General features: G+C 59.7%; 76 protein-coding genes. 68 read left to right on the top strand and 8 right to left on the bottom strand.

All coding sequences use genetic code 11. From position 1 onward, the window contains the following. Positions 1-530 precede the first annotated feature (530 nt). The 13 genes from RBR25_RS06255 to RBR25_RS06315 all read left to right on the top strand — a co-directional run bounded on the left by RBR25_RS06255 (position 531) and on the right by RBR25_RS06315 (position 14,931). The gene (locus RBR25_RS06255) at positions 531-809 is read left to right on the top strand and encodes a helix-turn-helix domain-containing protein (RefSeq protein WP_432818685.1); all 279 of its coding nucleotides are present in this window, start codon (positions 531-533) and stop codon (positions 807-809) included. After that, on the top strand, positions 806-1,123 hold the full coding sequence (locus RBR25_RS06260) for a HipA N-terminal domain-containing protein (protein WP_432818686.1): 318 nt from the start codon (positions 806-808) through the stop codon (positions 1,121-1,123). The genes RBR25_RS06255 and RBR25_RS06260 overlap by 4 nt, the downstream gene beginning before the upstream one ends. Continuing rightward, positions 1,123-1,737, top strand: a complete 615-nt coding sequence (locus tag RBR25_RS06265; protein ID WP_432818687.1) for a HipA domain-containing protein — start codon at positions 1,123-1,125, stop codon at positions 1,735-1,737. The genes RBR25_RS06260 and RBR25_RS06265 overlap by 1 nt, the downstream gene beginning before the upstream one ends. A gap of 96 nt (positions 1,738-1,833) precedes the next feature. Continuing rightward, the gene (locus tag RBR25_RS06270; RefSeq protein ID WP_432818688.1) at positions 1,834-2,139 is read left to right on the top strand and encodes a hypothetical protein; all 306 of its coding nucleotides are present in this window, start codon (positions 1,834-1,836) and stop codon (positions 2,137-2,139) included. A 20-nt stretch (positions 2,140-2,159) separates the two neighbouring features. Beyond that, entirely contained in the window at positions 2,160-3,479 is a 1,320-nt protein-coding gene (locus RBR25_RS06275) for a DUF1015 domain-containing protein (protein WP_432818689.1), read from the top strand. Positions 3,480-3,514: 35 nt separating this feature from the next. Then, positions 3,515-5,764, top strand: a complete 2,250-nt coding sequence (gene rnr, locus RBR25_RS06280) for a ribonuclease R (RefSeq protein WP_432818690.1) — start codon at positions 3,515-3,517, stop codon at positions 5,762-5,764. Then, complete coding sequence (locus tag RBR25_RS06285; RefSeq protein ID WP_432818691.1) at positions 5,761-6,771, top strand: bifunctional riboflavin kinase/FAD synthetase; 1,011 nt, start codon at positions 5,761-5,763, stop codon at positions 6,769-6,771. The genes rnr and RBR25_RS06285 overlap by 4 nt, the downstream gene beginning before the upstream one ends. Further along, a complete protein-coding gene (gene aroE / locus RBR25_RS06290; protein ID WP_432818692.1) occupies positions 6,761-7,624 on the top strand; it encodes a shikimate dehydrogenase in 864 nt (287 codons plus the stop codon). The genes RBR25_RS06285 and aroE overlap by 11 nt, the downstream gene beginning before the upstream one ends. A gap of 66 nt (positions 7,625-7,690) precedes the next feature. Beyond that, the gene (pilB, locus tag RBR25_RS06295) at positions 7,691-9,391 is read left to right on the top strand and encodes a type IV-A pilus assembly ATPase PilB (RefSeq protein ID WP_432818756.1); all 1,701 of its coding nucleotides are present in this window, start codon (positions 7,691-7,693) and stop codon (positions 9,389-9,391) included. A gap of 66 nt (positions 9,392-9,457) precedes the next feature. Continuing rightward, complete coding sequence (locus RBR25_RS06300) at positions 9,458-10,576, top strand: type IV pilus twitching motility protein PilT (protein ID WP_432818693.1); 1,119 nt, start codon at positions 9,458-9,460, stop codon at positions 10,574-10,576. A gap of 70 nt (positions 10,577-10,646) precedes the next feature. Beyond that, positions 10,647-11,864: a type II secretion system F family protein gene (locus tag RBR25_RS06305; RefSeq protein WP_432818694.1), complete on the top strand. Its 1,218-nt coding sequence runs from the start codon at positions 10,647-10,649 to the stop codon at positions 11,862-11,864. Next, complete coding sequence (locus RBR25_RS06310) at positions 11,864-13,540, top strand: two-component system sensor histidine kinase NtrB (protein WP_432818695.1); 1,677 nt, start codon at positions 11,864-11,866, stop codon at positions 13,538-13,540. The genes RBR25_RS06305 and RBR25_RS06310 overlap by 1 nt, the downstream gene beginning before the upstream one ends. Next, positions 13,537-14,931 (top strand): sigma-54-dependent transcriptional regulator, encoded by a 1,395-nt coding sequence (locus RBR25_RS06315; protein WP_432818696.1) that lies wholly within the window; start codon positions 13,537-13,539, stop codon positions 14,929-14,931. Before RBR25_RS06310 ends, RBR25_RS06315 begins: the two co-directional genes overlap by 4 nt. 146 nt (positions 14,932-15,077) lie before the next feature. On the opposite strand, the gene RBR25_RS06320 is transcribed toward RBR25_RS06315, so the two are convergent. Continuing rightward, complete coding sequence (locus RBR25_RS06320) at positions 15,078-16,859, bottom strand: SLC13 family permease (protein WP_432818697.1); 1,782 nt, start codon at positions 16,857-16,859, stop codon at positions 15,078-15,080. 94 nt (positions 16,860-16,953) lie between these two features. Further along, a complete protein-coding gene (locus RBR25_RS06325; RefSeq protein WP_432818698.1) occupies positions 16,954-17,541 on the bottom strand; it encodes a hypothetical protein in 588 nt (195 codons plus the stop codon). A 113-nt stretch (positions 17,542-17,654) separates the two neighbouring features. Here RBR25_RS06325 and RBR25_RS06330 point away from each other — a divergent pair, with 113 nt between their 5' ends. From RBR25_RS06330 to RBR25_RS06360, 7 genes are all read left to right on the top strand, one after another. After that, a complete protein-coding gene (locus RBR25_RS06330) occupies positions 17,655-18,086 on the top strand; it encodes a potassium channel family protein (protein WP_432818699.1) in 432 nt (143 codons plus the stop codon). Continuing rightward, the gene (locus tag RBR25_RS06335; RefSeq protein ID WP_432818700.1) at positions 18,083-18,751 is read left to right on the top strand and encodes a potassium channel family protein; all 669 of its coding nucleotides are present in this window, start codon (positions 18,083-18,085) and stop codon (positions 18,749-18,751) included. The genes RBR25_RS06330 and RBR25_RS06335 overlap by 4 nt, the downstream gene beginning before the upstream one ends. Beyond that, positions 18,748-20,250, top strand: coding sequence for a TrkH family potassium uptake protein (locus RBR25_RS06340; RefSeq protein ID WP_432818701.1), 1,503 nt, complete (start codon positions 18,748-18,750; stop codon positions 20,248-20,250). The genes RBR25_RS06335 and RBR25_RS06340 overlap by 4 nt, the downstream gene beginning before the upstream one ends. 78 nt (positions 20,251-20,328) lie before the next feature. After that, the gene (locus tag RBR25_RS06345; RefSeq protein WP_432818702.1) at positions 20,329-21,747 is read left to right on the top strand and encodes a TrkH family potassium uptake protein; all 1,419 of its coding nucleotides are present in this window, start codon (positions 20,329-20,331) and stop codon (positions 21,745-21,747) included. A gap of 14 nt (positions 21,748-21,761) precedes the next feature. After that, positions 21,762-22,418 (top strand): potassium channel family protein, encoded by a 657-nt coding sequence (locus RBR25_RS06350; protein WP_432818703.1) that lies wholly within the window; start codon positions 21,762-21,764, stop codon positions 22,416-22,418. Next, on the top strand, positions 22,415-23,836 hold the full coding sequence (locus tag RBR25_RS06355) for a LytS/YhcK type 5TM receptor domain-containing protein (protein ID WP_432818704.1): 1,422 nt from the start codon (positions 22,415-22,417) through the stop codon (positions 23,834-23,836). The genes RBR25_RS06350 and RBR25_RS06355 overlap by 4 nt, the downstream gene beginning before the upstream one ends. Before the next feature lie 32 nt (positions 23,837-23,868). Then, entirely contained in the window at positions 23,869-26,295 is a 2,427-nt protein-coding gene (locus tag RBR25_RS06360; protein WP_432818705.1) for a two-component system response regulator, read from the top strand. 12 nt (positions 26,296-26,307) lie between these two features. Here RBR25_RS06360 and lpxA (RBR25_RS06365) read toward each other — a convergent pair whose 3' ends face one another. Next, positions 26,308-27,099, bottom strand: a complete 792-nt coding sequence (gene lpxA, locus RBR25_RS06365; protein WP_432818706.1) for an acyl-ACP--UDP-N-acetylglucosamine O-acyltransferase — start codon at positions 27,097-27,099, stop codon at positions 26,308-26,310. A 118-nt stretch (positions 27,100-27,217) separates the two neighbouring features. Between lpxA (RBR25_RS06365) and RBR25_RS06370 the strand changes: the two genes are divergently transcribed. Continuing rightward, entirely contained in the window at positions 27,218-27,748 is a 531-nt protein-coding gene (locus RBR25_RS06370) for a ferredoxin domain-containing protein (RefSeq protein WP_432818707.1), read from the top strand. 6 nt (positions 27,749-27,754) lie between these two features. Here the strand turns inward: RBR25_RS06370 and RBR25_RS06375 are convergent, their stop codons facing one another. Both RBR25_RS06375 and RBR25_RS06380 read right to left on the bottom strand, forming a co-directional pair. Continuing rightward, entirely contained in the window at positions 27,755-29,416 is a 1,662-nt protein-coding gene (locus RBR25_RS06375; RefSeq protein WP_432818708.1) for a hybrid sensor histidine kinase/response regulator, read from the bottom strand. Between the two features lie 95 nt (positions 29,417-29,511). Then, the gene (locus RBR25_RS06380) at positions 29,512-29,820 is read right to left on the bottom strand and encodes a hypothetical protein (RefSeq protein ID WP_432818709.1); all 309 of its coding nucleotides are present in this window, start codon (positions 29,818-29,820) and stop codon (positions 29,512-29,514) included. A 41-nt stretch (positions 29,821-29,861) separates the two neighbouring features. Here RBR25_RS06380 and RBR25_RS06385 point away from each other — a divergent pair, with 41 nt between their 5' ends. The 3 genes from RBR25_RS06385 to glnA all read left to right on the top strand — a co-directional run bounded on the left by RBR25_RS06385 (position 29,862) and on the right by glnA (position 32,765). Next, a complete protein-coding gene (locus tag RBR25_RS06385; RefSeq protein WP_432818710.1) occupies positions 29,862-30,200 on the top strand; it encodes a P-II family nitrogen regulator in 339 nt (112 codons plus the stop codon). Positions 30,201-30,359: 159 nt separating this feature from the next. Further along, entirely contained in the window at positions 30,360-31,316 is a 957-nt protein-coding gene (locus RBR25_RS06390) for an IS1595 family transposase (RefSeq protein ID WP_432818711.1), read from the top strand. 39 nt (positions 31,317-31,355) lie between these two features. Continuing rightward, positions 31,356-32,765, top strand: a complete 1,410-nt coding sequence (gene glnA / locus RBR25_RS06395; protein ID WP_432818712.1) for a type I glutamate--ammonia ligase — start codon at positions 31,356-31,358, stop codon at positions 32,763-32,765. An 83-nt stretch (positions 32,766-32,848) separates the two neighbouring features. Here glnA and thrC read toward each other — a convergent pair whose 3' ends face one another. Next, a complete protein-coding gene (gene thrC / locus RBR25_RS06400; protein WP_432818713.1) occupies positions 32,849-34,240 on the bottom strand; it encodes a threonine synthase in 1,392 nt (463 codons plus the stop codon). Positions 34,241-34,695: 455 nt separating this feature from the next. Here thrC and RBR25_RS06405 point away from each other — a divergent pair, with 455 nt between their 5' ends. The 3 genes from RBR25_RS06405 (at position 34,696) to RBR25_RS06415 (ending at position 37,739) form a co-directional block, all read left to right on the top strand. Then, positions 34,696-35,688, top strand: coding sequence for a TRAP transporter substrate-binding protein (locus RBR25_RS06405; RefSeq protein WP_432818714.1), 993 nt, complete (start codon positions 34,696-34,698; stop codon positions 35,686-35,688). 99 nt (positions 35,689-35,787) lie between these two features. Next, the gene (locus RBR25_RS06410) at positions 35,788-36,462 is read left to right on the top strand and encodes a TRAP transporter small permease (protein ID WP_432818715.1); all 675 of its coding nucleotides are present in this window, start codon (positions 35,788-35,790) and stop codon (positions 36,460-36,462) included. Further along, positions 36,459-37,739 (top strand): TRAP transporter large permease, encoded by a 1,281-nt coding sequence (locus RBR25_RS06415; RefSeq protein WP_432818716.1) that lies wholly within the window; start codon positions 36,459-36,461, stop codon positions 37,737-37,739. The genes RBR25_RS06410 and RBR25_RS06415 overlap by 4 nt, the downstream gene beginning before the upstream one ends. An 85-nt stretch (positions 37,740-37,824) precedes the next feature. On the opposite strand, the gene RBR25_RS06420 is transcribed toward RBR25_RS06415, so the two are convergent. Continuing rightward, complete coding sequence (locus tag RBR25_RS06420) at positions 37,825-40,080, bottom strand: NADP-dependent malic enzyme (RefSeq protein WP_432818717.1); 2,256 nt, start codon at positions 40,078-40,080, stop codon at positions 37,825-37,827. Between the two features lie 343 nt (positions 40,081-40,423). Between RBR25_RS06420 and RBR25_RS06425 the strand changes: the two genes are divergently transcribed. The 6 genes from RBR25_RS06425 (at position 40,424) to RBR25_RS06450 (ending at position 46,326) form a co-directional block, all read left to right on the top strand. Beyond that, positions 40,424-40,915: a metallophosphoesterase family protein gene (locus tag RBR25_RS06425; protein ID WP_432818718.1), complete on the top strand. Its 492-nt coding sequence runs from the start codon at positions 40,424-40,426 to the stop codon at positions 40,913-40,915. A 226-nt stretch (positions 40,916-41,141) separates the two neighbouring features. Then, positions 41,142-41,741, top strand: coding sequence for a MotA/TolQ/ExbB proton channel family protein (locus RBR25_RS06430; protein ID WP_432818719.1), 600 nt, complete (start codon positions 41,142-41,144; stop codon positions 41,739-41,741). 1 nt (position 41,742) lies between these two features. Next, the gene (locus RBR25_RS06435) at positions 41,743-42,159 is read left to right on the top strand and encodes an ExbD/TolR family protein (protein ID WP_432818720.1); all 417 of its coding nucleotides are present in this window, start codon (positions 41,743-41,745) and stop codon (positions 42,157-42,159) included. Continuing rightward, a complete protein-coding gene (locus RBR25_RS06440; RefSeq protein ID WP_432818721.1) occupies positions 42,156-43,112 on the top strand; it encodes an ROK family protein in 957 nt (318 codons plus the stop codon). Before RBR25_RS06435 ends, RBR25_RS06440 begins: the two co-directional genes overlap by 4 nt. Positions 43,113-43,130: 18 nt before the next feature. Continuing rightward, positions 43,131-44,216: a 6-phosphofructokinase gene (locus RBR25_RS06445; protein WP_432818722.1), complete on the top strand. Its 1,086-nt coding sequence runs from the start codon at positions 43,131-43,133 to the stop codon at positions 44,214-44,216. 124 nt (positions 44,217-44,340) lie between these two features. Further along, a complete protein-coding gene (locus tag RBR25_RS06450) occupies positions 44,341-46,326 on the top strand; it encodes a methyl-accepting chemotaxis protein (protein WP_432818723.1) in 1,986 nt (661 codons plus the stop codon). 73 nt (positions 46,327-46,399) lie between these two features. On the opposite strand, the gene eno is transcribed toward RBR25_RS06450, so the two are convergent. Beyond that, positions 46,400-47,692, bottom strand: coding sequence for a phosphopyruvate hydratase (eno, locus tag RBR25_RS06455; RefSeq protein WP_432818724.1), 1,293 nt, complete (start codon positions 47,690-47,692; stop codon positions 46,400-46,402). 227 nt (positions 47,693-47,919) lie between these two features. On the opposite strand from eno, the gene RBR25_RS06460 reads away from it, so the two are divergent. The 35 genes from RBR25_RS06460 to RBR25_RS06630 all read left to right on the top strand — a co-directional run bounded on the left by RBR25_RS06460 (position 47,920) and on the right by RBR25_RS06630 (position 86,105). Further along, positions 47,920-48,912, top strand: coding sequence for a PhoH family protein (locus tag RBR25_RS06460; RefSeq protein WP_432818725.1), 993 nt, complete (start codon positions 47,920-47,922; stop codon positions 48,910-48,912). Continuing rightward, entirely contained in the window at positions 48,909-51,299 is a 2,391-nt protein-coding gene (locus tag RBR25_RS06465; RefSeq protein ID WP_432818726.1) for an HD family phosphohydrolase, read from the top strand. The genes RBR25_RS06460 and RBR25_RS06465 overlap by 4 nt, the downstream gene beginning before the upstream one ends. Continuing rightward, positions 51,262-51,654, top strand: a complete 393-nt coding sequence (gene ybeY / locus RBR25_RS06470; protein WP_432818727.1) for an rRNA maturation RNase YbeY — start codon at positions 51,262-51,264, stop codon at positions 51,652-51,654. The genes RBR25_RS06465 and ybeY overlap by 38 nt, the downstream gene beginning before the upstream one ends. Further along, on the top strand, positions 51,651-52,370 hold the full coding sequence (locus RBR25_RS06475; RefSeq protein WP_432818728.1) for a diacylglycerol kinase: 720 nt from the start codon (positions 51,651-51,653) through the stop codon (positions 52,368-52,370). Before ybeY ends, RBR25_RS06475 begins: the two co-directional genes overlap by 4 nt. Before the next feature lie 175 nt (positions 52,371-52,545). After that, positions 52,546-53,328 (top strand): hemolysin family protein, encoded by a 783-nt coding sequence (locus RBR25_RS06480; protein ID WP_432818729.1) that lies wholly within the window; start codon positions 52,546-52,548, stop codon positions 53,326-53,328. Next, the gene (lnt, locus tag RBR25_RS06485) at positions 53,328-54,848 is read left to right on the top strand and encodes an apolipoprotein N-acyltransferase (protein ID WP_432818730.1); all 1,521 of its coding nucleotides are present in this window, start codon (positions 53,328-53,330) and stop codon (positions 54,846-54,848) included. The genes RBR25_RS06480 and lnt overlap by 1 nt, the downstream gene beginning before the upstream one ends. 97 nt (positions 54,849-54,945) lie before the next feature. Beyond that, a protein-coding gene (gene prfB / locus RBR25_RS06490) for a peptide chain release factor 2 (RefSeq protein ID WP_432818731.1) occupies positions 54,946-56,041 on the top strand; the annotation gives its coding sequence in 2 pieces (ribosomal slippage) (positions 54,946-55,014 and positions 55,016-56,041; 1,095 coding nt in all). Positions 56,042-56,139: 98 nt separating this feature from the next. Continuing rightward, entirely contained in the window at positions 56,140-57,624 is a 1,485-nt protein-coding gene (gene lysS / locus RBR25_RS06495) for a lysine--tRNA ligase (RefSeq protein WP_432818757.1), read from the top strand. An 87-nt stretch (positions 57,625-57,711) separates the two neighbouring features. Beyond that, on the top strand, positions 57,712-58,965 hold the full coding sequence (locus tag RBR25_RS06500; RefSeq protein WP_432818732.1) for a lipoprotein-releasing ABC transporter permease subunit: 1,254 nt from the start codon (positions 57,712-57,714) through the stop codon (positions 58,963-58,965). A gap of 12 nt (positions 58,966-58,977) precedes the next feature. Then, positions 58,978-59,643, top strand: coding sequence for an ABC transporter ATP-binding protein (locus RBR25_RS06505; protein ID WP_432818733.1), 666 nt, complete (start codon positions 58,978-58,980; stop codon positions 59,641-59,643). Between the two features lie 103 nt (positions 59,644-59,746). Then, complete coding sequence (gene bamA / locus RBR25_RS06510) at positions 59,747-61,984, top strand: outer membrane protein assembly factor BamA (protein ID WP_432818734.1); 2,238 nt, start codon at positions 59,747-59,749, stop codon at positions 61,982-61,984. Positions 61,985-62,002: 18 nt separating this feature from the next. Continuing rightward, complete coding sequence (locus RBR25_RS06515; protein WP_432818735.1) at positions 62,003-62,530, top strand: OmpH family outer membrane protein; 528 nt, start codon at positions 62,003-62,005, stop codon at positions 62,528-62,530. Between the two features lie 12 nt (positions 62,531-62,542). Continuing rightward, the gene (lpxD, locus tag RBR25_RS06520) at positions 62,543-63,574 is read left to right on the top strand and encodes a UDP-3-O-(3-hydroxymyristoyl)glucosamine N-acyltransferase (RefSeq protein WP_432818736.1); all 1,032 of its coding nucleotides are present in this window, start codon (positions 62,543-62,545) and stop codon (positions 63,572-63,574) included. Between the two features lie 5 nt (positions 63,575-63,579). After that, a complete protein-coding gene (fabZ, locus tag RBR25_RS06525; protein ID WP_432818737.1) occupies positions 63,580-64,014 on the top strand; it encodes a 3-hydroxyacyl-ACP dehydratase FabZ in 435 nt (144 codons plus the stop codon). Positions 64,015-64,096: 82 nt separating this feature from the next. Next, positions 64,097-64,867 (top strand): acyl-ACP--UDP-N-acetylglucosamine O-acyltransferase, encoded by a 771-nt coding sequence (gene lpxA / locus RBR25_RS06530; protein WP_432818738.1) that lies wholly within the window; start codon positions 64,097-64,099, stop codon positions 64,865-64,867. A gap of 12 nt (positions 64,868-64,879) precedes the next feature. Continuing rightward, the gene (locus RBR25_RS06535) at positions 64,880-65,812 is read left to right on the top strand and encodes a Gfo/Idh/MocA family protein (RefSeq protein WP_432818739.1); all 933 of its coding nucleotides are present in this window, start codon (positions 64,880-64,882) and stop codon (positions 65,810-65,812) included. 98 nt (positions 65,813-65,910) lie between these two features. Beyond that, positions 65,911-67,008, top strand: coding sequence for a DegT/DnrJ/EryC1/StrS family aminotransferase (locus RBR25_RS06540; RefSeq protein ID WP_432818740.1), 1,098 nt, complete (start codon positions 65,911-65,913; stop codon positions 67,006-67,008). Positions 67,009-67,012: 4 nt separating this feature from the next. Then, entirely contained in the window at positions 67,013-68,188 is a 1,176-nt protein-coding gene (gene lpxB / locus RBR25_RS06545; RefSeq protein ID WP_432818741.1) for a lipid-A-disaccharide synthase, read from the top strand. Then, positions 68,189-69,934 carry a lipid A export permease/ATP-binding protein MsbA gene (gene msbA, locus RBR25_RS06550; RefSeq protein WP_432818742.1) on the top strand — a complete coding sequence of 582 codons (1,746 nt, stop codon included), beginning with the start codon at positions 68,189-68,191 and terminating at the stop codon, positions 69,932-69,934. It abuts the gene before it with no gap. 5 nt (positions 69,935-69,939) lie between these two features. Beyond that, a complete protein-coding gene (locus RBR25_RS06555) occupies positions 69,940-70,623 on the top strand; it encodes a lysophospholipid acyltransferase family protein (RefSeq protein WP_432818758.1) in 684 nt (227 codons plus the stop codon). After that, positions 70,607-71,896, top strand: coding sequence for a 3-deoxy-D-manno-octulosonic acid transferase (locus RBR25_RS06560; RefSeq protein ID WP_432818743.1), 1,290 nt, complete (start codon positions 70,607-70,609; stop codon positions 71,894-71,896). The genes RBR25_RS06555 and RBR25_RS06560 overlap by 17 nt, the downstream gene beginning before the upstream one ends. Before the next feature lie 4 nt (positions 71,897-71,900). After that, on the top strand, positions 71,901-73,142 hold the full coding sequence (gene lpxK, locus RBR25_RS06565; RefSeq protein ID WP_432818744.1) for a tetraacyldisaccharide 4'-kinase: 1,242 nt from the start codon (positions 71,901-71,903) through the stop codon (positions 73,140-73,142). A gap of 22 nt (positions 73,143-73,164) precedes the next feature. Then, entirely contained in the window at positions 73,165-74,184 is a 1,020-nt protein-coding gene (gene waaF / locus RBR25_RS06570) for a lipopolysaccharide heptosyltransferase II (RefSeq protein WP_432818759.1), read from the top strand. Then, positions 74,181-75,227, top strand: a complete 1,047-nt coding sequence (gene waaC, locus RBR25_RS06575) for a lipopolysaccharide heptosyltransferase I (protein ID WP_432818745.1) — start codon at positions 74,181-74,183, stop codon at positions 75,225-75,227. Before waaF ends, waaC begins: the two co-directional genes overlap by 4 nt. Further along, positions 75,224-76,063: a lipopolysaccharide kinase InaA family protein gene (locus tag RBR25_RS06580; RefSeq protein ID WP_432818746.1), complete on the top strand. Its 840-nt coding sequence runs from the start codon at positions 75,224-75,226 to the stop codon at positions 76,061-76,063. The genes waaC and RBR25_RS06580 overlap by 4 nt, the downstream gene beginning before the upstream one ends. Next, positions 76,060-77,202 carry a glycosyltransferase gene (locus tag RBR25_RS06585; RefSeq protein WP_432818747.1) on the top strand — a complete coding sequence of 381 codons (1,143 nt, stop codon included), beginning with the start codon at positions 76,060-76,062 and terminating at the stop codon, positions 77,200-77,202. The genes RBR25_RS06580 and RBR25_RS06585 overlap by 4 nt, the downstream gene beginning before the upstream one ends. A gap of 107 nt (positions 77,203-77,309) precedes the next feature. Next, positions 77,310-78,458, top strand: coding sequence for a glycosyltransferase family 4 protein (locus RBR25_RS06590; protein WP_432818748.1), 1,149 nt, complete (start codon positions 77,310-77,312; stop codon positions 78,456-78,458). Between the two features lie 13 nt (positions 78,459-78,471). Then, positions 78,472-79,500, top strand: a complete 1,029-nt coding sequence (locus RBR25_RS06595; RefSeq protein ID WP_432818749.1) for a class I SAM-dependent methyltransferase — start codon at positions 78,472-78,474, stop codon at positions 79,498-79,500. Beyond that, positions 79,497-80,525 carry a glycosyltransferase family 4 protein gene (locus tag RBR25_RS06600; protein WP_432818750.1) on the top strand — a complete coding sequence of 343 codons (1,029 nt, stop codon included), beginning with the start codon at positions 79,497-79,499 and terminating at the stop codon, positions 80,523-80,525. The genes RBR25_RS06595 and RBR25_RS06600 overlap by 4 nt, the downstream gene beginning before the upstream one ends. After that, positions 80,522-81,667, top strand: a complete 1,146-nt coding sequence (locus RBR25_RS06605) for a glycosyltransferase family 4 protein (RefSeq protein ID WP_432818751.1) — start codon at positions 80,522-80,524, stop codon at positions 81,665-81,667. The genes RBR25_RS06600 and RBR25_RS06605 overlap by 4 nt, the downstream gene beginning before the upstream one ends. A gap of 1 nt (position 81,668) precedes the next feature. Next, entirely contained in the window at positions 81,669-82,466 is a 798-nt protein-coding gene (locus tag RBR25_RS06610; RefSeq protein ID WP_432818752.1) for a lipopolysaccharide kinase InaA family protein, read from the top strand. Then, positions 82,463-83,224 carry a lipopolysaccharide kinase InaA family protein gene (locus RBR25_RS06615; protein WP_432818753.1) on the top strand — a complete coding sequence of 254 codons (762 nt, stop codon included), beginning with the start codon at positions 82,463-82,465 and terminating at the stop codon, positions 83,222-83,224. The genes RBR25_RS06610 and RBR25_RS06615 overlap by 4 nt, the downstream gene beginning before the upstream one ends. A gap of 224 nt (positions 83,225-83,448) precedes the next feature. After that, on the top strand, positions 83,449-84,225 hold the full coding sequence (locus tag RBR25_RS06620; protein ID WP_432818754.1) for a class I SAM-dependent methyltransferase: 777 nt from the start codon (positions 83,449-83,451) through the stop codon (positions 84,223-84,225). Between the two features lie 72 nt (positions 84,226-84,297). Next, entirely contained in the window at positions 84,298-85,527 is a 1,230-nt protein-coding gene (locus tag RBR25_RS06625; protein WP_432818755.1) for an O-antigen ligase family protein, read from the top strand. After that, positions 85,527-86,105: a D-sedoheptulose 7-phosphate isomerase gene (locus tag RBR25_RS06630; RefSeq protein WP_432818760.1), complete on the top strand. Its 579-nt coding sequence runs from the start codon at positions 85,527-85,529 to the stop codon at positions 86,103-86,105. Before RBR25_RS06625 ends, RBR25_RS06630 begins: the two co-directional genes overlap by 1 nt. Positions 86,106-86,384: the final 279 nt, after the last annotated feature.

Genomic DNA, 86,384 nt, shown 5'->3' on the forward strand with positions numbered 1-86,384 from the left:
AAGATCGTCGCATGTAGCGGAACCCAGGAGGCCGTTTTTAGTTCACGCCACAATTCATGCCCCCGAATTCGCCCCTCAGAAAGGGGAAACCCGAGGTACGGGGGAAGAGCTCACGGATTCAGGTTGAAGATGCGCTTGCCATTTTCGTCGATGATTGCCAGATAGCTGTTGGTTGAATGCAGATCAATTCCCGAGTACAGTTTCATTGGGCACCTCCCGATGTTAGAGATTGGTCTCTTTAGCAGCATATCAGGAAGTCTTTGCCTTCTCGTTATGCCGGGAGGGGCCTTTTATATGATTATCAAATCTTGTTCCGCCACTTTTCCTGTCCACAAACCTGGTCATGACTTCCGGCGCTACCCTTCAACGCCAAAATATGTCTATTCGGGAATATTTCCTCTTTAGCTCAAAGGTTTCCGAAAAATCTGTCCGAACAAACAAATTGTTGTTTTCCGACTCTGTTTGGGAGAGAATTTGTCCGACCGAACATATTCGATCCCCAAATTTTTCTGTTGAACGGACACCGACCTATGAATGATACGGTAACGGAACTCCCGCCGGTTTCATCCTATGGCAAAATTGCCACGGCCGCTGAACTTGGCCGGGCTATTCGCGCCAAACGCAAAGAAGTCGCTACCCTTCAGGAAGATGCCGCGGCCCTTTCCGGCGTCGGCACCAAATTCCTTTCGCAACTGGAAAACGGCAAGGAGACGGCTGAGTTGGGCAAGGTGCTGCAGGTGTTGCGAGCGCTGGGGCTGGAACTTTACATTTATCCCCGTTCGCAAGATCCTCTGGGGACGCGTAAATGAACGCCCTCGACGTCTATCTGGGGGCACGCCACGCCGGGATCTTGCGTCGCGACGACGCCGGGCTTTCGTTTCACTACGTCGCCACCTATCCGGCTCTGGCCGATGCGCTTCCTTTGTCGCGCCATTTGCCTCTTCCGCCCCTGGGCGGCGAACGCATCTTTGACGACCCGGCCAGCCGCGCCTTTTTTGAAAACCTGCTGCCGGAAGGCGCCGTTCGTGAACAGTTAGCCGCAAACTTGGGCCTCTCTTCCGGTAATGTCTTCGCTCTGCCCGCCGGGTCGGTCTGGCGGTCCCTGCCGCCGAGGTCGTCTTGATGGATGGGGCCGCGGTCTATCTGGTTGCCCGGTATGATCGCCGAAAGACGCCGCCCGGAGATCTTACGCGCCTGCATCAGGAGGATTTCTGTCAGGCCTTGGGGGTGCCCTCGGACCGCAAGTATGAAAAAGAGGGGGGACCGGGTTTTCGGGATTGCTTTGATCTGGTGCGGGAGTGGAGTTCGGAACCTCTGCCGGACTCGGCGGCGTTGCTGCGCTGGGCGCTGTTCAATTTTCTCATCGGCAATGCCGACGCCCACGGCAAAAATATCGCCTTTCTCTACGCTGACGGCCGCGTCCGCCTGGCACCTTTCTATGATCTGATTTCGACGGCCGTGTACGAACGGGTCAACAACAAATTCGCCATGCGCAGGGGCGGGGAGAAGGATCCCCGCTATCTGCTTCCCCATCACCTCGAGCGCTTTTCCCAAGAGGCCGGCATCGGACTTAGGGCGGTCCATAACGCATTGCGCAAGCTGATCGAGCGGGTGGAGAAAGAAGCCGCGATTTTGGGCGAGGGTTTTTGCGAACGCTACGAATCCCCCGTCATTATTTCCCGAATTCTGGAAGTTATTCATCGGCGCATCGCCAAAGCCCGGACCTTGCTAGTCTGAGCCCCCGTTCGCCCAGGGGGGGGGGAGGTTCTGGCCGCGCCCTTGATCTTCAACTGAGTTGTCTATTTCACCACTTATACGCCCGATGCTCCCGAAGTGCTGCCGCCGCTCCCTTGTGTCGTCGGCAATCCCGGCAGGGCGCGACTCTACGCCATCGACTGGCGCACCGGCGAAGCGGTCCTCAATTTTCATCCCGACAACGACGGGGAAGGGGCGGAAGCCGCCAATCCCCGCGCCCTAGGTCTCCGGCGCGGCGCCACTACGCGGTCGGGGTCAGTCATGCCGCCACCGGCCGGATCTGCGTGCTGCGCTGAAATCCGGCCACCGGCGGCTTTGCGTAGCGTTCCGGTTTTTCCCTTGCAACCCTTTGACCTCTTTAAGTATAGTCAAATTTTGATTTAATCTGGTTAAGGGAGTTTTTGATGGCTAAGATTGTCCCTTTTCGGGGGCTGCGTTACTCCGCCAAGCGAATCGCTGAACTTGCCCAGGTCACGGCCCCGCCCTACGATGTGATCTCCCCGAATTTGCAGGAAGAGCTGCACCGGCGCCACGAGTACAACATCGTGCGTTTGATCCTCGGCCGGACCCGCCCCGAGGACAGCGCCGAGGATAACCGCTACATCCGTGCCGCCGCCCTGCTGCGCCAGTGGCGTTTGGACGGAATCCTGGTCCGCGATGCCGAGCCTTCCATCTATCTCTATGACCAGGAATATGCCGACGAGGACGGCGGCACGCTGACCCGGAATGGCATCATCACCCTGGCCCGCATCGAGGAGTTTTCCACCGGCCTGGTCAAACCTCACGAAAAGACTCTGGCTGATCCCAAGGCCGATCGCCTGGCCCTGATCAAGGCCTGCCAGGCCAATCTCACTCCGGTTTTCTCCCTCTATTCCGATCCCTGCTGTGTCCTGGAAGTGCTGGCGAAGAAAGAAAAAGACCGCCCCCCCGAGGTAGACGTGCGGGATGACGACGGTGTTCACCACCGCCTCTGGTGCTGCTCTGACTCCACCCTGATCGGCAAGGCCCAGGCGTTGCTCGACAACAAGCCGGTGGTGCTGGCCGACGGCCATCATCGCTACGAGGCGGCCATCGCCTATCGCGATTACATGCGTCAGCTGCATCCCGACTACACCGGCAAGGAACTCTTCAACTATGTGCTCATGTGCTTTTCCAACATGGAAGATAAGGGCATGCGCATCTTTCCCGCCCATCGGGTCGTCAGCGGCCTGGCGGGTTTCGACCGTGCGGCCTTCTTCGGTCGGTTGGCCGACTATTTCGACATCGAAAGTCAGGTCTTCGATCCCCAAGACGACGAACAGATTCACGCCCTGCGCGCGCACCTGAGTGACCTGGGGAGCCACCGGCATACCCTGGCGCTCTTCGCCGGCGACGGCAGGATTCATTATCTTTCCCTGCGGGACGAAGGGGTCATGGACGACTTTTTCGACGAGAAGACGCCCAAGGTTCTGCGCACCCTCGATATCTCCATCCTTCATCACCTGCTCTTCGAAGGTTTGTTGGGCATCGCTCCTGACGATTCCGAGCGGCTGCGCTATATCCGCGGGATCGACGAAGCGCTCGGCATGGTTGTGGCAAACAACGCGCAGCTGGCCTTTCTGGTCAACCCGACGCGCATGTCCGAGGTCCGCGACGTCGCCAACGCCGGTGGTAAGATGCCGCAGAAATCGACCTACTTCTATCCAAAGATCCTCTCCGGAATGGTTATCAACCCCATTGAGTGACGGGCCGGTCTTGGCCCCACCAGGACGGACCGCCGATGTCTCCCCGTGCCGACGAACTCCTTGATTTCATCGCCCGACAAGCCCGACGCCCGCTGAGCGAGCGGGAAATTCTGGCCGGTTTCCGGCTGCGCCGCGACGAACGCTGGCACGTCTTGGAACTGCTCGGAAATCTGGTCGAACGGGGGGCGTTGATCCGCCACCGCAACGGTCGCTATTCCCTCCCCCGTCAGGTCGATCTGGTGGTCGGCACTATCTCCCTGCACCGCGACGGTTACGGCTTTGTCGCCGCCCCTGAGGGGCAGGCCGATGTCTTCGTCCCCGCCCGCTACCTGCGCGAGGTCATGGACGGCGACAAGGTGGCGGTGCGCATCGAGCGCTCCCCTCGCGACGGCAAGCCCGAGGGGCGCCTGGTGCGCATCGTCGAGCGCGGGCAGCGGCAGGTCATCGGCCGTTACGAGGCCGGGCGCGGTTTCGGCTACGTCGTTCCCGCCGATCCCCGCTTCCGCTACGATCTCATCATCCCCGACCCCGGGCCGCTGGCCCCCCGCGCCGGCCAGATGGTGGTGGCGCGCATCGACAGCTTTCCTAGCGCCACCCGTGGGCCGGAAGGGACGGTGCTGGAGGTGCTCGGCGATGCCGACGATCCGCGGGTGGAGATTCTCGCCGTCGCCTACAAGTATGAGCTGCCCCACCGCTTCTCCGCGGCGGTACTGGCGGCGGCGGGCCAGGTGCCGACGGCGGTGACGGAAGCGGATCGGGCCGGGCGGGTCGATCTGCGGGAGTTGCCGCTGGTGACCATCGACGGGGAGACGGCCAAGGATTTCGACGATGCGGTGGTGGCGCGCCGGGAAGAGGGGGGGGGCATCCGCCTCTGGGTGGCGATTGCCGATGTCGGACATTATGTCCCCGTGGGGAGGGAGATCGACCGGGAAGCTTATGAGCGCGGCACCAGCGTCTATTTCCCTGGGCATTGCCTGCCCATGCTCCCCGAGGCGCTGAGTAACGGCATCTGCTCCCTCAACCCCGACGTCGATCGTCTGGTAATGACCGCCGAGATGCTCTTCGACGGCCGGGGGCAACGGCTGGAGAGCCGTTTCTATCCTGCTCTCATGCGCAGCCGGGCACGCCTCACCTACACCGAGGTCCAGGCGATGCTCGATGGGGGCGAGGCGGCGGCCGCGACCCTGGAACGTTTCGGGGCGCTCCTTCCCGATCTTCAGGTCATGGCCGAGCTGGCTGGGCGCCTGATCGAGATGCGCAGGCTGCGCGGGAGCCTCGATTTCGATCTGCCCGAGGCCGAGGTGATTCTCGGCCTGACCGGCAAGCCGGAAAGCATCCTCCGGGCCGAGCGCACCTTCGCCCATCGGCTGATCGAGGAATTCATGCTCGCTGCCAACGAAGCGGTGGCGACCTTTCTTCACGAGCGCCAGGCGCCGCTGCTCTATCGCATCCACGAGCCGCCCGACCTGGAAAAACTCCAGGAATTCCAAGCTTTCGCCGCCCATTTCAATTTTGGTCTGAAACTTTCGGAAACGGGGGTCGACGCCCGCGAGCTGCAGAAGCTGCTGACCGAGCTCCAAGGGCGGCCCGAGGAGAAATTGCTCAACAACGCGCTGCTGCGCAGTCTCAAACAGGCCCGCTACGCGCCGGAAAATGTCGGACATTTCGGGCTGGCCGCCGAACTCTACTGCCATTTCACCTCGCCCATCCGCCGTTATCCCGATCTGATCGTCCACCGCATCCTGCGCGAGGTTTTGCGCACCGGACATCTGGGCGAGGAGCGGGCGGCGGCCTGGAGGAAGTACCTGCCGGGGGCGGGGGAGCGGACGTCGATGTGCGAACGGCGGGCGATGGAAGCGGAACGGGAGATCGTCGCCCTGAAGAAATGCCAGTTCATGCTGCCGCGCCTGGGCGAGGTCTTTTCGGCCTTGGTTTCGGGGGTGCTCCCCTTCGGCTTTTTTGTCGAACTCGATGAGATTTTCATCGAGGGGTTGGTGCACATCTCCAGTCTGGAGGATGACTTTTATCATTACGAGGAAGATCTGCAACGCCTGATCGGCGAGCATCGGCGGCGGATTTTCCAGGTCGGCATGCCGCTTCGGGTACGTCTGGCCCGGGTCGATCTGCCCCGCCGGGAGATCGATTTCGTTCTTGAGGAAGAGGCACCGACCGAGGGCGCGACCCGGCCCCGCCGGAAAAAGGGCGAAGCGCGGGAAGAAACGGCGGCCGGAAGAGGGGCAAAGACGGCGAAGAAGAGGGCCGGAGCGAAAGGGCTGGCTTCATGAAAACCATCCGCGATCTGCGGGATCTGGCCACGCCGCCCCGGGAGACGGTGCTGACCATCGGCAATTTCGATGGAGTGCATCTTGGCCACCGGGAAATCTTCCGGCGGGTGGTGCGCAAGGCCCGCTCCGTCGGCGGCACGGCGACGGTGCTCACCTTCGAGCCCCATCCCCTCAAGATCCTTGCTCCCGAACGAGCGCCGAAACTGCTTAACACCCAGGCGGAAAAAGAACTGCTTATTGCCGCCTCGCGTATCGATCTACTGGTCTGCCTGCCCTTCACCGAAGAGCTGTCGCGTTTGAGCGCCGCCGAATTCGTTCGCGAGATTCTCGTTAATCGGCTCGCCGTGCGCCACCTTCTCGTCGGTTACGACTATGCTTTCGGCCGGGGCCGTCTCGGCAACATCCGTTTTTTGCAGGAGCAGGCGCGGGAAATCGGCTTTACTGTCGAGGTGCTCGAACCGCTGGCCGAGCACAACGTGGTCTACAGCAGCTCCCTGGTACGCAACATGATCAGCGCCGGCGATGTCGCCGGGGTGGTGCGCTTTCTCGGTCGCCACTATACCCTGGAAGGGGTGGTGGCCCACGGCGTCGAACGGGGGCGCAAGCTCGGTTTTCCCACCGCCAACCTGGTGACGGAGAAGGAGCTGCTGCCCATTCCCGGGGTCTACGCGGTGAAGGTCCGGCGCGGCCGGGTATTTTATGACGGGGTTCTCAACATCGGCTGGAATCCCACCTTCGGTAACCAGGAGGTGACGGTCGAAGTCCACCTCCTCGATTTTTCCGGGGATCTCTACGGCGAGACCTTGCGGGTCTACTTCTTTGAGCGGTTGCGCAACGAAAAGCGCTTCCCCTCGGTGGTTGAACTGAGCCAGGCGATCGCCTCGGACATCACCGCCGCCCGGGATATCCTCCACCGGCGGCAGCTGGTTACCTACCGGGAATACCTCGACCTTATCACCGAGCCGGAAGCCCCCGCCTCGGGCTTGGGAGAATGGCATGAAGATTAGCGGCACCACCCGGATTCTCGGGATTTTCGGCGATCCGGTGAAACATTCCCTCTCCCCTCTCATGCACAACGAAGCCCTGGCGCGGATCGGTTTCGACGCCGTTTACGTCCCCTTCCACGTCCTGCCCGAGCATCTGCCCCAAGCCGTCGCATCGATACGGATTCTTGACTTGCTCGGTGTCAATTTAACCGTTCCTCACAAAGAACGGGTTTGCCCTCTCCTCGATGTCGTCGATTCCCAGGCCCGGCTGATCGGCGCGGTCAATACCGTCGTTAATCGCGACGGCTGTCTTACCGGCTACAATACGGACGGCAGCGGCTTTCTCCGCTCCCTGGCCGAGGATCTCGGTTTCGACCCGGCGGGGCGGCGGATTCTGCTCCTGGGCGCCGGCGGCGCCTGTCGCGCTGCTTTGGTTGCCCTGGCCCAGGCCGGGGCGGGGTCCATCGTTGTCGCCAACCGTACCCCGGAGCGGGCGACGGCGCTGGTGGCGGAGTTCGGGCCGATTTTTTCCGGCACGTCGTTTGCAAGTTGCAGTCTGGCCAGAGAGGCGCTGACCGCGCATCTGCCCGGAGTCGATCTGCTGGTGAATACGTCGGCGCTGGGACTTGGCGGGGAGTCCCTGGCGGACTTCCCCTGGAAAAAGCTCCCTTCCGGCGCGGCGGTATACGATATGGTCTATGGTTTCGAGCCCACTCCCCTGCTGCGCGCGGCCGCCGCACACGGCCATGGCGGGGCCGACGGACTGGGCATGCTCGCCGCCCAGGGGGAGGAGGGGTTTCGGCTCTGGATCGGCCAGGCTCCGCCATCCGGCGTGATGAAAGCGCAACTTTTGGCGGCGGTCGCCGCCCGGTAGCTGTTTTTTATGAAAGAGTCGGTCTTGTGACCGGCTGACCCTGCGAGGAGTTGTCCCTTGTCGACGATCAAAGGCAACCGTCTGGGTGAACTGCTGGTACGCAATCAGCTGGTCACCGAGGAACAACTAAAAAAGGCTCTGGATCTTCAGAAGAGCGAAGGCTGCCGGCTGGGCGGCGCCCTGGTCAAGCTCAACTTCATCAAAGAAGACGAGCTTGCGGCCTTCCTTTCCCGTCAGTACGGCGTTCCTTCCATTAATCTTGCCGAATTCGAGATCGACACGGCGGTCATTCGCCTGCTCCCTGCCGAAGTCGCCCAGAAATACCAGATCATCCCCATCAACCGCGCCGGCTCCACCCTGATCGTCGCCATGAGCGACCCCTCCAACATCTTCGCCATCGACGACATCAAGTTCATGACCGGCTACAATGTCGAGGTGGTGGTCGCTCCCGAGGCGGCGATCAAGACGGCGATCGACAAATATTACGATCAGAGCGCGACCTTCGCCGATGTTATGGAGGATCTGGAGGACATCGACCTGGAGGTGGTGGACGAGGCGGACAACGTCGATGTCCGTGATCTGGAAAAGGCCAGCGAGGACGCCCCCGTCGTCAAGCTGGTCAATCTGATTCTGACCGACGCCATCAAGCGCAACGCTTCGGATATCCATATCGAGCCCTACGAAATGACCTTCCGCGTGCGTTATCGCATCGACGGTGTGCTTTATGAAATGATGAAGCCACCGATGAAGCTGAAGAACGCCATCACTTCGCGCATCAAGATCATGGCCGAGATGGACATCGCCGAACGCCGCCTGCCCCAGGACGGGCGCATCAAGATCAAGCTCGGCCCCGGCAAGGACATGGACTACCGAGTCAACTGCCTGCCGACCCTCTTTGGCGAGAAGATCGTTCTGCGACTGCTCGACAAATCGAACCTCCAGCTCGACATGACCAAGCTCGGCTACGAACCACAGGCCCTTACTTGGTTCAAGGAGGCGATTCACAAGCCCTTCGGCATGGTCTTGGTCACCGGCCCGACCGGTAGCGGCAAGACTGTTTCTCTCTATTCGGCTCTGGCCGAACTGAACAAGGTCACGGAAAATATCTCCACCGCCGAGGATCCGGTGGAGTTCAACTTCGCCGGCATCAACCAGGTGCAGATGCACGAGGAAATCGGTCTTAACTTTGCTGCCGCCTTGCGCGCCTTTTTGCGGCAGGATCCGGACATCATCATGATTGGCGAGATCCGCGACTTCGAAACGGCGGAGATTGGGGTCAAGGCGGCCCTGACCGGGCACCTGGTCCTTTCGACCCTGCATACCAACGACGCTCCGAGTACCATCAACCGTCTGCTCAACATGGGGATCGAGCCTTTTCTGGTGGCTTCAGCGGTCAACCTGATCACCGCCCAGCGCCTTGGCCGGCGGGTCTGCTCGGCCTGCAAGCAGCCGGAGGATATCCCCAAACAGGCGCTGATCGATGCCGGGGTTTCTCCCGACGAGGTGGATGAATACGTCTGTTATCGGGGCGTCGGCTGCCCGACCTGCAACAACACCGGCTACAAGGGGCGGGTCGGTATTTACCAGATCATGCCGATGTTCGAGGAGATCCGCGAACTGATCCTGGCCGGAGCGAACACGGCGGAAATCAAGCGCGAATCGATGCGCTTGGGGGTCAAAACCATGCGCCAGTCGGCTCTGACCAAACTCAAGGAGGGCGTGACCTCCATGGAAGAGGTCCTGCGCTGTACCGTTGCCGACAACTGACGATTCATTTTTGTGGAAAGGGCCCTTGCCGCCCCGGCGGCTTTTTACTGAAGAGGTGTGACACCTATGGTCAGCATGCATCAGCTTTTGAAGACGATGGTCGAGCAGGGGGCCTCGGACCTGCATATTTCCACGGGCACCGCGCCGCTGGTGCGCATCGACGGCGAAATGGTTCCCCTCAAGTTGCCCCTCTTGCAGCCGGCGGATACCAAGCAGCTCTGTTACAGCATCCTCACCGACGCGCAGAAACGCAAGTTTGAGGAAGAGAACGAGCTCGACCTCTCTTTCGGGGTCAAGGGACTCTCCCGCTTCCGCGGCAATCTCTTCATGCAGCGCGGCGCAGTGGCCGGGGCCTTCCGGCTCATTCCCTACCAGATCAAGACCTTTGAGGAGCTGGGTTTGCCCCAGGTGGTGCGGGACATCTGCAAGAAGCCTCGGGGGCTGGTGCTGGTCACCGGGCCGACCGGCAGCGGCAAGTCGACGACCCTGGCGTCGATGATCGATTCCATCAACAGTGAGCGGGCCGAACATATCATCACCATCGAGGATCCCGTCGAATTTCTCCACCCCCATAAAAAATGCCTGGTCAACCAGCGTGAGGTGGGGGCCGACACCCAGTCCTTCAAAAAGGCGCTCAAGTACATTCTGCGCCAGGATCCCGACGTGGTTCTCCTCGGGGAGATGCGCGACATGGAGACGATCGAGGCGGCGTTGACCATCGCCGAAACCGGCCATCTCTGCTTCGCCACCTTGCACACCAACTCCTGCGTGCAGACCATCAACCGGATTGTCGACGTCTTCCCCACCACTCAGCAGCAGCAGGTGCGTACCCAACTCTCCTTCGTCCTCGAAGGGGTACTCTCCCAGACCCTTCTCCCCCGCGCCGGCGGTAACGGGCGGGTGCTGGCTCTGGAGGTCATGGTGCCGAACATGGCGATCCGCGCCCTGATCCGCGACGACAAGGTCCATCAGATCTATTCGCAGATGCAGATGGGACAGGATAAGTACGGCATGCAGACCATGAACCAAGCGCTCTTCATGCTCTACCACAAGAAACTGGTGACCATGGAGACCGCCCTCAGCCGTTCCTCGGAGCCGGAGGAGCTCAAGCAGATGATCGCCAACCCGGCAGCGGTTTTGCGCCGCAACGTCTCTGGTGGTGTCCCCGCGCCGCCGCGGCAATAGCTTGATCGTAACGGGCGGGGCGCTTATCGCCCGCCCTGAACCCATCGATGTTTCAAAACGAGGTGTTTATATGGCGAAGTTTTCCTGGGAAGGCAAGAATCGCGCGGGCCAGGTGCAGAAGGGGGAGATGGAAGCACCCAACGAGGCGGCGGTCAATGCCCAGTTGCGCCGTAGCGGGATTATGCCGACCAAGGTCAAGGAACGGGGCAAGGGACTCGATGTCGAGCTGAAGATTCCCGGTTTCGCCCCGAAGATCACGACCAAGGATCTGGTGGTCTTCACCCGTCAGTTCGCTACCATGATCGACGCCGGTCTCCCCTTGGTTCAGTGTCTCGACATCCTCGGCCGCCAGCAGGACAACAAGACCTTCAAGGGGATTCTGGTCAACGTCAAGGAGGCGGTGGAGTCCGGCTCCACCTTCGCCGATGCCCTGAAAAAGCATCCCAAGGCCTTCGACGATCTCTATGTCAACCTGGTCGCCGCCGGCGAAGTCGGCGGTATTCTCGATACCATCCTCAACCGCCTCGCCGCCTACATCGAGAAGGCGCTCAAGCTGAAGAAACAGGTGAAGAGCGCCATGACCTATCCGACCACCATCGTCGGCATCGCCGTGCTGGTCATCGCCGTCATCCTGGTCTTTGTCATCCCCGCCTTCGAGAAGATGTTCGCCGATTTCGGCGGCTCGTTGCCGATGCCGACCCAGGTCGTCATCAACATCAGCAATTTCATCCAGAAATACATCCTCGTCATCATCGCCGCCATTGTCCTTTCCATTTGGGGTTTCAAGCGCATCTACCGGACCAAGGCGGGGCGGGCGACGATCGACCGATGGGCCTTGAAGATCCCGGTCTTCGGCATTCTCATCCGCAAGGTCGCCGTTGCCAAGTTCACCCGCACGCTGGGAACGATGATCTCCAGCGGCGTGCCGATTCTCGACGGCCTCGATATCGTCGCCAAGACCGCCGGCAACAAGACGGTGGAGACGGCCATCTATAAGGTGCGCCAGAGCATCAGCGAGGGCAAGACCATCGCCGAGCCGCTGGAGGAGTCGGGGGTCTTTCCGCCCATGGTCTGCCAGATGATCGCGGTCGGTGAACAGTCCGGCGCCATCGATACCATGCTCAACAAGATTGCCGACTTCTATGACGACGAAGTGGACGACGCGGTGGCCAACCTGACCGCGATGATGGAGCCGCTGCTCATGCTCTTCCTCGGCACCACTGTAGGCGGCCTGGTCATCGCCATGTACCTGCCGATCTTCAAGCTGGCCGGCACCGTCGGCGGCTGATGCGGAAACTTTCCGAACTTTTCCGCCGGTCCCATCCCGCCCATATCGCCAGAAGTCAGCTGCGCTGGTATCTGCTGGTCCGGGCGCTGATCATCGGACTCTTCCTGCTCGGGGCCCTCGCCTACCAATGGTACGTTCGGGGCGTGGTCGTTTCTCCGGTCCTGCTGGCCCTCTATCTGCTGGGGGGACTGTGCGCCGTGCAGATCGCCCTTTCGGGTTTTTTGCTGTGGCGGGTGCGCCGTCCGCGTTTCTTCATCCAAGGCCAGGTTGTCTGGGATCTGCTCCTGGTCACGGCGCTGATCTACGTCACCGGCGGCATCGACAGCCTCTTTTCGTTCCTCTATATTTTCGTCATCATCGGCGCCAGCCTCTTTTTCGCCCGACGGGACATCCTCTTTGTCGCCTCGGCCTCGGCCATTCTCTACGGCAGCCTGCTCGATCTGCAATATTACGGCTATCTCCCCTTATTCGGGAGCTTGGGTTCGGCCCGGACCATCGACGGAACCGCCGTCTTCTATTCGGTCTTCGTCAATGTTCTTGCCTTTTTCTCTACCGCGCTCTTCAGCACCATTCTCGTCGATCGCCTGCGGCGCAGCGAAGCCGCCCTGGAAAAGCGCGAAATCGATTACGAAGAGTTGGAAAACCTCAACCGGACGATTCTCGCCAATGTCACCAGCGGCCTGCTGATCGTCAACCCGGAAGGGCGGATTCGCTCTTTCAATCAGGCGGCGGGGCGAATTTCCGGGTTCAGCCTTTCGGAAGTCTACAATCGCCCCTTGGGTGACGTCTTCCCCGATTTCCAGGTGATCGACGACCACGGCTTCATTCTGGTCAACCGCAAGGAAGGAAGCTTTGTCACCGTCGACGGCCGGAGCCTGACCCTCGGCTACGCCTCGTCCCTGCTGCGCGATTCCCAAGGGAAGATCCTCGGCTTGCTCGTCGCTTTTCAGGACCTCACTGAATTCAAGCTCATGGAAGAGCAGCTCAAGCGCGCCGATCGTCTGGCCGCCGTCGGTCGCCTGGCCTCGGGCATGGCCCACGAAATCCGCAATCCCCTGGCCTCCATCAGCGGCAGCGCGCAACTGCTCCTCGAAGGAAGCCATCTCACCGCCGCGGAACGGCGGCTGATGAAGATCATCGTCAAGGAAGCCCAGCGCCTCAACGTACTGCTTACCGATTTTCTCGTTTATGCCCGGCCGCGTCCGGCGCAGTGCGCTTCGGTCGACGTCGCCCGGCTTCTCGACGAACTGGTCGAGGTTCTCGCCGGCGATCAGCGTTTTTCTGCCCTGCGGCTGGTGCCTGCCTACTCCGGTCCTTTTTATCTTAATGTCGATCGCCAGCAGTTGCGCCAGGCTCTCTGGAACCTGGCGATCAACGCCGCCGAGGTCATGCCTGCCGGCGGGAATCTGACCTTCGGCATCCTCCCCGAGATGTCGGCCATTTATGTGGAGGATAACGGCCCGGGCATTCCCGAAGAGTTGCGCGGCCGGATTTTCGAGCCTTTTTTCACGACCAAGGATAAAGGTTCCGGCCTCGGCCTGGCGACCGTCCACGCCATCGTCGAAGGGCATGGTGGCGAGGTCCGCGTCGACCCCGGTGCCGCCGGCGGCACGCGTTTTACCATCCGTTTGCCGCAGAGAGCGGAACCTTCCTCCGTCACCAAGGGAATATCATGAAACAGGAAGGCCAGCCCCGCATTCTCATCGTCGATGACGAGGAGAGCATGCGCGAATTTCTGAGCATCATGCTTCACAGCGACGGCTATCGGGTCGATGCTGTCGGCGACGGGCAGCAGGCCGTCGAGCGCCTGCGTTCCTGCGCCTACGATCTGATCATCAGCGACATCAAGATGCCGCGGATGACCGGCTTCGAACTGCTGGCCCATGTCCGTCAGCGCTTTCCCGAGACGGCCATGATCATGATCACCGCTTTTTCCACCACGGAAGAGGCGGTGGAAGCCATGAAAAACGGCGCCTACGACTACATCATCAAGCCTTTCAAGAACGACGAGATCCGCTTGGTGGTGCAGAACGCCCTGGAGCGGCGCAGCCTGCGCCGGGAAAATCAGGAACTGAAAAAAGAGCTGGGCAAGCGCTATTCCTTCGGCAGCCTGATCGGCAAGAGCAAGGCGATGCAGGAGGTCTACACCCTCATCGAAAAGGTCGCGGCGAGCAAGGCCAATGTCATGATTTTCGGCGAGAGCGGCACCGGCAAGGAGTTGGTGGCGCGGGCCATCCATTACAACAGCGATCGCCGGGACAAGCCGATTGTTCCTATCAACTGCGGGGCGATTCCCGAGAATCTGCTGGAGAGCGAACTCTTCGGCCATGAAAAGGGGAGCTTTACCGGCGCCGTACAGCAGAAGGCTGGACTCTTCGAGGTCGCCAACGGCGGCACCCTCTTTCTCGACGAAATCGGCGAATTGCCGCCGCTGATGCAGGTCAAGCTGCTGCGGGTCTTGCAGGAGCGGGAGTTCCGTCGGGTAGGGGGGACGAAAGACATCAAGGTCGATGTCCGGGTGGTGACCGCCACCAACAAGGATCTGGCTGAGGCCGTGGCCAAGGGTACCTTTCGCGAGGATCTCTATTACCGGCTCAACGTCATCTGCCTTACCTTGCCCCCCCTGCGCGATCGGCGCGGCGACATTCCCCTGCTGATCGAGCACTTTTTCAAAAAACTCGGCGCGCCCAAGGAGATCAAAATTGAGGAAAAGGCCCTGCGTCGTCTCCTCGACTACCATTGGCCCGGGAATATCCGCGAACTGGAGAATATCATCGAGCGCTGCGTGGTTCTCGGCCCGGCGGAAGAGCTGACCGTCGATTGCCTGCCCGCCCATCTGCGCTACGACTCTCCGGTGGTGTCCGGCGCCCTGACGCAGATTCCCGATGCCGGACTCGATCTCGACGCTTATCTGGGCGGGATCGAAAAGGACATTTTGCTCAGGACCCTGGAGAAGACCGGTGGCGTGCGCAAGAAAGCCGCTGAACTTCTCGGCATCACCTTCCGTTCGATTCGTTACCGGCTGGCGAAGTATGGGATCGAACCGGAGGGCGAGGAGGAAGGTTAGGCTGATGAAAAACGCCCATTCGCGGCGTTGCCCTCATTCTCATCGCTGCAACGTACCTGGCCGTTACGATTCGCTCCTCGAATTTCGGCGCCTTGCACCTGGACATTTTTGATCAGCCTCAAGTAACGGGTCTTTTCGGTTTTCGGCTAGAAGGGCCAGATGTGGGGGATGAGGGGGACGGCAACGGTCAGAACCAGTAGGGAGAGGGGGAGGCCCATGCGCCAGTAGTCGCCGAAGCGGTAGCCCCCCGGCTCCATGACCAGGGTGTTGGACTGATGGCCGATGGGGGTGAGAAAGGCGCAGGAAGCGCCGATGGCCACTCCCATAAGCAGCGGATCGGCGGAGATGCCGAGCCCTTCGGCCAGGCCGAGGGCGATGGGCGCCGTCAGGATTGCGGCGGCGGTATTGTTGACGATGTTGGACAGGAGCATGGTGGCGGCCGTGAGCAGTGCCAGGGTGGCCATCGGCGAGGCGTCTCGGGCGAAAGCCAACAGTTCTTCGGCGATAAAGCGCGCGCCGCCGCTCGTTTCCAGGGCTTCGCCAAGGGGGATCAGGGCCGCGAGCAGGACGATGACCGGCAACTCGATGGCGGCGTAGGCCTCGCGGGGAGACAGCACCCGGGTCAGGACCATGAGCAGGGCGCCGCCGATCAGTGCCGGGGCGGCTGCGACTTGGTGCAGGGCGATCAGCAGTAGGGCGCCGGCAAAGATGCCCACCGCCAGCAAGACCTGCCGGGGTTTGCCGAGACGTAGTCCCCGTTCCGCCAAAGGCAGGCAGCCGAGTTCACTTAAGGTCGCCGGCAGGTTTTCCTCCCGCCCCTGGACCAGCAGGATGTCGCCGGGGACGAAACGCAGCTTGCCGAGACGGTGCGGCAGACGCTTCCCCTGACGAGCCACGGCCAGCACGTTGATGTTGTAGCGTTCCCGCAGTTTGAGGCTGGTCGCCGATCGCCCCAGCAGGGTCGATTCCGGTGCGACGATCGCCTCTACCACATGAATTTCCCCCCCGCTTTTTTTCCCCTCGGCCTCTTTTGGGGTGCTTGACGCCAGTTCCAGGCCGGTCAGGTCGATCAGGCTTTTGAGGCTTTCCGAGTCGGCCTCAACCAGCAGAATATCCTCCGCCAGCAAGACCTCGTAGATGGAAGGCATCTGCCGCCGGATTTCCCCGCGCACCAGTCCGGTGACGACCACTTCCCCTTCTTTTTCCATGATGGACAGCAGGTTGTGTAGCGGTTGCCCGACCAGGCGTGAAGTCTCCGGAACCCGCATTTCGGTGAGATAATCGTTGATGGGGAAGAGTTTTTCCGCCCCTTCGCGCTTGCGTTTCGGGGTCAGACGCCAGCCCACCAGGGCGATGAAGACCAACCCGGTCAGGGTGAGCGCGCCGCCGACGGGGAGAAAGTCGAACATGCCGAAAGGGGAGGCGCCGGTGTGTTCGCGGTAGGAGGCGATGACGATGTTCGGCGGCGTGCCGATCATGGTCAGGGTGCCGCCGAGCAGGGAACCGAAGGCCAGGGGCATCAGCAGCAGGGAGGGGGAGCGGCCGCTTTGCCGGGACATCCAGACGGCGACGGGCATGAGCAGGGCGAGGGCGCCGACATTGTTCATGAAGCCGGAACTGAGGGCGACGATTCCCGTCAGAGTGGCGACCTGGAGGCTCGGCCGGTTGCTCACCCGAGCCAGGGCCCGGGCCATGTTGTCCACTGCGCCGGCGAGAAAGAGACCGCGGCTGAGAACCAGTACCGCCATGACCGTGACCACCGCCGGATGGCCGAAGCCGGCAAAGAGCCGCTCGCCCGGCATCAGACCGAAGCCCGCCACGGCGAGCAGGGCGAGCAGGGCGACGATGTCGTAACGCCAGCGGTTCCATATGAAAAGGGCCAGGGTCAGGCCGAGAATGGCAAAGATGGTGATCTGGTCGCCGGTCATGACATCGTTCTTTTCACAAAGGAGAAGATTCGCGGGTACCTGCCGGAGCGGAGGTGCGGGGGACGGCGCCCCCGGACGTTTTTCAATCAGCGGATCAGTCCCTGAAATTCCACCATGTGCGCCGCTGTTTTTCGCGCTGCGTCCGTTCCTGATCCGAGCCCCGGTCGAGCTCTTTCTGTTCCTGTTCCTGTTCCTGTTCCTGTTTTCGTTGCCATTCCCGTTCCCGCGCCGGCGGGCTCATCTCATCGTCATCGTCGCGCCGCTCGCGATTCTCGTAGCGGTCTTCCTCGCGATTGAAATTTCCCCGGTCGTCGCGATCCCGGTGGTCGTCATACCTACGGCGGTTTTCGGGGAAACGTTCCCTGAACCGGTCCCGCTCGTTGTAGCGTTCGCGGTAGTCTTCCTGATTCTCACGCAGTTGGCGGCGGCTGTCGTTGTCGTCAAGGTTTCGATAGCGACGTTCGTCCTCTTCATCCCCATCATGATAGCGGTGCTCGTCCTCCCGCTCTTGCGGATAGCGTCTGTCGTCGCGGTCGTTCCCTTTCAGGAGACGGCCGTTTCGGGAGTCGTCCCGCGGCGCGGAGCCATAACCGCTTTCGAAGCGTTCGGCGACGGAAGGGGCGGCGGAAAGGGCGACAATCGCCAGGGCGGCGACGAGAATGGAGAGACTGAGCCGTTTCATGATTTCTCCTCAGAGAAGGGGTCGGACGCGCCGGAAATCTTTACGCCGAATGGTATTATAGATGAGCTGTGCCGCGGTGCAAGAGAAGGGATCCCCAAAGGGAAGGAGTCGCTATGACGAAAAAAGGCTCTTCGTCGGTGGTCATTGTCGGTTGCGGTCGCCTGGGTGCGTTGCTTGCTGGTGAGCTGAGTCGGGAGGGGGCCCGGGTCGTGGTCGTCGATCGTGTCGAGGCCGCCTTTGCCCAACTCGACGCCGGGTTCAGCGGCTTTCGGGTGACCGGCGATGCGGTGGAACAGCGGGTGTTGCATCTGGCCAATTTGGAGCGGGCCGACTGCCTGATGGCGACCACTGAGAAGGATACGGTTAATCTCATGGTCGCCCAAGTGGCGAAAACGGTCTTTGCGGTGCCTCGGGTGCTGGCCCGAGTCTACGATCCGGCCCGAGAAGAGATGTATCGAACCTTGGGGGTGGAAACCATCAGCCCGACCCGCCTTAGCGCCGGAGAGTTCATGAGGCGCTTTGCCGGAGAGGAACGTCGGTCATGAAAGTCATTTTGGCGGGCAGCGGCAAGATCCTCTATTACCTGGCGCGGCAATTTTCCCGCCGGGGGGTGGACGTAAGAGTGGTCGCTCCCAGTGAGGATGAGGCACGGGAGCTTTCCCGACGCACTGGCGCGACGGTTCTGGCCGGAGATGCCACCGATCCTCGGGTGCTGCTCGAAGCGGGTGCCTGGCGGGCGCACACGGTGTTGGCCCTGTTGCCCAACGACGAGGACAATCTGGCTATCTGCCAGATTGCCGGGCGCATGTATCGGGTGCCGCGCACCATCGCCCTGGTCAACGATCCGGAGAATGAAGAGGTCTTTCAGCGGTTCCAGGTGACGACGGCGATTTCGGCGACACGGATTCTTTCCCTCATCATCGAAGAGCAGGCCGGCTTCGAGGAAATCGCCCGGATGATGGCCGTGGGGGACGGCTCGGTCTCCGTCTCTGAGGTGCTGCTGCGGGAGGATGCCCCGGCGGTCGGGCTTCCTCTGAAAAAATTGACGTTGCCCGAGGAGGCCTTGCTCGGCGGCATCATTCGCGGGGACAGGGTCATGATTCCCAAGGGCGGAACCCACCTGCAGGCCGGCGACCGGTTGATTCTCATCGCCGCCCGCGCCAGCCTGGAAACGGCCCTGCGCCTGCTCACCGGCGAGGAGTCTTCGTGAACGACTGTCGTTACCTGACCTATCTTCGCGGACGTTACCGCTTTCTCAGTGGCCATCTCGGCTACCTCGTCGCCCTCGTCGGTCTGCTGTTTCTGGTACCGCTCCCCCTCCTTTTCGTCTTTCCCGAGGAGACGCCTTTGCTCGGCGGCTTTCTCTTCCCCGGCCTGGGCCTGCTGCTGCTCGGCGGGCTTTTGCGCGCCTGCGCGAAAGTGCCGGAGGATAGCCTCCTTTCCCTGGCCGAAGGTTCGCTGCTGGTGGTGCTGGCCTGGTTTGCGGCAATTTTCGCCGGCGCCGTTCCCTTCGTCTGGGCGGGTCTGGATTGGACGGGGGCCGTCTTCGAGTCCACCAGCGGTTGGACCACCACCGGCCTGTCGGTGCTGGATGTCGCGCAAACCTCGCCTCTGCTCCTCTTCTGGCGCAGTTTCATGCAGTATGCCGGCGGTGCCGGGCTGGCGATTCTCATGCTCAGCGCCATGACCGGTCCGACCGGAATCGGTCTGAGCGCCGCCGAAGGGCGCGGCGAGCAGCTCGTTCCCCAGGTGCGGCAGTCGGCGCGGCTGGTTCTGCGCCTCTATTTCGGCTATCTGCTCTTCGGCGTGCCGGCGTTGTATCTGGCCGGCATGAGCTGGTTCGATGCGGTCAACCATGCCTTTTGCGCCCTTTCCACCGGGGGCTTTTCGACCCGGGTCGACTCCATCGCCTATTGGAACAGCCCGGCCGTCGAAGCCGTGCTGATGCTGTTGATGGGCCTCGGCACCCTCAATTTCCTCACCGCCTACACCCTGCTCAAGGGGCACTGGCGGGCCGTGCTCGGCAACGGCGAGGTGAGGGTGGCGGCGCTCCTGCTCCCCCTGGCGACGGCGGTCCTCTTCTTCGGCGGCGCCTTCCGGATCTATCCCTCTCTGCCCGAGCATCTGCGGATTCTCCTCTTTCAGGTCGTCTCCGCCCTATCCACGACCGGTTTCCAGACCATTGTTTTCAGCGGCGGCGAAGATCTCGGCTATCTAGTGCTGATCCTGCTCATGCTCATTGGCGGCGGGGCCAATTCCACCGCCGGGGGGATCAAGCTGCACCGGATCTATCTTCTGCTCAAGGGGCTGCGTCGGGAAGCCCTGGAAGCCTCTTGCTCCCCCCGGGAACAGTGCGAGGAGGGGATCTGGATCGGCGGTCGACGGCGCTTTTTGGGCGAGAACGAGATCCGCAAGGCGGCCGAATATGTCGGGCTCTTTCTCTTTGTCTGGCTCCTCGGATCCTGCGCCCTGACCGCCTTCGGCCATTCCCTGCGCGACAGCCTCTTCGAGTTCGCCAGCGCCCTCGGCACCGTCGGACTCACGGCGGGCATAACCGGCCCCGCCACGCCCGCCGGGCAGCTCTGGGTGCAGATTTTCGGCATGCTCTTCGGACGGCTGGAATTCTTCGTCATCTTCTGGGGGCTGGCCAAACTGGTCCGTGATATGGGGGCTTTTGGGCCGCGCCCCGTGTCAAGAAAAGATTCGTGACGAGCCTGTCTTCTGTGTTATTGTCGCTGTTATTCGAGTCAGTTAGCCCATGAACCCCTTTAACTCTCCGGATTTTTCGTGCCCCCTGCCCAATTCATCCCCGGCAAAAAAGGATCGCTCGCCAAACGGCTGAAACAACTCTCGCCGGCTCAATGGTTGACACTCTTCTATGCGCTGGCGATTTTTTTCGGCGCGGGGCTGCTGGCGACGCCCCTTGCGGCGCGGGGCGAGCCCGTGGCGTTTATCGATGCCCTGTTCACCGCAACCTCGGCGCAATGCGTGACGGGGTTAACGGTAATCGACACCGGCACGCGATTTTCCCTATTCGGCCAATTGGTGGTGCTGGCGTTGATTCAGATCGGCGGCCTGGGGATCACGACTTTTTCGGTTTACCTTTTCATCTATCTGCGTATCGGCGTCGGCGCCAAGGGGCGTTGGATCATCAACGAAACCCTCATGCACACTCCGGTCGGCTCCTGGCGGGAACTGATCCGGGGAATCGTGGTTCTGACGCTGGTTATCGAAGCCATCGGGACGGCGCTGCTGGCGCTGGTTTTCGTGCCCCGCCTGGGTTTCTGGCCAGGGTTTTACAGCGCGGCTTTTCATTCGATTTCCGCCTTCTGCAACGCCGGATTCTCGCTGTTTCCCGACAATCTGATCGGGTATCGCGATCATGCCCTGGTTAATCTGACCATCATGGTGCTGATTATCCTGGGCGGGATCGGTTTTCTGGTGATCCGCGAGGTCATGGCCTGGCTTGGCAGTCGGATCAGGAATCTCCGCCATCCCCGTCGACGCAACATCCGCATTTCCCTGCATAGTAAAGTGGTCATGGTGACCTCGGTTTTTCTGATCATCGGCGGCGCTTTTCTGATCGGCCGGCTGGAGAAGGATAACGCGCTAACCGGAATGCCGTTTCTGGAGGTGATGTGGACATCGCTCTTTCAATCGGTGTCGGCGCGTACCGCCGGGTATAACACCGTCGATCTGAACAATTTCCGTTCGTCGACCCTGTTTCTGGTGATCTTCCTCATGTTTATCGGCGCGTCGCCGGGGTCGGCGGGGGGCGGGGTCAAAACCACCTGCCTGGCGCTGTTTTTCGCGGTTTTTTACAATCGGCTCAAGGGCAATCCCCACACCAGCCTGTTTCGGAGAACGGTTCCGGACGAACTGATTACCAAGGCTCTCGTGTTGGTGCTTTTGGCGGTCATTCTGGTCGGCATCGCTCTTTTTGGATTGTTGATTGCACAAAGCCCCGACCTCACCCATGAGAATCCCCGGGAATTCCTTGCCTGCGCTTTCGAGGCGGTTTCCGCTTTCGCCACCGTCGGCCTGTCCGTCGGTCTGACCGCCAAGCTGAATGTCGCGGGAAAGTGGATCATCATCCTGCTGATGTTTGTCGGCCGGGTGGGGCTACTCACCCTGGCCTTTGCCATCGCCGGGAAGACCCGACGTTTTTCCGCCCGTTACGCCGAAGAGAACGTCATGATCGGCTGAAGGAATGGATCTCTATGAAAAAAAAGAAGTTTTGCGTGATCGGCTTGGGCAGCTTCGGTTTTCATGTGGCTTCGACCCTCTATGCCGACGGTCACGAGGTGATCACTATCGATTCGGACCGTGACAAGGTTCAGGCGGTGAAGGACTACGCCGACCATGCGATTTTGGGGGATGCCGCCAACAAGGAGTTTCTTGACGCGCAAGGGATCCGTGAGGTCGACGCGGCGGTGGTCTCGACCGGTGAGCGCTCCCACCTGTCGACCCTTATCACCCTTTATCTCAAGGAACTGAAGGTGCCGCGCATCCTGGTCAAGGCGATCAGCGAGGATCACGGCAAGATTCTGGCGAAGGTCGGGGCGACGGATATCATCTACCCGGAAAAGGATATGGCGCGGAAAATCGCCCACAGCCTCTCCACCCCCAACATCCTCGAATTCATCCCTCTGGCCGAGGAGTATTCCCTCTCGGAAACGGCCCCCCCCCGGCATTTCATCGGCAAAACCCTGGTTGAACTCGATCTGCGCCGCCGGTTTCACGTGACCGTTATCGCCGTCAAGGACGTCCTTTCCGACCAGTTCATCCCCGCGCCCCCCCCCGACTACCTGATCAAGGACAGCGATGTGTTGATTCTCATCGGCAAAACCGCCGATGTGGAAAAATCCCTGGGATGAACGGCGCCGCGGCGATGGACGGATCGGTCTATTTCGGCCTGATTCATAATGCAGTTTTGCTGCTGGCTCTGGCGCTCATCTACGATGTCATGACCAGTCGTCTTGCCACCCGGTCGGATTTTTCCGCGCGCCTGGGCGCCGGTGTCCTGATCGGTCTCCTCGGCATCGTCCTCATGCTCAACCCCTGGCATTACCTGCCGGGGATTTTTTTCGACAGCCGCTCCGTGCTGCTGGCGATTTCCGGATTATTCTTCGGCGTTGTTCCGACCCTGATCGCCATGCTCATGACCGCTGCGTTGCGTTTTTATCAGGGGGGCTCGGCCTGGACCGGTGTGGGGGTGATTCTTGCTTCCGGGATCATGGGGCTTCTCTGGCGTCATTTTCAACGGCAGTCGCCGGCGGAGTTCAGATGGTGGCGGCTCTATCTCTTCGGCCTGGCGGTGCATGGGGTGATGCTCCTGCTGTTGCTGACCCTCCCCGGCGAGGTGGTCTGGATGGTGCTCGCGCGCATCACCCTGCCGGTGTTGACGATCAATCCGCTCTTGACGGTGCTCCTGGGCATGCTCATGGTCAATCGCCTGAAACGGGAGCGTTTCGACGCCGAGCGTCTGCGCAGCACCGAGGAGATCCGCCGCCTGAACGCCACTCTCGAAGCGCGGGTGCGGGAACGCACCGCCGAGCTTGAAGAGGCCAATCGGGATCTGGAATCTTTCGCCTATTCCGTTTCCCACGATCTGCGTGCCCCTTTGCGTGCTATCGACGGTTTCACCCGTATTCTTTCCGAGACGTGTGCTCCCGAGCTGGGTGAGGAAGGACGCCGGCTCTGCGCCGTCGTGCACGACAATACCCGACGCATGACCGCGATGATCGACGACCTGCTGAGCCTCTCGCGTCTCGGGCGGGCCGCGCCCCGTTTTTTGACGGTGGATATGACGGCCCTGGCCCGGGAAACCTTTTTTGAGGTCACTCAGCTTGAGCCGCCGGAGCGCATCGATTTTCAGCTGGAGGATCTGCCGCAGGCCTTGGGCGATCCCAACCTGCTGCGCCATCTGTGGAGCAATCTGCTGGCCAATGCCGTGAAATTTTCTTCCCACAAGGAACGGGCGCACATTGTCGTTGCGGCCGAACGTCGGGGGGATGTCGTCGTCTACCGGGTCGAGGACGACGGCGCCGGGTTTGACATGCGCTACGCCGACAAGCTCTTCGGGGTTTTTCAGCGTCTGCACGGCATCGACGAGTTCGACGGCACCGGCGTCGGCCTGGCCATCTGCCGGCGCATCGTTGGGCGGCATGGAGGAAGGATCTGGGCCGAAGGGGAGCCGGGGAAGGGCGCGGTCTTCTTCTTTGCTCTGGGGAATGGGCAATCTTTGGACCGCAATGGTCTGACGCGCTCGGAAATGCCGGAAAGTCGCGTATAGTTGTTTCATTACTTCGTTTTGGGAGGTTGCCGTTGAATTCCGCCCTAAGGGTTCTGCTGGTGGAGGATTCCCCCGCCGACGCCGAACTCGACAGCTACGAGGTGCGCAAGGTCCGACCCGATGCCCGGTTTCGGCGGGTGAAGACCCGCGAGGATTATCTGGCGGCGCTGGCGGAGTTCGCGCCGGACGTGATTCTTTGCGACTATCATCTGCCGCGCTTTGACGGCCTCGCCGCTCTCGATCTGGCCCTGGCTCACTGCCCCGACGTCCCCTTCATTCTCGTGACCGGCGCTCTCGACGAGGCGACGGCGGTCTCCTGCATGAAGGCCGGGGCCTGGGATTACATCCTCAAGGATCATTTTCCCCGCCTTGGGCCGGCGGTTCTGGCGGCGCTGGAACAACAGCGACTGCGCATTGAGAACCGCCGGGCGCATGAGGAATTGTGCGAAAGCGAAGAGCGCTATCGCTGCCTCTTCGAGGACAATCACGCGGTCATGCTTCTGATCGATCCCGAAAACATGGAGATCGTCGACGCCAATCCGGCGGCCGCCGTTTTTTACGGCTGGAGTCGCGAGCAGCTTCGCAAAAAGCGGATCAGTGAGATCAATACCCTCGATGTCGATTCCGTTTGCTGCGAGATGGCGCTGGCTCAAGCGGCCCGGCGCAATCATTTCAATTTCCGCCATCGCCGGGCCGACGGTTCGATTCGCGACGTCGAGGTTTTCAGCGCGGAAATCCGTCTTTCCGGCCGCCTTCTGCTCCTTTCCATCATCCACGACGTCAGCGAGCGCCATGCGGCGGAAACGGATCGGCAACTGGCGCAGTTCTGCCTCGACCACGCGGCGATCGGCATCCTCCGTCTCGACGCCGAGGGGCGTATCCTCCTGGCCAACGAACGGGCCTGCCGGAGCCTCGGCTATGCCCCCGCGGAACTTCAGGAACGCTCCCTTTACGACCTCGATCCCCACCTGACGGCGAGTTTCTGGCAAGAGCAGCGCCGTGCCCTCGACGGGCAGGAAACCCGCACCTTCGAAAGCGTGCATCGGCGCCGGGACGGAACGCTCTTTCCCGTGGAGGTGACCCTCAGCCGCCTCGCGTACGAAGGGCAATCCCTCTATTTTGCCTTCGTTTACGACATTGCCGACCGCAAAGCCTACGAGGAGCAGTTGCGCCATCTGGCCACCCACGACGAACTGACCGGCCTGGCCAACCGTGTTCTGCTTCTCGACCGTCTGGAGCAGGCGATTCATTATGCCCAGCGTTCGCGGCGGCTGGTCGCGGTGCTGCTACTCGATCTCGACCGCTTCAAGGTGCTCAACGATAGCCTCGGCCACAGCGTCGGTGACGAACTGCTCGCCGGCACCGCCCAGCGCCTGCGTGCCGTCGTCCGCGAAATGGACAGCGTCGCCCGCCTGGGCGGCGACGAATTCGCCATTCTTCTCGGCGAGCTGGCGGAGGAAAACGATGCCGGGCCGGTGGCGCGGAAGGTGCTGGAGCAGCTGAGTCGGCCCTACCAACTGGGGGACCGGGAGATCACCGTCACCGCCAGTCTCGGCATCAGCCTCTACCCCCGGGATGGCGGGGACGGCGAGACCCTGCTGCGCAACGCCGACGTCGCCATGTACCGGGCCAAGGAGGAGGGGGGGTGTTTCCGTTTCTTCGCGCCGGAGATGAATCTGCGCATCATGGAAACCCTGGAGATGGAGGCCGACCTGCGGCGGGCCCTGGAACGGGGGGAACTCTGTCTCTATTATCAGCCCAAGGTGGCTTTGGCCACCGGCCGGATCTCCGGGGCCGAGGCGCTCTTGCGTTGGCGACACCCCGAGCGGGGAATGGTGGCGCCGGGGACGTTCATCCCCCTGGCCGAGGAGACCGGCCTGATCCTGCCCATCGGTGAATGGGTCATCGGCGAGGTTTGTGCCCAACTCCGGCGCTGGCGGGACGAGGGGGTGCCGGTGGTGCCGGTGGCGGCCAATCTTTCGGCGCGCCAGTTTCGCCGGGAGGATCTGGCCGATAGCGTCCGGCGCTTTTTGCAGGAACGGGATCTGGAGCCGGAATTGCTGGAGATGGAACTGACCGAAAGCATGATCATGCGCGATCCCCAGGCCGCTGCCGCGACCATGCGCCAGTTCAAGGATCTCGGCGTCAGTCTGGCTCTGGACGACTTCGGTACCGGCTATTCTTCCCTCAATTACCTGCGCCGTTTTCCGGTGGACAGCCTGAAGATCGATCGGTCCTTCATCGGCGACGCCGCCGACGACCCCAGCGCTGCTGCGGTCGTCACCAGTATCGTCGCCATCGCCCACAGCCTCGGCCTGCAGGCGGTGGCCGAAGGAGTGGAGACCCGGCGGCAGCTCGATTTTCTCCGTCAGTGCGGCTGTGACAGCTTCCAGGGTTTTTATTTCAGCCGGCCCCTGCCGGCCGGGGAGTTCGCTTCGCTGGTGCGGCAGGGGCGGTAGGAAGGGATCTAGCTACTCGCGGCTGGAACCTCGGCCGCTGCCGACGCCGCGTTTGCTGGTACGGATGAAGTCGATCATCAGGCGCACGTCGTCGGTGTACCCAGGCCCCTCGGCGACCCGTTGCAGGGCTTCGGCGAGAGGGAGATTGGCGCGGAAGATGGTCTTGAAGGCCTCCTTGACGGCACGGATGCGGCCGGCATCGAAGCCGTTGCGCCTGAGACCGACGACGTTGACGGCGCGCAGCCAGTTGAGTCCGTCGTTGATGCAAAAGGGGGGGACATCCTTGGCGGCGCCGGAGCCGCCGCGCATCATGGCGAAGGGGCCGATGCGTACGAACTGGTGGACCTGGCAGTTGCCGGAGATGATTGCCCGGTCGCCGACCTCTACATGACCGGCAAGGAGCGCGCCGTTGACCAGGATGACGTGGTTGCCGATGACGCAGTTGTGGGCGATGTGGCTGTTGACCATGAAGAAGTTGTGGTCGCCGACCCGGGTGTGGGTGTCGGGACGGTTGCCCCGGTGAATGGTTACCCCTTCGCGGATGATGTTGCCGTCGCCGATCTCGGTCCAGGCCTCTTCCCCCTTGTAGCCCACATCCTGCGGGTCGTGGCCGACGACGGCGCCGGGATAGAGGATATTGCCCGCACCGAGGCGGGTCCAGCGGCCGACATGGGCGCCGTGCATGATCCGGCAGCCGGCTCCGATGGTGACATCGGTGTCGATGAAAGCGTGGGGGCCGACCTCGACGTCGTCGGCGAGACGGGCGCCGGGGTTGACCACGGCGCTGGGATGAATTTGGGGCATGGGAGTCTCCTGGATCCTTGGTGGTAAAAGAGTTTTTTTTGGTTCATTCTGCTCTGTGTCGGCCCTTTCTTAAAGGGTTTTTCTTCTCTCGTTTCTGTTTTTAAAGGAGTGCCTATCCATGCTGACGATCAATCCGGAATCGAAGAGCGAGTGTGTCGAACGGGCCGCGGATCTGCTCTGTGTGGCGGCCCGAACCGCTCCCAAGGGGCGGGGGCGGGATCTGCTGGTGACTGCGGTGGTCAGCGGCGTCGAGTTGGGGCGATTGTCTGATACCATGCGTCAGATCGCCGAACGGGACCAGGTGAGTTTTTTCGCCCGCGACGCCGGTAACCTCTCTCTGGCGTCGGCTCTGGTTCTCATCGGCACCCGCGAAGAGCCTCTGGGACTGCCTCATTGCGGCTACTGTGGCTTCGTCGATTGCGCCGCGATGCAGGCGGCCGGCGCCATCTGCGCCTTTAATGTCGGCGATCTGGGCATCGCCGTCGGCTCAGCGGTGAGTCGGGCCGCCGATCTGCGCCTGGATAACCGGGTCATGTACAGTGCCGGCAAGGCGGCTATCGAGATGGGGCTGCTCGGCGAGGGGGTGCGGATCGCCTACGGTATCCCCCTGTCGGTCAGCGGCAAGAGCCCCTTTTTCGATCGCGGTTGAAAGTTTTCAGGGAGTAGCCAGGGGAATGGTGAAGGCAAAACGGCTGCCGCGGCCATCGGTGACAGGACTTTCCACCCAGATTTCGCCATTGTGCAGGCTGACGATCTCCTTGCAGATGGCCAGCCCGAGGCCGGTTCCCTTGCGGTAGACGGTGGCGCTGGGCAACTGCTCGTAGCGGCCGAAGAGGTTTTTCTGCTGTTGCACCGGGATGCCGCAACCGGTATCGCTGATGCTGATTTCCAGGGCCGCTTGCTTCTGGCGGGTGGTGGCGGGGACGGCGGCGATGCGGATGCTGCCGCCGTCGGGGGTGAATTTGACGGCATTGCTGAGAAGGTTGGCGAGAACCCGGGTCAGCTGTTTTTCGTCGGCCATGACTAGGGGCAGGGTTTCCGGCAGATCCTGCTCAATTCGCAAGCGATGCTCTTCCAGCTGGACCGAGAAGCCGCCGAGAATCTGGGCGATCAGGGGCGCCAGTTCGAGGGGGCGGGGAGCGACCTGCATCTTGCCCGCCTCCAGTTTCGAATAGTCGAGGATATCGTCGATCAGTGCCAGCAGCCGGGTGCAGCCTTCCTGGATATTCTTTAGAGCTGCCCCCTGGTCGGGAGAAACCTGGCCGAGGATCCCTTCGGCCAAGACGTTGGTGAACCCGCTGATGCCGGTCAGCGGCGAGCGCATGTCGTGCACCAGCATCGACACCAGATCCGCTTTGACATTCTCCATGTCTTTGATTTTTTTCAGGTAACGCGCAACGATCAGAAAACGGTCGGCAATCACGTCGAGCGCTTGACTCATCCCCTTGGTCAGCCGCCGCTGGCCGTTTTCGAAAAGGGTGAGCGAGGCCAGCAGTTCGTTGCCGTCGTAGATCGGCAAGAAACTGAGAACCTGGAAGTTGACCGGCATCGGCCGTCCTTCCCGGGCTTCCTGTTCGATCAGGATGAAACGGTACTTGCCCGGGACGTCGCGGTCGAGTCCGGCCCGGTGCAGCATTTCTTTGCGAGATTGTTTGATGAACCCGTCCGACACCGGCTCCATCAGCTGCAGAAACAGGGAATATTTGTCCGCGCCCTCGCGCAGCAGCAGCCCGGCTGCGCTGTAACGGCAGATCAGGCCGAGAAAATTGAAGAGTTCCCGGGCCAGCGCCTCGCTGTCATGGGCGAGTCCGGTCAGTTTCAGGACTTCGTTGCAAATTGTCGACTCATAAAGGAGGCGGTCAAGCAGGCCGGTGATCTGGTTGCGGATCGCCTTGCCGTTGAGCCCCCGGGCCCCTCGCGGGGGGGGCTCGGCTGTGTCTTCGCGGCCATTGAGGAACTTTTCGATGGTTGTGAGGATGCTGGGATAATCGGCGGTCTTTTCCAGAAAAGCGTCGGCTCCGGCTTTTTCCCCCCAGAAACGGTTGTGGGGTTCCGCCTGGGAACTGAAGAGGACGATCGGGATGTTCTGGGTGAGAGGGTCGTTTTTGAGGATGCGGCAGAGGTGGTAGCCGTTGAGTTCCGAGATGGGAATGTCGGAAAGGATCAGATCGGGAGGCCTCTGGTAGATGCTGACGATCGCCTTCATGCCGTTATCGGCGGTTCGCACCCGGTATCCGGCCTGTTCGAGAAAATTCCGCAGGGGGAGGGTCTGGGGCAGGTTTTCGTCGATCAGCAGAAGGGTGAAACGACGGGTCATGAAGGCCTCTTCGCGCCGGTGGCGGGATGCGCCGTGGCAATCGTGCGGAGTCTGTTTCGAGATGGTCCCAATCTTAATTATCTATTTATTAACAGTCAAGCCTTGTGGCGGCCTTGCGATGCTTCACTCTCTATCCGTTCGTTCTTTTGGGCGGCCTTGGCGGTGTGGGCGCTGCTTGCGGAATGGGCATGTGCGGTTTTTTTCTGCTCAAAAAATGGGCCGATTTTTTCGGCCTCGTTCAGGAGGGTCAGGCGGCTTTTTCGGGAGAGGGTGTTTTCCCCCTGTGAATTCAAGTGAATATGATTTATTTTTGAGGTCTTGAAAAATGGCAGGTTCCTTGCTAAACGGTTTGGCCAGGAACGCTGTTCGTTGTCGATAAGGCGGATGCGCGGGGAAAGGCTCATCGCGTTTCCGACGCGCCGGATTCTCTTCGGGAGGTGAAAAGATGAGAAAAGTGGAAGCCGTTATCAAGCCCTTCAAGCTTGACGAGGTCAAGGAAGCTCTGAACGAAATCGGAATTCAGGGGATTACCGTCAGTGAAGTCAAGGGATTCGGACGGCAGAAGGGGCACACCGAACTCTATCGCGGCGCCGAATACGTGGTTGATTTCATCCCCAAAATCAAGATGGAGATCATCGTCAGTGACGAGATGGCTGCCAAGGTCGTCGACGTTATCGCCGAGACCGCCCGCACCGGACGCATCGGCGACGGCAAGATCTTCGTGACCAGTGTCGACGAAGTGGTTCGTATCCGTACCGGCGAGCGTGGCGACGACGCGCTCTAGAGGCGCGCACCGATATCTTTTCCTTACGGCCTTCCCGTGCGCAGGGTGGGGCTTAAAAAATTACCTGAATAGAACTAATCTTCCGCAGAGTGGCTGAGTGACGTATTCTGACACAGTCATCGATTATCTTCACGGCATACCTACCCAAGGAGGTGCACCGTGAAGCTGAACCGAATCCAAATGCAACCAGGCATGAGCCTGAATCAGTTCCTCTCCGAATATGGCACTGAGCGCCAGTGCGAGGCAGTTCTTGAGCAGTCCCGCTGGCCACAAGGATTTCAGTGTCCGGATTGTATGGCCAAGGATCACTTTTCGTATTTTCGAGGCCGTGTAAAGGTTTTTCAGTGCCGAGCATGCCGATCGCAGACTACGCTGACCGAAGGGACTATTTTTCATTCAACAAAGCTTCCTCTGACCGCCTGGTTCCAAGCCATGTACTTTCTGAGCCAAAACAAAAATAACGTTTCTATCTTGGAGCTTAGGCGCCTGACTGGCCTAAGCTACCCTGCGGCTTGGCGGATGAAGCACAAGCTCATGCAGGTTATGTACGAGCGTGAAATCACAACCAAATTGTCCGGTCGGGTCGAGATCGACGATGCCTACCTGGGTGGTGAAAACCCTGGAGGCAAGGCCGGGCGAGGTTCTGAGAACAAAATCCCGTTCATCGCCGCCGTCCAGACCAACAATCAGAACAACCCTTTGTATGTCGTCTTTTCCAAGGTCAAGACGTTCAGTCGCGAAGAGATTACCGCTTGGGCTACTCGGTCTCTGGTCCCTTCAGCAACAGTTGTTTCCGATGGCCTCTGGTGCTTTAAAGGCGTCACAGATATTGGATGTTCCCAGCAGCGTGAAGTCGTTGGCAAAGGTCGTAAAAGCACCGACATGGAGTGTTTCACCTGGGTGAATACCATCCTAGGCAATCTGAAAACCGCCATTGCCGGAACGTATCACTCCTTTGATTTCGAAAAATACGCTCACCGTTACCTCGGCGAGTATCAGTATCGCTTCAATCGTCGATTTGATCTTGCTCGAATACTCCCGCGCTTGATTACAGCGGCAACCCAAACTGGCAAACGCACTGACCGCTGGCTGCGTCACGGGCTTGCGGAAGATTAGTTCTATTCAGGAAAAATTATCCAGTCAAAGGAGACATCAATGACACCCAAGGAAGTCGTGGCTTTTGCCCAGGAGAACAACTGCCGGATGGTCGATTACAAGTTTCTCGATTTTGTCGGCATCTGGCAGCACTTTTCCACCCCCCTCAGCGAGTTCAGCGAAGATACCTTCGAGGAAGGCATCGGTTTCGACGGTTCCTCGATCCGCGGCTGGCAGCCGATCCATAACAGCGACATGCTGCTGATTCCCGACGCCACCACGGCGAAGGTCGATCCCTTTATCCAGGTTCCGTCCCTCAGCCTGATCTGTGACATCATCGATCCGATTACCCGCGAGGGCTACACCCGCGATCCCCGTTTCATTGCCAAAAAAGCGGAGGCCTACCTGAATTCGACGGGTATCGCCGATACCGCCTATTTCGGCCCCGAACCGGAATTCTTCATCTTTGACGATATCCGCTACGGCTCCAGTGCCAACGAGTCCTTTTACAGCATCGACTCCGTCGAGGGCGCCTGGAACACCGGTCGCGAGGAATGTCCCAACCTCGGCTACAAACCCCGGCACAAGGAAGGCTACTTCCCCTGCGCCCCCACCGACTCCTTCGTCGACTTGCGTAACGAGATGGTGCAGGTGCTGCAAAGCGTCGGCATGCGCATCGAAGCGTCCCATCACGAGGTCGCCACCGGCGGCCAGAACGAGATCGACATGCGCTTCGACAGTCTGCTGCGCATGGGGGATACTCTGCAATGGTTCAAGTACATCATCAAGAACGTTGCCTTTCGTAACGGCAAGACCGTGACCTTTATGCCCAAGCCGCTCTACGGTGACAACGGCTCCGGCATGCACTGCCACCAGTCCCTGTGGAAGGACGGTCAGAACCTTTTCGCCGGCGACGGCTACGGCGGTCTCTCGAAGATGGCCATGTACTACATCGGCGGCATCATGAAGCACGCCAAGGCCCTGTGCGCCTTCACCAACCCCAGCGTCAACTCCTACAAGCGTCTGGTCCCCGGCTATGAGGCGCCGGTCAATCTGGCGTATTCGAACCGCAACCGTTCCGCTTCGCTGCGTATTCCGGTCACCAACAACCCGAAATCGAAGCGCGTCGAATACCGCACTCCCGACCCTTCCTGCAACGGCTATCTGGCCTTTGCCGCCCAGCTTATGGCCGGTCTCGACGGCATCGAGAACAAGATCGATCCGGGCCAGCCGCTGGACAAGGACATTTACGGGCTCTCCCCCGAGGAGCTCAAGGATATCCCGAACGTCGCCCGCAGCCTGGAGGATGCCCTTAATCATCTGCGCGAGGATCACGCCTTTCTGCTCAAGGGGGATGTCTTCACCGAGGACGTCATTGAGAAGTGGATTGAGTACAAGATGGAAGCGGAAGTTAACCCGACCCGTATGCGCCCGACCCCGATGGAGTTCGCCCTTTATTTCGACTGCTGATCGGCGCGGTCGTTTTCAGACCAACGCAAAAAGCCCCCGGTTTCGAAGCCGGGGGCTTTTTGCGTTAAAAGAAACGGGCGTGGTTAGCTCAGAGCGTGGGACGCCAGATAGTTCTTCACCGCTGTGGTGTCGGCATCGATGATCGCGCAGCGCTTCTCGCGGCTTTCGATTCCCGCCAGGGAGGCGTGGCGTGGCGGCTCCTGGCCGATGGCCAAGTGCACCGCTTCGCCGAACTTGGCGGGATGGGCGGTGGCCAGGCAGACCGTCGGGGTTTGCCCGTCGCCGAGATCGAGAGCGGCGCGGACGCCGACGGCGGTGTGCGGATCGAGCAGGTAGCCGGTTTTGCCGTGGAAGTCGTGGATGGTCTCCAGGGTCTCGGCGTTGGAGACGGCCAAGGCGAGAAAATCCTGGGCCACCTTCTCCCGCTCGCCGGCGCTAAAGACGAGGCGGCCGGTAGCGGCCAGTTCGCTCATGGCGTCGCGTACCCGCCCGCTCTGCTCATCATAAAGATAATAGAGGTAGCGCTCGAAGTTGCTCGCCAGCTGGATATCCATGGAGGGAGAGTAGGTCTGCGCCACCGCGCCGATGGAATAATCCCCCTGGCGGACGAAGCGGGTAAGAATGTTGTTCTCGTTGGTGGCGAGAATCAACCGGCTGATCGGCAAGCCCATTTTTTTGGCGACGAAGCCGGCGAAGATGTCGCCGAAGTTGCCGGTCGGCACCGAAAAGCGGATTTCCCGGCAGCCCGTCTGCTTGCGCACCCGTCCCCAGGCGTAAAAGTAATAGACGACCTGGGCCAGCACCCGCGCCCAGTTGATGGAGTTGACCGCGCCCAAGGCATACTTGGCCTTGAAGGCGAGATCGCCGAAGGTCTCCTTGACGATACGCTGGCCGTCGTCGAAGGTGCCGCGAATCGCCAGATTGAAGACGTTCGGGTCGGTGACCGTGGTCATCTGCAGTTCTTGGATGGGGGAAACCTTGCCTTGGGGATGGAGGATGAAGATGTTGATGTTCTTCTTCCCGCGTACCCCGTAAATGGCGGCGCTCCCCGTATCCCCGGAGGTGGCGCCGAGAATATTCATCCGCTCGCCGCGCTCGGCGAGCAGATATTCGAAAAGATTGCCGAGAAACTGCAGGGCCACGTCCTTGAAGGCCAGGGTCGGTCCGTGAAAAAGTTCGAGGATATGCACGCCGTTGTGACGGACCACCGGGGTGATCTCCGGATGGGTGAAGGAGGCGTAAGAGCGGTCGATCAGCCCTTTGAGGTCCGCCGCGGGAATGTCGCCGATAAAGCGGGCGAGGATCTGGAAAGCCAGTTCGGGATAATCGAGCATCTCCAGGGCGGCGATGTCTCCTTGTGTCAGTTGCGGGATCGCTTCGGGCAGCAGCAGCCCGCCGTCGTCGGCCAGCCCCATCATCACGGCGTCCTTGAAGGAGAGACTGCGGACGCGGCCGCGGGTACTCAGGTAGTTCATGGGCGTTTCTCCTGAAAATTGGTCCGCTCAGTTTAGCAGGAACGGCCGGGGCAGGGAAGGAGAAAGAGGCGGATAGGTACGGCAAGGGAAGGATGGCGAGCGGCGGTGCGCTATCCTCCATCGCTGGGATGAAAAAAATTGCTTGTCACGGCTGGCGAGGATGGCTAATTTCAGTTGAAACGGTATTATATCCCTTGTGTTTTCATGCATGGATAGTGGCCGAAAAAGGCCATGTCCGGCTATTTTTAGCCATTTTTGCGGGTCCGGTGCGAACCCAGTTTCAGTAAAAAGGCTATCTTTCGGGATGATCGCTCTTTGTGGCGTTGGTATATTTATTGCTTCTGTTTGTTTGGGCAAAACAATGTCTCGAAAAAATCGAAGTATTTTGTATGCCCCGGCCGGCTGAAACGCATCCGGTTCGGTGTGGTAATCCATTCCATCAAAGGAGATCGAGAATGAAGATGAGGACCCTGCTGGCTGTAGTCATGGTTCTGGCATTTGCCGGTACCGCCCTGGCCGAACCGATTGTCATCAAATTCAGCCATGTCGTCGCCGTAGACACCCCGAAAGGGCAAGCGGCCGAATACTTCAAGAAGCTGGCCGAGGAGCGCACCAAGGGCGCAGTGAAAGTCGAGGTTTACCCGAACAGCCAGCTTTACAAGGACAAGGAAGAGGTCGAGGCGCTACAGCTTGGTTCGGTGCAGATGCTGGCACCGTCCCTGGCCAAATTCGGCCCCTTGGGCGTCAAGGAGTTCGAACTCTTCGATCTGCCGTTTATTTTTGACGGTTATGAGCAGCTGCACAAGGTTACGGAAGGGCCGGTGGGAAAGAAACTGCTGGCCAAGCTCGAACCCAAGGGCCTTCTCGGCTTGGCGTACTGGGATAACGGGTTCAAGGTGATGAGCGCCAACAAGGAAATTCGTACCCCGGAACAGATGAAGGGACTTAAGGTGCGCATCCAGTCCTCGAAGATTCTCGATGCCCAGATGCGTCAGCTCAAGTCCATCCCCCAGGTTCTGGCTTTCTCCGAGGTGTACCAAGCGCTGCAGACCGGTGTTGTCGACGGCACGGAAAATCCGCCTTCCAATCTCTATACCCAGAAGATGCACGAAGTGCAGAAGTACGTAGCCACCACCAATCACGGCTACCTTGGCTACGCCGTTATCGTCAACAAGAAGTTCTGGGAGGGTCTGCCGGCGGATATCCGCGTGACCTTGGAGGGGGCCATGGCCGAGGCCACCACGTATGCCAACGATATCGCCAAGCGGAAGAACGAGGAAGATCTCGCCGCCGTTAAGGCCTCGGGCAAGAGCGAGATTCTGGAACTGAGCGCGGAAGAGCGCGCCGCCTGGAAAAAGGCCTTGGTTCCGGTGCATGAGAAAATGGCGAGCCGGGTCGGCAAGGATCTCATCGCGGAAGTCCACGAAGTCACCGGTTTCCAGAAATAACCCTGAAGAAATGGTTTTTCCCGCCGCCGCGCCCAGGCGCGGCGGTTTTTTTCCGCCGATTCGCTTTTCCAAATCTCCTTCCGTGGAGCATGCTCGACGATGCTGAAATTTCTCGATCATTTGGAAGAATGGCTGGTGGCGACCCTGATCGGGGCGGCCACGGTGGTCATCTTCCTATCCGTTCTGCACCGCTACGCCAGTGGTTGGCCCATCCCCGGAGTACAGGATTGGCTGCTTGGCCTGAACTTCAGCTGGGCGCAGGAACTCTGTATTTATATGTTTATCTGGATGGCCAAGTTCGGCGCCGCCTATGGGGTGCGCACCGGAATTCACGTCGGGGTGGATGTGTTCATCAACAGTCTGCAGGATAAAACCCGCGCCAAATTCGTGGTGATCGGCCTGATGGGCGGGGCGCTCTTCACCGGCATCATTGGTACCCTGGGCACTCAGTTCGTCTGGGAGGTGGGGATGCGCTACGCGGTGGCGACGGCCTTCGGTTTCGACTGGCCCGATCTCATCGAAGGGGCGGTCTCCCCCGATCTGGAATGGCCGGTCTGGATTTTCTATTCGGCGATTCCCCTTGGCTCTTACCTCATGTGCTTCCGCTTTCTCCAGGTCACCTGGGCCTTTATCCGCACCGGCGAATTGCCCCACCATGACGCGGGGCACGTTGACGGCCTGGAGGATGTGTTGCCGATGGATTCCAGCGAGGCTCTGGAAGAGTATGAAGAACACAAGTTCAATCACGCAGGCAAGTCGGGAGGTGTGAAATGAGCGCACTCATCATCTTCGGCTTGCTGGCCGCTCTCATGCTCACCGGTATGCCGATCTCCATCTCCCTCGGCCTGACCGTGCTTACCTACCTCTTCACCATGACCAATGTACCCATCGAGGCGGTGGCGATGAAGCTCTTCACCGGCATCGAGAAGTTCGAAATCATGGCGATTCCCTTCTTCATCCTGGCCGGGAACTTTCTCACCCACGGTGGGGTGGCGCGGCGCATGATCAATTTCGCTACTGCCCTGGTCGGGCACTGGCGGGGCGGTCTGGCCCTGGGCGGAGTGCTGGCCTGTGCCCTGTTTGCCGCCGTTTCCGGATCGAGTCCGGCGACGGTCGTGGCTATCGGTTCGATTCTGCTGCCGGCCATGGTTCGGCAGGGGTATCCCGTGAAATTCGGGGTCGGCGTTATTGGCACCTCCGGCGGTCTCGGCATTCTCATCCCTCCGTCCATTGTCATGGTCATCTATGCCGTCTCGACCAATGCCTCTATCGGCCAGCTCTTTATTGCCGGCATCATCCCCGGGCTGCTGCTGGCTTCGCTGCTGATGCTGGTGACCTGGCTGGTGGCGCGCAAACGCGGCTATCCCTGCCTGCCCAAGGCGAGCCTGGGTACGCGGTTGCGCACTCTGCGCGAAAGCATCTGGGGCCTGCTGCTGGTGGTGGTGGTCATCGGCGGCATCTACAGCGGGGTGTTCACCGCCACCGAGGCGGCGGCGATGAGCGCGGTCTACGCCTTCGTGGTCGCGGTCTTCGTCTACAAGGACATGACCCTCAGGGACGTGCCCAAGACCCTGCTGGCTTCGGCCAACATGTCGGCGATGATCCTGTACATCATCACCAACGCCGTGCTCTTTTCCTTCCTGCTCACCTCCGAGCAGATCCCCCAAGAGCTGACCTCGTGGATCACCGGTCTCGGCCTCGGCAGCGTCGGCTTTTTGATCATGGTCAACCTCCTGCTGCTGGCCGCCGGCAACTTCATGGAGCCCTCGTCGATCCTGCTGATCACGGCGCCTCTGGTCTTCCCCATGGCCATGCAGCTCGGTATCGATCCGATCCATCTCGGGGTGCTGATGACGGTCAACATGGAGATCGGCATGATCACTCCGCCCGTTGGGCTCAATCTCTACGTAGCGTCGGGGATTTCCCGCCTGGGACTGACCGAGACCACCAAGGCCTGCGCGCCCTGGATCCTGATCATGATGCTTTACCTGATTCTGATCACCTACGTGCCGGCCATTTCCCTGTGGCTGCCCAACCTGATGTTCAATTAGTTCACTGGAAAACCGCCGGTTTTCCCAACGTAAAAAGGGGGGCGATGATCGCCCCCCTTTTTACGTTGGGAGTCTATCTTGGCTCTCAGCCCTCTTCCTGGACATCAACCACGGCGACGGCGGCCATGTTGACGATGTCGGTGACGTCGTCGCCGCGCTGGAGGACATGCACCGGTTTCTTGGTGCCCATGAGGATCGGGCCGATCTGTTCGGCGCCACCGAGTTTATGCAGCAGTTTGTAAGAGATGTTCCCTGACTGCAGGTCGGGGAAGATAAAGATGTTGGCGTTCCCCTTGAGCTTGGAGAAGGGATACTGGCGCTCGACCAGGTCGGGGTCGAGGGCGACGTTGGCCTGTATCTCACCGTCGACAATCAGTTCCGGAGCGCGCTGTTTGACCAGTGCGGTGGCGCGCTTGACGTTGAGGGTCAGCGGATGGTAAGCGCTGCCGAAGTTGGAGAAGGAGAGCATGGCCACCCGCGGCTCAATGCCGAAGTGCCGGGCTTTTTCGGCGGTCAGGATGGCGGTTTCCGCCAGTTCCTCGGCGGTCGGTTCGATGGCCACGGTGGTGTCGGCGAAGAAGACGACATCCTTCTTGGTGACCATCATGTACATGCCGTGAACCTTGGACAGACCTTCTTTTTTGCCGATGATCTCCAACGCCGGGCGGATGGTTTCCGGATAATGGGCGTTGATGCCGGAGAGCATGGTATCGGCATCTCCCTGTTCGACCATCATGGCGCCGAAGTAGTTGCGGTTGTTGCGCAGCATGCGTCGTGCCTCGGCCAGGGTCACGCCCTTGCGCTGCCGGCGGGCGAAGAGCTCCTCGGTGTAGCCCGGGGTCTTTTCCGCCTGCCGCGGGTCGATGATTTCGGTGTTGCCGAGGTCGATGTTCAGTTCCCGGGCACGGGCGCGAATGACCTCGACGTCGCCGAGGAGGATGGGAATGGCGATCCTTTCCTCAAGGAGGATCGCGACGGCGCGCAGGATCTTGTCCTCCTCTCCTTCGGGAAAGACCACCCGTTTCGGATTGGATTTGGCCTTGTTGATGAGGACGCGCATGATCTCCTTGGACCGCCCCTGCAGGGCCTCCAGACGCTCGCGGTACTTGTCGAGATCGTCGATGGGCAAGCGGGCGACGCCGCTGTCCATGGCGGCCTTGGCCACCGCCGGGGCGACATGAAGCAGGACGCGGGGATCGAAGGGCTTGGGAAGCAGGTATTCGCGGCCAAACTTGATGTCGACGCCGCCGTAGGCCTTGCGCACCGAGTCGGGGACATCCTCCTTGGCCAGCTTGGCCAGGGCCAGGCAGGCTGCCATCTTCATTTCGTCATTGATGGCGCGGGCGTGGGTGTCGAGAGCGCCGCGAAAGAGGAAGGGAAAGCAGAGGACGTTGTTGACCTGGTTGTTGTAGTCGCTGCGGCCGGTGCCGATGATAACGTCGCCGCGCACCGCCTTGGCCTCGTCGGGAGTGATTTCCGGGTCGGGGTTGGCCATGGCGAAGATGATCGGATCCTTGGCCATCGACTTGACCATGGCCGGCGTCAGGGCACCCTTGGAGGAGACGCCGAAAAAGACGTCGGTGTCGACCATCGCTTCCGCCAGGGTACGACAGGGCAGGTCGGTGGCGAAGCGCTGCTTGTAGGGGTTCATCCCCTCGCTCCGGCCGTTGTAAATAACCCCCTTGGTGTCGCAGAGGATCATCTTTTTCGGGTCGGCGCCCAGGGTCAGGGCCATCTTGGCGCAGGCGATGCCGGCGGCGCCGGCGCCGTTGAAGACGATCTTGATTTCCCCGATCTTTTTGCCGACGATCTCCACGGCGTTGATCAACCCGGCGTTGGCGATGATCGCGGTGCCGTGCTGATCGTCGTGGAAGACGGGGATATCCATGATCTCCTTGAGTTTCTCCTCAATGTAGAAGCACTCGGGGCCCTTGATGTCTTCGAGGTTGATGCCGCCGAAGGTCGGTTCGAGGATTTTCACGGTGCGGACGATTTCGTCCGAGTCCTTGGTGTTGAGCTCGATATCGAAGACGTCGACGTCGGCGAAACGTTTGAAGAGTACGCCCTTGCCCTCCATGACCGGCTTGCCGGCGAGGGCGCCGATGTCTCCCAGGCCGAGAACGGCGGTGCCGTTGGAGACAACCGCCACCAGGTTCCCTTTGGCGGTATACTTGTAGGCGTCGTCGGGATTCTTTTCGATTTCCAGGCAGGGCTCGGCGACCCCGGGGCTGTAGGCCAGCGACAGGTCGCGGCTGGTGGCGCAGGGTTTGGTGGTGATGACTTCGATCTTGCCTTTGCGGCCGGAGCTGTGATAGTCCAGCGCTTCTTGTTTTTTCGACATGGTGATCTGTCTCCCTGATGGTGTGAAGGAGTTTTATGGGCTTACTTAACGGTACCCGGTGAGAAGGGGCTTTTCCAGTCGCTCGGAGGATTTTTCATGTGCTGGCTCGGCGGTCGGCTGAGCTTCTGTTCTTTTTGTCAGATAATTTTAGTAAAAATAAAGATAAACATAGAGCCGTCTTTATTGCCATGTCAAGGAGAAAGACTTCAAATTCAAACCCTGTTCTCTTTTTTGTGATGTATCCCTCTATTGTTAACCGCCCGGCACCTCTCCGGCGCGAGCCCGTCGACGGACTTTTCCGGAACGGGACGCGACGCTTGACGGGAAACCCAGGATTTTAATTATGCTGAAAGTAGGCGTGATTTCCGATACCCATATCCGTGACCTGGCTCAGGGGGCACGGCTGGCCGAGAGACTCTGTGCCGGCTGTTTCGCCGGGGTGACGACGATTCTCCATGCTGGAGATGTCGGCCTACCCGAATTCCTCGACTTTTTCGGAGAACGGCAAGTGCATGCCGTGCGCGGCAACACGGATGTCCCGGTCGCCGGCGTCCCCATCAGAAAGCTTCTTACCCTGGGCGGCTTTCGCATCGCCCTGGTCCACGGCTGGGGAGCGCCTTTCCAACTCGAAGAGCGCCTGCTGCCGGAGTTCCAGGGGCTGGCCATCGACTGCCTGGTCTATGGCCACAGCCATCAGCCCACCTGTCGGCGGGTCGGCGACCTGCTGCTGTTCAACCCCGGCAGCGCCACCGATCGCCGGGATGCTCCCCGACACACCGTTGGGCTTCTGGAAATCGGCGAGCACATCGCAGGCTCGATCATCCCCATCGACTGAACGGCCGGACTCCGTCGTTGTCCTGCCCGGGTTGCGAAGGGCTGATTCCAGCGACGGTTTTGCCGCGCCGCGCACCCTTTCCGTCGCCACGACCTCTCTGTTTTTTTCCTCCTGTTCTTTCGATTTGTCTTTACGGACGCCACGCGCTTCTTGATTCCCCGCCGGAAACATCCTAATATTATCTGGTTTTAAATTCGGCTATGGCTTTGAAAGGATTGTTGTCGGTATGCTGGAATTGTTTCAAAAGGGCGGCCCGCTCATGTACCCGATCCTCCTCTCTTCGGTGATGGCGCTGGCCATTTTTCTCGAACGGATCTGGACCTTCCGCCGCGTTCGGCGCGGCATCGAGCAGCTTTCCCGCGAGGTGGAAAGCCTGGCCCACCGGGGGCACATCGACGAGGCGCTGGTTGTCTGTCAGCGCAACGGTTCCACCCTGGCGCGCATCTTCATCGCCGCGTTGCGTGCCGCCGGCCGAAGCCGCGACCATCTCAAGACCGTGGTCGAGGAGGTCGGTGGCCGGGAAACCGCCCCCCTGGAAAAGTATCTGGGGCTGATGGGAACCATCGCCACCATCGCGCCGCTGCTTGGTCTGCTCGGCACGGTCTTCGGCATGATCGAAGCTTTCACCGTCATTTCCGTGCAGGGCGCCGGTACCCCGGCGACCCTCGGCGGCGGTATCTCCGAGGCATTGATTACCACGGCGGCCGGGCTTTCCGTGGCCATCCCGACGATCCTTCTGCACAAGTATCTGACCAGCCGGGTGGAGCGCATCGCCCTGGAACTGGAAGAATACAGTCTGCGCCTCGTCGACCTGCTGGGGAGCTGACATGGGTTTTCTCCGCAAGCGCCCGGGGCGCGAGGAGCCGAAAGTCGACATGACGCCGATGGTCGACTGCGTCTTCCTGCTGCTCATCTTCTTCATGATTTCCACCACCTTCATCGAAACCCCGGGCCTTTCCATCAAGCTCCCCGAGGCTTCAACCCAGCGGGAAAAGGACGAAGCCGAGGAGGTCAAGATCTATCTCTCCAAGGAAGGGGAGATCTTCCTCGCCGACACTCCGGTCACTACCGCGGCGCTGCGTCGTCACCTCGAAGGGTTCAAGGAGCGTGCTGAACGCATGACCTTTCTCCTGCTCGCCGACAAGGAGGCGCGCCATGGTCAGGTGGTTGAGCTGATGGATCTCGCCAAGGTCAGCGGCTTTGCCCGGCTCGCCATCGCCACCGAACAGCGGAGTCGCCAGTGACGCCGGCGGTGATCGGCATCGATCTCGGCGGCACCAACTGCCGGGCTGCGCTGGTCGGCACAGGGGGGCGAATCGGTGAAATCCGGCGCCGACCGACGGAGATGGTGCGGGGCTACGATGCCTGGCTGGCCGAACTCGTCGCGGGATTGGAAGAACTGTTGCGCCAAGGGGAAGGTCTTGGCCTAAAGGTCGCAGCGGTCGGCATGGGTGCGCCGGGACTCATTTCCGGCGACGGCACCGTGGTCGCCTCCCCCAATCTTCCTCATCTTGACGGGCGCCCCTTGGCGGTCGACCTTGCCGCGCGGCTGAAGCGGCCGGTGACGGTGGCCAACGACGCCAACGCCTCAGCCTGGGGCGAAGCCCTTTTCGGCGCGGGACGGGAATTCAACTCCTTTCTCGCCGTAACGCTGGGGACCGGTGTCGGCGGTGGGTTGGTACTTAACCGGCGACTCTGGCTCGGGGCCGACGGTGCCGCCGGGGAGGTCGGACATTGGACGGTGGTTCCCGGCGGACGTCTCTGCGGCTGCGGCAATCGCGGCTGTCTCGAACAGTATGCCTCGGCCCGGGCGCTGGCGGTGTCCGCCCGGGAGCGCATAGCCGCCGGGGAGGCGAGTGCGCTGGCGGCTATTCCCGCCGCTGAACTGACCAGCCGTCAGGTGGGGGAAGCGGCCCGCCGGGGGGATGCCCTGGCCCTGGGGGTGCTGGAGGAGGCGGGAGGCTATCTGGGGCAGGTACTCGGCGGAGTGGCCAATCTCCTCAACCTCGACGGCGCGGTGATTGCCGGCGGCGCCGTTGAGAGTTTCGATCTCATGCAACCGGCTATCCTCCGCGCGCTGCGACAGCACGCTTTCCCCGTTTCCGGACGACGGATGAGCGTGGTCCCCGGCCGTCTCGGCGACGAGGCCGGGATTCTTGGTGCGGCGGCTTTGGCCGGGCTTTCCGAACAATTCTAATCTGGGAAGGACAACTCGATGAAAACCATTGCGATTTTGACCGGCGGCGGCGACTGCCCGGGGTTGAATGCGGTGATCCGCGGGGTGGTACGGGCGGCGGTGCTCAAACGCAATTGGAAGGTGCTGGGGATTGCCGATGGTTTCGACGGCCTGGTGGACGGACCGCGCATCATTCCCCTGGACATGGCGGCGGTCAAGGGGATTCTCCCCCGGGGGGGAACCATTCTCGGCACCAGCAATCGCGGGAATCCCTTTGCCTATCCGGTGCGGAAGGGGGGGGAGGTCAAACTCATGGATGTCTCCCGGCAGGTGGTGGAAAATTTCCATAAGGTCGGGGCTGAAGCCCTGATCGCCGTCGGTGGCGACGGCACCCTGAAGATCGCCCGGCAGCTGAATGAGCAGGGGATACCCGTGGTCGGGGTGCCGAAGACCATCGACAACGACCTGCGCGGCACCGATGTCACCTTCGGTTACAACACCGCCGTCGGCATCGTTACCGAAGCCCTTGACCGACTGCACACCACGGCGGAGAGCCACAACCGGGTCATGGTGGTCGAGGTGATGGGTCGGGACGCCGGCTGGATCGCTCTCGAATCGGGGATCGCCGGCAGCGCCGACGTCATCCTCATCCCGGAAATCCCCTTCGACATGGAGAAGGTCTGCCAGGCGATTCTCACTCGCAAGGCGCGGGGGAGCCGTTTTTCCATCGTCGTCGTTTCCGAGGGGGCGTTCCCCGCTGGCGGGGGCAAGATCGTCCAGCTCACGGCGGATCAGAACCTGGGCGTGGAACGGCTCGGCGGCATGGGGCACTGGGTTGCCGCCGAGATCGCCCAACGGCTGGAGATGGAAACCCGCACCGTGGTTCTCGGCCATGTCCAGCGTGGCGGGACGCCGTCCCCCTTCGACCGGATTCTCGGTTCCCGCTTCGGTACCAAGGCGGTAGAACTGGTGGAGCAGGGGCATTTCGGCCGGATGGTCGCCCTGCGCGGCCGGGATGTGGATGCGGTTGCCATCGAGGAAGCGGTGGGCGCTCTCAATCGTGTCGATCCGGAGGGTGGTCTCATCCACACCGCCGAGGATCTCGGTGTCATGGTCGGACGTTAGCGACCCGGGGGCGGCGGGGAACGCCGAGCGCCCGGTTTTGATTGACGCTCGGGCGGCGCGCGGCTAGGTTGGTTCAACGTATAAAATCAGGCTAACGGGACGGTTTTTACAAGGGGGATTGGGCATGAGCAAGGAAAACACGGCGACTCGTATCGATCGGGCATGGCTGTTCGGGATCAGCGGACTCTGCCTCGGGATCAGCGCGCCGATCGGCTGGCAGCTGCTGCGCCTGATGCTCTTCTGGCGGGATGGCCAGGGCTTCTGGGCACAGGTGCACGAGGGGGTGTTCGGAAGCGGCGAGCAGTTGTCGCTCTTTCTCTACATGGGCGTGGGCACCGCCGTTGTTCTCGGCGTCACCGGTTTTCTTATCGGTCGAGGCACCCAGCAGGTTCTGGAGCGGGCCCACAGCCTCGATCAGCTCAACCGCACGGTGGCCGAGCAGAAGGCCACCTTCGAGCGCCGCTTCCTCGATCTGAACAAGAGCCTGAAAAATTTCCACACCATCAATACCCACATCCAAAAATCGGTCAACGTCGCCGAAATCCTCCGCCTGGCCGCTAACGGCCTGCACGAAGTTCTCGGCTACGACCGGGTCAATATCCTTATGGTCAACGAGCGGCGTGACGGTCTCGACTTTCTCGCCAGTCGGGGCGCCGGCGATCTTCTCCCCGGCGTCAGCCTGCCGCTCGACGAACGGGCCGGAGCCCTGTTCAAGACCGTGGAGGACAAGCGGGTTTTGCTGGTTGACGATATCGACCGGATGCCTTCCGAATTTCATCTGCGCCCCCCCTGCTCCGAGATCCCCCAGTTGCGCTCGAAAAATTTCATTCTTTGCCCGATTATCGTGCGCGACGAGGTGATCGGTCTCTTCGGGGTCGACAACAAACTCAAGCGCAAGGCCCTCGACGATACCGATGTGGATACGGTCAAACTCTTCGCCGACCAGGTCGCGTCGAGCCTGAACAAGCTCAATCTGCTCGAAGCGGTGGAAAGCCTCACCGGTGAGCTGGAGCACACCTTTTCCGAATTCAGCAAATATCGCACGGAGCATGAACGTCTCGACCATTCTCTTAAGGAAGCGACCGAGTCGACCAGCGAGGCGATCGTCGATATTTCCAGCGCGGCCGATGTGGTGCGTGAGGCAGTCGACTCCACCCGCAGCGCCGCCGGGGAGATTTCCGTTTCCATCGACCAGGTCTCGGGCAATCTGTCCCAACTCGCTGATTTCATGGAGAACTCCATCGCCGCCATGACCGAGATCGCCGCCACCATCAAATCCGTGGAGGAGAGCGGCGCCCGTTCCCATGAAATGTCGGAAACGGTCAAGGCCAAGGCCGAAAGCGGTGCCCGCGCTGTCGCCGGGGTGATCGCTGGTCTTCAGGGGATTTCCCAGGCCGTTGAGGAGGCGGTCAAGACCATCGAACTTCTCTCTCTGAAAGGGGAGGAGATCAACACCATCACCACGGTGATTACCGAGGTGACACAGAAGACCAACCTGCTCGCACTCAATGCCGCCATCATCGCCGCCCAGGCCGGCGAGCACGGGCGCTCCTTCGGGGTGGTGGCCGATGAGGTCCGAGCCCTCTCCCAGGAAACCGCCCAGTCAACCGGCGCCATCACGCGTATTATCGAGGAACTTCAGGACTACACCCGGGAATCGGTGGGACACATCACCAAGACCCGCAAGCTGGTGCAGGAGGGAATGGTACTTGGTCAGGGGATGGACGAATCCCTGGGCCAGATCCTTTCCAGCGCCGCCACGGCCATGGCCATGACCCGGGACATCCGCGGCGCCACCCAGGAAGTATCGCGCAGCGTCGAATCCGTGACGGCCTCCATCGAACGGGTCGGGGAGATGTCCAGCCATATTTCCACCGCCTCCAGGGAGCAGGCCGACGGTACCCGCAACATCGTCCATTCCATCGAGGAAGTGAAGAACATGACGGACGATATGGCGCAGGCCACCGAACGGCAGAAACGCAACACCCGCAATATCGAAACGGCGGTTGCCTCGGTCAGCGACATGATCCGCCGTATCTTCGACGCCATGGAGCAGCGCCGCGAGGCGAGCCGCAAGGTGATCGAGGATCTGCGGCGGCTGAAAGGCTAAGAGCCGCCGCCAGGAAACGAAAAAACCCGCCGGGAACTCTCGGCGGGTTTTTTCGTTTCGCGGATTTTGCGAGCTAGCGTTTGCGCAGGTTGTAAAAGACGTCCTTGCCGTTGAAGAGGGCGACGTCGTCCAGTTCGTCCTCGATGCGCAGCAGCTGGTTGTATTTGCAGATGCGGTCGGTGCGGCAGAGGGAGCCGGTTTTGATCTGGCCGGCATTGACGGCAACCGCCAAGTCGGCAATGGTGGTGTCTTCGGTTTCGCCACTACGGTGGGAAATAATGCAGGTATAGCCGGCGCGCTTGGCCATTTCGATGGCTTCGAGGGTTTCGGTGAGAGTGCCGATCTGGTTGACCTTGATCAGAATCGAATTGGCGATGCCTTTTTCGATCCCTTTCTTGAGAATTTTCGTGTTGGTGACGAAGAGGTCGTCGCCGACGACCTGGATTTTATTGCCGAGGCGGTCGGTCATCAGCTTCCAGCCGTCCCAGTCGTTTTCCGCCATGCCGTCTTCGATGGAGATGATCGGGTAACGGTTGACCAGATCCTCGTACAAGTCGACCAGTTCCTGGGCGGTCTTGACCGGCTGTTTCTCGTTTTCGAGATGGTATTTGCCGTCCTTGAAGAGTTCGGAAGAGGCGACATCCAGCGCCAGCAGCACATCTTCCCCGGGTTTGTAGCCGGCTTCGCGGATGGCCTCCATGATTACTTCCAGCGCTTCCTCGTTGCTTTTCAGGTTAGGAGCGAAGCCGCCTTCATCGCCGACGGCGGTGTTGTAGCCTTTGCCCTTGAGCACCTTCTTTAAGGCATGGAAGATTTCCGCGCCCATGCGCAGGGCTTCTTTGAAAGAACCGGCGCCGGCGGGCATGACCATGAATTCCTGGATATCGACATTGTTGTCGGCATGGGCACCGCCGTTGAGGATGTTCATCATCGGCACCGGGAGTTCCTTGGCGTTGGCGCCGCCGATGTACTGGTAGAGAGGCAGTCCGGCGTCTTCCGCGGCGGCCTTGGCGCAGGCCATGGAGACCCCGAGCAGGGCGTTGGCGCCAAGGTTGCTTTTGAAGTCGGTGCCGTCCAGTTCCAGCAGCTTGCGGTCGATGCCGGCCTGGTCGGAGGCTTCCCAGCCGATCAGCGCCTCGGCAATGATTTCGTTGATGTTCTCCACGGCCTTGAGCACCCCTTTGCCCAAGTAGCGGGCTTTTTCGCCGTCGCGCAGCTCCAGGGCTTCGCGCTCGCCGGTGGAGGCCCCGCTCGGCACCGCCGCGCGGCCCATGACGCCGCTTTCGAGGAAGACTTCGACTTCGACCGTCGGATTACCCCGCGAATCGAGAATTTCCCGGGCGTAGATATCGATGATTTCGCTCATGTAAGACCCCCTTGCAAGGATATGTAATGTGGGTTGAACCCTTCTGCCCCCGGCGGGCGCGTTACTTATAGCACAAGACGCCAAATTTGGAAGCCCCTTTTCATCCTTCGTCATAACGGCCCGGGCACCTTCCCCGGGAAAGAAATTGCTTTGCCTCGGCGAAAATGTTAAAGTCTGCACTTATTCCCAGGTATTCCGGTATCCTGGCAAGGCTGATTCGGGAGCGCATGCGCGACAATTTTCAGGCTGAAGACACCTCGCTGGCCAATCTGCTCTTTGGTCAGCAGAACCGCAATCTCAAACTCGTCGAGCGGATGCTCGGGGTGCGTGTCGGTTCCCGCGGGAGCGAGTTGACCATCGAGGGGGAGGATGCCCAGGTGCGTCTGGCCCGGCGCCTCTTCGAAGAGGTTCATGGCCTGCTCAAGGCGGGATATATGGTGTCGCCCGCCGATCTCGATTACGCCTCGCGCATCCTTTCCGCCGATTCCCGTGCCCATCTGCGGGACATCTTCCTCGATACCATCTTCGTCTCCACCCGCAAAAAGGTCATTGCCCCCAAGAGCCTGGCGCAGAAGGCTTATGTTGACGCCATCCGCAAACACGACGTCGTCTTCGGCATTGGACCGGCGGGGACGGGCAAGACCTATCTGGCCATGGCCATGGCCGTCTCTTTCCTGGTCAAGAAGGAAGTCAGCCGTATCGTGCTGGTGCGTCCGGCGGTGGAGGCGGGCGAAAAACTCGGCTTTCTTCCCGGCGATCTGGCGGAAAAGGTCAATCCCTATCTGCGCCCCCTTTACGACGCGCTCTACGATATGATGGATTTCGACAAGGGCCAAGCCCTGATCGCCAACGGGGTGGTCGAAGTGGCCCCCCTGGCCTTCATGCGCGGTCGCACCCTCAACGACGCCTTCGTTATCCTTGACGAGGCGCAGAATACGACCACCGAACAGATGAAGATGTGCCTCACCCGTCTCGGTTTCGGCAGCCGGGCGGTGATCACCGGCGACGTCACCCAGATCGATCTGCCGACCGGTCGCCGTTCCGGGTTGGTGGAGGCGACCGAGGTGCTGCGCGGCGTCGAGGGGATCGTCTTCAACTATTTCAGCGATCGCGACGTGGTCCGGCACCCCATCGTGCAGACCATCATCCAGGCCTACGAGCGCCGCCGGCCCGCCGCCGGCGAGTGTGTCGCGCCATCCTCGGGCATTTCTCCCTCATGAATAAAAACGACAGCAAATCCGACAGTTCTAGTCGCAAGAGCAAGATCGTCGAGAAATCCTTCTGGCGGCAGGAGCGGGCCCAGCGTTATCTGATGCTGGCTTTTCTTGCGCTCTTTCTGACCGTGATCATCGTTCCTAAGGGCGGATTTATTCCCGATCATTACTCTCCGGGGGATATCGCCACCCGGGACGTCAAGTCGCCCCGCGAACTCCTCATTCCCGATCTGGTGCTCACCGAGAGCAAGCGGGTCGAGGCGGAAGGTGCGGTGCTGCCCCTCTACGATTACGATTCCCGGGCTGGGCAGGCGGCTGCCGAAACGTTGGCGCAGGGGCTGCAACTTGTCGAGCAGGCGGCCGTCGATCCGGAAATGACCGCGACTTTGGGCGATGATCTGGAAAATTTTCTGGAAGTCGAGCTGACCGCGGAGGATCGGGATTCCCTTAAGGCTTTCACGGCTGAAGCAGCCGCCCGGGAAACCGCGGCCCCCCTCGATTTGGCTCCTATCCGCCAGGCGGTGATCAGCGCCCTTGAGGGGCGCATTGTCGGCAACCTGCAACTCTTTCAGGGGGAAGCCAAACACGGGATTCTCATGCGCGATCTCCACTCCCGTCAGGAGATCCTCTTGCAGCAGGCCCAGGAGGTCATTGGTGTGGGCAACGCCCAGGACCGTCTGCGCGAGGAGCTGCGCCCCCTCGACCTGAGCCGTGCCCAGCGGCGACTGATCCAGACGCTGGCGGTGAAGCTGGTCAGCCCCAATCTGACGTTCAACAAGAACGAGACCGAAGCCCGCAAGCAGCAGGCCCGCGAGGAGGTCAAGCCGGTTCTTTTCCAGGTCAAGAAGGGGGAGATGATTGTCCGCGAAGGCGAGCGGGTCACCGAGGAGCAGATCAGGAAACTCCGTGGGATCAGCGAACTCGGCAGTCATTCCAATACCCTGGTCGCAGGTATCGGCTTCTTCCTGTCGATTGTCGTGCTCTTTTTCGCCACCCACCGCTTTGCCCGGGTCAATATCCGCAAGTACGCTCCGGACAATCGCGACCTGCTCTTTCTGGTGGTGAATTTCATCGTCCTTTTCGTTCTGGTCAAGTTTGGGATTTTCGTTTCTTCGGCGCTGGAGAGCGCCTTTCCCTACATCGACTCGAACAGCTATTACTACGTGCTTCCCTTTGCCTTCGGAGCGATGCTGGCGCGCATCGTCCTCAACTCCGAGGTCGCCTTTGTTTTCGCCATCCTCTCGTCCTTGCTGCTCGGGGCGCTCTTCGGTTACAGCCTCTATATCAGTGTCTACGCCCTCGCCGGGAGCGTGACCTCTGCCCACTGGGTCCGGCACTGCAAGCAGCGTACGACCCTCTACCGGGCCGGCTTTCATCTGTCGCTAGTGAACATGCTGATGATTGTCGGCCTCTATCTGATCAGCGGCCAGGCCTTCGATGTGCAGCTTCTCTACAAGATCGGGTTCGGCCTGGCTGGAGGCTTTCTCTGCGCGATCCTCGTCACCGGCACCATCCCGCTGGTGGAGCATCTTTTCGAGTACACGACCGACATCAAGCTGCTCGAACTGGCCAACATGAACACGCCGATACTGCGCGAACTGATGATCCAGGCGCCCGGCACCTACCATCATTCGGTGATTGTCGGCAACCTGGTCGAGGCCGCTGCCGAATCGATCAACGCCAATCCCCTGTTGGCGCGGGTGGCGGCGTACTACCACGACATCGGCAAGATCCGCAAGCCGCTTTATTTCGTCGAGAACATGAACGGTCAGGAGAACCGGCACGACAAGTTGGCTCCTTCGATGAGCGCGCTGATTCTCATGTCCCATGTCAAGGACGCGGTGGAAATGGCCCGGGAGAACAAGCTCGGCGCGCCGATCATCGACATCATCCGCCAGCATCACGGCACGGCGCTGATGAAGTTCTTCTACGACAAGGCCAAGAGCAAGGAAGAGCCGGGAATGCCCGCGGTCGACGAGCGCGACTACCGCTATCCCGGACCCAAGCCGCAGACCCGCGAGGCGGCCCTGATCATGCTCGCCGACGCCGTCGAGGCGGCCAGCCGCACCCTCTCTGATCCGACCCCGGCGCGGATTCAGGGGATGGTGCAGAAGATCATCAACAACATCTTCATCGACGGTCAGCTCGACGAGTGCGAACTGACCCTCAAGGACTTGCATCGCATCGCCAGAAGCTTCAACCGCATTCTGGCGGGAATTTTCCACCATCGCATCGACTATCCGGAACCGGCCTACAAAGAGCGGGACAAGGATGCCGCCAAGAGGAAGAACGGTGAAGATTCAGATCGAGAATCGGCAAAGGAAGCAAAAGGTAAGGAAACTGTTCCTGCGAAAAGTGGCACGGAAGATCTTAAGCGTCTCGGGATGTCCTGAGGCCGAGCTGTCGATCCTGGTCGTCGACGATGCTGATATTCGCATCATCAATCGCGACTACCTGCAACGGGACAAACCGACCAACGTCATCTCCTTCGCCATGCGTGAAGGGGAGGGGGGTGAACTCTTTCCGGAGATGCTCGGCGACGTGGTGATCTCCGCCGAAACGGCGGCCCGGGATGCCGCTGACGCCGGTATCCCCTACGAGCACGAACTGGTCTTTCTACTTTTGCACGGCGTCCTCCATCTGCTCGGCTATGATCATGAACGCAGCGGCGCCGAGGAGGCCGAACGCATGGAAGCGCGGGAGCGGGAAATTTTCGCCCTCTTGCGTGAGGAATTCCTTTCGCCATGAGCGAGTCCCCGCGCGAGCCCATCAAGCCCACCAACTGGCTGCAAAGCGTCAACTGCGCCATCGAGGGAATTCTCTGGACCGCGCGCACCCAGCGGCACATGCGCTGGCATTTCCTGGCGGCGCTTGCGGTGCTGCTCTTCGCTCATTTCTTGGGCCTGTCGGCCCTTGAATTCATCCTGCTGGCCTTCGCCGTCACCTTGGTGCTTTTTGCCGAACTGGTCAACACCGCTTTGGAGGTGGTGGTCGACCTGGTTTCTCCCGGCTACCATCCCCTGGCCAAACAGGCCAAGGATGTGGCCGCCGGGGCGGTGCTGGTGGCGAGCATCGGCGCGGTGGTGATGGGTTTTTTCGCCCTCTCCCGCTACATTCTTCCGGCGTTGGGCGGGCAGCTCGACCAGTTGGGTCGACCGCCGGGGGAATTCCCGGTCGTTTCGGTGCTGGTGGCGACCATCCTCGTCGTCCTTCTCAAGGCCCTTTTCGGGCGGGGCACGCCGCTGCACGGCGGCCTGCCGAGCGGCCACGCGGCGATTTCCTTCGCCATCGCCAGTGCCATTATCCTTTCCGGGGTCGGCGCACTCCTCTCCTTGCTGACCCTGGCGTTGGCGGTCATGGTCAGCCACAGCCGGTTGTTGCTGGGCATCCACAGTGCCGGCGAGGTGGTGGCCGGCGGCGTCCTCGGGGTGGCGGTGACACTTTTGGTCTATATCTTGATGTAGGAGAATCTGTGCGGCAGCCGGCGGGTCTCGCGCCTGTTCGGCCGAAAGAAGCGCCGCGTTTCCAAGTCGATTTCATCCAGGGAGGAACGGATTTTTGGACGACGACAGTACGAGTGACAGACGGACTTCATGGTTTGGAGGGCTTGCACGCCTGCTGGGTGGCCGGCGCCGGGTCATGACCGAGAAGGACTTACAGGAGTTGATCGAGGAGTCGGAGGAAGAGGGGATCATCAATGAGGACGAGGGGGAGATGCTCCACTCGATCTTCGAGTTCGGTGAAACGATCGTACGTGAGGTCATGGTTTCACGCATCGACATGGTCTGCTGCAGTATGACCACCAGCCTCGGCGAACTGCTGGCGGCGATCATTTCTTCGGGACATTCCCGTCTGCCCATCTACGAGGGGACCGCCGACCGCATCGTCGGCATCATCTACGCCAAGGATCTGCTTCGTCTCTGGGGTTGCCGGGACGAGGATTTCCGCATCGAGCAGATCATGCGTACCCCCTATTTCGTCCCGGAAACCAAACAGATCGAAGAGCTGCTGCAGGAATTCCGCACCCAGCGGGTGCATATGGCCATCGCTATCGATGAATACGGCGGTACCTCGGGGCTGATCACCATCGAGGATCTGATTGAGGAGATCGTCGGCGACATCCAGGATGAGTACGATCTCGAAGAGGATGAACTGGTGGAAGAAGCTCCCGGCGTGGTTTTGGTTGACGGGCGTCTCAACATCGAGGAACTGGAGGATTATTTCGACATCGACATTCCCCGGGAGAAGTTCGATACCGTCGGCGGCTACCTCTTCAATCTTTTCGGCCATGTTCCCCAGGTCAACGAGGAGATTCGCGACGGCGTGCTGCGCATGACCGTAGTGGAATGCGATGGCCGCAAGATCCGCAAGGTGCGGGTGTTTCGCGCCGAGGCGGAGACCCAGGAGGAAGACGCTTCCTGATGAAGCTTACGTCACCGGGGAAAACCGCCGCCCTGTCCCTGCTTTCGGGATTGCTGCTGGCGCTGGCCTTTCCGCGTCCGGATTTTTCCTGGTTGGCCTGGTTTGGTCTGGTGCCGTTGCTGACCGTGATGGAGCGCCATCCTTTTCGCAGCGGATTCGTGGCCGGTTGTGCCTTCTTCGGCCTGGTGCTCTACTGGCTGAACATCGTCATGACCACCTACGGTCGCATGCACCCGTTCTTTTCCCTGGTCGCCTATGTCCTGCTGGTGGCCTATCTGGCGCTTTTTTTCGGCCTCGCCACCTGGGCGGTCTGCCGCTTTCGCGAGCAACTCGGCCGTTCTTACCTGCTGACTCTGCCGGTGGTCTGGGTCGCTCTCGAATTTCTGCGCTCCTTTCTGCTGAGCGGCTTCCCTTGGGCGAGCCTCGGCTACTCCCAGCAGAACCGTGAAGTGCTGCTGCAAAGTGTCGATCTGTTCGGTGTCCACGGCCTCAGTTTTCTGATCGTTTTCGCCAATGTCCTGGTCTTTCAGCTCTGGCGTTCCCTGGCGCGGCGCGGTTCGGAACCCCTCTCCCGGTCGGGCGTGGCCATCGGTCTTTTGTTGATCATCGCCGCCCATGCCTACGGCTTCTGGCGTCTGGGCCTCCCCGAGGACGCCACGGCGCCGACGCTGGAAGTGGCGCTGATTCAAGGGAATATCGACCAGTCGGTCAAGTGGGATCCGGCCTATCAGCAGAAGACCGTCGAGATCTATCGGGAGCTGTCCCGGGAAGCGACTGCCGACGGTGCTCCTGATCTGATCGTCTGGCCGGAGAGCGCCACTCCGTTCTACTTTCAGGAGCCCGGTCCGCTCTCCGCCCAGGTAACGGAGGTGTCCCGTGCCATTGGCGGCCATCTGCTCTTCGGCAGTCCCGCTTACGAGAAGGGGATGGGTTCTTATCGCTATCTGAACAGCGCCTTTCTCCTTTCTCCTTCCGGTGTGGTGCTCGGGCGCAGCGACAAGGTTCATCTCGTCCCCTTTGGCGAGTACGTTCCTCTCGGGCGCTTTCTCCCTTTTATCGACAAGCTGGTAACAGGGATCGGCGACTTCTCGCCGGGAACGGTCAACCCTCTGCCGCTGGAGGCGGCCAAACTCGGCGTGCTCGTCTGCTTTGAGGGAATCTTCCCCGAGCTGGCTCGGGACTACGCTGCCAGCGGCAGCGGCCTGCTGGTGAACATCACCAACGATGCCTGGTTCGGCCGGTCCTCCGCCCCCCACCAGCATTTGGCCATGACCCGCTTCCGCGCCGTGGAGAACCGTCTGTGGCTGGCGCGGGCGGCCAATACCGGCATCTCCGCTCTCATCGACCCGAAAGGCAGGATCGTCGCTCGCTCCGAGCTCTTCGCCCCGGCGGTGGTACGCGGGAAGGTTCTTCTCGGCGGCGAGGCGACCCTCTATCAACGCATCGGCGAGTTGCCGGCCCTTCTCTTTTGTGCGTTGGCTGTTTTCTGGCTGATCCGCACCCGTCGCCGCTATCCCTGAGGGTTTTCCCGCAAAGAGGTCTTGAGCTGCGGCGGGGAAGCCGGTATACTCCCCGCCCATTTGTTTTTCAGTAATCCGTTCAAGGAGAAAACAGTCCATGTTTCGTGATGAAAAAGAGTCCTTGACCCTTCTTCAGGACAAGCTCAATGAGCTGAGGGGGTACCTTTGACGTCGAGGTGAAGGCAGAGCGGGTCGCCGAACTGGAGGCGGAAATCGCCAAGCCCGAGTTCTGGAATCAGGGCGAGCGTACCCAAGACATCCTGAAGGAACGGAATTCCCTGCAAAAAGTTGTTGGGGATTACCGCCAGGCCCGTCAGGAACTGGAGGATCTGCAGGTTCTCGTCGAACTGGGCGAGGAAGGGCAGGATGAGGCGACCCGAGACGAGGTGCGTGAGCTGTTGCCGGTCCTAGAACAGCGTATCGGCCGGATGGAATTCGCCCGCATGCTCTCCGGCGAACACGACGCCAATAACGCCATCTTCAGCATCAACGCCGGGGCCGGCGGGACCGAGGCTCAGGACTGGGCCGAGATGCTGCTGCGCATGTATCTGCGCTACTGCGAGCGCAAGGGCTTCAAAACCGAGATTACCGACTACCAGCCCGGCGACGAGGCGGGAGTCAAGGGCGTGACTTTCAACGTCGAGGGGGACTACGCCTACGGGTTTCTGCGTGCCGAAAACGGCATTCACCGGCTGGTGCGCATATCCCCCTTCGACGCTAACGCCCGCCGGCATACCTCCTTCTGCTCGGTCTTCGTCTTCCCCGAACTGTCGGACGACATTGACGTGGAGATCAACGAGAAGGATCTTAAGGTCGACACCTACCGCGCCAGTGGCGCCGGTGGCCAGCACGTCAACAAGACCGAGTCGGCGATTCGCATCACCCATATGCCGACGGGGATCGTCGTCGCCTGTCAGAACGAGCGTTCCCAGCATAAGAACCGGGCGGTGGCGATGAAACAGCTCAAGGCCCGTCTCTATGAACTGGAAGTGCGCAAGAAGGAGGAGGAATCGGCGGCCATCTCCGGCGAGAAGAAGGAGATCGGCTGGGGCAGCCAGATCCGCTCCTATGTGCTGCACCCCTATCGCCTGGTCAAGGACCATCGCACCGGCTTTGAAGTGGGTAACACCGACGCTGTCCTGGACGGCGATATCGACGTTTTTATCGAAGCCTATCTGCTGAGCGGCAAATAGTCGTTGCCGCTTTTTGTGGGCGGGATTGCCCTTGACTTGGCGGGGTGCGGAGTATAAGGTAGCCCGCTTGTGAAGTCGGGATGAAAGGTATGGATATTATGGAAGATCTGAACGATATTTTAGTACAGCGACGGGCCAAGCTGGAGGAATTGCGCGGCGCCGGGATCAATCCCTACGCCAACGATTTTTCCGTAACGCACACTTCGGCAGAGGTGGCCGGCGCCCACGAAGAGGATGATGCCGCCGCCTTGGAAGGCTGCGACGAGCGCTACGTCGTCGCCGGTCGGATTATGGCCCGGCGCGATTTCGGCAAGGCCGCTTTTATTCAGCTTCAGGACCGCAAGGGGCGCCTGCAGGTCTACGTCGGCCGAGACAATATCGGTGAAGAGGCCTTCGCGCTCTTTCGTAAGCTTGACCTCGGTGATGTCGTCGGTCTTTCCGGTACGCCCTTCCGGACCAAGACCGGCGAACTCTCCCTGCGTGCCGACGCCCTGCGTCTGCTGAGCAAATCGTTGCAGGTGCTGCCGGAAAAATGGCACGGCCTGACCGACGTGGAGACCCGTTACCGCCAGCGTTATCTCGATATGATCGTCAATCCCGCCGTGCGCGAGGTCTTTCTCAAGCGCAGCCGGATCATTGGTCTGATCCGCGAGTTCATGATGCGTCACGACTTTCTCGAAGTCGAGACGCCGATGATGCAGCCCATCGCCGGTGGGGCGACGGCCAAGCCCTTCGTCACCCACCACAACACCCTGAAGATGGATCTCTTTCTGCGCATCGCGCCGGAGCTCTATCTCAAGCGGCTGGTGGTCGGCGGCTTCGAGCGGGTTTTCGAGATCAACCGCAACTTCCGCAACGAGGGGATTTCCATACAGCATAACCCCGAATTCACCATGATGGAATTCTACCGGGCCTACGCGACCTACCACGACCTGATGGACTTCACCGAGGAACTGATTTGCCACGTTGCCCAACAGCTCTGCGGCAACCTGGTTATTCCTTACGGCGGCAAGAGCGTTGACCTGACCCCTCCCTGGGACCGGCTCACGGTCAAGGAAGCGATCATCAAGTACGGCCAGATCGATCCCGCCGTTCTTGAAGACCGTGACCGCGCCTACGCTTACGCCCAGTCTTTGGGGTTGGAGCTGGATAAAAACATCGGTTACGGCAAACTCCTCACCGAACTCTTCGACGAGGTGGCCGAGCCCAAGCTCTGGCAGCCGACCTTTATCACCGAATATCCCACGGAGGTTTCCCCGCTGTCGCGGAAGAATGAGGCCAACCCCGAGGTGGTCGACCGCTTCGAACTCTTTATCGTCGGTCGCGAGTTGGCCAATGCCTTTTCCGAGTTGAACGATCCCCTCGATCAGAAGGAGCGCTTCCTCAAGCAGCTGGCCGAGAAGGAGGCCGGCGACGAGGAGGCTCACGCTATGGACGAGGACTACATCCGCGCCCTCGAATACGGCATGCCGCCCACCGCCGGAGAGGGGATCGGCATCGACCGGCTGGTCATGCTGCTTACCGACTCAGCGTCGATCCGCGACGTGATTCTCTTTCCCCAACTGCGTCCGGAAAGCAAATAATTCCGTGTGGGGTGCGGCGTGAGGGGTGAGGTGTGAACCTTTTTCCTGCGCTTCACCCCACACCCCTTACTCCTCACGGAAGTCTTCATGGGTTACGAGTGGTTTGTCAGCCTGCGCTACCTGCGGGCCAAGCGCAAGCAGACCTTTATCTCGGTCATCTCCTTCATTTCCACCGCCGGCGTGACCCTTGGGGTGGCGGCCCTGATCTTGGTTCTCGCGGTCATGACCGGTTTTCACGACGGCGTCCGTCAACAGATTCTCGGTAACATTCCCCACGTTCTGGTTCAGAAGCATGGCGAGGAGCTCTCCGGCTACCGGCAACTGATTGAGCAGGCGCTGGTCGCCTCGCCGTGCATCAAAGAGGCTCGCCCCTATGTCTCCAAGGAAGCGATGCTGCTCTCTCGCAACAACGTGGCGGCAGTGAGCGTCAAGGGGGTGGAACGGGGCAATAAGGTTTTCGATCAGCCCTTTCTCACCGTCGATGCCCGGGATGTGCAGGATCTGGTCTTCAGCGAAGGGGAAGGTCTTCCCGGTCTGGTCATCGGCATCGATACGGCGGCTACCCTCGGGGTCGCCGTCGGGGATGTGATCAACGTTATCCCGCCCATGTTTACCATCACCCCCTTCGGTATGATTCCCAAGATGAAGCCCTTCCGGGTGGTGGCCATCACCAGCCGGCGCGGCGGCTTTCTCGATACCTACTACGCCTATATGGCCCTGCCCCAGGCGCAGTTGCTGATCGATGCCGGGGAGCGGGTCTCGGGCATCGAGATCGAGGTCGACTCCTTTGATCACGCCACGGCGGTGGCCCAAGAACTGCGCGGGGTCTTCGCCTATCCCCATGTGGTTCGCTCCTGGGAGGATCTCTTCGGCTCTTTTCTTTCCGCCCTCAAGCTGGAGAAGCTCGGCCTGTTCATCGTCCTCGGTATTATCGTGCTTGTTGCCGCCTTCAACATCGCCACCACCCTGATCATGGTTGTCATGGAAAAGCAGAAGGATATCGCCATTTTGCGGTCGGTCGGCGCGACTTCGCGGAGCATCATGGCGATCTTCGTGCTCGAAGGCTTGATTATCGGCACCCTCGGCACCTCCCTGGGGACCGGCCTTGGTCTGCTTTTGGCGAAGAATGCCGACCCCATCATCAAGTGGATCGAAGGGACTTTCGGCCTGCGTATTTTCGACCAGGCGGTCTACGGCATGGATCATTTCCCCTCGGTCGTCAACTCCCAGGACGTTATCGCCGTGATCGTCGTCGCCATGAGCATTTCCCTGTTGGCCACCATCTATCCCGCCTGGCGGGCGGCGCGCATGGACCCCGCCGAGGCGTTGCGTTACGAGTGAGCGAGAACTGACGTGATAGAAGCGCAAGGATTGAACAAGAGTTTCGGGACCAGCGACGGTCGGGTGGACGTCTTGCGCGGCATCGACCTGCGCATCGAGCGGGGCGAACGGGTCGGCGTGGTCGGCACCTCGGGGGCCGGTAAGACGACCCTGATGCACATCCTCGGTGCCCTCGATCGCCCCACTTCGGGGACGGTGCGTTTCGACGGTGAGGATATTTTTGCCCTCAAGGGGGCGGCTCTTGACGCTTTCCGTAACCGTACCGTCGGTTTCGTCTTCCAGTTCCATCAACTCCTCCCTGAGTTTACCGCCCTGGAGAACGTCATGATGCCGGCCTTGGTGGCGCGCAAGAGTTTCCGCGAGGCGATTCCCATGGCGGCGAAACTGCTTGGGGAGGTCGGTCTCGGCCACCGTCTCAAGCACAAGCCGGGACAGCTCTCCGGGGGGGAGCAGCAGCGTGTCGCCATCGCCCGCGCCCTGGTCATGTCCCCCCGGGTGCTTCTCGCCGACGAACCGACGGGGAATCTCGACAGCGGCACCTCCGCCGAAATCTACCGACTGCTCGACGAGATTCACCAGAGCCGGGAGTTGACCATGGTCGTGGTGACCCACAGCGAAAGACTGGCAGGTCGTCTCGACCGCGTTCTGCGCATGGTCGACGGGCGTCTGGCGGCGTGACCGCGGCGCGTCGCTCTTGGGGTTTTTGGTTTGCACGACGACGTGGATTAACTTATAATATCGCGATTTTTAAACTGACGTCCTTTCTCTGGAGACCTGTGGAATGCTTTTACGACTGCTGACCATCCTGCTGTTGCTGCCGTCCCTGGCCTGGTCCGCGTCGACCATCGGCGAGGTGAGCATCGAGGGGGCCGTCCGGGTCGAACAGTCGGCAATTCGTGCTCTGCTTTCGGCCAAGCCCGGCACGGACTATGATCCGGAGACGGTGGACCGGGATCTGCGAGCGATTTTTGGCATGGGCCGTTTCAGGGATGTCACCGCCGAGATCGATGAACGGGAAGGCGCGGTGCTGCTCACCTATCGCGTGGTGGAACGTCCCCTGGTGCGCAAGGTGGAATTCGCCGGCAACGAAGAATTCAAGGTGGACAAGCTGCGCGGCCTGGTGGTGGTGAAAACTCCGGACATCTACGATCCGGAGCAGGTCGACAAGAGCGTCGACGCCCTGCGGAAAGCCTATCAGGAAGAGGGCTATCACGCCGTGGCGATCACTCCCCAGGTCGAGATCAACGAGCGCAACGAAGCGATCGTCACCTTCGACGTCAAGGAAGGGGACAAGGTTCTTGTCGATGTCATCCGTTTCGAAGGCAATACCATCTTCACCGACAAGGAACTGCGCAAGGCCATGGAGACCAAGGAACGCTGGTTGTTTTCTTGGATGACCGGGCGCGGCAAGTTCAACGAAGATGTCCTCAAGGACGACCTAGAACGGGTCGCCGACCTCTACTACAATGTAGGCCACGTGCGGGTCAAGGTGCGTCAGCGTCACGTCAAACTCACTGAGGACAATCGTTACATGGATATCCTCATCGAAGTCGAGGAAGGCCCCCAGTTCATGGTCGGCAAACTCGATGTCATCGGTGATCTACTCAAGGACAAGAAGGATATCCTCAACCTCTCCCTGCTCAAGGAGGACGAGGTTTTCAGCCGCAAACTGCTGCGGGAGAGCGTCTCCGCCATCAGCGACCTCTATGCCGACCAGGGTTACGCCTACGTCAACGTGACGCCGGTGACCAAGGTCGACGGCGAACGCCTGCTCATCGATATCGCTTACGATGTGGAGCAGGGCGCCCAAGTCACTATCGACCGCATCAATATCGCCGGCAACACCAAAACCCGCGACAAGGTTATCCGTCGCGAGTTGAAGGTGACCGAAGGCGACCTCTACAGCGCCGCCAAACTCAAGGAAAGTCGCCGGCGGGTCAACAATCTCGGTTTCTTCGAGGAGGTCAACATCACCAATAAGGAGGGGGCGGACGATTCCCATATGGAGGTCGACGTCGACGTCAAGGAACGACCGACTGGAACCTTCAGCCTCGGCGCCGGCTATTCTTCGGTGGACGGCGTCATCGGCCAGGGCTCCATCTCCCAGGACAACTTCCTGGGGAAATCCTGGAAACTCAATCTGGCCGGATCCTTTGGCGGCAGGAGCACGACCTATCAGGTTGGTCTGCTCGACCCGTACTTCCTTGACATGAATATGGCCCTGGGTTTCGATCTTTATCGGACCAACCGCGAATGGAATGACTTCACCCGCGATGCGACCGGCGGCGCGCTCAAGCTCGGTTTTCCGGTGGGAGAGTACAATCGCGCCTTCTTTGTCTACCGTCTTGAACAGAAGGAAATCTCCGACGTAGACGATACGGCGACCCAGACCCTCAAGGACGAAGAGGCCAAAGGGGAGGTTCTGATTTCCTCCCTGCTTTCCTCTTTTACCCGCAATACCACCGACTACCATCTTGATCCGACGACCGGTTACGTAGCGGAAGGTTCCATCGAATTTGCCGGACTTGGCGGCGACGAGAAGTTCGTGAAATACATCGCCGATTACCGGCATTTTTGGCCGGTTTTCTGGGGCACGGTCTTTTCCGTGCACGGTCAGGTCGGCTACATTTCGCAAGTTGGCGGCGAAGAGATCCCCGTCGATGAACGCTTCTACCTCGGTGGCTTGAATTCGCTGCGCGGTTTCAAGAGCCGTGAGGTCGGTCCTTACGATCAGGCCAATGACGAGTATACCGGCGGCGAAAAGGCGGCTTTTTTCAACATCGAATATCTTTTTCCCATTCTCAAGGATGCGGGGCTCAAGGGGGTGGTGTTCTTCGACGGCGGCAACGCCTGGGGTGAAGATGAGGAATATTTTTCCGAAATGCGTTACAGTGTCGGCGCGGGGCTGCGCTGGATGAGTCCGATGGGACCGCTGCGCCTGGAGTGGGGGTATAACCTCGACCCCATGGACTACGAAGATACCTCGGAATTCGAGTTTTCAATCGGCAAATTCTATTAAAAGGCGAGGAGATTGGGTATGAAACGTTTGGTAGGGCTGGTTCTGGTCGGCTTTTTGGCAATGGCGACTTCCGCTTTCGCGGCGGAAGGAAAGATCGGCTTCGTCGATCTGCAGAAGGCCCTGAATTTCTCCCAGGCGGGCAAGGCCGCTAAGGAGACGATTTCGAAAAAGGTCAAGGATTACGAGGGGACCATCGAAGGGAAGAAAGCGGAACTGCAGAAACTCAAGGACGAACTGGAGAAACAGGCGGTTCTTCTTTCCGAGCAGGCGCGCTCTGAAAAAGAGCGGGACTACCAGCAGAAGCTGAAGGACTTCCAGCGCTTCACCAAGGATATCCAGGAAGAGCTGCAACGTTCCGATGCCGATTACACCCGCCAGATCCTTGAGAAGATTCTCAAACTGATCGCCGAGATGGGCAAGGCCCAAGGCTATACCGTGATTCTGGAAAAATCGGAAAGCTCTCTGCTCTATGCGGACGATGCGATCGATCTGACCGACGCGGTGATCAAGGCCTACGACGAACAGCACAAGAAGGGCAGCAATTAGCGGGAGGTTGTTTTGGCAACGCTGAAGGAACTGGCCGCGCTGGTCGGCGGCAAGGTCGTGGGCGACGAACAGCTTGAAGTGATCCGGGTGGCGCCCCTGAATGCCGCCCGTCCCGGGGATATTACCTTCGTGGCTTCACCGAAGCATCTCGGCGGTCTCAGGGGAACTCAGGCTTCGGCCGTGATCCTCTTCCCCGGGGCTGATGCCGGCCCGCTGCCGGCGATCGTCTGCGACAATCCCTATCTGGCCTTCGCTAAGGTCCTGACCCATCTGCAGGTCCGGCGACCCGCGACTCGGGGCGTGCTCCCCGGGGCGCGGGTCGCCGAGAGTGCCCAGCTCGGCGCTGATGTGACGATTCATCCTGGGTGCGTGGTCGGCGAACGGGTGCGGATCGGTGCCGGCACCATTCTTTATCCCCAGGTCGTCCTTTATGACGATGTCGTGATCGGCGACGACTGCACCCTCCACGCCGGAGTCATCGTGCGCGAAGGCTGCCGCATCGGCCGACGGGTGATTCTGCAACCCGCCGCCGTCATCGGTTCCGACGGCTTCGGCTTCGCTCCCGACGGCGAGCACTATTTCAAGATTCCCCAGGTCGGCATCGTCGAAATCGAGGACGATGTGGAGATCGGCTCGGCCACTTGCGTTGACCGTGCCGCCTTGGGTGTCACCCGCATCCGCCGGGGGGCGAAGATCGACAACTTGGTGCAGATCGCCCACAACGTGGTGGTGGGGGAGGATACGGTGATCGTCTCCCAGGTCGGCATCGCCGGCAGTACCGAGATCGGTCGGCACTGTACCTTCGGCGGGCAATCGGGGACAGTGGGGCATCTGAAGATCGGCGATCATGTCACCGTCGGCGGGCGCGGCGCCGTCACCGGCCATGTCCCGTCCAATAAAGTTATTTCCGGTACTCCGGCGATCGACCATCAGGACTGGCTGAAAGCTTCCATGGTCTTTGCCAAGCTTCCGGAGATGCGGCGAGAAATCAGCCGTCTTAAACGTCAGCTCGATGAGCTCACGGATAAAATCAAGGAGAGTTGAAGACGATGGTTCTGAATACCGTGGAAATCATGAAACATTTGCCCCATCGCTATCCCTTTCTGCTGGTCGACAAGATCGTTGAGGTCGAAGCGGGCAAGCGGATTGTCGGGATCAAGAACGTCACCATCAACGAACCTTTCTTTCAAGGGCATTTCCCCGGGCATCCGATCATGCCGGGGGTGCTGATCATCGAAGCGATGGCCCAGGTCGGCGGACTCTTATCCCTGGTCAGCGGCGAGGTCGGGGAGGATAAGGTTACCTATTTCGTTGGGATCGACAACGCCAAGTTCCGCAAGCCGGTCGTCCCCGGCGATACCCTGCGCTTTGAACTGGAAAAGGTCAGTTGCCGGCGCGGGATCTACTGTTTCTCCGGCAAGGCCTATGTCGAGGGGACGCTGGTCGCCGAGGCGGAGCTGAAGGCGACCTTCGCCGACCGCTAGCGGACTTCTGCCCGCTGTTCCGATCGCAGCCGGCACGTCCCCGGTTCGCCGTTTCGATTTATTCCTCACGCCCAGGATCGTCATGATACATCCCACAGCTATTGTTCATCCCGGAGCGCGCGTTGCCGAAGGCGTTAGCATCGACCCTTATTCGATCATCGGCGAGCATGTCGTCATCGGCTCCGGAACCGTCATTGGCCCTCATGTGGTGATTGAAGGGTTTACTGAGATCGGTCGGGATAACCACATCTTCCAGTTTGCTTCGATTGGCGCTGCGCCTCAGGATCTCAAATTCCGCGGCGGGGAAACCCGCTTGCGCCTCGGCGATCGGAATACCGTGCGCGAGTTCGTGACCCTGCATTGCGGTACCGAGGACGGGGGCTTTGAGACGACCATTGGTAACGACAACCTTTTCTTGGCCTATTCCCATGTCGCTCACGATTGCCATGTGGGGAACCGGGTCATTCTCTCCAATGGCGCCACCCTGGCCGGCCATGTCCGCGTCGACGACTTCGCCATTCTCAGTGGGCTGTGCGCAATCCACCAGTTCACCCGCATCGGCTGTCATGTGATGGTCGCCGGCGGCTCCATGGTCGCCCAGGATGTCGCTCCCTACACCATGGTTCAGGGGGATCGGGCCAAGACCGTCGGGCTCAATCTGGTTGGGTTGAAACGCCGGGGCTTTTCCGAGGAGACGCTGCGTATCATCAAAAAGGCCTATCGTCTGGTTTTCCGTTCCGGACTTAAGGTCGACGAAGCCTTGGCGCGCATCGATGCCGAACTGGAGCGCATTCCGGAACTCGCGGTTTTCGTCGAGTTCATCAAGCAGAGCGAACGGGGCGTTGCCCGTTAGGGGATAGTCATCATGGGGAAATTGCGCGCGGCGGTTATCGGGGTCGGTTATCTGGGGCGTTTTCACGCTCAGAAATTCGCCATGCTCGACGATGTGGAACTGGTCGGTGTGGTCGACGCCAGTGCCGAGCGGGCGGCGGAAGTTGCCGCCGAGGTGGGGGCGCGGGCTTTCACCGATCATCGCGAAGTGCTGCCCCTGGTCGATATGGTCTCGGTGGTGGTCCCGACCCAGTACCATTTCGACGTGGCCCGCGACGCTTTCGAAGCTGGCTGTCATGTCCTGCTGGAAAAGCCGGTGACCCGTACCGTCGAGGAGGCCGATCGCCTGGTCGCCTTGGCCCAAGAAAAGAATCTGATCTTCCAGGTCGGTCATCTGGAGCGCTTCAATCCGGCGATTCTCGCCCTGCGCGGAGTGATCAACAATCCCCGTTTCATCGAATCCCACCGCCTGGCGCCCTTCAAGCCGCGCGGGACCGATGTCAACGTGGTCCTTGATCTGATGATCCACGATATCGACATTATTCTGAGCATTGTCGGCTGCCCGATCAAGACCGTCAATTCCGTCGGCGTTCCCGTGCTTTCCTCCGAGGTCGACATCGCCAACGCCCGTCTGCAGTTCGAGAACGGCTGCGTCGCCAATGTCACCGCCAGCCGGGTGAGTCGTGAAGCGATGCGCAAGGTACGGATTTTCCAGCCTGACGCCTATATCTCCATCGACTACCAGGAACGGAAGATCGCCATCTACCGTAAACTCGCCGGCGAGTCGATGATCCCCGGTCTGCCCAACATCACCATGGAGCAGAAGAGTTTTGAGCAGAGCGACGCTCTCCTCGAAGAGGTTCGCTCCTTTGTCGAGGTGGTCAGGACGGGCGGGCGACCGGTGGTCTCCGGCGAGGATGGCAGGCGCGCCCTGGAGGTCGCCCTGCAGATCAATACCCGACTCTGAGCACGGATCCGAATGTATGAAGGAAGGCGACGGCGATGCTCCTACCGATGGGCTTCGCTGTTCGTTTTTATACGTCACCCGAAACCAAGGAAGAACTCATGAACATACCGATGGTCGACCTTAAAGGACAGTTCCATGTGTTGCAGGCGCAGATTGAGGCGGGCTTCCGCGACGTCTGTGAAACCACCCAGTTTATTCTTGGGCCCCGGGGCAAGGCCTTCGAGGAGGAAGTCGCCGCTTACTGTGGCGTCAGGCACGCCATCGGCGTCGCTTCCGGCACCGATGCCCTGCATCTGGCCCTGCGCGCCGCCGGCATCGGTCCCGGCGACGAGGTCATTACCTCTCCCTTCACCTTCATCGCCACCGCCGAGGCGATCTCCTATGTGGGGGGGACGCCGGTCTTCGTCGATATCAACCCGGCGACCTTCAACATCGACGTCCATCTCATTGAGGCGGCGATTACCGAGAAGACCCGCGCCATTGTGCCGGTGCATCTTTTTGGTCAGCCCGCCGACCTGGCGCCGATCGCCGCCCTCTGTGAGAAATATTCTCTGAAGCTGATCGAGGACAGCGCCCAGTCCTTCGGCGCCGAGTACGGCGGCAAGAAATCGGGGGCCTACGGCGATCTCGGTTGTTTCTCTTTCTTCCCGAGCAAGAATCTCGGCGGCTACGGCGACGGCGGCATGATCGTCACCGACAGCGACGAACTCGCCCAGGAAGTCCAGGTTCTGCGCAATCACGGCAGCCGGGTGCGTTACCATCACTCGACCATCGGTTACAACAGCCGTCTCGACGAGTTGCAGGCGGTCGTGCTGCGCGCCAAGCTGCCTCATCTCGACGACTATAACCGGGCGCGCCGCCGTAACGCCCACCTTTACAGCGAGCGTCTCAAGGGGAGTCCGATTCTTCCTCCCGCCGAGGACGGCAAGGGGGTGCACGTCTACCATCAGTACACCGTCCTCAGCCCCCGCCGCGACGAACTGCAACAGGCACTGACCGCCGCCGGCATCGCCTGCGCCGTCTATTATCCCATCCCTCTCCATCGCCAGGAAGTCTATGCCGACCTCTGGGCAGGTAAGTCCTTTCCCGTGGCCGAGCGGGTCGCGGAACAGGTTCTTTCCCTACCCATGTATCCCGAGCTGAGCGCGGAGCCGATTCACCGGGTCTGCGATGTCCTGCTCGACGTGGTGAAGTGACTTCGTGTATTTCGGAGATAAGAAACGCAAAGCCCTGATCGTTACCGGTGAAGCTTCGGGGGATCTCCACGGCGCCGGCCTCATCCGGGCGGCGGCCGCCATGGATCCCGAGCTGACCTTTTTCGGGGTCGGCGGGGCGCGGATGCAGGCGGCAGGGTGCGAAATCCTGATCCCCGGCGAGTCGATTTCGGTGATGGGCCTGGTCGAGGTTATCGGGCATTTTCCGGTGATCTATCGGGCCTTTCAGCGGCTCAAGAGCATTCTCCACGGCGCTGATCGTCCCGATGTGCTGATCTGCATCGATTTCCCCGATTTTAACCTGCGCCTGGCCCGCGAAGCGAAACGGGCGGGAATTCCCGTCCTCTATTACATCAGCCCTCAGGTCTGGGCCTGGCGGCGGGGGCGGGTAAGGAAGATCGCCCGGGTGGTCGATCGCCTGGCGTCGATTCTTCCCTTCGAACCGGATTACTATCGCGGACTCGATATCGAGGTCGAGTTTGTCGGCAATCCGCTTTTGGAAGAGGCTCAGGTTCACCAGGAGCGGGGAGATTTTCGCGTCGCCCATGGGTTGATGGGGGAGGGGCCGGTGCTCGGACTCTTTCCCGGCAGCCGCCGCAACGAGCTGCGCTACAATCTGGGTGCCATGCTGGCCACCGCCGAGGCGGTGCTGCGCGAGGAGCCGGGCGCCCGTTTTTTTCTGCCGGTGGCGCCCTCCTTGGGGCGGGTTCTCATCGAAGAGTGCCTGTCGGGTTCGGCTCTGCCCGTGACCTTGGTCGAGGAGAGTATCTATGACGTGGCCAACGCCTGCGACGCGGTCCTCTGCGTCTCCGGCACGGTGACCCTGCAGGTCGCTCTGGTCGGCACGCCCCTTGCCATCCTCTACAAGATGGCGCCTTTGACCTATGAAATCGGCCGGCGCCTTGTCAAAGTTCCCTTCATTGGGCTGGTCAACATTGTCGCCGGCGAGAGGGTGGCGCGGGAGTTCATTCAGCAGGAGGCTTCCCCGGAGAAGCTCGGCGGCGAACTGCTGCGGATTCTCAGGGACAAGGAGTATGCGGCGCGCATGCGTGAGCAGCTCTCCCGGGTGCGGGAAAAGATGGGGGAGCCGGGCTGTTCCGGCCGGGTGGCGTTGATGGCGTCGGAGATGAGCCGGGGGATCATCCGCAGGGGGCGAAGCTAAGTGAAGGAACGCCAGTACCAATCCTATCGCCGGCTGCTGCGCTATTCCCGGCCCTACGTTTGGCGCATTGCCCTGGCGATGGTCGCTTCCCTCGGCGTCGCCGGTTCGGACGTCGCCCTGGCCAAGCTGGTGGAGCCCTTCATCGATCAGGTGATTGGCGCCCGGGACTACGCCCTGGTCAACCTGGCGCCCTTTATCGTCATCGGTCTTGCGGTGATCAAGGGGGGATCCCGCTATGTGCAGGAATATTACATCAAGACCGCCGGCCTGCTGGTGGTGCAGGATATTCGCAACGACCTCTACCAGCATTCGCTCTCGTTGTCCCTCGGTTTTTACTCCCGCTCCTCCACCGGCTCCCTCATGTCCTGCGTGCTCAACGATGTGGGGATTCTGCAACGTTCCGCCGCCGATGTGCTGGTGGAAATCGTCCGCGAGGGCTCGACCCTCATCGGCCTGACCGCCCTCGCTTTCTATCAAGACTGGCGGCTGGCGCTTCTGGCCTTTTCCGTGCTCCCCCTCTCCGTCGTCCCCGCTACCGTCATCGGCCGGCGGATCAAGGACAATACCCGCAAGAGCCAGGGGGCGATGGGCAATCTTACCGGGGTTTTGCAGGAGAGCTTTTCCGGGGTCAAGGTCATCAAGGCCTTCGGCAGCGAAAAGGTCGAGGAAAAACGCTTCTTCGATGAAAATCTCCGTTTCTATCACTTCATGCGCAAAGCCCTGAAATACGACTCGGCCTCGGCGCCGATGATCGAGATTCTCGCCGCCTTCGGCGTCGCCGCCGTCGTCTGGTACGGGCTGCATCGGGTCCTCTCCGGAGAGACCAGCCAGGGGGAACTCCTCTCCTTCGTCGCGGCCATCGGCATGATGTACGGCCCCCTGAAAAAGCTCACCAAGATCAACAACAACGTGCAGCGGGCGGTCGGTGCGGCGGAACGGGTCTTCGACGTCCTCGATGAAAAAGTCGAAATCAAGGATGCCCCCGATGCCGTCGATCTGGGCCGGGCCCGGGGCGAGGTGAGCTTCGAGCACGTCGATTTCGCCTATGACGACGAGTTGGTCTTGAAGGATTTTTCCGTCACCGCCTCCCCTGGCGAGGTGGTCGCCATCGTCGGCCCGAGTGGCGCGGGGAAATCGACCCTGGTCGGGCTTCTGGCCCGTTTCTACGATCCCCGTGCCGGTCGGATTCTCGTGGATGGGGTCGATCTGCGACGGATTTCCCAGAAATCCCTCAAGGCGAATATTGCCTATGTCGATCAGGAAACCTTTCTCTTCAACCGCTCCATCGCCGAGAATATCCGCTACGGTCGGCCGGAAGCCTCCGATGCCGAAGTTTCCCGTGCCGCTCGTCTTGCCTTTGCCGAGGAATTCATCGACCAGACCCCCGACGGCTACCGGACGGAAATCGGCGACCGCGGGGCGCGACTTTCCGGTGGCCAGCGGCAGCGGATCTGCATCGCTCGGGCCCTGCTCAAGGATGCGCCGATCCTGATTCTCGACGAAGCAACCAGCGCCCTCGATACGGAGAGCGAAGCCATGGTCCAGAAGGCGCTTCTCAACCTGATGGAAAACCGCACGACCTTCGTCATCGCCCATCGCCTGTCGACGGTCATGCATGCCGACAAAATCGTGGTTATGTCCGATGGCGAGATCCGACAGGTGGGCACCCACGGTAATCTTCTGCGTCAGGGCGGGCTTTACAAACGTCTTTACGACATGCAGTTTCAGGAGCCGCCTGAGCTTTGACCAGCGTGCGCGAAAAATATCTGAAACCCGTCCTCGATGGGCTGCTGCTTAACGTTGCGCCGCGTCTGGCGGCGGTCGTCATTCGCCTGCTGCGGCGCAGTCTGCGCGTCAACTTCATCGGCGAGGAACATCCCCGAGCCTATTGGGACAAAGGGGAAATGGTGATTCTCGCCTTCTGGCACGACCAGTTGTTGCTCATGGTCGAGGGCTATCGCGGTCCCGGCGCACGGATTCTCATCAGTGCTTCTAAGGACGGCGAACTCATTGCCCGGACCATGGAGCAGTTCGGGCAGGGGGCGGTGCGTGGCTCCTCCAATCGCGGCGGCCGCCAGGCTTTCCGTGAACTGGTGGAACTGGCCAAAGAGCCCTTTGATCTGGTCTTCACTCCGGACGGACCGAAAGGTCCGCGCCATCAGGTCAAGGAAGGAGTCGTTCAACTGGCGCGGATTTCCGGGCGGCCGGTGATCCCCATGGCCTTTGTCGCGAGTTCCGGCCACCGTTTCGCCTCCTGGGACCGGTTTCTGTTCCCTTATCCTTTTGGTCGGGGAGTCTTTGCCTTCGGTCCGGCGCTTCTTTTCGAAAAAGGGGAGGAGCCCGAGGCGTTCCGTCTGCGTCTGCAGGCGGCGCTGGAGGACAACCATCGCCGGGCTTGCGCCTGTCTGGAGGATTACGGTGTATCGGCTGTATGATCTGGTGCTGCTGGCTTCGGCGGCGGTTCTGATTCCCTACTACCTTTATCGGGGATGGCGTCGGGGCAAGGCGCGGCGTGGTATCCGCGAGCGCCTGGGCTTCTATACGGCGGGGCAACTCGCCCAGGTCGCCGGGCGCAAGGTGCTCTGGGTGCATGCCGTCTCCGTCGGCGAGACGCGGGCGGCGGTCCCCCTGCTCAAGCGCCTTAAGAGCCTCTACCCCGAACACCTGCTGGTTCTTTCCAACGTCACCGAAACCGGCCGGCAGATCGCCCGGGATCTGCGCGAAGTCGATCTCTGCCTCTTCTTCCCCTTCGACCTCTCCTGGGTGGTCAATCGGGTGTTGCGCCAGGTCCGTCCCGATGCTGTTATCATCGTCGAAACGGAAATTTGGCCCAACTTTATCCACGGCGCCAGCCGGGCGGGAATCCCGGTGATTCTGGTGAACGGGCGGATCTCCGATCGCTCCTTCCCCCGCTACTGTCTTGCCCGCAGACTGATCGTACCGATTCTTGAGCAGATCAACGCCTTCTGCATGCAGACCGAACTCGACGCGCAGCGGATCGTCACCATGGGTGCCCGCTTGGAGCGGGTTTTGGTCACCGGCAATCTCAAGTTCGACATGCAGGTTCACCCCGTTGACAGCGCCGAGCGGGAGCGGTTGTGGAATACGTTCCATCTGCCGCCGGGTGCCGTCGTCTGGGTGGCGGGGAGTACCCACCCCGGCGAGGAGGAGATCATCGTCTCGGTCTACCGGGAGCTGGTGGTTTCAGGGGAGCCGCTTTTTCTGATCCTCGTTCCCCGTCATCCCGAACGTTGTCGGGCCGTGCGGGAGATGCTTGTCGGGCAGGGGTTTGGCGTTGGTCTGCGCAGCGCTTTGGAGGAGAGGCGAAGCCCCTTTCCCCCCGGCGAGATTCTGCTGGTCGACACCCTGGGCGAGATGCTTACCTTTTACGCTTTGGCCGATCTGGTCTTCGTCGGCGGCAGTCTGGTGCCGGTGGGGGGGCACAACGTCCTCGAAGCTTCGATTATGGAAAAGCCCGTTGTTTTCGGGAGTTACATGCATAACTTCAAAGAGATTTCAAGCCTGCTGCTGAGTGAGGGAGCGGGATTGATGGTCGACGACCGGCTGGAGCTGCTGGGCGCGGTCCGGCAACTGCTGGCGGATGCAGCGCGGCGCACGGCCATTGGCCGGGCCGGGGCTGGGTTGCTTGAACGCAACGCCGGGGCCACCGACAAAACGATGGCGGTCATCGACCGTCTGGTCCCCTGAATCGATGCGCACGCTTCTTCAGTGGTATCGTCCGGTCTGGACGCAAGGGCCGCGCACTCCCGCGCAGCATCTTCTCTATCGTTTCCTTTCGCCCTTGAGCGAGCTTTACGGCTGGGCAGGGCGGGTCCGGATCGCGTTATATCGGCGCGGTCTTCTGCGTTCCTACGATTTTCCCGTTCCGGTCATCTCTGTTGGCAATCTCGCCGTCGGCGGGACTGGCAAGACTCCCACCGTTGACTGGGTGGCCCGTTACTGTCAGGCGCGGGGGCGGAAAGTGGCGGTGGTCAGTCGCGGCTACGGCGGTCGCGGCGCCGGTGCGGTTGCTGTGGTCAGCGACGGACGGCAACTTCTCCTTTCCCCCGAGGTTGCCGGCGACGAACCGGTGTTGCTTGCCCGCCGCAATCCGCAACTGGTCGTGGTGGTTGCGCCCCGGCGCGCGCAAGGGGTACGGGCGGCTATCGTGGAACTCGGCGCCGAAATGATCATCCTTGATGATGGTTTTCAGCATTGGGCGGTACGGCGCGAACTCGATATCGTTCTGCTCGACGCGAAACACCCTCTGGGTAATGGCCGGGTTTTGCCGGCGGGTTTGCTGCGCGAATTCCCCGAGGCGTTGCAACGGGGCGATCTCTTCATTCTGACCCGGGCCGCTGAAGAAGTTTCTACGCTGGTTCTGCCGGGGCCGGTCCTGACCAGTCGCCATGGTCTCGCCGACCGGGTGACGGCGCTGGGCGGCCAATCCTTTTCCCTCGACGAACTGCGGGGCAAACGTCTGGTCGCCTTCGCCGGTATCGCCGATCCCGAGGCCTTTTTCCACGATCTGCGCGCCAAGGATTTGATCTTGAGTGAAACCCTGGCTTTTCCCGACCATGTGACGTACAATCAGGCTGAACTGGCTCGGATCAACGCCGCTGGTGGCGAGGCTCTGCTGACCACGGAAAAGGACGGAGTCAAGCTGCGCGCCGATGATTTTACCGTTCCTTGCTATCAGGTGCCGCTGGAATTGATTTTTGATCGCCCCGAGTTGCTGACCGCCTATCTCGACCGCTTGACGGCCAAGGAGAGAACCATGCCCATCAAACAGGAACTGCTCGATATTCTCGCCTGCCCCCAATGCAAGGGGGCGGTGCGACTGCGCGACGACCGGCAGGCGCTGGTTTGCGACGCCTGCCGTCTGGCCTATCCGATTCGCGATGACATCCCGGTGATGCTCATCGATGAAGCGGAGAAAATTGGTGAGGAGTGAAGGGTGAGGGGTTTTGTTGAAGGTGATTGAGCCCCAGGATATCCGGCGGATTCTGATCCGCTCCACTAACTGGATCGGTGATGCGGTCATGACCACCCCGGCGATGGGCGTGGTCCGTCGTTTTTTTCCCGACGCCGAGATCGTGGTGGCGGCCAACCCGTTGGTGGCACAGCTCTTCAGCTATCATCCCGATTGCGACCGGGTACTGGTCTACGACCGCCAAGGAGCACATCAGGGCCTAGGGGGATTTCTCAGGTTCGTCGCTGAGCTGCGGCGCGAGCGCTTCGGTCTCGCTATCCTTTTGCAGAACGCTGTCGAGGCGGCGATCCTTGCCACTCTGGCGGGGATTCCCCGGCGCGCCGGGTATCGCACCGACGGCCGTGGGTTGCTGCTCAGCCACGGGGTTTCCGTCGGCGAAGCGGAAAAACGCCTGCATCACACCGACTATTACCTGCGCATGCTTGCCGGCGTGGGGATCGTGGGCGAGGCCGGCCCCCTGCACCTGGCTTGTACCGCCGAAGAGATCGCCCAAGCTGAGGCGCGGCTCGGCGAAGGGGAGTGGCTCGCCGTCAACCCCGGGGCCGCCTATGGTTCGGCGAAGCGTTGGATTCCGCAACGCTTCGCCGAGGTCGCCGACCGGCTGGCCGAGGCCCACGGCTTGCGGGTGCTGCTTACCGGCGGCCCCGGCGAGGTGGAGATCGGCCGGGACATCGAACAGGCCATGACGCACCAACCGCTCAATCTCATCGGCCAGACCCGGGTGCGGGAGATGATGGCTCTCCTTTCCCGCTGTCGGTTGATGATTACCAACGATTCCGGACCGATGCATGTCGCCGCCGCTTTCGGCGTGCCGCTGGTGGCGGTCTTCGGTCCCACCGATCACACCACCACGTCGCCTTTGTCCGAGCGGGCGCGCATCGTCCGCAAGCCCGTCGATTGTGCTCCCTGCCTGCTGCGCCAGTGCCCCACCGATCACCGCTGCATGGAAGCGATCGAGGTGGCGGATGTGCTCGCCGCTGCCGAGGAACTGCTGAAGCGATGAAGGTGCTTATCGTCAAGATCAGCGCCCTGGGGGATGTGGTCCATGCCCTGCCGGTTCTGGCTTATCTCAAGAGTGCCGATCCAGCCGTGGAAATCGACTGGCTGGTGGAAAAATCCTTCGCGCCGCTTCTCCAAGGGCATTCCCTGATCCGCCGGGTGCATGCGCTGGAGATGAAAGCCTGGCGACGTCAGGGCTGGAAGCAGGCCGTCGCCGGCACCCTCGGGGTGATCCGCGCCCTGCGCCGGGAGCGTTTCGATCTCGTCCTCGACCTGCAAGGCAACAGTAAAAGTGGCCTATTCACCCTGCTTTCCGGCGCGCCGCGGCGGGTTGGTTTCGCCCGGGACGGCGTCCGTGAGTGGCCCAACCTCCTTGCCACCAATCGCCGCGTACCCTTGACCGCTGCCGATCATCACGTCAGTGCCCGCGCCCTGGCCTTGGCCCGGGCCGGTCTTCCCGGCGGCAGCTCCGCCCCCTTGGCCGGACCGCTTCCCGTCGATGCGCAAGCCCTGGCAAAGATCGAGGCGCTGCTGGCGGAAGAAGGGCTGAGCCAAGGGCCTCTGGTGGTGCTGCATTACGGCACCACCTGGACGACCAAGCTCTGGCCCCTCGCCTCCTGGGAACACTTGGCCGCGCATCTCGCGGAGCGGGGCATCCGCCCAATCCTGACCTGGGGCAACGACGAGGAACGGCAAGCGGCTCAATCGATTTTCAGTGCAAGCGGCGAACGGGCGGTGATCTGGCCCCGCGGCAATCTCAAGGAACTGGTCGCCCTGTTGAGTCGGGTCGATCTGGTCGTCGGCGCCGATACCGGTCCGGTGCATATCGCCGCAGCCGTCGACACTCCGACCGTGTCCATCTACCGCGTCACCGACGCCAAACGCAACGGCCCGCGTGGCGAGAAGCACGTCCGCCTGCAAGTCGCTCTGCCCTGTTCCCCCTGCCTCAAAAAAGCCTGCGAGCGCGATGCCGAGTGCGGCGGGCGGATCACCGTCAAGCAGGTGCTTGACGCGGTCTTAGCCCGGTTGGGGATGGAAAAATCATGAGCCGGATGCTCCAGTGCGGAAAAATCGAGGTGGAAGCCGACGTTCTGCCGCTTCTGGCTGTGAACGGGTTGAGCCGGTTTCGGGATTTCATGGATTTCGCCGGCGGCAGTCACGTCTGTCACAAGCGTGGACGCTCGGTGTACCGTCTGCAACTGGGCGAACAGGCCTTTTATCTCAAGCGCAACCGTTTTCACTGGGTCGAGTTCTGGAAAAGCCTCAGTCGTGGCAAGTGGCCGCCGCGGGGGGCGCTGATCGAGTGGCGCAACATCCAGGCGGTGCGGGAGGCGGGTATTCCTACTGTGCCGCCGATGGCCATGGGGGAATGCGCCATTCTCGGACTCGATCTGGCCTCCTTCACCCTGACCGAAGAGCTCTACGACGCGATTCCGCTCGATGCCGTGCTCAAGAAGGAGTTCATATCTCCTCTCGCACCAGCGGCGCGCCAGGAAAAACGCCGCCTGACCCTGGCCTTGGCGGACCTGGCGCGCAAGCTTCACGGTAGCGGCATGTACCACCAGGATTTTTACCTCAGCCACTTTTACCTCGGCCCTGCCGGCACCCTCTATCTCATCGACCTGCAACGGGTCGGGCGCCGGGCCAGGGTGCCGGGGCGGTATCGGGTCAAGGATCTGGGACAGCTCAACTATTCCGCCGATTTCACCGGCGGGGTCTCGCGCGCCGATCGCATGCGCTTTTTTCTGGCCTATCTCGGCAAATGCCATCTGTCCTCGGCCGACAAAGCTCTGGTACGAAAAATCATCAGCAAAACCCGGCGCATTGCCCGACATGACGTGAAACTGGCGGTTCGAAGGCGTAGGCGGGGAGAGAAACCTTGAGTTCGCCGATGATTAACGTGTTATTGATCGTCAAGCGCTACAGCGGTGACTACGCACTTGTGAACGAAATGGCGCGGCTGGATGAACAGCGCTTTCGCTGTGTCGTCTGTTATCTGAGCGGGGAGCGGGATGGAAAAAATTCCCTGGATGACCGGATCACGACCTACTATCTCGGCCTGAAAAATAACGAAATCTCCCCCTGGAACAGCAGGGCGCGGAAACTTCTTGTCGATATTTTCGATAAAGAACAAATCCATGTGGTGAATTGCCACCTGCAACGGACCATCGGTCTCACCGTTGCAGCCGCCCGCATAGCGCGCCGACCTCCCAGATTGTTGGCCACCCTGCATGGGCTGGGGAGTGCCGACTCCTGGAAGCGCCGGTTCGGCAACTGGTTTCTTTATCGCCGTCTCGACAGGGTGATTGGTGTCTCCGAAGGCGTAAGACAGGACATTCTGCGAAAGAACTGGGGATTGAAGCCGGACAAAGTTGTCACTATCCATAACGGCATCGATCCGACTCCTTTTCTTGCCGATATTTCCAGAGCGGCCGCCCGGCGCGAGCTGCTTCCCAATGGCGGTGACGGTTGCTGGTTCGGCACCTTGGGACGGCTTAGCGAGGTGAAGAATCAACGAACTCTGCTGCGTGCTTTTGCTCGAGTGGTGGCGGTCAAGCCGGAAGTTCGTCTTTTTCTGGGCGGGAGGGGAGAACTTGAAGGTGAGTTAAGGATTCTCGCAAAATCATTGGGACTTGCCGAGCAGGTTGTTTTCCTCGGATTTCGTCGGGATGTTCCGTTGGTCTTGCGGGCCTTGGATGTTTTTGTCCTCCCTTCGTTGCGCGAAGGTCTCCCTTTGTCACTGATGGAGGCCATGTGTTCTGGTCTCCCCGCTGTGGCTTCCCGTGTCGGGGGTATTCCTGAATTATTTGGTGATGCCGAGATCGGGGCACTTGTTGACCCGAAGGATGAAGCATGTTTGGCGGAAATGATGCTTTCTCTGGCTAGTCTTTCCTGCGAGGACCGTTCGCGTCTTGGGAGTAATGCCCGGGGTAAGGTTCTCACTCACTTTACCGCCAAAGAGATGACCAGTAAGTATGCGACTATTTATGCGGACATCTATGAGGCGGGACATTTCGGCTAGCTTTTTGCCCTGTGTGGAATCGTTATGACGACGCCCGATTCGATGTGGTGTTTCGTTGCCAGTCAGGTTTCGTCTACACCGTTCCCCGCCTGTGGCGGAGAGAGGTCTTGAGTTCGCCAATGATTAACGTGTTATTGATTGTTAAGCGCTACGGCGGGGACTACGCGCTTGTGAACGAAATGGCGCGGCTGGATGAACGGCGCTTTCGCTGTGTCGTCTGTTATTTAAGCGGGGAGAGGGATGGGAAAAATTCGCTGGATGACCGGATCACGACCTACTATCTCGGCCTGAGAAATAACGAAATCTCCCCTTGGAACAGCAGGGCGCGGAAACTTATTGTCGATATTTTCGATAAAGAACAGATCCATGTGGTGAATTGCCACCTGCAGCGGACCATCGGTCTCACCGTTGCCGCCGCCCGCATAGCGCGCCGACCTCCCAGATTGTTGGCCACCCTGCATGGGCTGGGAAGTGCCGACTCTTGGAAGCGCCGGTTCGGCAACTGGTTTATTTACCGCCGTCTCGACAGGGTGATTGGTGTCTCCGAAGGGGTCAGACAGGACATCCTGCGGAATAATTGGGGACTGCAACCGGACAAAGTCGTCACTATTCATGATGGCATCGATCCGGCCCCTTTTCTGCAACTTCGTGATAAAGAACATCTCAGGCAAGAACTCTTTCCGGACATCCACGCCAAGTTCTGGTTCGGTACGGCCGGTCGTTTGTCTAAGGTTAAAAACCAGTTACGTCTCTTAGAGGCTTTTCGACGTTGCCTAAGGAGTTGTTCTGAAAGCGTACTGTTGCTCTGCGGGGACGGGGATGCCGAACGGGAACTCAAAGAACATGCTCTGTCTCTGGGGATTTCGGAGCGGGTGAGGTTTCTCGGGTTCCGTCGGGATATTGATCAAGTGCTTGCTACCTTGGATGTTTTTGCACTACCTTCGTTGCGGGAAGGGTTTGGCCTGGCTCTGGTCGAGGCCATGTGCAGCGGAGTGCCGGTAATCGCTTCGCAAGTTGGGGGTATTCCGGAAATTTTTGGCGAGACGCCGGTAGGGGAATTGATCGATCCGGAAAACACCGAAAGTCTGGCTGCGGCAATGATTCGAATGACCAAACTGTCCGATGCTGAACGAAAAGTACTGGGGGAAGCTGCCAGAACCCGAGTTCTTGAGAATTTTACTGCTAAAAAGATGATCGGGCAATACGAACTGTTGTATGAAGAAGTTTGCCGGACGTTACTTCCGCGCTGCGATTAAACAAGGGATAAGAATGTCGGCATCTGAGTTAAAGTACGAACTGGAAACCGTTCCCTGTCCTCTTTGTGGTTCGGCAGATTACGATATTTACCTTGCACAGGCCAAGGAACTCTACAACGGTCTCGATGTCCGGTTCGATGTGGTGCGCTGTCGCGAGTGTGGTTTCATCTACACCAATCCCTGTCCCACGGCGGCGACTATCGGCTGTTTCTATCCCGATTCGGCTCAATACTATCAGCCCAAAGCGAACCGGATGACAGTGGGGAACTGGTCGCGCAAGGGTTGGAAAAAGGCTTTGCAGCAGGCGGTTCTGGCCCGCCGCTTTGGCTACTTGCTGCCCCGTTTGGCGGCGCCCTTTGAGCTGATCGCCTCGACGTTTTGGCGCAAGAAGTTTTGTCTGGCCCATGTACCGCATTTCGTTGCGAATGGCCGACTGCTTGATATCGGCTGTGCTTGGGGCGGCTACCTCGGACGGATGCGGGAACTCGGTTGGGAGGTGCATGGAATCGAGCTCAACGCCGAGGCGGCGCGTCATGCCCGTGAGGTGTTGGGCCTGACCCAGGTACGCGCCGGTTCTTTCGCCGACCTCGATTACCCGGACGGTTTTTTCGACGTGGTGCACATGAGCATGGTGCTCGAACATCTCCATGATCCCGGCGAGGCGCTGCGGCGGATCCATCGCCTGCTGCGGGCCGATGGCCAGCTGATCCTGTCCGTTCCGGATATCTCCGGATTCGAAGCCCGCCTGTTCAAGGACAAATGCTACACCTTGCAGGTTCCCCAGCATCTGAGCCATTTCTCTCCGAGGACCGCGACTCTTTTGCTGCGCCGGACGGGATTCACTGTGGAGGAGATCATTCATCAGAAAGCCAAGCGCGATATCATTCAGTCCGCCGCCTATCTGGAAAATCGGACACTGTCTCGATTGCTCGATAGCTCTCTGGTGCGAAGCCTGATCCTTGGTCCGCTGGTGGCTGTGCTCGCCGCCTTGGGGAAAACCAGCCGCATGAGCATCTTCGCCCGCAAGGAGCATGTTTCGTGAGTGATAATGCCCTTGCCGGCGGGACACTGCCCAGGCAAATTCTTTTTCTCGTACCGCGGCTCGACAAGGCCAGTACCCGCTACCGGATTTTGCAATATCTGCCGGCCTTGGCCGAAGCGGGCATCCGCCATGAAATTCGCGCCGTTTCCAAGGTCGCGCGTGACTGGCTCCGATTGCTGAAACAAGTACGGGCCGCCGATGTCGTCTTCATCCAAAAAAAACTCTTTTCGGCCTTCGAGATCGCGTTGCTAAAAAAACTGAGCCGACGCCTGGTCTACGACTTTGACGATGCGGTCATGTTCAAGGACAGCCTAGCGAGTGATCGTCAGCATGCCCGCCAGCGGCGTCGCTTCGCCGCGACCGCTCGCCGCGCCGATCTGCTTATCGCCGGTAACGGTTATTTGCAGGAACAGGGACTGGCCCTGGGGCGGCCGACGGTTCTCATCCCCACGCCGCTGGATATGGAACGCTATTTGCCCAAGACTCGGCAAGCTTCCGGCAATGAGGTGGTTCTGGGTTGGATCGGCAGCCGAAGCACCCTCAAATATCTTCGCGACATCGCGCCGGCCCTGGAGGAATTAGGTCAACGACTGTCCAATCTCCGTTTGAAAATCGTCGCCGATGATTTTTTCGATCTCGACCATCTGCCGGTAATCAAAAAAAACTGGTCGGCGGCGGACGAGATCGACGACCTCCACTCCTTCGATATCGGTCTGATGCCCCTTAACGACGACGTCTGGACCCGGGGTAAATGTGGTTTCAAGTTGTTGCAGTGCATGGCGGTCGGTCTACCGGTGGTCTGTTCCCCCGTCGGGGCCAATCGAGAAATCGTCACGGATGGCATCGAAGGATTCTGGGCTGTGCGACAGGAAGAGTGGGTAAAAAGACTGGTCACCCTGGCTGGCGACGCCGAGTTGCGTCAGACGATGGGGAAGAGGGGCCGGGATAAGGTTTTACGGCGTTATTCCCTGCAGGCGAACATCCCGGTTCTGCTTCAGGCGCTGCGAGACAACAAGAGCACATGAAAATTGCTTTGGTCAGCCATTCCTTTTCCCTATCCCACGGCGGGCTCGAACGCTTTTCGGTGAATCTGGCCACTGCCCTCCATGCCGAAGGGCACGAGGTCCACGCCTTTGCCCAGCGTTTTGCCGATCTCCCCGCCGGGGTGACCGAGCACCGCTTGGAGGTGCCGCGCAAACCCTCATTTAGACGCATTTTCGGATTTCATCGCAGTGCCGTCCGCGCTGTTCAAGGTCACTCCTTCGATGTTGTTTATGGCCTGGCGCGTTTTGCCCCCCTGGATGTCTATCGGATGGGGGACGGGGTGCAGAAGCACTGGATGCGTATTCGCTATCCTTTCAGCCCTTGGCGCTGGCTTAATTATCTGATCAATCCCACGCATCTGTGCAATCTCTATCTGGAGCGCCGCATTTTGTCGGGCCGGGATTGTCGGCGTATCGTTACCAACAGCCACCTCTGCGCCGAACATGCGCAACGCTATTATGGGGTTCCCCTTGATCGCATCGACGTGGTCTACAATGGCGTCAATCACCAGATCTTCAATCCCAAGACGATGGCCGAACTCAGAAGCGAGGGTCGGCGCGAACTTGGATTGCAGGACGACGATCTGGCGCTCCTGCATATTTCCAACAACTGGCCGCGCAAAGGCCTGAGTGTTTTGTTGCGGGCGGTCGCTTTATTGGGAGACCAGGGTCGCCATCTGCATATCCTCGTGGTTGGGCGAGGCCGTCCGGCGCCTTTTCGTAAACTGGCCGGGCGCCTGGGACTTGCCGACCGGTTGCATCTGGTTGGCGAAACGACCCAGGTGCAGAGATATTATGCCGCTGGCGACCTGATGGTTCTGCCGACACTATACGACCCCTTTTCCAACGTCTGTCTGGAGGCGATGGCCTGCGGTCTGGCGGTCGTCACCACCGCCGAAAACGGGGCGTCCGAACTGATTCGCCTAGGGGAAAATGGGTATGTCCAGAAAAATCCTCGGGATGTTCAGGAGTTGGCGAATTGTCTCGGCCAGTGTTTGAACCGGGAGGCGCTCGCCTCCATGGGGGCGGCGGCGCGGACCACCGCCCTTCCTTTTACCCGGGAAAAGAACATGAGGGAAACTCTCGCGGTCTTTTCGCGAGTCCTCCAGGAAAAGCAGAGCTGACGTGATCACCGGCAACGATTCTCCCTCCATTCCTTCCCAGAGATTGAATGAGTGGCAGAGCAAAGCCCTGCGCTCCCTCGGTTCCAATGCTGAGTTTGTTCGGGAAAAGTGCCACGGATTTCTGGTTCTGCGACAGCACTCGCCCATGGCTTTGGCGGCTCTTGAGGAACTGCTTCCCGATCCCGACCGGCTTTTTCATGAGGCGTCTATTCTCAAACCGGGGAGTCGCACCCATGCCGGGGTGGTGGAGATTGCCGGCGTGAAATTTGTGCTCAAGCGTTACAACTGTCGCGGCTGGTTCTATCGTCTTGGTAATGCCCTCCGCCGCTCCCGGGCCCTGCGTGCCTGGCTGGTCAACTGGGACTATCTGGTGCGCGGCCTCCCTGTTCCGGTGCCGCTGTTGTGCCTAGAGGAGCGCCGCTGGCGGTTACTTGAACGTTCCTATGTACTTATGGAATTTGTCGAAGAGGCCTTGACCCTGCGGGAACGTTGGGCAGGACTGGCTGAAAAAGAAAAATTTGAATTTGTGGAATCCTGTGGCGAAATGATGGGTCGGATGCATCGGACGGGCATGCTCCACGGTGATCTGAAATGGGATAATATCCTTGTCGGCGGAATCCCATCGCGGGATACCGCGAGGCTTGTCGATTTGGATGGGAGTGTTGCGCTGAAGCGTTTCAGCTTTCGACGCGCGCGGAAGGATTACGATCGGTTCCTCAAGGATCTGCGCAAACATGAAGGCGATGACGCTTTGCTCGATCATGCCGTGCGGGCGTGGAAGAGGGGCCTGGCTCGATGATTGGCGACCCATTAGCGGCATCGTATCGTCAACGCCGCGGCCCGTTTGTCGCGTATTTCGCTACCATTCCGGAATATAGCGGACTTCTAGAGCTTTTGTTGCCCGATCCCGACCATCTTTTTGCGTCAGGGGAAAGTGTCGTTTCGCCTTGGCAAAGCGTGGCAACGGACAAGGTCGTGATTGAATTTGCCGGCCGCTCCCTTTTCCTCAAACGCTATAATTGCCTCGGCGTCGGCTATCGCATAAAAAATATCTTCCGCGCATCCCGCGCTCTCAAGTCCTGGCGGGCCGGCTGGCAGTTTCTGGAACTGGGAGTGCCGACGCCCAAGCCGCTCGCCTGTCTGGAAGAACGCCGCTTTCGCCTGCTCGGCCGCTCCTATGTGCTTTTTGAACAAATCGACAACGCCGTCAGCCTGCTTGATGCCTGGCCCACATTTACCGGTGAACGACGACGGAATATGTTAGGGAAACTTGGCGGCTTGATCGGCCGGATGCACCGCCTCGGTCTGGTCCACGGTGACCTGAACTGGCGCAATATCCTGGTGAGACAAAGACTTTCTGGAACAGAAGCTTTTCTCGTCGATCTCGACGGCAGCCGGTTCCTCGGAAAGATGAATCGAGATGCGGCACGGCGGGATATGGACCATTTTTTTCGCGATCTGCAGCGTGTCGGTGCGACCGATGTCGAGATGCAGATTTTTAATCAAGCCTGGGGTAGCTCCTTCTCTGGAACGAGAAAAAGCCTTGTAGAAATGTAATAGGCAGATCAGGTTGCAAGTTCACTTTCGGAGCCACCTCATAGAGCCACTAAATATTTTCTGCAACTTCGGTTTCTGAGTCGTTTTTGACATTTCTGTTTCAACAACCTATCTGAAAGTTGGTCTTCGTCCAACAAGGGAGGATGAAATCTCAGTGAGCAAGTCAGTGTAACTTGGTCAACTGCGTAGGGGGCGGAAACGAAACATAACTAACAGGTGTATTTATGGAAATCAATAAGCTAACGACCAAAGAACACTGGGATGAAAATTGGGAACGGATTAAACTGCCAGCGGAAATCCGGAAAGAGGAAGCGAGCCCTCTGACTTTGGAACTAATCAAGATTTTTGAAAAATTTCTTCCAAGGCAACCAGGGTTGACTATTCTCGAAATAGGTGGGGCACCAGGCCAATTTCTCGCCTACTTTTCGAGAGAGTTTGGTTATATACCTTATGCATTGGATTACTCCGACGCCGGATGCCAAAAGCTACGTGAAAATTTCAAGCTTTTAAACCTCGATGTTCACGTTATTCAAAGAGATTTTTTTGAAGATTTGTCCGATCTTCCAAAATTTGACATTGTTTTTTCAAGTGGTTTTATTGAACATTTCATTGATTTGGAAGATGTAGTAAAGAGGCATTTGAATTTATTAAAAAAAGACGGAATTCTTGTTCTCGGAGTTCCCAATTTCAAAGGTATTAACAGGGTTATTCTCAAACAACTGGCGCCAAAGTTACTCTCTATGCATAATTTAAATAATATGGATTATAAAAACTGGGAAAGTTTCGAGACTAATCTTGGTCTTAAAACTGTTTTCAGAAATTATATTGGTGGTTTTGAACCAAGAAATTACAGAAGGTGTGAAGTAAAGAATTTAAAAAATAAAATTATACGTTTTGTGTTCAAGCCAGTAAGAATTTTCATTACAGACAGATTTCTTTTTTTAAGACGTTTCAATTCTCGTCTTTGGAGTGCTTATCTCCTTGGGATCTACAGAAAATAAAATGTTTTATTTTTTATGATTATTTAATTAAATTATAATTGATTAGACTTTTTATTTTCAGAGAAAATTAATATGTTAAAAATTAAGCTATTGTCTTTTTTGAACAAAACAATATCAAAAATTTTTATATGGTTATACATAATATTTATAGTTGGTTTTTTTGTTCTCTCTACGAGAATGCATAGAAATTATTTTTATTTATTTTTACTGATTCCTTTTTTTTTAAGTACAGATATATCATGTATAAAAAAAATAAAGTATTCTAAGATTTTTTTAGTTACATCTTTTTTTTGTATTTATATGTTTATAACTCTTTTATGGGCCAATGGAGTTAGTTTGGAATATTCATATGAATCTATTCGTAAAGGGTTTTTAGTTGTCATTTTTTTAGTTTTGACTATGGTTTTTTTTCAAAATAATTGGAATCTAGTTCCCAGATTTTTTAGATATACTTGTTTTTTAGCTGGAGTATTTTCTTGTATCACTATGGCTTTATTTTATGATACTAATCAGCTTAGTGAGCGTATTACTGGAATTGGTACGCTTGATAACCCTATAATGGCTGGTAATAGTTATGCCTTAGTGGCTTTAATTGCTTTTTTTTATTTTTTGGTAAAAAAGGAGGTCGAATTAAGGGACAAGATCAAATATTCCCTGGTAGTCGTTGCCGCTGTGATGTTTGTGGTTCTTAGCCAAAGTCGTGGGCCGCTTCTGGCATTGGCTGTGACTTTAATTTGTTGTGCTGTTGTATTCACACCAAAATATCTGTCCTGGATACTTGTCGGGTTCATCTTGCCCCTGATGACGGTTTATTTCAGCGGACTGGTCAATTTTACCTCCTTGATTACCCGGGCGGACTCTTACCGTATAAGTATCTGGCAGCAAAGTTGGGATATTTTTTTGCAGCAACCCTTCTTTGGTTACGGCTTTGGGGGGGCACGACCCGAAATTTTTATCGCAGAATCGTTACCCGCATCTCACTCGCATAATTTGTTCCTCGCGACCATGCTCGATGGGGGTGTGGTGGCTTTGGTTTTAATAGTGGCCCTTCTGGCAATTTCGATCTTCTGGTCGATCCGTTATTTTCGTGAAACTGGGGATGTTACCCTTCTTGCCTTGATGATGTTTGCTGTTTTGGGGAATCTTACCGATGGCAAGACACCGATTGCCAGTCCCAATCACCAGTGGCTATATTTCTGGTTGCCCATTGGGTTGGTCGGTGCCTATGAATTGCGCCACAGATTGGTTCGGCAACCGGAGATAGCGGTCTGTAAAGCGCCACCTATTCAGGAGCCAACGTGATGCAAGCCTTGATAAAGAACCATATTGAACAACACATCAGGACCATGGCAATGGTCGCGGACTCAATGGTCGACGACATCGAGCGCTGCTGTCAGTTGTTAACCGATACTTTGAGGCAAGGGAAAAAGATTCTGCTCATGGGTAACGGCGGGTCCGCCGCCGATGCACAGCATTTTGCCGCTGAGTTGGTGGGGCGATTTATCCTCGAACGGAGAGCATTGCCGGCGATTGCTTTGAGTACCGATACTTCCATTTTAACGGCCGTCGGTAATGACTACGGTTTTGATGAAGTTTTTAAGCGTCAAGTCGAGGCGCTCGCCGCACCGGGGGATACTGTTATCGGAATCTCAACCAGTGGTCGTTCCGGAAACGTTTACCACGCCTTGGCGACTGCCAGAACCATCGGCTGTAAAACAGTTGGCTTGCTCGGTAGAGACGGTGGCACCATCGCCGGTATCGTTGATGTGAACTTGTGTGTACCTGTAAATTTCACACCGCATATACAAGAGGCCCATGTGACTATCATTCATATCCTCTGCGACCTTCTTGAAAAACGTTTGTTTGCTGGCCTTTCTTGAATAAGAGACTGAGTATGGTCAATAATGACATGACTTCATCCGGTTCATAAGCCGAAATCCGATCATGAATAAGTCTTTGACGTCAAAAATAACGCTTTTAAACTACAATTCCATGATAGATCAGTCTGAAATCATCGAACGCGATGCCTACGCCTGAATCCGTGAGCTCTTCCCCCGTACCTCGGGTTTCCCCTTTCTGAGGGGCGAATTCGGGGGCATGAATTGTGGCGTGAACTAAAAACGGCCTCCTGGGTTCCGCTACATGCGACGATCTTTGAC

The organism is Trichloromonas sp. (assembly GCF_034006665.1).
Classification (GTDB): Bacteria; Desulfobacterota; Desulfuromonadia; order Desulfuromonadales; family Trichloromonadaceae; genus Trichloromonas.

What these genes read in the sequence shown, in the direction of transcription:
- RBR25_RS06320 (WP_432818697.1), bottom strand. Translation starts at nt 16,859, where the DNA reads ATGACCGGCGACCAGATCACCATCTTTGCCATTCTCGGCCTGACCCTG.
- lysS (WP_432818757.1), top strand. Translation starts at nt 56,140, where the DNA reads ATGGAAGATCTGAACGATATTTTAGTACAGCGACGGGCCAAGCTGGAG.
- RBR25_RS06430 (WP_432818719.1), top strand. Translation starts at nt 41,142, where the DNA reads ATGCTGGAATTGTTTCAAAAGGGCGGCCCGCTCATGTACCCGATCCTC.
- RBR25_RS06415 (WP_432818716.1), top strand. Translation starts at nt 36,459, where the DNA reads ATGAGCGCACTCATCATCTTCGGCTTGCTGGCCGCTCTCATGCTCACC.
- RBR25_RS06465 (WP_432818726.1), top strand. Translation starts at nt 48,909, where the DNA reads ATGAATAAAAACGACAGCAAATCCGACAGTTCTAGTCGCAAGAGCAAG.
- RBR25_RS06260 (WP_432818686.1), top strand. Translation starts at nt 806, where the DNA reads ATGAACGCCCTCGACGTCTATCTGGGGGCACGCCACGCCGGGATCTTG.
- thrC (WP_432818713.1), bottom strand. Translation starts at nt 34,240, where the DNA reads ATGAACTACCTGAGTACCCGCGGCCGCGTCCGCAGTCTCTCCTTCAAG.
- RBR25_RS06580 (WP_432818746.1), top strand. Translation starts at nt 75,224, where the DNA reads ATGAGCCGGATGCTCCAGTGCGGAAAAATCGAGGTGGAAGCCGACGTT.
- RBR25_RS06605 (WP_432818751.1), top strand. Translation starts at nt 80,522, where the DNA reads ATGAAAATTGCTTTGGTCAGCCATTCCTTTTCCCTATCCCACGGCGGG.
- lpxK (WP_432818744.1), top strand. Translation starts at nt 71,901, where the DNA reads ATGCGCACGCTTCTTCAGTGGTATCGTCCGGTCTGGACGCAAGGGCCG.
- aroE (WP_432818692.1), top strand. Translation starts at nt 6,761, where the DNA reads ATGAAGATTAGCGGCACCACCCGGATTCTCGGGATTTTCGGCGATCCG.
- RBR25_RS06420 (WP_432818717.1), bottom strand. Translation starts at nt 40,080, where the DNA reads ATGTCGAAAAAACAAGAAGCGCTGGACTATCACAGCTCCGGCCGCAAA.
- RBR25_RS06480 (WP_432818729.1), top strand. Translation starts at nt 52,546, where the DNA reads ATGACCGAGAAGGACTTACAGGAGTTGATCGAGGAGTCGGAGGAAGAG.
- RBR25_RS06265 (WP_432818687.1), top strand. Translation starts at nt 1,123, where the DNA reads ATGGATGGGGCCGCGGTCTATCTGGTTGCCCGGTATGATCGCCGAAAG.
- lpxA (WP_432818738.1), top strand. Translation starts at nt 64,097, where the DNA reads ATGATACATCCCACAGCTATTGTTCATCCCGGAGCGCGCGTTGCCGAA.
- RBR25_RS06330 (WP_432818699.1), top strand. Translation starts at nt 17,655, where the DNA reads ATGACGAAAAAAGGCTCTTCGTCGGTGGTCATTGTCGGTTGCGGTCGC.
- RBR25_RS06355 (WP_432818704.1), top strand. Translation starts at nt 22,415, where the DNA reads ATGAACGGCGCCGCGGCGATGGACGGATCGGTCTATTTCGGCCTGATT.
- fabZ (WP_432818737.1), top strand. Translation starts at nt 63,580, where the DNA reads ATGGTTCTGAATACCGTGGAAATCATGAAACATTTGCCCCATCGCTAT.
- lpxA (WP_432818706.1), bottom strand. Translation starts at nt 27,099, where the DNA reads ATGCCCCAAATTCATCCCAGCGCCGTGGTCAACCCCGGCGCCCGTCTC.
- RBR25_RS06515 (WP_432818735.1), top strand. Translation starts at nt 62,003, where the DNA reads ATGAAACGTTTGGTAGGGCTGGTTCTGGTCGGCTTTTTGGCAATGGCG.
- RBR25_RS06540 (WP_432818740.1), top strand. Translation starts at nt 65,911, where the DNA reads ATGAACATACCGATGGTCGACCTTAAAGGACAGTTCCATGTGTTGCAG.
- RBR25_RS06380 (WP_432818709.1), bottom strand. Translation starts at nt 29,820, where the DNA reads ATGAGCCTTTCCCCGCGCATCCGCCTTATCGACAACGAACAGCGTTCC.
- RBR25_RS06445 (WP_432818722.1), top strand. Translation starts at nt 43,131, where the DNA reads ATGAAAACCATTGCGATTTTGACCGGCGGCGGCGACTGCCCGGGGTTG.
- RBR25_RS06305 (WP_432818694.1), top strand. Translation starts at nt 10,647, where the DNA reads ATGGCGAAGTTTTCCTGGGAAGGCAAGAATCGCGCGGGCCAGGTGCAG.
- waaC (WP_432818745.1), top strand. Translation starts at nt 74,181, where the DNA reads ATGAAGGTGCTTATCGTCAAGATCAGCGCCCTGGGGGATGTGGTCCAT.
- RBR25_RS06285 (WP_432818691.1), top strand. Translation starts at nt 5,761, where the DNA reads ATGAAAACCATCCGCGATCTGCGGGATCTGGCCACGCCGCCCCGGGAG.
- RBR25_RS06450 (WP_432818723.1), top strand. Translation starts at nt 44,341, where the DNA reads ATGAGCAAGGAAAACACGGCGACTCGTATCGATCGGGCATGGCTGTTC.
- RBR25_RS06385 (WP_432818710.1), top strand. Translation starts at nt 29,862, where the DNA reads ATGAGAAAAGTGGAAGCCGTTATCAAGCCCTTCAAGCTTGACGAGGTC.
- RBR25_RS06315 (WP_432818696.1), top strand. Translation starts at nt 13,537, where the DNA reads ATGAAACAGGAAGGCCAGCCCCGCATTCTCATCGTCGATGACGAGGAG.
- RBR25_RS06435 (WP_432818720.1), top strand. Translation starts at nt 41,743, where the DNA reads ATGGGTTTTCTCCGCAAGCGCCCGGGGCGCGAGGAGCCGAAAGTCGAC.
- glnA (WP_432818712.1), top strand. Translation starts at nt 31,356, where the DNA reads ATGACACCCAAGGAAGTCGTGGCTTTTGCCCAGGAGAACAACTGCCGG.
- RBR25_RS06405 (WP_432818714.1), top strand. Translation starts at nt 34,696, where the DNA reads ATGAAGATGAGGACCCTGCTGGCTGTAGTCATGGTTCTGGCATTTGCC.
- RBR25_RS06425 (WP_432818718.1), top strand. Translation starts at nt 40,424, where the DNA reads ATGCTGAAAGTAGGCGTGATTTCCGATACCCATATCCGTGACCTGGCT.
- RBR25_RS06350 (WP_432818703.1), top strand. Translation starts at nt 21,762, where the DNA reads ATGAAAAAAAAGAAGTTTTGCGTGATCGGCTTGGGCAGCTTCGGTTTT.
- RBR25_RS06625 (WP_432818755.1), top strand. Translation starts at nt 84,298, where the DNA reads ATGTTAAAAATTAAGCTATTGTCTTTTTTGAACAAAACAATATCAAAA.
- RBR25_RS06375 (WP_432818708.1), bottom strand. Translation starts at nt 29,416, where the DNA reads ATGACCCGTCGTTTCACCCTTCTGCTGATCGACGAAAACCTGCCCCAG.
- eno (WP_432818724.1), bottom strand. Translation starts at nt 47,692, where the DNA reads ATGAGCGAAATCATCGATATCTACGCCCGGGAAATTCTCGATTCGCGG.
- RBR25_RS06500 (WP_432818732.1), top strand. Translation starts at nt 57,712, where the DNA reads ATGGGTTACGAGTGGTTTGTCAGCCTGCGCTACCTGCGGGCCAAGCGC.
- RBR25_RS06325 (WP_432818698.1), bottom strand. Translation starts at nt 17,541, where the DNA reads ATGAAACGGCTCAGTCTCTCCATTCTCGTCGCCGCCCTGGCGATTGTC.
- RBR25_RS06475 (WP_432818728.1), top strand. Translation starts at nt 51,651, where the DNA reads ATGAGCGAGTCCCCGCGCGAGCCCATCAAGCCCACCAACTGGCTGCAA.
- RBR25_RS06255 (WP_432818685.1), top strand. Translation starts at nt 531, where the DNA reads ATGAATGATACGGTAACGGAACTCCCGCCGGTTTCATCCTATGGCAAA.
- lnt (WP_432818730.1), top strand. Translation starts at nt 53,328, where the DNA reads ATGAAGCTTACGTCACCGGGGAAAACCGCCGCCCTGTCCCTGCTTTCG.
- RBR25_RS06275 (WP_432818689.1), top strand. Translation starts at nt 2,160, where the DNA reads ATGGCTAAGATTGTCCCTTTTCGGGGGCTGCGTTACTCCGCCAAGCGA.
- bamA (WP_432818734.1), top strand. Translation starts at nt 59,747, where the DNA reads ATGCTTTTACGACTGCTGACCATCCTGCTGTTGCTGCCGTCCCTGGCC.
- RBR25_RS06595 (WP_432818749.1), top strand. Translation starts at nt 78,472, where the DNA reads ATGTCGGCATCTGAGTTAAAGTACGAACTGGAAACCGTTCCCTGTCCT.
- RBR25_RS06620 (WP_432818754.1), top strand. Translation starts at nt 83,449, where the DNA reads ATGGAAATCAATAAGCTAACGACCAAAGAACACTGGGATGAAAATTGG.
- RBR25_RS06535 (WP_432818739.1), top strand. Translation starts at nt 64,880, where the DNA reads ATGGGGAAATTGCGCGCGGCGGTTATCGGGGTCGGTTATCTGGGGCGT.
- RBR25_RS06410 (WP_432818715.1), top strand. Translation starts at nt 35,788, where the DNA reads ATGCTGAAATTTCTCGATCATTTGGAAGAATGGCTGGTGGCGACCCTG.
- rnr (WP_432818690.1), top strand. Translation starts at nt 3,515, where the DNA reads ATGTCTCCCCGTGCCGACGAACTCCTTGATTTCATCGCCCGACAAGCC.
- RBR25_RS06310 (WP_432818695.1), top strand. Translation starts at nt 11,864, where the DNA reads ATGCGGAAACTTTCCGAACTTTTCCGCCGGTCCCATCCCGCCCATATC.
- RBR25_RS06370 (WP_432818707.1), top strand. Translation starts at nt 27,218, where the DNA reads ATGCTGACGATCAATCCGGAATCGAAGAGCGAGTGTGTCGAACGGGCC.
- RBR25_RS06335 (WP_432818700.1), top strand. Translation starts at nt 18,083, where the DNA reads ATGAAAGTCATTTTGGCGGGCAGCGGCAAGATCCTCTATTACCTGGCG.
- RBR25_RS06460 (WP_432818725.1), top strand. Translation starts at nt 47,920, where the DNA reads ATGCGCGACAATTTTCAGGCTGAAGACACCTCGCTGGCCAATCTGCTC.
- RBR25_RS06615 (WP_432818753.1), top strand. Translation starts at nt 82,463, where the DNA reads ATGATTGGCGACCCATTAGCGGCATCGTATCGTCAACGCCGCGGCCCG.
- RBR25_RS06300 (WP_432818693.1), top strand. Translation starts at nt 9,458, where the DNA reads ATGGTCAGCATGCATCAGCTTTTGAAGACGATGGTCGAGCAGGGGGCC.
- RBR25_RS06630 (WP_432818760.1), top strand. Translation starts at nt 85,527, where the DNA reads ATGCAAGCCTTGATAAAGAACCATATTGAACAACACATCAGGACCATG.